The 115,343-nt window shown below is 40.5% G+C and carries 100 protein-coding genes, 5 tRNA genes and 1 other RNA gene (2 of these 106 cut by a window edge); 42 read left to right on the top strand and 64 right to left on the bottom strand.

Going from position 1 to position 115,343, the window contains the following annotated elements; all coding sequences use genetic code 11:
• From nusG to DDV96_RS03315, 22 genes are all read right to left on the bottom strand, one after another.
• Positions 1–545, bottom strand: the 5' portion of a protein-coding gene (gene nusG, locus DDV96_RS03420) for a transcription termination/antitermination protein NusG (RefSeq protein WP_116693340.1). The gene continues 10 nt to the left of window position 1, outside the view; 545 of the gene's 555 nt are visible here — the first part of the coding sequence; it begins with the start codon at positions 543–545; its stop codon lies off the left edge, out of view.
• A gap of 2 nt (positions 546–547) precedes the next feature.
• Positions 548–736, bottom strand: a complete 189-nt coding sequence (gene secE / locus DDV96_RS03415; RefSeq protein ID WP_116693339.1) for a preprotein translocase subunit SecE — start codon at positions 734–736, stop codon at positions 548–550.
• Positions 737–871: 135 nt separating this feature from the next.
• Positions 872–944: transfer RNA gene (locus tag DDV96_RS03410), tRNA-Trp, on the bottom strand.
• Between the two features lie 109 nt (positions 945–1,053).
• Positions 1,054–2,238: an elongation factor Tu gene (gene tuf, locus DDV96_RS03405; protein WP_116693338.1), complete on the bottom strand. Its 1,185-nt coding sequence runs from the start codon at positions 2,236–2,238 to the stop codon at positions 1,054–1,056.
• 156 nt (positions 2,239–2,394) lie between these two features.
• Positions 2,395–2,466 (bottom strand) — tRNA-Thr (locus tag DDV96_RS03400).
• A gap of 191 nt (positions 2,467–2,657) precedes the next feature.
• Positions 2,658–2,733, bottom strand: a tRNA-Gly gene (locus DDV96_RS03395).
• A 174-nt stretch (positions 2,734–2,907) separates the two neighbouring features.
• A tRNA-Tyr gene (locus DDV96_RS03390) sits at positions 2,908–2,990 on the bottom strand.
• A 297-nt stretch (positions 2,991–3,287) separates the two neighbouring features.
• Positions 3,288–3,361: transfer RNA gene (locus tag DDV96_RS03385), tRNA-Thr, on the bottom strand.
• A 110-nt stretch (positions 3,362–3,471) separates the two neighbouring features.
• On the bottom strand, positions 3,472–3,774 hold the full coding sequence (hpf, locus tag DDV96_RS03380; protein ID WP_116693337.1) for a ribosome hibernation-promoting factor, HPF/YfiA family: 303 nt from the start codon (positions 3,772–3,774) through the stop codon (positions 3,472–3,474).
• Between the two features lie 22 nt (positions 3,775–3,796).
• On the bottom strand, positions 3,797–4,687 hold the full coding sequence (locus DDV96_RS03375) for a tyrosine-type recombinase/integrase (protein WP_116693336.1): 891 nt from the start codon (positions 4,685–4,687) through the stop codon (positions 3,797–3,799).
• A gap of 172 nt (positions 4,688–4,859) precedes the next feature.
• Positions 4,860–5,054 (bottom strand): 30S ribosomal protein S21, encoded by a 195-nt coding sequence (gene rpsU, locus DDV96_RS03370; RefSeq protein ID WP_116693335.1) that lies wholly within the window; start codon positions 5,052–5,054, stop codon positions 4,860–4,862.
• Positions 5,055–5,140: 86 nt separating this feature from the next.
• Positions 5,141–5,575 carry a hypothetical protein gene (locus DDV96_RS03365; RefSeq protein WP_116693334.1) on the bottom strand — a complete coding sequence of 145 codons (435 nt, stop codon included), beginning with the start codon at positions 5,573–5,575 and terminating at the stop codon, positions 5,141–5,143.
• A gap of 21 nt (positions 5,576–5,596) precedes the next feature.
• A complete protein-coding gene (locus DDV96_RS03360) occupies positions 5,597–7,021 on the bottom strand; it encodes a carboxypeptidase-like regulatory domain-containing protein (protein WP_116693333.1) in 1,425 nt (474 codons plus the stop codon).
• 16 nt (positions 7,022–7,037) lie between these two features.
• Complete coding sequence (locus DDV96_RS03355; protein ID WP_116693332.1) at positions 7,038–8,204, bottom strand: acyl-CoA dehydrogenase family protein; 1,167 nt, start codon at positions 8,202–8,204, stop codon at positions 7,038–7,040.
• A 76-nt stretch (positions 8,205–8,280) separates the two neighbouring features.
• The gene (locus tag DDV96_RS03350; RefSeq protein WP_116693331.1) at positions 8,281–9,156 is read right to left on the bottom strand and encodes a ComEA family DNA-binding protein; all 876 of its coding nucleotides are present in this window, start codon (positions 9,154–9,156) and stop codon (positions 8,281–8,283) included.
• 30 nt (positions 9,157–9,186) lie between these two features.
• Entirely contained in the window at positions 9,187–10,812 is a 1,626-nt protein-coding gene (locus tag DDV96_RS03345; protein WP_116693330.1) for an alanine/glycine:cation symporter family protein, read from the bottom strand.
• Between the two features lie 105 nt (positions 10,813–10,917).
• A complete protein-coding gene (locus tag DDV96_RS03340) occupies positions 10,918–11,928 on the bottom strand; it encodes a potassium channel family protein (protein ID WP_116693329.1) in 1,011 nt (336 codons plus the stop codon).
• A 103-nt stretch (positions 11,929–12,031) separates the two neighbouring features.
• On the bottom strand, positions 12,032–12,262 hold the full coding sequence (locus DDV96_RS03335) for a PspC domain-containing protein (RefSeq protein ID WP_116693328.1): 231 nt from the start codon (positions 12,260–12,262) through the stop codon (positions 12,032–12,034).
• Positions 12,263–12,319: 57 nt separating this feature from the next.
• Positions 12,320–13,600, bottom strand: a complete 1,281-nt coding sequence (locus DDV96_RS03330; RefSeq protein ID WP_116693327.1) for a DUF2851 family protein — start codon at positions 13,598–13,600, stop codon at positions 12,320–12,322.
• A gap of 43 nt (positions 13,601–13,643) precedes the next feature.
• On the bottom strand, positions 13,644–14,003 hold the full coding sequence (locus tag DDV96_RS03325; protein ID WP_116693326.1) for a DUF202 domain-containing protein: 360 nt from the start codon (positions 14,001–14,003) through the stop codon (positions 13,644–13,646).
• Positions 14,004–14,382: 379 nt separating this feature from the next.
• Entirely contained in the window at positions 14,383–15,363 is a 981-nt protein-coding gene (locus tag DDV96_RS03320; protein WP_116693325.1) for a PLP-dependent cysteine synthase family protein, read from the bottom strand.
• 533 nt (positions 15,364–15,896) lie between these two features.
• Positions 15,897–17,132, bottom strand: a complete 1,236-nt coding sequence (locus tag DDV96_RS03315; protein ID WP_116693579.1) for an ABC transporter permease — start codon at positions 17,130–17,132, stop codon at positions 15,897–15,899.
• Positions 17,133–17,175: 43 nt separating this feature from the next.
• On the opposite strand from DDV96_RS03315, the gene DDV96_RS03310 reads away from it, so the two are divergent.
• The 3 genes from DDV96_RS03310 (at position 17,176) to DDV96_RS03300 (ending at position 20,035) form a co-directional block, all read left to right on the top strand.
• Positions 17,176–18,528, top strand: coding sequence for an exo-beta-N-acetylmuramidase NamZ family protein (locus DDV96_RS03310; RefSeq protein ID WP_240607665.1), 1,353 nt, complete (start codon positions 17,176–17,178; stop codon positions 18,526–18,528).
• Positions 18,529–18,759: 231 nt separating this feature from the next.
• Positions 18,760–19,419 (top strand): carboxypeptidase-like regulatory domain-containing protein, encoded by a 660-nt coding sequence (locus tag DDV96_RS03305; RefSeq protein WP_133240807.1) that lies wholly within the window; start codon positions 18,760–18,762, stop codon positions 19,417–19,419.
• Entirely contained in the window at positions 19,403–20,035 is a 633-nt protein-coding gene (locus DDV96_RS03300; protein WP_116693323.1) for a hypothetical protein, read from the top strand. The genes DDV96_RS03305 and DDV96_RS03300 overlap by 17 nt, the downstream gene beginning before the upstream one ends.
• 254 nt (positions 20,036–20,289) lie before the next feature.
• On the opposite strand, the gene DDV96_RS03295 is transcribed toward DDV96_RS03300, so the two are convergent.
• A complete protein-coding gene (locus DDV96_RS03295) occupies positions 20,290–20,781 on the bottom strand; it encodes a YkgJ family cysteine cluster protein (protein WP_116693322.1) in 492 nt (163 codons plus the stop codon).
• A gap of 471 nt (positions 20,782–21,252) precedes the next feature.
• Here DDV96_RS03295 and DDV96_RS03290 point away from each other — a divergent pair, with 471 nt between their 5' ends.
• A complete protein-coding gene (locus DDV96_RS03290) occupies positions 21,253–21,984 on the top strand; it encodes a class I SAM-dependent methyltransferase (RefSeq protein ID WP_116693321.1) in 732 nt (243 codons plus the stop codon).
• A gap of 129 nt (positions 21,985–22,113) precedes the next feature.
• Positions 22,114–22,899 (top strand): hypothetical protein, encoded by a 786-nt coding sequence (locus tag DDV96_RS03285; protein ID WP_116693320.1) that lies wholly within the window; start codon positions 22,114–22,116, stop codon positions 22,897–22,899.
• Positions 22,900–23,166: 267 nt separating this feature from the next.
• Here DDV96_RS03285 and DDV96_RS03280 read toward each other — a convergent pair whose 3' ends face one another.
• From DDV96_RS03280 to DDV96_RS03260, 5 genes are all read right to left on the bottom strand, one after another.
• The gene (locus tag DDV96_RS03280) at positions 23,167–24,807 is read right to left on the bottom strand and encodes an amidohydrolase (protein ID WP_116693319.1); all 1,641 of its coding nucleotides are present in this window, start codon (positions 24,805–24,807) and stop codon (positions 23,167–23,169) included.
• A 66-nt stretch (positions 24,808–24,873) separates the two neighbouring features.
• Positions 24,874–25,446, bottom strand: coding sequence for a hypothetical protein (locus DDV96_RS03275; protein ID WP_116693318.1), 573 nt, complete (start codon positions 25,444–25,446; stop codon positions 24,874–24,876).
• A 108-nt stretch (positions 25,447–25,554) separates the two neighbouring features.
• Positions 25,555–25,887, bottom strand: a complete 333-nt coding sequence (locus tag DDV96_RS03270) for a thioredoxin family protein (RefSeq protein WP_116693317.1) — start codon at positions 25,885–25,887, stop codon at positions 25,555–25,557.
• A 2-nt stretch (positions 25,888–25,889) separates the two neighbouring features.
• A complete protein-coding gene (locus DDV96_RS03265; protein ID WP_240607664.1) occupies positions 25,890–27,710 on the bottom strand; it encodes a porin family protein in 1,821 nt (606 codons plus the stop codon).
• A 30-nt stretch (positions 27,711–27,740) separates the two neighbouring features.
• Positions 27,741–30,761, bottom strand: coding sequence for a tetratricopeptide repeat protein (locus DDV96_RS03260; protein WP_116693316.1), 3,021 nt, complete (start codon positions 30,759–30,761; stop codon positions 27,741–27,743).
• Between the two features lie 146 nt (positions 30,762–30,907).
• Here DDV96_RS03260 and DDV96_RS03255 point away from each other — a divergent pair, with 146 nt between their 5' ends.
• From DDV96_RS03255 to DDV96_RS03245, 3 genes are all read left to right on the top strand, one after another.
• The gene (locus DDV96_RS03255) at positions 30,908–31,372 is read left to right on the top strand and encodes a tail fiber protein (protein ID WP_133240806.1); all 465 of its coding nucleotides are present in this window, start codon (positions 30,908–30,910) and stop codon (positions 31,370–31,372) included.
• 95 nt (positions 31,373–31,467) lie between these two features.
• Complete coding sequence (locus DDV96_RS03250; protein ID WP_116693314.1) at positions 31,468–32,151, top strand: cell division ATP-binding protein FtsE; 684 nt, start codon at positions 31,468–31,470, stop codon at positions 32,149–32,151.
• A gap of 15 nt (positions 32,152–32,166) precedes the next feature.
• Positions 32,167–32,538 carry a hypothetical protein gene (locus DDV96_RS03245; RefSeq protein ID WP_116693313.1) on the top strand — a complete coding sequence of 124 codons (372 nt, stop codon included), beginning with the start codon at positions 32,167–32,169 and terminating at the stop codon, positions 32,536–32,538.
• A gap of 7 nt (positions 32,539–32,545) precedes the next feature.
• Here DDV96_RS03245 and DDV96_RS03240 read toward each other — a convergent pair whose 3' ends face one another.
• Positions 32,546–34,198 (bottom strand): S8 family peptidase, encoded by a 1,653-nt coding sequence (locus tag DDV96_RS03240; RefSeq protein WP_116693312.1) that lies wholly within the window; start codon positions 34,196–34,198, stop codon positions 32,546–32,548.
• 155 nt (positions 34,199–34,353) lie between these two features.
• On the opposite strand from DDV96_RS03240, the gene DDV96_RS03235 reads away from it, so the two are divergent.
• Together DDV96_RS03235 and DDV96_RS03230 are read left to right on the top strand one after the other, a co-directional pair.
• The gene (locus DDV96_RS03235) at positions 34,354–35,241 is read left to right on the top strand and encodes a glycosyltransferase family 2 protein (RefSeq protein WP_116693311.1); all 888 of its coding nucleotides are present in this window, start codon (positions 34,354–34,356) and stop codon (positions 35,239–35,241) included.
• Positions 35,234–36,181, top strand: a complete 948-nt coding sequence (locus DDV96_RS03230) for a glycosyltransferase family 2 protein (protein WP_116693310.1) — start codon at positions 35,234–35,236, stop codon at positions 36,179–36,181. The genes DDV96_RS03235 and DDV96_RS03230 overlap by 8 nt, the downstream gene beginning before the upstream one ends.
• A gap of 8 nt (positions 36,182–36,189) precedes the next feature.
• Here DDV96_RS03230 and DDV96_RS16190 read toward each other — a convergent pair whose 3' ends face one another.
• From DDV96_RS16190 to DDV96_RS03210, 4 genes are all read right to left on the bottom strand, one after another.
• On the bottom strand, positions 36,190–36,495 hold the full coding sequence (locus DDV96_RS16190) for a glycosyltransferase 61 family protein (protein ID WP_116693309.1): 306 nt from the start codon (positions 36,493–36,495) through the stop codon (positions 36,190–36,192).
• Between the two features lie 18 nt (positions 36,496–36,513).
• A complete protein-coding gene (locus DDV96_RS16185; protein WP_116693308.1) occupies positions 36,514–37,257 on the bottom strand; it encodes a glycosyltransferase family 61 protein in 744 nt (247 codons plus the stop codon).
• Between the two features lie 101 nt (positions 37,258–37,358).
• Positions 37,359–37,760: a sugar 3,4-ketoisomerase gene (locus DDV96_RS03215; protein WP_116693307.1), complete on the bottom strand. Its 402-nt coding sequence runs from the start codon at positions 37,758–37,760 to the stop codon at positions 37,359–37,361.
• A gap of 2 nt (positions 37,761–37,762) precedes the next feature.
• A complete protein-coding gene (locus DDV96_RS03210) occupies positions 37,763–38,869 on the bottom strand; it encodes a glycosyltransferase (protein WP_165805954.1) in 1,107 nt (368 codons plus the stop codon).
• A 43-nt stretch (positions 38,870–38,912) separates the two neighbouring features.
• Here DDV96_RS03210 and DDV96_RS03205 point away from each other — a divergent pair, with 43 nt between their 5' ends.
• A complete protein-coding gene (locus tag DDV96_RS03205) occupies positions 38,913–40,055 on the top strand; it encodes a glycosyltransferase (protein ID WP_116693305.1) in 1,143 nt (380 codons plus the stop codon).
• Here the strand turns inward: DDV96_RS03205 and DDV96_RS03200 are convergent.
• From DDV96_RS03200 to DDV96_RS03190, 3 genes are read right to left on the bottom strand one after another with little or no spacing between them, the layout of a single operon-like run.
• Positions 40,045–41,331, bottom strand: coding sequence for an O-antigen translocase (locus DDV96_RS03200; RefSeq protein WP_116693304.1), 1,287 nt, complete (start codon positions 41,329–41,331; stop codon positions 40,045–40,047). The genes DDV96_RS03205 and DDV96_RS03200 overlap by 11 nt on opposite strands.
• Complete coding sequence (locus DDV96_RS03195; protein ID WP_116693303.1) at positions 41,332–42,432, bottom strand: DegT/DnrJ/EryC1/StrS family aminotransferase; 1,101 nt, start codon at positions 42,430–42,432, stop codon at positions 41,332–41,334.
• A complete protein-coding gene (locus DDV96_RS03190) occupies positions 42,429–43,529 on the bottom strand; it encodes a GNAT family N-acetyltransferase (RefSeq protein WP_240607663.1) in 1,101 nt (366 codons plus the stop codon). The genes DDV96_RS03195 and DDV96_RS03190 overlap by 4 nt, the downstream gene beginning before the upstream one ends.
• Before the next feature lie 73 nt (positions 43,530–43,602).
• Here DDV96_RS03190 and DDV96_RS03185 point away from each other — a divergent pair, with 73 nt between their 5' ends.
• Positions 43,603–44,811 carry a hypothetical protein gene (locus DDV96_RS03185; protein WP_133240805.1) on the top strand — a complete coding sequence of 403 codons (1,209 nt, stop codon included), beginning with the start codon at positions 43,603–43,605 and terminating at the stop codon, positions 44,809–44,811.
• 34 nt (positions 44,812–44,845) lie between these two features.
• Here DDV96_RS03185 and typA read toward each other — a convergent pair whose 3' ends face one another.
• Positions 44,846–46,642 carry a translational GTPase TypA gene (gene typA, locus DDV96_RS03180; protein ID WP_116693301.1) on the bottom strand — a complete coding sequence of 599 codons (1,797 nt, stop codon included), beginning with the start codon at positions 46,640–46,642 and terminating at the stop codon, positions 44,846–44,848.
• 179 nt (positions 46,643–46,821) lie between these two features.
• Here typA and kdsA point away from each other — a divergent pair, with 179 nt between their 5' ends.
• On the top strand, positions 46,822–47,640 hold the full coding sequence (gene kdsA, locus DDV96_RS03175; protein ID WP_116693575.1) for a 3-deoxy-8-phosphooctulonate synthase: 819 nt from the start codon (positions 46,822–46,824) through the stop codon (positions 47,638–47,640).
• On the opposite strand, the gene DDV96_RS03170 is transcribed toward kdsA, so the two are convergent.
• The gene (locus DDV96_RS03170) at positions 47,631–47,993 is read right to left on the bottom strand and encodes a DUF1801 domain-containing protein (protein WP_116693300.1); all 363 of its coding nucleotides are present in this window, start codon (positions 47,991–47,993) and stop codon (positions 47,631–47,633) included. The two genes, kdsA and DDV96_RS03170, sit on opposite strands and share 10 nt — an antisense overlap.
• Positions 47,994–48,444: 451 nt before the next feature.
• Between DDV96_RS03170 and DDV96_RS03165 the strand changes: the two genes are divergently transcribed.
• Complete coding sequence (locus DDV96_RS03165; protein ID WP_116693299.1) at positions 48,445–50,406, top strand: DUF3857 domain-containing protein; 1,962 nt, start codon at positions 48,445–48,447, stop codon at positions 50,404–50,406.
• 3 nt (positions 50,407–50,409) lie between these two features.
• On the opposite strand, the gene DDV96_RS03160 is transcribed toward DDV96_RS03165, so the two are convergent.
• The gene (locus tag DDV96_RS03160; protein WP_116693574.1) at positions 50,410–51,618 is read right to left on the bottom strand and encodes an NAD(P)-dependent oxidoreductase; all 1,209 of its coding nucleotides are present in this window, start codon (positions 51,616–51,618) and stop codon (positions 50,410–50,412) included.
• A gap of 219 nt (positions 51,619–51,837) precedes the next feature.
• Here DDV96_RS03160 and ssrA point away from each other — a divergent pair.
• The 3 genes from ssrA to DDV96_RS03145 all read left to right on the top strand — a co-directional run bounded on the left by ssrA (position 51,838) and on the right by DDV96_RS03145 (position 58,383).
• Positions 51,838–52,237, top strand: a transfer-messenger RNA (tmRNA) gene (ssrA, locus tag DDV96_RS03155).
• Between the two features lie 449 nt (positions 52,238–52,686).
• Positions 52,687–53,868 carry a helix-turn-helix domain-containing protein gene (locus tag DDV96_RS03150; protein WP_116693298.1) on the top strand — a complete coding sequence of 394 codons (1,182 nt, stop codon included), beginning with the start codon at positions 52,687–52,689 and terminating at the stop codon, positions 53,866–53,868.
• 156 nt (positions 53,869–54,024) lie between these two features.
• Positions 54,025–58,383 (top strand): carboxypeptidase regulatory-like domain-containing protein, encoded by a 4,359-nt coding sequence (locus DDV96_RS03145; protein ID WP_165805953.1) that lies wholly within the window; start codon positions 54,025–54,027, stop codon positions 58,381–58,383.
• Positions 58,384–58,697: 314 nt separating this feature from the next.
• Here DDV96_RS03145 and DDV96_RS15770 read toward each other — a convergent pair whose 3' ends face one another.
• On the bottom strand, positions 58,698–59,141 hold the full coding sequence (locus tag DDV96_RS15770; RefSeq protein ID WP_133240804.1) for a hypothetical protein: 444 nt from the start codon (positions 59,139–59,141) through the stop codon (positions 58,698–58,700).
• A gap of 229 nt (positions 59,142–59,370) precedes the next feature.
• Here DDV96_RS15770 and DDV96_RS03135 point away from each other — a divergent pair, with 229 nt between their 5' ends.
• Together DDV96_RS03135 and DDV96_RS03130 are read left to right on the top strand one after the other, a co-directional pair.
• A complete protein-coding gene (locus tag DDV96_RS03135; protein WP_206073998.1) occupies positions 59,371–60,618 on the top strand; it encodes an MFS transporter in 1,248 nt (415 codons plus the stop codon).
• Positions 60,619–60,989: 371 nt separating this feature from the next.
• Positions 60,990–63,977: a CHAT domain-containing protein gene (locus tag DDV96_RS03130; RefSeq protein ID WP_116693296.1), complete on the top strand. Its 2,988-nt coding sequence runs from the start codon at positions 60,990–60,992 to the stop codon at positions 63,975–63,977.
• Here DDV96_RS03130 and DDV96_RS03125 read toward each other — a convergent pair.
• Entirely contained in the window at positions 63,969–64,682 is a 714-nt protein-coding gene (locus tag DDV96_RS03125) for a tetratricopeptide repeat protein (protein WP_116693295.1), read from the bottom strand. The two genes, DDV96_RS03130 and DDV96_RS03125, sit on opposite strands and share 9 nt — an antisense overlap.
• On the bottom strand, positions 64,675–65,217 hold the full coding sequence (locus tag DDV96_RS03120; RefSeq protein WP_116693294.1) for an RNA polymerase sigma factor: 543 nt from the start codon (positions 65,215–65,217) through the stop codon (positions 64,675–64,677). Before DDV96_RS03120 ends, DDV96_RS03125 begins: the two co-directional genes overlap by 8 nt.
• A 186-nt stretch (positions 65,218–65,403) precedes the next feature.
• Between DDV96_RS03120 and DDV96_RS03115 the strand changes: the two genes are divergently transcribed.
• The 5 genes from DDV96_RS03115 (at position 65,404) to DDV96_RS03095 (ending at position 69,133) form a co-directional block, all read left to right on the top strand.
• A complete protein-coding gene (locus tag DDV96_RS03115; RefSeq protein WP_240607662.1) occupies positions 65,404–65,907 on the top strand; it encodes an outer membrane protein in 504 nt (167 codons plus the stop codon).
• A 75-nt stretch (positions 65,908–65,982) separates the two neighbouring features.
• A complete protein-coding gene (locus DDV96_RS03110; protein WP_116693293.1) occupies positions 65,983–67,239 on the top strand; it encodes a hypothetical protein in 1,257 nt (418 codons plus the stop codon).
• 143 nt (positions 67,240–67,382) lie between these two features.
• Positions 67,383–67,808, top strand: a complete 426-nt coding sequence (locus tag DDV96_RS03105; RefSeq protein ID WP_206073997.1) for a lipocalin family protein — start codon at positions 67,383–67,385, stop codon at positions 67,806–67,808.
• A gap of 28 nt (positions 67,809–67,836) precedes the next feature.
• Positions 67,837–68,367 carry a hypothetical protein gene (locus DDV96_RS03100; RefSeq protein ID WP_116693291.1) on the top strand — a complete coding sequence of 177 codons (531 nt, stop codon included), beginning with the start codon at positions 67,837–67,839 and terminating at the stop codon, positions 68,365–68,367.
• 292 nt (positions 68,368–68,659) lie between these two features.
• Positions 68,660–69,133, top strand: coding sequence for an RlpA-like double-psi beta-barrel domain-containing protein (locus DDV96_RS03095; RefSeq protein WP_116693290.1), 474 nt, complete (start codon positions 68,660–68,662; stop codon positions 69,131–69,133).
• Positions 69,134–69,587: 454 nt separating this feature from the next.
• Here DDV96_RS03095 and DDV96_RS03090 read toward each other — a convergent pair whose 3' ends face one another.
• From DDV96_RS03090 to DDV96_RS03075, 4 genes are all read right to left on the bottom strand, one after another.
• Positions 69,588–70,250: a class I SAM-dependent methyltransferase gene (locus tag DDV96_RS03090; protein WP_116693289.1), complete on the bottom strand. Its 663-nt coding sequence runs from the start codon at positions 70,248–70,250 to the stop codon at positions 69,588–69,590.
• A gap of 326 nt (positions 70,251–70,576) precedes the next feature.
• The gene (locus DDV96_RS03085; protein ID WP_116693288.1) at positions 70,577–70,897 is read right to left on the bottom strand and encodes a hypothetical protein; all 321 of its coding nucleotides are present in this window, start codon (positions 70,895–70,897) and stop codon (positions 70,577–70,579) included.
• Positions 70,898–70,909: 12 nt separating this feature from the next.
• Positions 70,910–71,209, bottom strand: coding sequence for a hypothetical protein (locus tag DDV96_RS15910; protein WP_116693287.1), 300 nt, complete (start codon positions 71,207–71,209; stop codon positions 70,910–70,912).
• Between the two features lie 80 nt (positions 71,210–71,289).
• Positions 71,290–74,880 (bottom strand): type IIG restriction enzyme/methyltransferase, encoded by a 3,591-nt coding sequence (locus DDV96_RS03075; RefSeq protein ID WP_116693286.1) that lies wholly within the window; start codon positions 74,878–74,880, stop codon positions 71,290–71,292.
• 193 nt (positions 74,881–75,073) lie between these two features.
• Here DDV96_RS03075 and DDV96_RS03070 point away from each other — a divergent pair, with 193 nt between their 5' ends.
• Positions 75,074–75,349: a hypothetical protein gene (locus DDV96_RS03070; protein WP_116693285.1), complete on the top strand. Its 276-nt coding sequence runs from the start codon at positions 75,074–75,076 to the stop codon at positions 75,347–75,349.
• Between the two features lie 746 nt (positions 75,350–76,095).
• On the opposite strand, the gene DDV96_RS03065 is transcribed toward DDV96_RS03070, so the two are convergent.
• Together DDV96_RS03065 and DDV96_RS03060 are read right to left on the bottom strand one after the other, a co-directional pair.
• The gene (locus DDV96_RS03065; RefSeq protein WP_116693284.1) at positions 76,096–76,479 is read right to left on the bottom strand and encodes an HU family DNA-binding protein; all 384 of its coding nucleotides are present in this window, start codon (positions 76,477–76,479) and stop codon (positions 76,096–76,098) included.
• A 703-nt stretch (positions 76,480–77,182) separates the two neighbouring features.
• Positions 77,183–77,566 (bottom strand): HU family DNA-binding protein, encoded by a 384-nt coding sequence (locus tag DDV96_RS03060; protein WP_116693283.1) that lies wholly within the window; start codon positions 77,564–77,566, stop codon positions 77,183–77,185.
• Positions 77,567–77,858: 292 nt separating this feature from the next.
• Here DDV96_RS03060 and DDV96_RS03055 point away from each other — a divergent pair, with 292 nt between their 5' ends.
• Positions 77,859–78,713 (top strand): helix-turn-helix domain-containing protein, encoded by an 855-nt coding sequence (locus tag DDV96_RS03055; protein ID WP_165805952.1) that lies wholly within the window; start codon positions 77,859–77,861, stop codon positions 78,711–78,713.
• Positions 78,714–78,895: 182 nt separating this feature from the next.
• Positions 78,896–80,239 carry a hypothetical protein gene (locus tag DDV96_RS03050; protein ID WP_116693281.1) on the top strand — a complete coding sequence of 448 codons (1,344 nt, stop codon included), beginning with the start codon at positions 78,896–78,898 and terminating at the stop codon, positions 80,237–80,239.
• Positions 80,240–80,569: 330 nt separating this feature from the next.
• Here the strand turns inward: DDV96_RS03050 and DDV96_RS03045 are convergent, their stop codons facing one another.
• The 3 genes from DDV96_RS03045 to DDV96_RS03035 form a co-directional block, all read right to left on the bottom strand.
• Positions 80,570–82,066, bottom strand: a complete 1,497-nt coding sequence (locus tag DDV96_RS03045) for a T9SS type A sorting domain-containing protein (RefSeq protein ID WP_240607661.1) — start codon at positions 82,064–82,066, stop codon at positions 80,570–80,572.
• An 835-nt stretch (positions 82,067–82,901) separates the two neighbouring features.
• The gene (locus DDV96_RS03040) at positions 82,902–83,948 is read right to left on the bottom strand and encodes an AI-2E family transporter (protein WP_116693280.1); all 1,047 of its coding nucleotides are present in this window, start codon (positions 83,946–83,948) and stop codon (positions 82,902–82,904) included.
• A 213-nt stretch (positions 83,949–84,161) separates the two neighbouring features.
• Positions 84,162–85,463 carry an erythromycin esterase family protein gene (locus tag DDV96_RS03035; protein ID WP_206073996.1) on the bottom strand — a complete coding sequence of 434 codons (1,302 nt, stop codon included), beginning with the start codon at positions 85,461–85,463 and terminating at the stop codon, positions 84,162–84,164.
• Positions 85,464–85,737: 274 nt separating this feature from the next.
• Between DDV96_RS03035 and DDV96_RS03030 the strand changes: the two genes are divergently transcribed.
• From DDV96_RS03030 to ligD (DDV96_RS03015), 4 genes are all read left to right on the top strand, one after another.
• A complete protein-coding gene (locus tag DDV96_RS03030) occupies positions 85,738–86,733 on the top strand; it encodes an aldo/keto reductase (RefSeq protein ID WP_116693279.1) in 996 nt (331 codons plus the stop codon).
• Between the two features lie 59 nt (positions 86,734–86,792).
• On the top strand, positions 86,793–87,116 hold the full coding sequence (locus tag DDV96_RS03025) for a four-helix bundle copper-binding protein (protein WP_116693278.1): 324 nt from the start codon (positions 86,793–86,795) through the stop codon (positions 87,114–87,116).
• Positions 87,117–87,353: 237 nt separating this feature from the next.
• Positions 87,354–88,130, top strand: coding sequence for a non-homologous end joining protein Ku (gene ku / locus DDV96_RS03020; RefSeq protein ID WP_116693277.1), 777 nt, complete (start codon positions 87,354–87,356; stop codon positions 88,128–88,130).
• Between the two features lies 1 nt (position 88,131).
• Positions 88,132–90,597: a DNA ligase D gene (ligD, locus tag DDV96_RS03015; protein ID WP_116693276.1), complete on the top strand. Its 2,466-nt coding sequence runs from the start codon at positions 88,132–88,134 to the stop codon at positions 90,595–90,597.
• A 191-nt stretch (positions 90,598–90,788) separates the two neighbouring features.
• On the opposite strand, the gene DDV96_RS03010 is transcribed toward ligD (DDV96_RS03015), so the two are convergent.
• A complete protein-coding gene (locus tag DDV96_RS03010; RefSeq protein ID WP_116693275.1) occupies positions 90,789–91,037 on the bottom strand; it encodes a hypothetical protein in 249 nt (82 codons plus the stop codon).
• Between the two features lie 500 nt (positions 91,038–91,537).
• On the opposite strand from DDV96_RS03010, the gene DDV96_RS03005 reads away from it, so the two are divergent.
• Genes DDV96_RS03005 through DDV96_RS02995 form a run of 3 tightly spaced genes read left to right on the top strand, consistent with a single transcriptional unit; the run spans position 91,538 to position 93,247 of the window.
• Positions 91,538–92,062 (top strand): DUF421 domain-containing protein, encoded by a 525-nt coding sequence (locus DDV96_RS03005; RefSeq protein ID WP_116693274.1) that lies wholly within the window; start codon positions 91,538–91,540, stop codon positions 92,060–92,062.
• 4 nt (positions 92,063–92,066) lie between these two features.
• Entirely contained in the window at positions 92,067–92,702 is a 636-nt protein-coding gene (locus tag DDV96_RS03000; protein WP_165805951.1) for an FMN-binding negative transcriptional regulator, read from the top strand.
• On the top strand, positions 92,699–93,247 hold the full coding sequence (locus DDV96_RS02995) for a hypothetical protein (protein WP_116693272.1): 549 nt from the start codon (positions 92,699–92,701) through the stop codon (positions 93,245–93,247). The genes DDV96_RS03000 and DDV96_RS02995 overlap by 4 nt, the downstream gene beginning before the upstream one ends.
• Here the strand turns inward: DDV96_RS02995 and DDV96_RS02990 are convergent.
• Genes DDV96_RS02990 through DDV96_RS15795 form a run of 3 tightly spaced genes read right to left on the bottom strand, consistent with a single transcriptional unit; the run spans position 93,244 to position 94,748 of the window.
• A complete protein-coding gene (locus DDV96_RS02990) occupies positions 93,244–93,696 on the bottom strand; it encodes an MgtC/SapB family protein (protein WP_116693271.1) in 453 nt (150 codons plus the stop codon). The two genes, DDV96_RS02995 and DDV96_RS02990, sit on opposite strands and share 4 nt — an antisense overlap.
• 33 nt (positions 93,697–93,729) lie before the next feature.
• Positions 93,730–94,578: an SDR family oxidoreductase gene (locus DDV96_RS02985; RefSeq protein WP_116693270.1), complete on the bottom strand. Its 849-nt coding sequence runs from the start codon at positions 94,576–94,578 to the stop codon at positions 93,730–93,732.
• Positions 94,579–94,607: 29 nt separating this feature from the next.
• Complete coding sequence (locus DDV96_RS15795) at positions 94,608–94,748, bottom strand: hypothetical protein (RefSeq protein ID WP_165805950.1); 141 nt, start codon at positions 94,746–94,748, stop codon at positions 94,608–94,610.
• A 173-nt stretch (positions 94,749–94,921) separates the two neighbouring features.
• On the opposite strand from DDV96_RS15795, the gene DDV96_RS02980 reads away from it, so the two are divergent.
• Positions 94,922–95,551 carry a flavodoxin family protein gene (locus DDV96_RS02980; RefSeq protein ID WP_240607660.1) on the top strand — a complete coding sequence of 210 codons (630 nt, stop codon included), beginning with the start codon at positions 94,922–94,924 and terminating at the stop codon, positions 95,549–95,551.
• 114 nt (positions 95,552–95,665) lie between these two features.
• On the opposite strand, the gene DDV96_RS02975 is transcribed toward DDV96_RS02980, so the two are convergent.
• Positions 95,666–95,914, bottom strand: coding sequence for a DUF7218 family protein (locus DDV96_RS02975; protein WP_116693268.1), 249 nt, complete (start codon positions 95,912–95,914; stop codon positions 95,666–95,668).
• A gap of 162 nt (positions 95,915–96,076) precedes the next feature.
• On the opposite strand from DDV96_RS02975, the gene DDV96_RS02970 reads away from it, so the two are divergent.
• The 3 genes from DDV96_RS02970 (at position 96,077) to DDV96_RS02960 (ending at position 97,763) form a co-directional block, all read left to right on the top strand.
• Positions 96,077–96,346 carry a SemiSWEET family sugar transporter gene (locus DDV96_RS02970; protein ID WP_116693267.1) on the top strand — a complete coding sequence of 90 codons (270 nt, stop codon included), beginning with the start codon at positions 96,077–96,079 and terminating at the stop codon, positions 96,344–96,346.
• A gap of 103 nt (positions 96,347–96,449) precedes the next feature.
• Positions 96,450–97,139: a guanitoxin biosynthesis heme-dependent pre-guanitoxin N-hydroxylase GntA gene (gntA, locus tag DDV96_RS02965; RefSeq protein WP_116693266.1), complete on the top strand. Its 690-nt coding sequence runs from the start codon at positions 96,450–96,452 to the stop codon at positions 97,137–97,139.
• Between the two features lie 36 nt (positions 97,140–97,175).
• A complete protein-coding gene (locus DDV96_RS02960) occupies positions 97,176–97,763 on the top strand; it encodes a DUF1989 domain-containing protein (RefSeq protein ID WP_116693265.1) in 588 nt (195 codons plus the stop codon).
• Between the two features lie 93 nt (positions 97,764–97,856).
• Here the strand turns inward: DDV96_RS02960 and DDV96_RS02955 are convergent, their stop codons facing one another.
• The 7 genes from DDV96_RS02955 to DDV96_RS02925 all read right to left on the bottom strand — a co-directional run bounded on the left by DDV96_RS02955 (position 97,857) and on the right by DDV96_RS02925 (position 110,792).
• Entirely contained in the window at positions 97,857–98,060 is a 204-nt protein-coding gene (locus tag DDV96_RS02955; protein WP_116693264.1) for an HU family DNA-binding protein, read from the bottom strand.
• Between the two features lie 203 nt (positions 98,061–98,263).
• The gene (locus tag DDV96_RS02950) at positions 98,264–101,572 is read right to left on the bottom strand and encodes a fibronectin type III domain-containing protein (RefSeq protein ID WP_116693263.1); all 3,309 of its coding nucleotides are present in this window, start codon (positions 101,570–101,572) and stop codon (positions 98,264–98,266) included.
• Between the two features lie 33 nt (positions 101,573–101,605).
• Positions 101,606–103,096, bottom strand: coding sequence for a T9SS type A sorting domain-containing protein (locus DDV96_RS02945; RefSeq protein WP_116693262.1), 1,491 nt, complete (start codon positions 103,094–103,096; stop codon positions 101,606–101,608).
• A 175-nt stretch (positions 103,097–103,271) separates the two neighbouring features.
• A complete protein-coding gene (locus tag DDV96_RS02940; RefSeq protein WP_116693261.1) occupies positions 103,272–104,924 on the bottom strand; it encodes a tetratricopeptide repeat protein in 1,653 nt (550 codons plus the stop codon).
• Positions 104,925–105,185: 261 nt separating this feature from the next.
• Positions 105,186–107,498, bottom strand: a complete 2,313-nt coding sequence (locus DDV96_RS02935; protein WP_116693260.1) for a T9SS type A sorting domain-containing protein — start codon at positions 107,496–107,498, stop codon at positions 105,186–105,188.
• A gap of 107 nt (positions 107,499–107,605) precedes the next feature.
• Positions 107,606–109,213, bottom strand: coding sequence for a tetratricopeptide repeat protein (locus DDV96_RS02930; RefSeq protein WP_165805949.1), 1,608 nt, complete (start codon positions 109,211–109,213; stop codon positions 107,606–107,608).
• Between the two features lie 556 nt (positions 109,214–109,769).
• Positions 109,770–110,792, bottom strand: a complete 1,023-nt coding sequence (locus DDV96_RS02925; protein WP_116693258.1) for a Gmad2 immunoglobulin-like domain-containing protein — start codon at positions 110,790–110,792, stop codon at positions 109,770–109,772.
• Between the two features lie 356 nt (positions 110,793–111,148).
• Here DDV96_RS02925 and DDV96_RS02920 point away from each other — a divergent pair, with 356 nt between their 5' ends.
• The 4 genes from DDV96_RS02920 to DDV96_RS02905 all read left to right on the top strand — a co-directional run bounded on the left by DDV96_RS02920 (position 111,149) and on the right by DDV96_RS02905 (position 114,286).
• The gene (locus DDV96_RS02920; RefSeq protein WP_116693569.1) at positions 111,149–111,751 is read left to right on the top strand and encodes a DNA polymerase ligase N-terminal domain-containing protein; all 603 of its coding nucleotides are present in this window, start codon (positions 111,149–111,151) and stop codon (positions 111,749–111,751) included.
• 10 nt (positions 111,752–111,761) lie between these two features.
• Positions 111,762–112,769: a non-homologous end-joining DNA ligase gene (gene ligD / locus DDV96_RS02915; protein ID WP_116693257.1), complete on the top strand. Its 1,008-nt coding sequence runs from the start codon at positions 111,762–111,764 to the stop codon at positions 112,767–112,769.
• Positions 112,766–113,566, top strand: a complete 801-nt coding sequence (gene ligD, locus DDV96_RS02910) for a non-homologous end-joining DNA ligase (RefSeq protein WP_116693256.1) — start codon at positions 112,766–112,768, stop codon at positions 113,564–113,566. The genes ligD (DDV96_RS02915) and ligD (DDV96_RS02910) overlap by 4 nt, the downstream gene beginning before the upstream one ends.
• 198 nt (positions 113,567–113,764) lie before the next feature.
• Complete coding sequence (locus DDV96_RS02905; protein WP_116693255.1) at positions 113,765–114,286, top strand: DUF421 domain-containing protein; 522 nt, start codon at positions 113,765–113,767, stop codon at positions 114,284–114,286.
• 99 nt (positions 114,287–114,385) lie between these two features.
• Here the strand turns inward: DDV96_RS02905 and DDV96_RS02900 are convergent, their stop codons facing one another.
• A protein-coding gene (locus DDV96_RS02900) for a serine hydrolase (RefSeq protein ID WP_116693254.1) crosses the window boundary here: on the bottom strand, positions 114,386–115,343 show its 3' portion. The gene runs 611 nt beyond the window's last position; the window shows 958 of its 1,569 coding nt (coding positions 612–1,569); the start codon falls outside the window, past its right edge — the gene reads right to left on this strand; it ends in the stop codon at positions 114,386–114,388.

Raw genomic sequence — 115,343 nt, 5'->3', positions numbered from 1 at the left:
TCTACTTGCATATAGCTCAACTCCAATGGTGTTTTTCTTCCGAAAATCTTCACCATCACTTCAAGCTTGCGTTTTTCTTCGTTTATTTTTTCTACGGTACCGTTGAAACCATTGAAAGGTCCATCGATCACTTTTACCGTTTCACCAATTACGTAAGGGATGTTGACGCTTTCGTCTTCTACGGCCAGCTCATCGACCTTACCTAACATCCTGTTCACTTCAGACTGTCGTAACGGCACTGGATCACCGCCTTTGGTTTCCCCCAAAAAGCCGATGACACCGTTAATAGATTTTATAATGTGGGGTATTTCACCAGCTAAACTGGCTTGTATCATAATGTAGCCCGGAAAAAAAACACGTTCTTTGTTTACTTTTTTTCCATTCCGGATTTGAATCACTTTTTCGGTAGGAACTAGGACTTGTTCAATATAATCTTCAAGGTTCAATCGCGTGATCTCGGTTTCGATATACGATTTGATCTTGTTTTCCTGTCCACTTACCGAACGGACTACATACCACTTTTTTGCACTTTTTGTTTCAGTCATAATTACGACTTGATCCATTCAAAATATACTTCTATAACTCCGCTAAACACCTTATCAACCCCAAATGTGAGCAGTGCCAGTATTATTGAGAATACGGCCACTACCACGGTTAATTTTTGCGCTTCTGCCCAACTTGGCCAGCTTACGTGGTTTTTAAGTTCACTGTAGGATTCTTTTATATAATTTACCATTGTAGTTGGTTTTAAACCTATTTAGCACACTTTACTTTGACTGCGCGCAGCACAAGCCTCTGCTCAGTGTAAACTTCTACCTCCAACTTTTGTACCACGACAACTTGTTGGAACAAAGAAATTCTATTTTTTTAGCACGGGCGGTAAGGATCGAACTCACGACCTTTGGTTTTGGAGACCACTGCTCTACCAGCTGAGCTACGCCCGTTTATAAGGAAATGAAGACACCTTTGTTTACAGGGTTTTCAACAACTCCTTAATAAAAGCCAAGGCATCCACCTTTGGCGGACACCTTTTGACTTTTAAACTATTATTGCTTATAAAATTTCAGTTACCTGACCTGCACCTACGGTACGACCACCTTCACGGATAGCGAAACGAAGTCCTACGTTCATTGCGATAGGCTGAATAAGATCTACAGTAATTGTAAGGTTGTCCCCTGGCATTACCATTTCTACACCATCAGGAAGATTGATTGTTCCTGTAACATCAGTTGTACGTACGTAGAACTGAGGACGGTAGTTGTTATGGAATGGCGTGTGACGACCACCTTCTTCTTTTTTAAGAATATATACCTCTGCTTTGAATTTATCGTGTGGTGTTACCGAACCTGGCTTACAGATTACCATTCCTCTAGAGATTTGTGATTTCTCGATACCTCTCAACAAGATACCTACGTTATCACCAGCTTCACCTCTATCAAGGATTTTACGGAACATCTCTACACCTGTAATGGTAGAACCTAATTTTCCAGCTCCCATACCAATGATATCAACAGCATCACCTGTGTTGGCAACACCTGTCTCAATACGTCCAGTCGCAACAGTACCACGACCTGTAATAGAGAATACATCTTCGATAGGCATCAAGAAATCTTTATCCACATCACGCTCCGGCAATTCGATCCAGGTATCAACAGCTTCCATCAATTCCAAAACGGTATCTGCCCATTTTTGCTCTCCGTTCAATGCCCCAAGAGCAGAACCAGAGATTACAGGACCGTTGTCACCATCATACTCATAGAAAGAAAGCAAGTCCCTTACTTCCATTTCAACCAATTCCAACAGTTCTTCGTCATCAACCAAGTCAACTTTGTTCAAGAACGTAACGATTTTTGGAATACCAACCTGACGTCCCAATAGGATGTGCTCACGGGTTTGTGGCATAGGGCCATCGGTAGCAGCAACAACCAATATAGCACCGTCCATTTGAGCAGCACCAGTAACCATGTTCTTTACATAATCGGCGTGACCTGGACAGTCAACGTGTGCGTAGTGACGATTTGCCGTTTGGTACTCTACGTGAGAAGAGTTAATGGTAATACCACGTTCTTTTTCTTCTGGAGCGTTATCGATTTGATCAAAAGCACTGGCTTCTGAATAACCAGCATCAGCCATTACCTTAGTAATAGCAGCTGTCAAAGTTGTTTTTCCGTGATCTACGTGTCCAATGGTACCTATGTTTAAGTGAGGCTTGGACCGATCGTATGTTTCTTTTGCCATGTTGTATTAATTTAAATCTTAGTTATATATTAGTGTTCAATTTTAAACAAAGTTGAGCCAAACAGGAATCCCCATATTTTGGGAGAACCCACTACCTAAAGTGCTTTGTGCTTTAAACACGAACACTACAGGCACTGGCAAAATTTTTTCACGTTGAGCCAATGATGGGAATTGAACCCATGACCTCTTCCTTACCAAGGAAACGCTCTACCCCTGAGCTACACCGGCTTTTGCTAGTCGCAGGTTTAAGGCCTCAAGTTTCAAGTTACAACTAACTCAACAACCAGTAACTTTCAACCATTGTAGAGCGGGAGACCGGGTTCACTTCGACTGCGCTCAGTATAAACTTCTCACTCTACTCTTGTCTTTTTCAATAAAACATGCTATTAAAAGCAATCTTCTTCTATATTAAAAGAACTTGGAGCGGGAGACCGGGTTCGAACCGGCGACATTCAGCTTGGAAGGCTGACGCTCTACCAACTGAGCTACTCCCGCATTTTATTTCTGAAACAACTTTTCAGAAACAATGCACACCCTTTTTTCTGAAAAAAGGAGTACAAAAATAAACAATTCAATATTTATTAGAACGTTTTTGACGTTAAAAAACCCCAAAAGCTTAATCGAAAAGCGCAGCACCATTATGGTTTTTGCCCGCTTAACGCTCTATTGTGGGGAGAGCAGGATTCGAACCTGCGAAGTCGAAAGACAACAGATTTACAGTCTGTCCTCGTTGGCCGCTTGAGTATCTCCCCAATTTTCAGTATGTCAATTCCTTATTTCGATAAGGATTCCTGCCTGCGCAGGAATTTTTAAGAGCCGATGGCACTTCGACAAGCTCAGCAACCAAACGGCGTAAAAACAGATTTTTTAAACAATAACTCAAAAATCTATTTTTCAAAATTTCAAGAGCCGATGGAGGGACTCCCTTCGACTATGCCCGCCTGCTTACCGCAGGTAGGCAGGCTCAGGATAAACTTCTCGTCCCAAAAATAACCTGTCACAAATCTAAATGCAGGTATTTTCCCTGATACACTTTTCAAAATTTCAAGAGCCGATGGAGGGACTCGAACCCACGACCTGCTGATTACAAATCAGCTGCTCTAGCCAGCTGAGCTACATCGGCTTTGAGGCCCTTTTTTAAGCTTTTCTATCGGCAAAAAAAAGTCCGCTATTTCTAACGGACTGCAAATTTATATAAAAATATTATTTAAAAAAATATTTTACTGAAAAAGTTTATGAAAATGCTCTTTGTTTTTGTTTTCGTTTTTTCAATTGGCGCTGTAATGCATGCACGCACTCATCGGTACCTTCTTCAAAAGATTTCGCTTCTTTTTTGGCAATCAGGTCATCACCGGGAATACTTAAAAGTATTTCAACATTTTTGTTTTCCTTGTCGCTGGTTTTCTGGACTTTCAAGAACACGTCGGCATAGATAATGCGGTCGTAAAATTGTTCTAATTTTGAAAGTTTTTTTTCAATAAAGTCGATGAGCTTAGCATCTGCGACAAAATTTGGAGTTTGCACATTTACTTTCATAAGCGAAGTTTTTTGTTAATACTTATTTTGAATTACGGGGGTGCGAGTCTTGGTACACCTGCTTTAGCTTCGCTATGCTGTTGTGCGTGTACTCTTGCGTGGAAGCCAAACTGGAATGCCCCAACAACTCTTTTACCGCGTTTAAATCTGCCCCTTCGTTCAATAGGTGCGTAGCAAAGGAATGCCGCAGGATGTGCGGGCTTCTCTTCACCTTTAAAGAGGCTGTACTAAAATAGGTATTTATTACCCGATAGACAAGTGTTTCATATATTTTAACGCCCTTGCCGGTCAATAACAAATAATCCCGGTCTTTTATTTTTTTTAATCCAGAACGCGCTGCTTTGTACTGGCCGATGGTCTTTACCACCGTGGGCAGCAACGGGATGAGGCGCTCTTTGTTGCGCTTTCCCAAAACCTTGATCGTTTTTGCAGTTTCTGAAACCGAATCCATTTTCAAGTTCACCAGTTCGGCACGGCGTATGCCTGTGGTATAAAACAGCTCTACCATCAATTTATCGCGTATGCCTTCAAAACCTTCGGCTTGCTGAAGCAGTTGCAACACGTCGTTTATTTCTTTTTCTGAAAAAGGAACCTGCACTTTTTTTGATGTTTTTAACGCCCTGTGCTTAGCCAATGGATTTTCACCAATCTGCTTTGTTTTCAGCAAGAATTTATAATAGGTGTTCAAAGAAGAAATTTTACGGTTTACGCTTCTACTGGAAATACCTTCGTTTACCAAACAAACAATCCAACTGCGTATAATGGTGTAGTTTACTGTGGCAATTTCGGAACACCCAAACTCAGTTGAAGCGAATTTCAGGAAGTTTTCCAAATCGTTCTGGTAAGCCTTGACGGTGTGCGGGGAGTACTTTTTTTCTAAAGACATATAATCGATAAAAGCTGAAAAGGGCATGTCGAGGTACGATTTTTAGAAGTACGAGGTACGAATAATGAATTAGAAAGATACTGAAATTTGGCTTAAAGGAATAAAATGAGAATATATTTCATGAAAAAAATCCGCTGGAAACGAATTCCAACGGATGTATGGTTTAGGGTTTGCAGGGAGACCCTGCCTTCGCAAGAGTTTAAATATCTTCCTGATCCCTTAAATGCTGAATGTATTCGGCTTTCTGGATTTGCGCTCTGCGCTTAACAGATGGCTTGGTAAACTGTTGCCGTTTACGTAGCTGACGCATCGTTCCCGTACGATCAAACTTACGCTTGAAACGCTTTAACGCTCTGTCTATATTTTCGCCGTCTTTTACTGGTATTATTAACATAGTGTCATCACCTCCTCTCTTTAGGACGGCAAAGATACATGGATTTTAGATTTTAGACGTTAGATTTTAGATTTTTTTCAGAAAAATCATTCAATACATATCCTACCATCTATTCTTTCAATTTCTCTATTGACATTTAAAGTTGATTTATAGTAATAGCATGTTCCTTCAATCTTTATCAACTCTGTAAGAATACCATTATTGTCATTTATAAATTGCTGATTTTTAGTTATTTTCATTCTATTTTCATCGTATTTCAGCCTGTAGGTACAATCATCAATCCATTCAATTATTTCATAAGCTTTTTTATTGAAATCATCTGCTATTTTGTTTTCAGGGTCTAGAAGTATTTCAATTTGTTTATTTCCTTTTCTAATTATCTTGTAATTGAAAGGTGTTTCTTCATCCGCAGGCACATAAAATTCTCCATTTTTAAAATCAGCACATGTTAATTTTTGCGCACAAGAAGTGAACATAGATAACATTAATATTAACAAAGACAAATATTTGAAAGTAAACATAAATAAGGGTTTAAAAAAAGATTACTCCTTAAACAACGAAGCCCGTTTGCTTAAATCTTGAATAAGCTGTTCTTCTTCATCACTTTCAAGCAACACATTATAGTTTTTCCAGAACGTGGCGTTGTATGGCCTGGACACAAAAATATCTGACGACCATTCTTGTTGTAATGCTTGTTCCACTTGTAATGGATCGTCAATAATTTCAGTAAAAAGCAGTTCTTGTACCGTGTAATAAAACTGTTCTTCCCTATTGGCCTTGGCTTTTTTCTTATCTATTTTATCGGAAGAGCGATTGCCCACCTGTACCAGTTTTGGGGTTTCATAATAGATGTAGCTGGGGTACATTTTATCGTTATACGCTTTGTAAGTGAGTTCCAGTTTGTGGTTCACCAAGGTATCGAAAAGGCTTTTACTCCTTCGTTTTTGTGCAGGGGATGCCGCGACCAGCTTATAATCCACTTTTTTAAAGGCGTAATTGTCCCAGTAAATATACAACCACCCCTCTGGCTCAAAACCTTCGTTATAGATGTTTTTGGTGTTCAGCCCAACATAATCGCCGCCTTTTAAGATTTTTATTTTATACAGTTTCCTATCATTCTCCACCAGCACCGTATCCAACTTAAATTGGTGTGTTTTCAATACACCTTCCCCAAACAGCGCTCCTTTGGCATTGGCATTCCGTATTAGGTTGAGTTTTCCCTTAAACAGGTTGTCCAGACCGTTTACCCGCTCGTCGTTCCACTTTATAGCTTTCACCAAGGAAGCGGTTTCTATGGTGTCGCGACGCAGGGTTTTCGATCTTACCTTTACCTTGTGTTCATGGTATTTAAGATAAGAAGTGTACGCAAAAAGGCTATCCACATCCCTAAGGTCGTAGCTTTTCCTTATCTGGTCAATGTTTACTTTCAGGTTATCCTTGGCTCCGGAAGCAAAACTGGAATCATAAAGCGTAAAAGCGGCTTCGATTAACCATTTAAACTCCTTTTTATTGCGTTCTTTGTGCCGCAAAAACCCTTTTTGCAAATAGGGTTGTTCCGGAAGGTTATCGGGCAGTTCCTCAAGAGCGCGCAACACGATATCGTTTCCGGTCTTGGGCCTGGTTTCGGCAATGATCATGACCTCGTCTAGAGAGGCGATGTCTTCTTCCAAAAAAATATCCATGGAACCGTCAAACTCCTTGACCGGGGTTTTATAACTTTTAAAGCCTATGGACGAAATAACGAGCGTATCGTTCACGAACTTTTCAGGCACGGTCAATGAAAATTTTCCATCGGCATTGGTAATGGTCCCGATGGTCGAATTTTGGACATACACACTGGCACTCTCAATGGGCAACAGTTGTGTGAAATCGACCACCTTCCCTTTTATTTCGGTTTGGGAAAGCGCGGATGCACCAACCAAGCAAAAGATAATACCGAATAGATATTTCAGAAAAGAAAAACGCATAAAGTTTCAGTAAAGATTAGGTAGCTGGCTTGTATTGCTTCCCGTCCATCACCATCTTGGCAATGATTTCGCGAAGTATCTCTGACGTTCCGCCGCCAATGGGACCCAAGCGGCTGTCGCGGGCCAAGCGGGCCAAAGGATAATCTTCCATATACCCGTAACCACCCAAAAACTGAAGACAGTCATACATCACCTCATCGGCCACTTTTGTAGAGATCAACTTGGACATCGTGGCTTCTTTTACCACGTATTCGCCTTCGTCAAGCCGTTTGGTAGTTACGTAATTAAAGGTTTTGCATACCTCCACTTCGCTCGTTAATTGGGCAACCCGGTGGCGCAACGCCTGAAATTTTGAAATAGACTTGCCAAAAGCCACCCGGTCTTTCATATACTGTATTGTATAGTCTATGGCAAACTCACTGCGGGCGTGGGCGTTAATCCCCATAATCAACCGTTCCAGCGCAAAATGCTGCATAATGTAAGGAAAGCCCTTGTTTTCTTCACCCATCAGGTTTTCGACAGGGATTTCCACATTGTCAAAGGCAATCTCGCCGGTGTCACTAGCTCTCCACCCTAATTTATCCAACTTTGTAGATGAAATTCCTTTGGAGTCGCGGTCCATCACAAAAATGCTGATGCCTTTGTTGCCCAGTTCTGGAGCCGTTTTGGCAGCAACCACAAGATAGTCGCTATAAACCCCGTTGGTAATAAAGGTTTTAGACCCGTTGATAACGTATTTATCGCCTTTTTTTACTGCCGTGGTACGCATACCGCCCACATCGCTACCGCCAAAAGGCTCGGTGATACACAGACAACCTATTTTTTCGCCGGCAATACTGGGGGCTAAATACTTCTCCTTTTGTTCGTGGTTGCCTTCTTTGTTCAAGTGGGTTTGTGCCAAATACGCATGTGCCCACATGGCGGCGGCAAAACCACCGGAATTTATTTTTTGAAGCTCTTCCAGAAAGATCACGGTGTAAAAAAGATCGAGGTCCAAGCCACCATATTTTTCGGGATAGTTGATGCCGAAGTAGCCCATTTCTCCAAATTTTTCCCAGATGAAACGATCTATGTCACCGGTTTTTTCCCATTTTTCAATATGCGGAACGACCTCCTTTTGTAAAAAATCTTGAAAACTTTTCCTGAAAAAATCGTGTTCTTCTGTAAAGTACATGCTGCCCATATATAATTGTTTCGTTTTTTAGTATTGTTTTTTGAAATGCTCACAGTTTAAGCCCTTCAAGTTGCAGAATCATTGGTTATTCAGCATACAAATATAACTGAAATAGCTGTAACTTGCTTTTTGACAGCCCTTCAATTTTCTGTAATTCTGAAATATCGCTGACCCTTTCCCGAAGTTTCCTATATTCCCAAATTTCTTTTGCCAGTTCAAACGAAATACTGGGGATGGTGGCAATATCGGAAGCCGAAGCAGTATTGATGTTCATTTTATCGATTGCCTTTGGGGTCTTTACCGTAAACTGAAGCAATGCGCGCTTTACAACGGCGGCATCAAGGCCATATACCTGGTACAATTGAAGGTCGTCTGCAAACCCGCCTAATTTTTCCCGATATTTTACAATTCTGTCGCTGTATGCTTTACCTATCCCGCTCACTTGCTGTAACTGTTCTCTTGTGGCTTTATTTAAATCTATTTTCTGGGCGTAGGGTTTTTCCGTATTGTAATAGGTGTGATTGTTTATTTTTGGTTTGGGGTTGGTAACCCATTCCGGAAACTTAAAATACGGGCTTATCACAGCCAACAGCGAATCGGAAACTTGGGTCACTTTTTTGAAATCTGCTGCAGAGTTGATCCATTGATCGGTACTTCGGAATTTTCTCAACCGATCGAATTCTTCCGTAGAAAGACCAAGCGTATAGGCTTTGTAATCGGTTATGAAGTTAGGGTTAAAGGGGTATATTTTAGGTTTTTTAGCCGCTGTTTCAGCCGCACGGAGCGAATCCAGTTGTTTTTGAAGGGTTGCAATTTCTTCAGAAGAAGTGTTAAAGGCTGGTTTTTCTGAGAAATCCATGAAATGGTACACCCAAAGCAATATAAGTATGAGCAACACCAATAGTAAAACCCCACCTCGTTGCGCCCTATTGAACCTGAAGTGGGGTTTTATTGTTTTCATACCTCAATATTTAGTTGAAACCCTTAGCTTCTAAAGATGCTTGGTAAGGTCGTCTGCCCCACTGTCGATCGCCTCTTTCTTTTTGTTTATGGCTTTCATATATTTTTTAAGTTCCTTTCGTATTACTGGTGTTAACAGCACGACCCCAATAATATTGGGTACCACCATCGCAAATATCATGGCATCAGAGAAGTTTATGACCGAGCCAAGGGTTATGGACGCTCCTACCACCACAAAGATCAAGAACAAGAACTTGTAAACCAAATCGGTGATTTTACCTTTTCCGAATAAGTATTTCCAGCCTTGCATCCCGTAATAAGACCACGAAATCATGGTAGAGAACGCGAACAAAATAACGGCTATGGTGAGCACGATGGAGAAATGCGGTATTACCGTATCGAATGCGGTGGCGGTTATCTCCACGCCTTCGGTAATTTCGGTTCCGTATTCCATGAAACCTGCTTCATAATTGGTGATTATGATAACGAGTGCGGTCATGGTACAAATAACCACTGTATCTACAAATGGTTCCAAAAGAGCAACAATACCTTCACTGGCAGGGTATTTTGTTCTCACCGCCGAGTGGGCAATCGCTGCAGATCCCACCCCGGCTTCGTTGGAGAAAGCCCCGCGACGGATCCCTTGAATCATCACGCCTATCAAGCCTCCTGCGATTCCCAAACCAGAGAAAGCGCCTTCAAAAATAAGCGCAAAAGCATCCCCTATGTGATGGTAGTTGGCTACGAGTATTATAATCGCTGCCAACACGTAGATACCAGCCATAAATGGGACAATTTTTTCGGTAACCGATGCTATTCGTTTAATTCCCCCAATAATGACAATAGCTACCAAAACGGCCATCCCTAAGCCAAAATATAGGCCGGCGTTGGGGTTTGAAAATTCAAAAAGCTGTACAAATTGTGCTGCCGCTTGATTAGCTTGAAACATGTTTCCACCTCCAAAGGAGCCTCCTATTACGAATATCGAAAATATAACGGCGAGTACTTTCCCAATACCGCCCATTCCTTTTTCGCCTAATCCTTTTTTCAAGTAATACATAGGGCCGCCGTAAATGGTTCCATCGGGGCCTACATCCCTATATTTTACACCCAGGGTACACTCGGCAAATTTTGAAGCCATCCCCAGAAGCCCTGCAACTATCATCCAGAAAGTAGCCCCAGGCCCTCCAATGGACAAAGCTACAGCTACTCCGGCAATATTACCCAGCCCAACGGTAGCAGACAGCGCCGCAGTAAGTGCCTGAAAGTGGGAAACTTCCCCTTCTGCGCTGTCATCGCGTATGGTTTCGATTATATTTTCATCTTCGTTTGGCGTAGGGTCGCCATATAAAGTATCGGCCCCGTGTTTTTCAATGTCTTCATATTTACCGCGAACCACTTTAATGGCAGTCCAAAAACCTGTAAAGTTTATTAACTTGAAATAAATGGTAAAATAAGTGGCACCTCCTATTAAAACGATAAGTACCCAGGGAATCTGAAATGTTTCAGAAAAAGGAATTTCATAAAAAATAAAATCTACGAACCAGCCGGTGTACTTTTTAAAAGTAGCATCTATATTGGCCGAAGTACTAGCATCTTGCGCAAAAGTTAATAATGGGGTTAAGATTGTAATTAGGGAAAGCAGTAGCTTCTTCATTGTCGTTTTTAGTTGGTTACTATTCGCTTGTAAATTTTATTTTGGCAATATGCTAAAAAAATTGAGGTATTTCAAACATTTAAACGTTAAAAAGTTAACAGTTTGCTATTGATTGTATAATTTATTTAGGCTTCTAATTTGGTCTGGCCTGCCAATAAGAATTAAACTCGACCCCTTTTCAAGTTTCATCGAAGGCTCCGGATTAACCACATAACTGCCGTTTGAAGCTTTATAGCCAATGACCGAGCAACCCGTTTTGTTGCGGATGTCCAGTTCCAGTATCGCTTTTTGAACCCCATCGGGGCACACGTTCTCAAAAGGAATCTGCTCGACGTTAATGCTGTCTTTTTCGCCAGAAACCGAAAGATTGTCTAAAAATTCGACCAAATCTGGGGTGACAACCAAATTTGCCATGTGGTCACCGCCTATCTTATCGGGCATGATCACGTTGTCGGCCCCTGCGAGTTTCAGTTTTTGATAACTGGTCTCTTCGGTGGCACGGCTTATAATTTTCAAATCGGGATTTATTTGCCTTGCCGAAAGCACGATAAACAGGTTGTCTGCGTCGCTGGGCAGCGCACAGATTAAGGTAGCAGCTTTTTTTATCCCCGCCTGCAGCAGCACCTCATCTTCTTCGGCATTGCCCAAAATAAAGAGAGTGTCAGTCTCGTAAAAACGCTCTACAATCTGTTCGTCTATCTCGATGACCACATAATCCTTTTTATAGTCCTTCAATTTTTCAACCGCTTGCTTACCGTTTCGGCCATAGCCACATACAATTACGTGGTTTTGCAACGCTTCGATTTTTTTCTCCACTCGTTTTTGTTTTAAATTGCCAATATTGTTCTTGCTCAAAAGGTATTCGGTAATTACCGAAATGGCATAGCCCACTATAAAGATACTGGAAAGTATGAGAAGGGATACGAATATTTTTTCGATAGGCCCTAACGGGCGCACTTCCTGAAACCCCACCGTGGTAATGCTTATTACGGTCATGTATATAGCGTCAACCCAAGCGTAGCCCGAAAAAAAACTAAAAAACAAAATCCCTATCGAAAAAACGAGGATCAACAGGAAAACTGCTCCGTATATTTTTGAATTGACCAGCTTTTTCATTCGCTTGATTTATTTGAAAAACCGGAAGTTGCCTGCCTGCCATCTGAGCTGGGAATGCTTATAAGAGCCATTGTCATTTCAATTTTATTTTTCACAAGGCATTTCATAAATCGAAAACCGATGTCCGTTTAGCGTACACCAAATCTTTTAATCGCAACCAAAAAGCCAAGGTTAAATAAAAAGCGAAGCCTATTCCCAAGGTGGCAAATGACAGGTAAATAAAGAAAAGCCGAACATTTTTTACCCGCATTCCCAAACGGTCTGCCAACCGGGAGCTTACGTAAAACCCCCTTTTTTCGAAAAAATACCGGATGTTGTACACCAACTGTAACATACCTGCAAAATACTATTTTTTTGGTACAAATTATTAATAGCATCCTGCAAAACATGGTCATTCGCGTTTTTTACCCAAAACAGCATTGCCTACCGCACATTGCAAACAACGTACCTTGTCGCAATATTCTTTTTTAAGCTGAAGCAAGCCCTGCGAATGCAATGCCGTTTCCGCAATCGGCTTTAATTGGTTGAATTTTTTTATGATACTGTTGTCTTCTTTGTCTATCGAAGAAGCAAGTTGAATAAGTTCTTCTGAAATATCCTTTTTAACAGCGTTAGCGTAACAAAATTTCAAAGGTATAACGGTGTTAATGAGCAACAAATCGATGAATGCAGTAGTCAATTTCCGTTTGCGTTTTGTAGAAACCACGCCAAAATTGTAATGTGTATTCCAGTATTCTGAAGCTGTTACACTAAAGATTTCATAAAAAGCTTCTTTATTGTGGGTTGAAATTATTTTTGAAAGCAAATGCTTTTGCCCAGCATACAACATCGCCAATTGCGAGAGGCGGATGGTTGGAAAGTTAGGCGGCCGCAACCTGAAATATTTGGGCGCTACAACGTCAGCATTTGAAAGCTTAAACTTTGTGGACAAATAACCGTATTTATCCTGAAGGTCTTGAAAATAACCGTCTTCATTTGTTTCGTTCAGCAAACCAGCTTGTCCCAAAAATAAGGCTTCCAGTTCCTGTGGTTTTTCAGCGCATTTTTTCACTACTGAAAAATCCAGTGATTGCGCCATACTGTAAAAAGCCGCGCCGTTAACCTTTAACCCAAAGTTTTTGGCCAACAGGTTGAACAAAACCGCTTCCCAATGGTTGTTGGATGCTTTCAGCTCTTTTAAAATCAATTGAGACTTTTGCTGAAGCCGTTCAAAGTACAGGTTTTCCAACCAGTTATGAATTGTAAATGCCTCTACGTTCGGGAATTCTTGTTCACAAGCAATCCAGCGCTGTTTTTTTGAAAACAGCTTGCGGTAGGAGTCTAGGGTTGCTGTATTTAATATGTTCTTGACTTCCACCGTAGGAATGGCCGAATTGTCTTTTGCAAAAACAGCAGCATCGTGTTCCCAAACCACATGCAGTATCACCGAATCGTAAGCGGGGTCTTTTTCGTGATGGTGCGCGTACCAATCTGAAGATTTTAAATGGATTTCAACATTCCCGGCCCACATTTGTTCGCCAATGGACACTTTTGCATTGAAAAAATCGGGTCCGGCATCGTGATTGTGCTGCCCAACCGAAAGTACTTTTACGGTTTGTCCTTCTGAAGTTTTTAATTGGGTGGTGGTAAATTTCTGGAACTTCCACGCGTAATGCAGAAAATCTTCTTTCATGGGTAAAACGAATTACGGGGAGTTTCAATAACGAAGATACATTTTATTTTGAAGCCTTGCCTTCTTTGTTTTTATCTTGATCCTCTGGGATGGTATCGGTAAACAGTACCCTATGCCATTTATAGAGCCTTCGGTTTAAAACAATGTACCGCATAACACCGACGCCCAAAAAAACCACGCACACCACCAAGGCCACATAGCCCAACCAACGGATGCTCTGGAAATCATCTAAGCCCAGCAATGCCAAACCACCCAATAATAGATATAAGGAGGCCTTAATATAAGCCAGCAAGGTTCGTTCGTTTGCTAATTTGGTACGTTCCAAAGCTAATATTTCCCGTGTATTTACCGGTACGGGTTTGGTACGTAAATATTTAAACAGTTTTTGTGCTTCGCGTTTCATGATACTCTAAAAGTAAAAAAATCCCGCTCCAAATGCAATGGAACGGGATTTGTTTTTTGGTTAAACTGTAGATGGGTTTATAAGTTGTGACCGATTCGCTATGAGCTTTGGGTAATTATTATTCAACATTCGTCTGGCGGTCGCTTCGATACTTCCCGCAAATGCGGGACACTCAGCAACCTTTATGGGCGTTCGCTACCCTTTCGTAAATCGGTACTTCGTCATTGGTGTTTTCGGTACAAATTTGTAATTCCTATGGGTCTTACAAATTTACTCAAACATCTTATCTTTTGCTTAGTTATTATAAACCGTACTTCTTAATTCAGACAGAATACGAAACCAGTCAAATTACTTGATTGACTGGCCAGATTAAGAGACCTTATTCCAAGAATCCCTGCTCGCGCATCCAATCGTCATTATAGATTTTGGCGACGTAGCGGCTTCCGTGGTCATGGAACAAAACGACCACCACATCATCTTTGGTAAAATGCTCTTTTAACTGCAACAAGCCTTTCATAGCTGCGCCTGCCGAGTTGCCCAAAAACATGCCTTCTTCTTCGGCCAGTTTCCGTGTGTAAACCGCTGCGTCTTTATCGGTTACTTTTGTAAAGCCATCGATAATATCAAAGTTTACGTTGGCCGGCAAAATATCTTCGCCAATGCCTTCGGTGATGTATGGATAGATTTCATTTTCGTCAAATTCACCGGTTTCATGGTATTTTTTGAACACGCTTCCGTAGGTATCGATGCCCCAGATTTTGATATCGGGATTTTGTTCTTTAAGGTATTTACCAACACCGCTAATGGTTCCGCCGGTACCGACACCCACCACAAAGTGCGTGATTTTCCCTTCGGTTTGTTTCCAGATTTCCGGGCCGGTGCTTTCGTAATGCGCTTTGGTGTTGCTCGGGTTGTCGTATTGGTTCACGTACCAACTGTTCGGGGTTTCTTCGGCCAAACGTTTTGAGGTGGAATAGTATGAACGCGGATCGTCCGGTTCCACATCGTTTGGGCATACAATTACCTCGCTGCCCACAGCCCGTAGCACGTCCATTTTCTCCTTGCTCTGTTTATCACTGATTACGCAAACCATTTTATAGCCTTTTACAATGGCTGCAAGTGCCAATCCCATTCCGGTGTTTCCGCTGGTGCCTTCAATAATGGTCCCGCCGGGTTTTAAGCGGCCGTCCGCTTCGGCATCTTCGATCATTTTTACGGCCATCCGGTCTTTTACCGAGTTGCCGGGATTGAAGGTTTCGTATTTGGCAAGGACTAAAGCCGGGATTTCTTCGGCCAGTTTATTTATTTTAACCAAGGGTGTGTTGCCAATGGTTTCCAACATGTTTTTTGCGTATTTCATAGCTGTTTTTTATCGATTGCAAAGGTACAGTTTCGTTCATCGAACTACAAGATTTTCTATGAATCAAAGTGAAAGGCTTTTGGGTAATTTGTTTAATCCCACGGAACAAGAAATGGATCCATCACAGTCATTAAAAAAATTCCAATAGTTTTATGAGCTTAGGAGATTCTTTTAACTGCGCTTAATCCTTATCTATTTCTCAATATAGTATAAACAATATATGCTTTAACCTTGTTATAACCACTTTATAACTACGCTATAACCACGCTATAACCTTATATTTATTTTGTAGGTAATGTAAGGAGTATGTTTGGCAAAAGTTACTGTTGGAAAGGAATAAGGTGGGAATTTTTATTAAATTAAGCTCGGTGGGTGTAAGTGTTTCATGATTGTCAAATCTATTGAACTGTCAGTTTGAGCGTATCCCGCCGGCATGCTCAGACTCATATTTTGCTTAAAAACCCTGAAACACAACGTATTTCAAGCAAAATTTTAGTTTTCTCCGAGGGGTTAAATAAAAAGTATTTTAATCCCTACTCAAACCGGATCGCCTTTACCGGGGATATTTTGGCAATGATATATGAAGGGATCAACAACATCAACAAACACAGCAAAAAAGTGCCTATATTCAGTAATGCTATGTAGCCGAAATCTAAATAAACCGGAGCCTCGGTAACGTAATAGGTATCTGGGTTCAAAGGAAACAGTTTAAAATATTTCTGGAGGAACAACAATCCCAGCCCTATTAAGTTCCCCCAAAACAAACCGACACCAATTAAGTACATCGCATTGTAGATAAACACCTTGCGCACGCTCCAATCACTGCTTCCCAAAGCTTTTAAAATTCCGATCATTTGGGTGCGTTCTAAAATCAACACCAATAACGCCGTAATCATATTAATGCCTGCCACCAAAATCATAATCCCGATAATAAGCGCGATATTGAAATCGAAAAGATCTAGCCATTCAAAAATGGCCCCGTATTTTTGTCGGATGGTCTGGGTGTCAAGCGTGCTGGCCGTTTGGTTGTAAACAGCATTGCCAACGGCTTGAATGTCGTCAAAATCGTTTACGAACACTTCAAAAGCACCTATTTGGTCGTCATCCCAATTATTGAGGCGTTGAATATGACGGATATCGGCGATAATATATTGTTCGTCAAACTGCTGAAAGCCGCTGTTGTAAATCCCTACGATTTTCAACCCAAGCGAGCGTGGTTTTTTATTTTCGGCATCTTGCAAAAAGAAGGTATTCATCCGGTCGCCCACTTTAAACTGCAAGCGGTTGGCCAAATATTGCGAAATTAGGGCTTCATCGTTTAGGTTTTCAGAATAATCGGGCAATCTTCCGGCTACCAAAAAATCCTGGAAAGCGCTCCAATTGTAGTCATTGCCGACGCCTTTAAACACAATGCCTTCAAAGTCTTCTGCGGTTCTTATAATTCCGCCTTTTAAAGCGGTAACCTGAACGTGCTCCACCCCCTTAACGCCCGAAAATTTAGGATAAAAATCTTGGTTTTTTGATATGGGGAATTGTGAATCGTTGGAGAAATTAGTGTCAAAATTAGTGATAATGATATCGCCGTTAAACGCCGACACCTTTTCGCGTATTTTTTTCTGAAGCCCGACCCCCGTGGCGATGGAGACCAACATCATTACAATACCGATGGCAATGGCGGTAATAGCGATTTTTATAATTGGCGTCGAAATACTACTTTTATAGTCCTTGGAAGCAATGATGCGCCGGGCGATGAAATATTCGAAATTCACAAATTGGGTTATGGGGTTATGTACGTTCAAAAATACGGTTTTTATGCTGTTTTTCGGTTTTTTATCGTGTGGAAGTTCGGTTTCTGAAAGAGAACCCGTAAACGAAAACACCTTGGAGCGCTACATTGAGGTAGCCGCCGATATAAAAGAGGACAACGAACGCGATCTGGAACGGAAAAAAAAGAAGGCCAAGAAAGAGAAGAAATATGAAATCGAGGTGGGAACGCTCAAGACAGAGGATGAAACTAGGAAGCTGGAACAGGGGAATTTAAACACCGATGATAAAAGCGAAGTAAAAAGTGCGGTTATGGTTGGTGCCGATAGGTTCTCGGCATATTCTGGATTGCTGAAAAACAAATCGGTTGGAGTGGTTGCCAATCAAACATCGAGGGTTGATAACAACTCCAAACATTTGGTGGATTTTTTAATTTCAGAAAACATAACGCTTACAAAAGTGTTTGCACCAGAACACGGTTTCCGTGGAACGGCCGATGCGGGCGAAGTGGTTAAAGATGGAGTGGACACCAAAACCAACTTACCGATTATTTCGCTCTACGGAAACAACAAAAAGCCAACGCCCGAACAGTTAAAAGGGATTGATGTCATGGTTTTCGACATACAAGATGTGGGCGCCCGGTTTTACACCTATATTTCCACGTTGCATTACGTGATGGAAGCCTGCGCCGAAGCCGATATCCCCGTGGTGGTTTTAGACCGCCCCAACCCCAATGGGCATTACATTGACGGCCCCATTTTAGAACCGGAACATACCAGTTTTGTGGGGATGCACCCGGTACCGGTGGTCCACGGAATGAGCATTGGCGAATATGCGCAAATGATCAACGGCCAAAGATGGTTGAAAAACGGTTTAAAAACCGACTTAAACGTCATAACCGTTACAAATTACACCCATAATACTGAATATTCGTTACCAGTAAAACCATCGCCCAACCTACCAAACGATACCGCCATAAACCTCTACCCCAGCCTTTGTTTTTTTGAAGGGACCATTGTGAGTGCAGGTCGTGGCACCGATATGCAGTTTCAGGTTTTTGGCGCGCCTTCGTTGCCTTCCAAATTATATCCGTTTACGTTTACCCCACAAGCCAATGACGGGGCAAAATACCCGAAGTTTAAAGGGGAAACCTGTAACGGTTTAAATCTTCAGAATCATAAAAAACTGGATCAATTGAATCTGGAATGGCTTATAGAAGCATACATAGCCTACGGAAAGAAAAAAGATTTTTTCAATAATTTCTTTACCAACCTGGCTGGCACCGAAAAACTGCAAGAACAAATTGAAAAGGGATATACCTACCGGGAAATCAGGGCTACGTGGTTGAAAGGATTGGAAAAGTATGATACGATGCGGGAGAAGTATTTGTTGTATGAGTAAGTCATGCCGAGGAGGCCAGCCTGAACGATCATTCGGGCAGGTACGACGAGGGATCACATTTGAGTGAAAGGTAATAATGGCAATAAAAGTAGCACGTGACAAGCAGAATGTGACCTCTCCTGCGTCGAGGTGTCGAGCAGGATGAGATTTCTCCTTTCAGTCGAAATGACTGAGTTAGAATATACTTTTCCTACAAACAATTATTTTATGTATTTTGCCTAAAAATACGATTTGAAACTACAAATACCCCTCCTATTCTTATTTAGCATGTTATTGCTTTCTTGTGATCCGGAAGTCAAAGAAAATGAACGATCTTTAGTAAAAGGAACTGTTCTAGATTTTGAAGGAAATCCTATTGCGATTGTTCCCGTGACCACCACAACTGGAAAATTGTTATTAGGAGAAGACTTTACTGATCGTAATGGAAATTTTGAATTCACTTCCCTTGAGCCCAAATCTGGTGACTTAATAATTGACGTGAATGCAGAAGATGACAATTCACCTTTTGGAACGTATTCTATTATCTATAGCCAGAAGCCGCTTCAACAAAATTATAACCTTTCAAACATCACTTTACGTAAAAAAGCAATTCTTGTTTTCGACATCAAAAAAACCAGTACCGAAAACAGTACATTAGATTGGTCTCTAGAATATACCGAACCTTTTTGTGAGGTTTATGATGATGAAGAAACCAATCAAAGTATAGGCCGCTGTTACGAAAACACTTCTTTTAGTGAAATTTTAGATGCTGCAAACCCTGATTTTGAATCTGAATTTGCATCAGTGCAAAACACAACTGCGCAGTTTACCTATCAAATTAATAAGGAAGCGCCACAGACCATTTCAATAGAACTTACCGAAGCAACCAATTTTTATGAATTTGAATATTAAGCAACTTATATTTGCTATAGGTATTGGTTTTATCACCAACACCTATGCTCAAGAAGAAAAGAAAACCACAGAACAAGTAAATGACATTACTCAAGATGATCATTATGCAATGTTCAAAATTGGTTATTACAATCCAATTGCCGTTGGGGATAATTTTGCAAATGAAGCACTGGAACAAACAGGAGGTGTGGAGTTTTCTTTTTTAGCAAACGTTTTTGAAACGCCTTTTTTAATAGGCTTTCAATACAATTATTTCCACAGCAATGTAACAAACCAAGAATTGGTTGGTACGTATGATGATTCAGAAATTCACTCCTTTGGACCACTATTGGGATATCAATTGCTGTTTACTGAAACTTGGCGCGTAACGATAGCTTCTGGCGTTGGTATTACACATTATAAAAACAGAGCCTCAAATGAACATTTTACCGACACCGCAACTACTTTGTGGGTCATCCCAACTGTAAGTTACCATTTCAATAAAACTTTGGGTGTTTATTTTTCGGGTTCTTATCGAAGGGATTTTATGAATATTCATACCCCAGATGGATTGGATTCCTTTTTTAAATCGGCCAATTACGTAAGTTTTAGCCTTGGGCTGCAGATACTTATTTAAAGCGGTGTTTTTATAGAATTTTGTAAAATAAAAGGGGGTAACTCCACTTTTGTAGAGATAAGATAGAATAGACACAGTCATGCCGAGGAGACTCGTCTGCACGATCATTCGGGCAGGTACGACGAGGGATCACATTTGAGTGAAAGGTAATAATGGCAATAAATGTAGCACGTGACAAGCAGAATGTGACCTCTCCTGCGTCGAGGTGACAAGCAGGATGGGATTTCTCTCCCGAAGCTTCGGGATCGAAATGACTATGGTAGCCGTTTTTTCATTTCTTCCACAATATTGAAGGCCGCAGGGCAAATGGCGATATTTTTCAACGTTAAGTTTGAGATTTGCTGGAATTTCCTTCGGTCGGTATGCGGGAATTCCTTGCAGGCTTTTGGACGTACATCATATATACTACAGTAGTTATCGTCGCCTAAAAATGTGCACGGAACGCTTTGTAATACATAATCGTTCTCTTCATCGAGCTGCAAATAGGTTTCGATAAATTGGCTCGGTTTCATTTTAAAATGTTTGGCTATTCGCTCAATATCCCTTTGGGTGAACAGTGGCCCTGTGGTTTTGCAACAGTTGGCGCAAGTAAGGCAATCGGTGCGTTCAAACTCCTCGTCATGCAATTCTTGCATTATCGCATCTAAGTTTTTAGGCGGTTTACGCTTCAGTTTTTTAAAGAACTTTTTGTTCTCGTTATGTGTATCTTTGGCGCGTTGCGGGAGTTGTTTCAGGATTTCTTCCATAGCAAAAGCAAAAGTACGAAACGAGGTACGAAATACGAAGTACAAAATACGAAGTGCGAAATACGAAGTGCGAAATACGAAGTACGATTTACGATTTATGAATGATTACAAAGGTGTTTGAGTGGATTTGTAAGACCCGCAGGATTACAAATTTGTATCGAAAACACGAACGACAAAGTACGAAGTACGAAGTGCGAAGTGCGAAGTGCGAAGTGCGAAATACGAAGTGCGAAATACGAAGTACGATTTACGATTTACGATTTACGATTTATGATTTATGATTTATGATTTATGATTTATGAATTATTACAAAGGTGTTTGAGTGAATTTGTAAGACCCGCAGGGATTACAAATTTGTATCGAAAACACGAATGACGAAAGAAGAAAGATGAAAGGCGATTTACGATTTTTAAAATACTGTTCATTAAAATGTAAAGCCCAATTAGCTCATAATTCAACAAACAAAACCAAATGACCGATATTATAGGCAGCGCCCTGCTCGATTATTACCACGGAAACCATACCGAGGACATTGTGACCGAAACCAATATCACCGAAGAAGACGTGATGCCGCTCCCCTATCTCTTCCGAAGCTATGCGGAAATGCCCCCAATTGAGCAAAAAGCGCTGGATTTGTCGTATGGAAAAGTGCTGGACGTTGGTTGTGGCGCGGGAAGCCATTCGTTATACCTCAAAGAAAAAGGGTTGGATGTTACAGCCATCGATACTTCAAGAGGCGCTGTGGAGGTTTGTAAACTACGTGGCCTCAATCAAGTGGCACATATTGATTTGCTTCAGTTAAAACACAAAAAATTTGATACCATTTTACTGTTAATGAACGGTACCGGTATCTTTCAGAAATTGGAATTCGTTTCAACGTACCTTCAGAAATTAAAAACACTGCTCGCCCCAAAAGGACAGGTTTTAATTGACAGCAGCGATATTCAGTATATGTTTTCTTCGGCTTCGCTTAGTGGCAGTGATATTGTTGAAGATGCGCATGTTCTTCACCCTAAAGACGGTTATTATGGTGAACTGGAGTTTACAATGACCTACAAAGGGAAGAAAAGCGATCCCTTTTATTGGGTTTATTTGGATGCAACAACATTTAAAAAAGAATGTCGAAAAAATGGCTTTGATTTTCAAATAGCGCACAAAGGGAGCCACCACGATTATTTGGCGAAACTCACAACTGATAACTAACCGGCTGAAAGCTTTTTCAAAATATTTTGGCTATATACGGAAATGCACATTCATGCGTTAAAATAAAGCTGCCCGTTTTTAGATTATTCATTTTAAGGGTATGTTTGCTAAAAATATAACGATTGCACTATGAAGATTTCCCTCCCTGCCTTATTTCTTTTCTTTTTTTCCACCTTAGTTATTGGCTGTAAAGATGACGACTCAAACACCATAGACCCTACGGCCGAAAACAAAAAATCCTTGGGGAAATCTGCAGAGGACATTCTATCGGACGATATTTACCAAAGCCTGACAATAGAATTTGTGTATGCACCGGGATACCCACCCACCGAAGAGACCAAAATTGCTTTGGAACAATTTTTAGACCAACGCATAAAAAAACCGGGCGGCATTATTATTAAGGAAACCGTTATCGATCCGCCTACCGGAGCCCCGTTTGATATTGATGAAATAAAAGAAATTGAAGAAAATAACAGGACCGCTTATACCAAAGACGATAACTTGGCGGTTTACGTGTTTCTCTCCAATGGGAAATCGAACAAGGATACCGATAAAACCGTAACCTTGGGCACGGCTTACCGAAACACCTCTATTGTGGTCTATAAAAAGACGTTGTTGGACTTAATCAACAACAATCAAGGAGGCGGTGATTTGGCCACTTTGGAAACCACCACTTTAGAACACGAATTTGGGCATATTTTGGGATTGGTAAACATCACCAACGACGATATACACCCCAAAGGCCACGAAGATGCGGACAACTCCCGTCACTGCGTCATTGACAATTGTTTAATGTATTTCCAAGCCAGCAACACAGGACGCAAGGAAGTAGCGCGATTTTTACAGCGCAGGGCCACAGTGCCGCAATTGGATTCCCTATGCATAGAGGACCTGCAGGCGAAAGGGGGCAAATAGGCTGGATGCTGGATGCTGGATGTTGGGTGTTAGATGTTAGATGTTGGATGTTGGATGTTGGATGTTGGATGTTAGATGTTGGATGTTAGATGTTGGATGTTAGATGTTGGATGTTGGATGTTGGATGTTGGATGTTGGATGTTGGATGTTAGAGGAAAATACGAGTTTGCAATACAAAAAAAAACTGTTTTGCACATAATCCTTCAAAACAGTTTTTCGTTATATTCCATATTCTTTTAATCTATTATGCTCTTTAGGTCAAAAGATTTATTCTTCTTCTAAGCTAAATTCTTTTTTTCCGTTTATAAAGGTAGCAACAACCTTGGTGTTGGGGATGCTGTCTTCGGAAACCTTCATGATATCGCGGCTCAATACCGTGAAATCGGCAAACTTCCCTTCCTCGATGCTTCCTTTTTCACCTTCTTCAAAATTGGAATAGGCGGCCCAAATGGTCATCCCTTTTAAAGCTTCTTCCCTCGATAAGGCATCTTTTTTCTGAAAGCCCTTTTCAGGGTGATGTGTTAAATCCTTCCGCGCTACGGCGGCGTAAAAGGTGTACATCGGGTTAACTTTTTCTACGGGAAAATCGGTTCCCAATACGATGATGCCTGCATTGTCCAACAGCGTTTTATAAGCGTACGCCCCTTTTATCCGTTTGGGGCCAATGCGGTCTTCGGCCCAGTACATATCGCTGGTGGCGTGGGTAGGCTGTACGGAAGGTATGATGTTGTTTGAAAACATATCAAAATCCTGTTTGCTGATTATCTGAGCGTGCTCCACTTTCCAACGGGCATCGTTTTTGCCTTTCAAAGCCGATTGGTATGCCCGCAACACCGCAATGTTTGCCGAATCGCCAATGGCATGGGTGTTCATTTGAAAACCGGCACCCGCTATTTTATCTGCCAAAGCTTGTAAACTGTCTGCAGGGGTAATCATCGCGCCAAAATGCCCGGGCATATCGCTGTACGGCTTCCGCATAGCGGCGCCTCTTGAGCCCAAAGCCCCATCGGCATATACTTTTATGGAACGCACGCTTAATCTGTTGGTTTTTATTTTACCGTTGTTCAAGTAATAATCCAGGTTCTCCGGGGTATTGCTCGCCATGGCATACATGCGCAGGGCCATACTGTCTTTTTGCTGCAAAGCATCGATAAGCTCGATAATCTCCCGGTCCAACCCAGCATCGTTAACGGTGGTCAATCCGTTTTCGAGGCATATCCTTTCGGCATCGAGCAGCGCTTGGGTATTGTAAGCTTTGTTTTGTTTTGGAAATGTTTTCTTCACCATTTCCATAGGAGTATCGACCAAAAGGCCGGTAAGGTTACCATTTTCCACGCCAATAAGCCCGCCGTCCATTTTGGTTTTGGGAGTGATGCCCGCCAGTTCCAGAGCTTTGCTGTTTACGATCATAGCGTGGCCATCGATACGGGTTAAGGCAACAGGCGTTTCAGGGAAAAGCGAATCCAGTTCCTTCTTGGTGGGAAACTCTTTTACATCCCAATCGTTCTGGTCCCAACCACGGCCTATTATATAATCTTTATTTTTCTCTTTCTGAAATGTGATGACCCGCGCCAACACCTCATCGTAGCTGGTGGTTTCGGTTAAATCAACATCTTGCAGGTTGACACCTAATCCGTACAGGTGGGCGTGCGCATCGATCAATCCCGGCACGATGGTTTGCCCTTTGGCATCGTAGGTTTCAGCAATGTTATATTTCAACTCCAACTCGGGTTTTATGCCGATTTCCAAAATTTTCCCGTCTTTGACCACAAAAGCATGTTCGGTATCAAAATTTTCATTTACCGTATAAATAGTGGCATTTTTCACTAAAAGATCTGCCGGAATTTTTTCTGGGGCACAAGAAATAAGCAGACTTAAAAGAAATAATAGGGGAATAACTTTTTTCATAGGTTGGGTTAATTTATTTTATTAGCGTAGCATCTGATTTAAACTATACAGTATCGAAAAAAATTTTTATTCCGATAAATCTTGAGTCAATTGAAGGTTTCCTGCATAGGTCCCATTGATTGTTCCAAAATCTTTAGTATTTATCGAAAAGTCTAAAATATAACTGTTGCCTTCTCTTTCAACATCTAAAGTTGCTTTAGTTATTTGTCCATCACTAGTAATTGATTCTGAAGAAACCACACAATTATTTTCAACTACAATATTTGTTAAAACCGTAACATCTTCTATTGTGAAATCATTTTGATTTGGATGATAGTTATACGTTCCAGATTGAAGACCATTTGTAGAAGATACAATTTCATTAAATATAATTCCGTTTGTCAAGTTAGTGGAATAATCACACCCAACACCATAATACTCTTTATTTATTATCAATCCATCTAGAAGAAAAACGGTTTGTTGATTATTATTAAAGCCGAAATTCTCAATGATAAAACCATTTGGAATAGAAAAATTTGTTCCATCTAAAATAAAGTTAGATTCAATTTCTGTATTTTGGATAGGGTTGTCATCATCTGATGAACAAGACCAAAAGGTAATTACAATTAAGAGTCCAATTAATAAACTATTATTCTTCATGTAAATTATTGTTTTAAATCTATTGCATTGCAAAAATAAAAAAAGCAACTGTAACGACGGTTGCTTTTTTAACTGCGATTGAACGGGCATCAAACCCCTAAGTATGGATTAAGTATGGTTATAGAGCCTGTAAAGTCTATCCACGGCTTTTGAAAATTGAGGAATACTCATGTTTTTTCCTTCCCGTATGGTTTCTTTACCATCGAAGAAAACCACCGTTGTGGGGTTTGTAAACACCATATAATGAGCAGCGATTTCAGGATGTTGTTCCAGTACAATTTCAAAAAGAAGCATGTTTTGAAAATTTGAACTAATTACACTTTCAACTTTAGGTTTTAACGCCTTGCAAACACTACAGCGCGCTCCTGAAAAATATAACAACACCGGTCTCCCAGATTGAATAACCTGTTGTACTTCTTGTAAATTTTGAGGTTGCTTCATTGTTACCAGTCAAATTTATACGTAGCGCCCACCAAGGCTTGAATACCTTGCACGGGATAATTGAACCACTTTTCATAATTGTCGCTCAACAGGTTGCTGCCTTTGGCAAAAACCGATAACCGTTCGTTAATGTTGTAACCTAAATGCACATTTGCATCCAGATAACCGTCTAAGGTTTTTTCTCCAAATAATTGAGGTTCAAAAGGCATGATGCGATTGGAATATAGGTCTTTACGTTCGCCAACATAAAATACCGAAGCACCTCCATACAACTGTTCGGTGATGTTAAAGTTTGAAAATAGAGAGGCTTTCAACTCAGGTAGGTTCCATGCTTGGGCTTCGTTGGTGGTATCGTAGCTGAAATATTCGCCGGTTATCCCCAATGCGAATGTATTGCTAACATCCACTTTCAATTCCCCGAATACCGAAAGCGTATTTACATCGTCATAGACCACATTAAAGGAGTTTCCGTATTCGTAACCTTCCCCCGTGATCGCTCCCGTTGAGAACTGATTGGCCTTGAACAAGGCTTTGTTTTCATCTTTTCCGTAGGAAGCGCGCAGGTTATAACCAATTGAGTTGCTCAACTTCCCTTTTAATCCGGCAAACCCTTCATACAATTGGCTCGTAGGTGCCACGAACAAGGTAGGTGACACATACGGATTGGTTTTTTTGAAATTATAATACGTGTTTTGCTTTAAATCGCCTTCTGCGCCACCATACACGATCAATAATTCGTCCACCAGGCGGTACGAAGCGTTGATGCGTGGATACAAGAAAAAATCTGTTTCGCTGTTTTCCATATCTAAGCTTACATAGGCTGCAGCACCCAAAGAAACCGAAAGATCATCATTTACATACACCAAAGCTGGCATCACACCTGCGTTTAAATAGCTGTATTCAATTGCGTTAGGCGAAAGGTAGCCGTGGTCAAAACTTCCGCTTAAATAATCTACATCGCCATCCACTTTTAAGGTAAGCTCGGTCAAGGGAAATGAAAACTCGGGTTGGGCATTGATGTGAAATTCGGATGAAGAAAACGCATCGCCCGTGTACCGGATTTTTGCAGTGGCTTTTTCAAAGAATGAATCGTCCATCGCAATGCTTCCCCCTAGGTACCCACTGTAATACTGTTGCTGCGGATCGATTTCAGAAGCTATGGTTTCATAATTTTCAGTATAATAATCGTTCAAACCATACCAATTAAACAATTGGTGCTCCACGCCCGCATCCAATTTATACGTCATATACCGTTGGCGGCTGCTGTAATTGGCGTCCAACTTAGTGTCGTAATATTTGTTTTCCAGGAGCACGTCGTCAATATCGCCTTGTGCGGAATTGTGGCGGAAATAAAATCCGGCATTATCGGTCCGGCTAATTTGAAAATTACTGTACAGTTCGCCTAAAACAGCCGTGTAATTTCCAAACCCCAACGTTGCATAATTATCGTACAACTTAATCGGTTTTGCTTTTTCAACCGTTTCCGCCTTTCCTTTGGCCGGAGTAAACGTGGACGCAACCGGAACCGAAAATATCTCGTATTTCACTTCTTTTTTCTGTGTGGTGACCGAGTCGTTCAACACTGGGGTTTCCTTAACTTTAAACGCATCGGAAATGATAGGCGTGTAAGGTTTTACAATGTTGACCACTTCGGTATCCAGGTCGTCTTCTTGCTCTTCGCCGTCTTTGTCTTGGGCGAGGGTTGAGGTTATTGAAAATAAGATTAAAAGTGCTGAGAACATCCCCCTCAATCCCCCTTCAAAGGGGGAATTTTTTCTTAGTGAAAATAAAACAGTAGTTGTGTTACTGAAAGCTATTTGCATAGGTAGCAGGTTTTTATTTAATTGCTTTTGTTAGTTTTCTTCGGTTTCTACCGAAGCGTTGGTTTTGGCTTCTGCGGCTTTTATCCTGGCCAGTTCTGCTTTGGCTTCGTTGACGACTTCGGTATATTCACTGAAGTTTTTAATCAAGCTGTCCAAAATATAGGTGGCTTGATAGGCATCGTTTAAATCGTAAAAGTTCTTTGCCATCAACAACAACCCTTTGGCACCGTATAATTTATAGCCCGGATAATCTTTGGCCAATCGTTGCACCGATTCGTTTGACGCTTTAAAATCTCCTTCTTTCCGTTTAAAATAGGCATCGTAGTATAACGCTTCGGCAGCCAATTCGCCTGTTGCTATTTTGCCAACTTCGGCGTATGCTTGTTTCGCTTTTGCTTCGTCATTGGTCTTCATCGCTGAACGGGCAATAATTACTTGCGCATCGCTTTTAATACTGTTATCTATTTTAGAGTTCTGAAGTACTCTTTCAGCATAATTGACCGCTTCGGCATACTGCTTTAGCTCGTAACTGGCTTTCATGCTGTTGGTCTGGGCAAAGATGATATTCTGCGGCGAATTGGCCGCTGTTTCCAAACGCTTTAAATAGCTAAGTGCTTTTTCGTAATTGTTTTTACCCAGATACAATTCTGAAATTCGGGCCAAGGCCGGTTCTGTAAATTCGTTTTGCTCTCTCGACACCACATATTCGTAATGTGGAATGGCTTTCTCCTTTCCCGTTTCGGCAAAATACAACTGACCTAAATAGAAGTGCGCATTCAAGGCGTGTTTTCCATTGGGAAAATCTTTTAAGTAGGCTTCAAACCGGGAAATCGCTTGACTGATTTTATTTTCCAAATACGGCTGTTCGGCGGCTTGATACGTGGCATCGTCCAGCTCACTGTCTTCCACCGAAATATAATCCAACGTATTCACCCAATTGGCATATTGATCTACATTCCCTTGATCGATGTAAATAATTTTTGCTGAAGAAACAGCCTGCACAGCTTCTGGCGTGGAAGGATATTCCTTGGCTACTTGCTTAAAAATAGCCAACGCTTCATTACTTTTTCCGGTATTGTCCAAAATCAACGCTTTTTTCATTAACGCCCTTGGTTTATAAATGCTTTTCGGAACGTTTTGAATCAAGTTATCATAGGTTCTTAATGCTTCGTTATTTTTGTTTTGGGAAACATACGTATTGCCCAATTCGTACAATGCGTCGTCTCGATAGACCGATTTCACGTAGGTGCGTAAAAAATTTTGCAAGCCTTCTATTTTTTGCTCGATCCTATCGACAAACCCATAACTTATTGCTTTTTGAAACGCTGCATAATCTTCATCGGTCGCGCCAAGCTCGATGGCTTTGTTATAATTTTCCATCGCAGGCCAGTATTGGCTGGTTACAAAATAACTGTCCGCCAAACGCAAATAAGCATCTTGTTTTCGGGCGCCGTTTGCCGATGCGCTTTCCAAATAGCCTTTAAAATTGGTAATGGCTTTGTTGTAATTTTTCAGCTTAAAATTAGTGTAAGCCAGATTGTAGCGGGCGTTGTCATATTCGGGCGTAGCAGCTGCTTCCGGCAACTGTAAGTATTGTTTGTAACCAATTAATGCTTCTCCAAAATTAGACAATTGGTAATCGCTTTCGGATTTCCAATAGGTGGCCCTTGCCGTATAGGTTGCATCGCGAGGTTCTTGCAACGATTTGTTGAACATATTTTTTGCTTCGGAGTACTTTCCGTTGTTGTACAATTCCACTCCGCGGAAAAAAGCCACTTTTTGGTACGCCAATTTGTTTTCGAACGCTTTGTTGTTTTCCAACAGCTCCATCGCTGCTTGGTAGTTTTTTGAAGTGATGTACGAATCGATCAACAAATTTTTCAACGCTTCGTTGTTTTTGTTATCTGGGTAGGTCTCAATAAACGACAACAACACTTGTGGGGCGCTTTGGTAACTGTTTCCTATTTCGTAACTCAGTTTTGCATAATTTAAAAAAGCATCTTCTTTTATTTCTTCGGAAAAATCCATTTCCGAAGCATTTTTAAACGCATTCAAGGCTTGTTGTTTTTGATCTAATTTCAAATAACTTTCGGCCAAATGGTAATACGCATTTTGTGCTACGGAATTGCTTCCGTCGATAATTTTGTTGAATTCATTAATCGCGCTTTGATAATCACCTTGCTTGTAATACGCATACCCTAACTGATAGTAATCGGTATTGTTCCACTTACCGCGTTTGCCTTTGTATTCCTTTAAATACGGGATCGCTTTGGCATATTGCCCCAGATTGAAATAACTTTCGCCAATGATTTTTGAAAGTTCGCTACGTTCCCTCGGATTGGAGCTATCGTACTGTTCTTTCCCTAAATCGATGGCTTTTTGAAAGTTTCCGAGTTTAAAGTTCATATCGGCTTGGTAATACGACAAGTCTTCGGCGTAACGTTCATCGCCTTTTATTTCTTCAAATTGTTGGTTGGCCTGTTCATAATCGTCGCCCTCATACGCGATGTACCCCAAATAATACTTGGCTTGCGAACCGTATTTTTGAGAGGCAGAAACCCGGTTAAAGTATTTTTTCGCTTCGTTATACCGTTTGCTTTTAAAGTATGCATAGCCATTATTGAAGTTGTATTTTTCCATTTCACCACGACTCAAGCTGCTTTCATCCACTTTATCGAACCATTTACGGGCGTGGGCGTATTTTCCGTTTTCAAAATAATAATTCGCCACGTTAATGTAGGCGTCGTTCCGTTTGATGCTGGTGGGATAGTCTTCCACAAATGCTTCCATTAATTGGTCGGCATCCTGTTGGTTCAACCGTACAGCACTATTGGCGATGTAATACGCGCAATCGCCTTCAATGGTTTTTTGGTCGGTGCTTTGTTTAACTTTGGAAAACAGGGTTTGGGCAGCCAAAAACTGATTGTTGTTATAGAGTTCAATAGCTTTGTTATAATCAACAAGGTCGTTGGTAAACGCAGCCGTTTGCTGTGAAAACCCGTAGACGGAAGATAAGAAGAAAAGGGAGAGGGCGATCAGGTTTTTGCTCATGGAGTTGAAATTTTTTGATGGTAAAATTACATCATTCTCTTAACCTGTAACGAAACTTGCCTGCGATAATTATGTTTTTAAGAAACCTTTAGCAACCTCTCAAAAATTTCAAGTATTTTTAGATTTTAATACTGAATGAGAGCAACATGAAAAACACCTTTATTTTATTGATGATAATTGCAACAGCGCTCACCATGAACGCCCAGCGCAACCCTTTTAAAAACTTGACCGAAACAAATGGAAAAATAGGCATTGGCACCGAACGTCCCGATGAACTCTTGACCGTGAAAGGAAAAATACACACCCAAGAAGTATTGGTCGATCTGCAAGGTGCCGTAGCGCCCGACTATGTTTTTGAGCAGTATTTTACAAGTACTTCGGAAATGATGCCGAATTATAAACTCATTACATTGCCTGAATTGGAAGCGTATATAAAAAAACACCACCATTTGCCTGAAATCCCTTCTGCTGAAACAATGCAAACCGAAGGCATGTCTTTAAAAGAAATGAATTTATTGTTGCTAAAAAAAGTAGAAGAATTGACGCTTTATACGCTTCAGCAACAAAAAGAGATTGAAAAATTGAAAGAAAAAGTAAATACGCAGCAATAATCTTACGATTTAAACATTAATACATAGCTACAACTATTGCAGTTCATATTATTTCAAATTACATTTGAATACTAAAATAAATACCTTTCTTCATTATGTCGCAACCGGTTTTAGAATTAAAAGACGCCGCTATCTACCAACGGGAAAACCTTATCTTATCTGATGTTTCCGTACGGGTGGAAAAAGGGGAATTTGTGTATTTAATTGGAAAAACAGGAACCGGAAAGAGTAGTTTTATGAAAACGCTCTACGGTGATTTACCGTTGCAAGAAGGCGAAGGCGAAATCGTGGGCTACGACCTGCCTTCCTTAAAGGAAAAAGACATTCCGTTTTTGCGCAGGAAATTGGGCGTGGTGTTTCAAGACTTCAAGTTGCTGAACGACCGCACCGTAAAGGACAACCTGCTTTTTGTACTCACCGCCACAGGCTGGAAAGACAAAAAAGAAATGGACGCCAAAATCGATGAAGTGCTGGGCAAGGTGGACATGAAAACCAAAGCGTTTAAATACCCCTATCAACTCTCCGGCGGCGAACAGCAGCGTGTGGCTATTGCCCGCGCCTTGTTGAACGACCCCGAATTGATCCTCGCTGATGAGCCTACCGGGAACTTAGATCCACAAACCAGTGTCGAGGTGATGCAGGTATTGCAGGAAATCAACAAAAACGGCAACACCATTTTAATGGCTACCCATGATTACGCCCTGTTGCTTAAATATCCTTCCAAAACCTTGAAATGCGACGAAAACCAGATTTTTGAGGTGGTGCAGAAGACGGTGTAAAGTAATTAATAATTGATGATAAAAACAATCTCTTTAATTATTTTAACTCTGATTATAATTTCTTGTAACAATCAAGATGATAATAAAAAGTTTAACTCTCAAAATTATGATTATTTTATTGTTCAAGGGTTAATCTTAGACACTGAAACCAATTTTTCTTACACCCAAAAATTTAAAAGGAAGTATCGCTATATTTATGGATATAATTCTGATAATATAAAAATTGGACTTGAAAAAAATTCAGATTTAGTGTTTTCAAATCAAGAATCAATCTTAGTAGGTATAAACAAACTAGACACATCAAAAAGTATAATTCTTCAACGGGGTGTTATAAATAAAGATTTACTTATTAAGTTAAAAAACGCTTCTGATACTATTTCTAAATAAAAGTATTTTACTTTTTCAAGATATTCGGATCCCGCAGTTGCAATTCACATTCTTTTTCCAAAGTTGGATCGATTTTAAGATGAATACTTCCTTCGGTATTTGGTTTTAAAATTGTGTTTTCAGAAAGGACAATCTGGTTTTTTGAAGTTAAGTTGAACGTGGCAGCATCTGTAAAACGTTGGTTTTTTAAGATGGTTTTTTTCGAATAGGTCGTCAGTTTAAAATCCCAACGGGAAAAATTTTGATTATCGATTGTAACCGTTTCATCTTCAGCTGCCATTTGATAGACCATTTCTACGGCATCACCCGTCTGTAAGGCACCGGCGCCATAATTTCCTTTGTACTTTATATTATCGCCAATACTGTCTATGTTCCAGGCGGTGAGTTTTAAGATGCTTTCCACTTCATCTGGTGGCAGACATGGATAAAGCGAGAACATCAAGCCAATAGTTCCGGTTACCAACGGTGCCGTGGGCGAACTGGCTTCCCAGATGTATTCTATTTCATCTTCCAGCATCCATTTTGAAATACGGAATTGCCCAGAAGAGGGCGCAACCAAATCTACATCGGGGTTTAGGGTGGTCAAGGAAACTGGATAACTGAAGGGTTCTTTTAAATTTTCTTTATCCCTAAACCCAACGGTGCGTCCCAAAAAACCCTTGATGTTCTCGGCATAATGGTTCCCTTTTTTGCTCAGTTTGATGTTTTCTTCCACCTTGTCATGTTTATAGCTTACGGAAGCTACCGAAATAACGTTTTCGTAGGATGCAGGATAATACCGTTTTTTTCCTTTAGTTTTCGACCAATCGTCATTTCCGGCAGCAGCAACGACTATGGTTCCGTTTTTGTACATTTCATTGATGGAATCTTGGGCAGTTTGATAGTAGGTCCTGCCCACCCAACTACAATTGATCACTTTTGCACCGGCACGGGAAAGTTCTAGCAATTGGTCCAAGTCTTTGAAACGCCCATAATCTGTTGCATACACAGAGCAATCGTAACAAACCCCGGGCACCCCATAGCTATTGTTACCCTGTGCAGCGGCAATGCCTGCCGTGTCGTTACCGTGTCCTTTTGCGGTATGCGAGGTTCTCAATATCGTGGTTTTGCCTTTAAATTCGATATTAGTAGTATCGACCATGGCATCTGATATGCCAATAATCGTACTGCGTGATCCTGTAGTATAATACCACGCTTTGGGCACTTGTAAAAAATCGAAATAATCAAGGTTGACCTGTACGCCTTTATTGGCGCCCACGGTACTGGTTACTCCATAATCGTTGGGCTCGAATATTCTCATTGCTTCTGGGGATATCAATTGGCCCGATTTAAAAAGATGCGGTGCCCGTTGGAGTAAGTCTTCCAATAAAAAAGCATCGTTGGTGACAACAAAAAAGGTTTTGTTTAAATCCTCCTTTTTGGCTTTTTTAAACGTTTTTTTAAACTGGTAAATTTTATATTTCTGAAGCACATCACTTAATTCGGCATCATTTCCATTATAAACAATATGGTCCCCGATTGCTGAAAAATCAGGATTGAACAGGCTGTCTTTTGCCTGAAGGTACATCCAAGCTTTTTCTTGGGCAGTAGCCACTACAGGCATTATTAGTATGAAAAGACAACAGATATTTTTAAAAATCGTGATTAAGATGTTCATCATTTAAAAATTTCATTTTAAATAGAACCCCAGTACCCCATAACCCAATGGTAAAAGGTTATATTTGTACCGAAGCCAAAAATTTCGCCGGCCATAATTTACCATTAAATTTACAAAGCGTAGCGTAAGCAGTACAATAAAATTGCGCACTAAAATACATGCTGTCCATTCTTATCCCAACATATAACTACGATATTACCGCACTGGTACACACCTTACATCAACAATGTTTAGCGGCAGGGATCCCTTTTGAAATAACGGTAAGGGACGATGGTTCCAGCAATAAACAAATAAAAACCAGTAACCAAACTATCAATAACCTAGTTCATTGTAAGTATACCGAAAATACTAAAAACCAAGGCCGTACTGCCACGAGAAACAAATTGGCAGCACAAGCTACATATAAATGGCTCTTATTCTTGGATGCCGATGTTATTCCGGCTTCAAAACAATTTATCGCTAATTACATTACTGAAATACAGCAAGAAACGGGTGATGTGGTTTTTGGCGGCATCACATATCAAAAACACAGTCCCAAGAAAGAACAATTGCTGCGGTGGCATTACGGGAAACACCGGGAAGCCAAAACTGTTGCAGCACGCAATAAATCGCCCTACTTCATCATTTCACAAAATTTATTGATACGGAAAGATACGTTTCAACAAGCAAATGTGGTCAAGGAGGACTTCTATGGGCTCGACAACTTATTTTCAAGCATGCTCAAAAAAAATAACGTTAAGGTAACCCACATTAACAACCCTGTGATCCATTTAGGGCTGGAAAAAAGCACGACTTTTATAACCAAAGCGTTGAAAGCAGTAGAAACGACCGTTCACTTTGAACAAAAAAACATGATGACCGCTGAGAGGCCTTTGCAAAAAGCCTATCTAAAATTGAAAAAATGGCACCTCACCAAACCATTTTGTTGGGGGATCGCTATTTTTGAAAAGCCGATGCGAAGAAACTTCCTGTCGAAAAAGCCTTCTCTTTTTTTGTTCGACCTGTACCGACTGTATTATTACGCCAAATTAAAAAACAATGCCTGAATTTTCAGTAATCATACCACTTTACAACAAAGAACGGGACATACAGAAAACCGTAAACAGTCTTTTGGCGCAAACGCTTATTGATTTTGAAGCGATTATCGTGGACGACGGCTCTACCGATGGCAGTGCCGATGTGGTGCAATCCATTACCGATCCGCGGATTAAACTGTTCAAAAAGAAAAATGAAGGCGTAGGCCCCACCCGCAATTACGGCGTGGAAAAAGCCACAGCAAAACACATTGTATTTCTCGATGCCGATGATTATTGGTATCCGTTTCATTTAGAAAACATAACAAACATCCTTGAAAAATTTCCAGAAGCCCATTGGTTTGCAGCCGCATATAATAAAAAACACAATAAAAATTTAACCACTCCCATGATCACCCCTATTTTAAAAAAAGGGAACGATTGGATAGGTTTAGTTGACGATTACTTTAAAAACAGCTTGGCCGATGCGCTGGCGTGGACCTCGGCCGTTGGGATGAAAAAAAGTTTTTTTGAAACGCTACATGGTTTCGACACCGCCATCACCCACGGCGCCGGCGAAGACACCGACCTGTGGTTGCGCGCTGCATTAGTTGCTCCATTAGCTTTTTCCACGAAAATTTCGGCTACGCATAACTTGGACGGTAGCAACAGAATTTCACACACCAACACCTTGAAAAGAAGGTATATCGACTTGGACAAGTATGAAAAACAGGCCCAAAGCAATCCCTATTTAAAGAAGTATTTAGACATCAACCGCTACTCCTTGGCCATTCAATATAAGTTGGCCGGTGATGCCGCAACCTTTAAAAAATACGTAACGGGGATCGATAAGGAAAATTTAAACGCAAAACAACGGAATCTTCTTAAACAACCCAAACACATTTTAAAAGCCCTTGTAAAAAGCAAGGTATTGTTCGAGAAATTTGGGTTTCGGTTAACGGCTTATAAGTAAAAAACACTTTAATCGTTGTTTTTAAGGGTGTCGATAATTTGTTTTAATAATTCTGTGTCCATTACAACATCTTGTTGAAGGTTACAGGAGTCATATTCGATAACCTCATGCCTAAATTTCAAGGCCGAGGTAAGCTGTGCAAAATAAAAAGCATCCCTAATGGTGCGCTCTTTGGGAAACAGCTCAATTAAAAGCGGATTTTTACCATAAATTACATTCGCGATTCCCGCACCGTGAGTGGCTATTATTGTTTCTGCATTGTAGAAAAGCGAGACTTGTTCTATATAAGTGAGTTCCTCCAAACGTATGGGCACAAAATCGAAATCTTTGAGTTACCCTATACATTCGTCTTCATTGACAATACGTCTTTCAAGGGCGTTTTTACGTGAAATCAGTATGTTTTTGGGGCTGTTTTGTTTGTTTCCCTCCAGATGTTCCTGTATCCGTTTCTTGGCCAATGTATTTAATTTCCGTATTAAATAAGGATAGTAAACACTGGTCCATTCGGTTTTCTGGTTTCGAATGTGCGGAAATGAAACCACCAAGGCTTTATCAGTATCAATACGCGTAATCAACGATTTTGTAACCATACGCTCTTTTGGGATGTTAAAAAGAAACTCCAACGAATCGAACATAAACCTTGACCCTCCTTTTTTGACCAAAATTTTATATTCTTTAAATGCAGGATGTTCATAAATTACCAACACTCTCGAAAGCGACTCCATAGTCCAGTGGTAATAGTTGTTGTCAAGCCTGTTGAGAAGAGAGAACACCTTGTTTTCTTTTCTATGGGGAAGCAGTTTTTTAAAAACGACAAAATGATTGCTGTACAGTTCGTTTAAATATTCCAGTTGAAAAATTGTACTTTCCAACACCACTTCGTTTTTAGCAGTGGTTACAATACCTTTGCTTATTATCGTTGCATTGGGCACCTCAATATAAAAGACAGGGTCGCTTTTAAGGTTTGAAAAGCTCTTCCAATAGGGGTTTGAAGTTATATGGTAGTTCGAAAAATCAACTTCAAATGCTTCAGGACTCTGCAATTGCACTGCCGAAGCATCCGGTTTTTTACGCACATCTTTTATTTAAATGAACCGCAGAAAAAAATCGCTGATGTATTTGTTGAGTTTTAAAACACTCTTGATTTTTTCCAAATAGCTTTCCATGTGCAGCGCACTTATTCGTTGAGATATGTTGTAAAATCTTCATACTCCCTAATATAATCCCCTTCATCAAATTCGCCAGATGACAACACCACGCAAACGGCCCCGGAAGAAAAGTTCTCCAATTCCCGCCAGGTTTTGGTGGCGATCAACAACCCTTTGTTAGGTTTGTTTAGGGTTACTTTTTTCGTTTCGGTGCCATCGTCGAGGATTACGTCGAAACTTCCGCTTACCGCAATCAAAAACTCCAGTTGCTCTTTATGTGCGTGGCCTCCCCTACTGGAATCGCTGGGAACGTCGTATAAATAATACACGCGTTTTATAGGGTATGGCAATACGTTTTTTTCTATTACCGAGAGGTTCCCACGTCGTTCTGGATCAACTATTTTTGGAATGTCTATTATTTTGCTTTTCACGATCAAGCTTGTTTATTTGTTAATACCGCTGCCCATTCTTTGGCGATGGCGTCCATGGTTAAATGCGAGACACTTTTTTGGGCGTACTGTTTACAGGTTTTGTAAAGTTTTTCATCAAAAGCCAACGTATTCATGGCTTCAGATAAGGCTTCAACCGAGTGGTTTTCAACCAACAGCCCATTTTTCATATGGTCGATAATTTCATCTGGACCGCTCTTGCAATTTACTGAAATAACCGGTGTCCCGGCAGCGAGCGCTTCAATTAAAACCCTGGGGAACCCTTCGTAATAACTCGTTAAGGTCAAATATAAGGCGTTTTTTAGATAAGGAAGCACCATTGGGGTAAACCCTTGCCAAGAAACATATTCTGAAAGTCCCATTGTTTGAATTTTTTTATTCAGCCAAGCAACGTCTGGCCCACTGCCCACCAGCTTTAACTTGATGTCCTTCGCCACAAGTTGGGATTTCTGGTAGGCGTTGAGCAATAACGTAAAGTTTTTCACCTGTTCTTCAATACGGCCCAAGTATAAAATATATTTTTCATTTGAACCTTCCACAGCTGCATTTTCAGGAAAAGCCGCAATGGGGTTGTAAATGGTCACTGCCTTTTGGGTATGGTAGGTTGTATTTATGTGTTCTGAAATAGCTTTTGAAACCCCCACCACAAACTCTGATTTCCCTATCATTTTCTTGGCGATCCACTTTTGCTTGGTAACATACTGCTCTATATTAAAACTGCGCACCACATACACTACGCGTTGGTTTTTATAGAGGTAATGCATGTAAAACAGCTCTTTTGCGGCAGAGGTGCGCGAACGGTTATCCAGTATATAATCAAAGTCGCCCGTTTTAAAAAAATGCCGCAATTTTTTAAAGCGTTGCAACCGTTTGGCAACCGTATCGTTGGCTGTTTTTAATTTTCCGAGGTTAAAGAGTTTCCCTTGATAGGGATAATCCACCACATCATTGAGGATAACAATGGTCACATGGAAACCGATTTCAGAAAGCATTTCGGAAAGCATGGCCGTAGAACGCTCTGCCCCGCCCTTTCCCAAGGATATTGCCACCAAACAGATTTTAATTTGAGTTGATGGTTGCTTACTGGCCATAAATAATTGTACTTTTGGTTGTGCCAGCAAATATAACGCATTTATGAAGATACTCCTTGTAGGCGAATACAGCCGGTTGCACAATTCCTTAAAAGAAGGGCTCACCGCACTGGGGCACGATGTTACCATTATTGGTAGTGGCGATTATTTTAAAAACTATCCGGTTGATATTAAACTGAACAGGACCTACACTTCAGGACTTGCCAAAAAGTGGAAAGTCTTGCTCTACAGGCTGTTTGGTATCGATCTTACTGCGGAAGCCATTAAAAAACAGTTTTTTTCCCATTCCGAAGCATTAAAAGGCTACGATGTGGTGCAACTCATCAATGAAAGTCCGTTGGGGGCCACGCCCAAAATCGAAAAAGAAGTGGTCTCGTTTCTATCCAAGCACAACAAAAAGCTGTTTGTACTGTCCTGTGGAGCCGATTACCTCAGTGTGAAATATGCTTACGAAAAAAAGTTCCGCTATTCCATTTTAAGTCCATTGTTCAACGGAAAAGTTTCCGAAAAGGATTTCGGTCCAATTTTAAAGTACCTCCAGCCTGCATATAAATCGTTGCACGAATTTGTGTTCCGGCATATTTCAGGAGTGATCGCCACCGATATGGATTACCACATCCCCATGAAAGGGCATCCCCTGTATTTAGGGCTTATCGCAAACCCTATCAATATTGAAAAACTGCCTTATCTCCCAGTTTCCATAACCGATAAAATCATTATTTTCCACGGCATAAACCGCGGCAATTATTACAAAAAAGGCAGCGATTATTTTGAAGAGGCGCTTTTCATGCTTACACAGAAATATGCCGATAAAGTTGAGATCATTACCGTGGAAAGCGTGCCCTATGCCGAATATATCGAACTGTACAACCGGGCACATATTGTACTGGATCAAGTATTGGGGATGGACCAAGGTTATAATGCCCTGGAAGCGATGGCCAAAGGAAAAGTAGTGTTCACCGGTGCCGAAAAAGAGTTTGTGGACTATTACAACTTGGAAAAACCGGTCGCCATCAACGCGCTGCCCGATGCGCAAGCCATTTTTGCCGATTTAGAACAGCTGGTGTTAAACCCTTCAAAGATTACTGAAATCTCCAAAAACGCCCGGGAGTTTATTGAAAGGGAACATAATTATGTTAAGGTTGCCGAAAGATATGTGCAAACGTGGCAGACGGTTAATGCTTAGCTTTTTGTTTTTTAAAATAACGGAATACTAAAAACAAAACGACAAAAAAGTAAATAATGTACCTAATAAAATGAGCCATCACTACTCCTTCTACTCCATAGTACGTTACGAAATAACGGGCAAGCCCAAAAAAGAGGGCCAACGAAAAGACCTCGGTAAAAATAAAACTCCGCACCAATTTTTTGGCCAAAAACTGATGGGCGACCACCACAGAGGCCAACCGTATAAAATCGCCTAATAACTGCCATTTAAATAGAGGGACCATTTCGGTAAAACCGGGATAGATCAAGGCAACAATATATTCCTTGGCAAAATATACCACGACCATCCCTATACCGAAAAGAGGCAATAACGTTTTATAGATATGAAAAAGCTCTCTTTTAAACCCTTTCTGCGTATGGATACCCGAAAACTTAGGTAATACATATAAACTAAAGATAGCATTGGAGAACACCAGATAGTTCTTGGAAATATTGGTCATAGCGGTCCAGATACCGGCGTCGGCTTCGGTAATCCTGTTCTTGATCATCGTTCGAATATCGATTTCAACGTAATTTAACAGGACAGTGGAAAAAAAAGACATCAATGAAAAAGCCAGCAAGCTTTTTGCCAAAGGTATTTTCAAGGAAAGTTCTGAAAATTGAACATATTCCCGCAATACCTTAAAAAACACCAACAGTAAAATAATCAATTGTATCACCGGGGTTATGGCAATCGCTACCAAAGCACCGTCAATATTGTATTGGAACAAAAACAGCACCAACAATCCCGTGCTGATCACATAGGAAACAATACTTATTTTGGCAAATTGCTTATACTTGGACAGCCCATTTATAACACCATTAAACAACCGTTCCAAAGCGATAAATGGCACAATAACGCTAGTTAATTTTATGAGGTAGGCATATTCCAAAGAATCGAAAATAAGCTGGCTTAAGTACCCGGCCCCAAAAAAAAGAACCATAAAACTAAGCATCGTTCCCAGCAGGACAAAAACAAAAGAAGTGGAGAACAGTTTGCGTAATTGTTCTTTGTCGTCCCTATGTTCGGATACATATTTTACCACTCCGGTAAATATTCCCGCAGAGCCTATAGACGTGAGCAGTTGGAGCAGGTTGCGCAATTGACCGATTTTTGCAATCCCGGTCTCACCCACCAATTGCGCCAACATACGTTGCACAAAAAGCGAAATGACCAACCGCAGGCCAATGACCCCCGCATTTAAAGAGGTCATCTTTAAAAGCAGGTTGTCGCGTATAAATTTTGGAACTCTCAATTAGTAATTATTAATTGCTAAAACAACTTCATCCGCTTCCTCATCAGTCATCACTGGGCTCATTGGGATGCTTACCACTTCATTATGAATTTGCTCCGTTTCCGGAAATGAGAGGTGGTTGAATTCTTGTAACGCTTCTTGTTGATGGGGCGGAATGGGGTAATGGATTAACGTACCAATTCCTTGTTCTTTTAAATATTCCATAAAATCGGTACGGTTTTTTACCCGAACCACAAACAGATGGAAAATATGGCTATTGCTGCCATCCCATTCCGGAAGGGCGATTTTTTCGTTTTTTATTTCAGAAATGTACTTTCTTGCCAACTCGCGCCTTCTTGCATTGTCTTCGTCCAGTTTGGTCAACTTTATGTTTAAAAAAGTAGCTTGCACCTCATCCAAGCGGGAATTGAAACCGGTGAGTTCGTTTACATACTTTGAAGAAGCGCCGTAATTGCGAAGTTTCCGAAGTACAGAAGCCAAATTATCATCGTTAGTAGTGACCGCTCCGCCATCGCCCAACGCCCCTAAATTTTTGGTAGGATAAAAACTGAACCCTGCCGCATCACCCAAATTTCCTGCTTTCGCACCACTCCCGTTAGTGGCTCCGTGGGCTTGTGCTGCGTCTTCAATTATTAATAAATTGTTCGCTTTTGCTAATTTTGAAAGTGCTTCCATCGGTGCCAATTGGCCGTATAAATGAACAGGCATGATGGCTTTGGTGGTTTCTGAAATAGCCGCTTCTAAAGCTTCAATATTAAAATTGTAACGTTTTGGTTCGGCTTCCACCAGAACAGGTTTCATCCCCGCCTGTTTTATAGCCAAAATAGTAGCGATATAGGTGTTTGAAGCCACCAGCACTTCATCGCCTTCCTGCAATTTCCCCAGTACCTTATAGCCTTCCAAAATCAACCGAAGGGCTTCCAACCCGTTGGCAACGCCAATGCAGTGCTTCGTTCCGCAGAACGCACCAAAGTTTTGTTCAAAAGACTTTACATTGTTTCCCAAGATATAATAACCAGAATCCAAAAAGGCTTTGAACCGAAGCTGGAATTCGGCTTCAAAACGCGTATTTATTTTATGAAGGTCTAAAAATGGGATCATATACCTATTGAATTTAATAAAAAGTGGTTTTTAGGGTTCACTTCATACTGTTCATAAACAATGGTGCGGGCACCAAAACACTCTTTCCAATACTGCAATCCCGCATTTATTTTTTTTCCGTTCTGTTCGTTAGAGGTACCAAAATCGAAGTAGCGTTTGTGTTTAAAGCGATCAGTAATTAAATAATGGAACAAAAAATCCAAACTCCCCAATTGTTGCTTATCTCTATTTGCCGAAATATACTGGGTATGTACCAGCGTATCGGTTTCAAAAACGGTTGCCCCAGCTACTATTTTATTTTCCTTCAACACATTAAATTGATGTATATTTTCAGGAAAATAATTTCCTAACCTCTTAATTTCTTCTAAGGAATGAACAGGCGATGCCCCAAACCGCTTCTTTAAATTAGGCGCTAATATGTCCTCCCAAAAAGGCTCAAAAGTTTTTCCTTCTTGTATTTGAAGCTCGTGTTTATGGGCTTTTTTCACCCCTTCCATTCTGTTGGACTGTATTTTTAGACGGTTTTGCAAATCAATCGCCGAGGCTACAGCTACCTGATTTCGTTTTGCATCTACAGCCTGAAGTAAATATTGGATTTCCTCTGCAGGAACCGAATGATAGTTCACAGGGAGCAGTTTTATACGTAACTTTTTAACGTCGCTTTCTGCTATAAATTTCAACAATGCCTGAAACAGCATTGCACTATCAGCAAATTTAATTTTCGCTTGCAACACCAACCCGCCGTAGGTCAACCCCTGGTGTGAAATAAGCATATCTTCTGTTTTATTGGCCGGCAACACAGCACAGAGTTTTTTCCCTTTATAGACCAGCAGCGAAAAATCGTCAAACCGATCGCTGTGATAGTCCATAAAATTCCGGTTGAACAAAAAAGTGGCGTTCTTTGCCGAAGCGATAAAATCGTTCCATTCGGCTTTGTGCGAAGCCGTGTATCGCTGTACTTTAAACGCAGGTTTGGTATTGGTTTTAGCAGTGCTCAAGAAACTAATATTGGTTACGCTATGTAAAACTAAAATTATTTTTACTTTTAGCAACGGTTTTGCAACAATATACGGTATGGCGTTTTTTTCTTTTATCAATAAGCGGTTCTCCCTCCTCTTTTTTTTGCTTTTTGCTGCAGTCGCCCTGCTGGTGTTACTACAACCTATGCACATGCAACCCGACTCCCCTGCTTATATCGAAATGTGGTTTAGGAGCGCGCCTGGATATCCGCTATTTGTAAATGCCGTGCAGGCTGTTTTTGGCACCTATTTTATGGTGGCGCTTAAAGTGTTGCAGTTGTGTTTGGGACTTACAGCCGTCTGGTTTTTCATCAAGCAGTTGCGAAAACACGTGGCCATGCAGGATTTTTGGTTTTTGCTGTTGACCGTGATTTTGCTCATCCCGTATGTCTATAACCAAAAAGTAGCGAATTTCATTCTTTCAGAAGGACTCGCCTTTCCATTGTACCTGTTGGTTACGGCACATTTATTGGTGTTCTTTTTTAAAGAGCGTCGCAAGCACTTGCTGTATGCACTCGCTTTTCTTTTTGTGCTGTTGCTCACCCGCAAACAATTTTTGTTCTTCGTCCCTATTGCCATCGTTATGATGGTGTGGTTGGGGTACCGTGCGAAAAATTTAAAAACACTGCTGCCTTATGGCTTCGCTTTCTTAGCCTTGCCGTTTTTGATCTCGTTGGCAGACAGCACCTACCACAAAATAGTGCACGGCCATTTTACCAATACTCCTTGGAACGGCGTCCACCTCTTGGCCCCTGCTATGTATATTGCCGATAAGGATGATGGCTCGATATATGCTTCGGAAGAAGAAAAAGCCTATTTCAACGCTATTTACGCCCAGATCGAGCAAAAGAAATACAATGAAAAAGCGGCCGTTTCTGAAGGTAAAAATGTCATTTCGCATTACATCGCCAATTTCCCAAATATTGCCAACCACACCATTTACCCCATTGGAAAAGAACGGTACGAAGACACACTTTCAGAAAAAGAAGCCCTGATAAAGATTGACCAGACCACCACGGCGATGGCCTTCCCGTTGATTCGGGATAATTTTAAAAAGTGGTTTTCGCTCTATCTTAAAAACTTCAGTTACGGGTTTGAAAATTCAAAATATGCCCTGTTGTTCGTTATTTTGCTGTGCTTCGGAATTTTCAACATACACGTTCCCAACACCAACAGCTACAAAGCCATTGCCTTTACCGCTGCCATTACCTTGGCCAATATGGCCGTGGTGGCCATTGGTATGCACACCTTGAAACGGTTTATCTTTTACAACGACTGGGTGCTGTTTTTTGTGGTCTTTCTTTTATTGAACGGACTGAATTCGCGCTACTTTCCAGAAAAAAACCACCATCAAAAATGACAGTGGTTTTTTCAATAACATTTCAGAAATAAGCTTACAAGGCCTTATTCCGTTTTCTATCAACTTCTTTTAGGTGCACTTTCCGCAACCGGAGATGGTTAGGCGTTACCTCAACATATTCGTCTTTTTGAATGTATTCCAAAGCTTCTTCCAACGAAAACTTAATGGCCGGCACGATCTTCGCCTTGTCGTCGGCTCCTGAAGAACGAACGTTGCTCAACTTTTTGGTCTTGGTCACGTTTACCGTCATATCGTCTTGGCGGGAGTTTTCGCCAATGACCTGTCCTTCGTAAATCTCTTCGCCCGGATCCACGAAAAAGCGGCCGCGTTCCTGTAATTTATCGATGGAATACGGTATGGCCGTTCCTTTTTCCATAGAAACCAAACTACCGCTTTGCCGTTCTGGGATGCCTCCTTTTAACGGTTGGTATTCCAAGAAACGGTGCGTCATAATAGCCTCACCTGCCGTTGCGGTCAATAATTGGTTACGTAACCCTATGATCCCTCTGGAAGGAATATGGAATTTGCACACCATACGGTCGCCTTTGGCTTCCATGCTCAACATTTCGCCCTTGCGCATACTTACCATTTCAATGGCCTTGCCGCTTACGGTTTCGGGAAGGTCGATGGTCAATTCTTCTACCGGTTCACATTTAACGCCGTCGATTTCCTTGATGATTACTTGAGGTTGCCCAATCTGGAGCTCGTAGCCTTCACGGCGCATAGTTTCGATCAATACCGAAAGGTGCAAGACGCCACGGCCAAAGACCATAAACTTATCGGCACTGTCGGTTGGCTCTACTCGAAGGGCAAGGTTTTTCTCCAATTCGCGCTCCAAACGCTCTTTTACGTGCCGGGAGGTAACAAACTTACCATCCTTGCCAAAAAACGGCGAATCGTTAATGGTGAACAACATACTCATCGTAGGCTCGTCGATGGCTATGGTTTTCAAGGCTTCGGGGTTTTCAAAATCGGCAACCGTGTCGCCAATTTCAAACCCTTCAAGACCAACCAGCGCACAGATGTCGCCGGCTTGTACTTCTTTTACTTTTACACGCCCCAACCCTTCAAAAGTGTGCAGCTCTTTAATCCTGGTTTTTACTTTGGTACCATCGCGTTTTACTAAGGTTACCTGCATATTTTCCTTTAGGGTACCGCGCTGTAAACGGCCAATGGCTATCCTTCCGGTAAAGGAAGAGTAATCCAATGAGGTAATCAACAACTGGGTGTTGCCTTCTTCTATTTTTGGGGAGGGAATATGCTCCAACACCATATCCAATGCCGGTTCGATGGAGTCGGTGGGGTTTTGCCAATCATCGCTCATCCAGTTGTTCTTGGCCGAACCGTACACTGTTGGGAAGTCCAATTGCCATTCTTCGGCACCCAGCTCGAACATTAAGTCGAACACGGCTTCGTGCACTTCGTCTGGGGTACAGTTTTCTTTGTCCACTTTATTGATAACCACACACGGTTTTAACCCGAGGGAAATGGCTTTTTGCAACACAAAACGCGTTTGCGGCATGGGGCCTTCAAAGGCATCCACGAGCAACAACACACCATCGGCCATATTGAGTACCCGTTCTACTTCACCACCAAAATCGGCGTGACCCGGGGTGTCGATAATGTTTATTTTCGTGTCTTTATAGGTAACCGAAACGTTTTTTGACGTAATGGTGATTCCGCGTTCGCGCTCCAGGTCGTTATTGTCCAAGATAAGCTCCCCGGTTTGTTCGTTTTCACGGAATAGGCTGCAATGGTGCATAATTTTATCGACCAAAGTGGTTTTGCCGTGGTCAACGTGCGCAATAATCGCGATGTTTTTAATTGTCATACTATTACCAAATTTTTTAGGGGCGCAAAAGTACTGTTTATTAATGGAATAATACACTATAATAGGCGTTATATTTTCATCAAAACAATGATAGGCTTCATTCCCTTTTCTGAAATATTAAAAAATGACCCTGTTTCTTGAATATCGAATTCCGTATCTTTGCATTACAAATAACAGCTATGAACCTCAACGACATACCCAAACTAAAACACACCCACACCAACAATTTTTTCCTCTTGGCCGGACCTTGCGCCATTGAAGGAGAAGATATGGCCCTGCGCATTGCCGAAAAGGTAGTCGCTATAACCAACAAACTTGAAATCCCCTATATTTTTAAAGGCAGTTTTAAAAAAGCCAACCGAAGCCGGATTGACAGTTTTACCGGTATTGGCGATGAGAAAGCGTTGACAATTCTACAGAAAGTTTCAGAAACCTTCGATATCCCTACCGTGACCGACATTCATGAAAGCAGCGATGCCGCTATGGCTGCCGAATTTGTAGATGTGTTGCAAATACCGGCTTTTTTGGTGCGCCAAACCGATTTGGTCGTGGCCGCAGCGAAAACCGGAAAAGTGGTCAACTTGAAAAAAGGGCAGTTTATGAGCCCCGAGAGCATGCAGCACACAGTGAAGAAGGTAACCGATAGCGGAAACAACAAGGTAATGATCACCGACCGCGGAACGATGTTCGGCTACCAAGATATGGTGGTGGATTTTAGGGGTATTCCAACGATGAAACAATATGCTGCTACCGTACTGGATGTTACCCACAGTTTGCAACAGCCCAATCAAAGTGTAGGGGTAACCGGTGGCCGTCCAGAAATGATAAGCACCATCGCACGTGCCGGAATAGCCACTGGAGTAGACGGCCTGTTTATTGAAACCCACTTTGACCCGGCCAACGCAAAAAGCGATGGTGCCAATATGCTCGACCTGTCAAAACTTGAAAAATTGCTAACCGATTTGGTGGCTATAAGGAAAACGATTAATCATTTGTAATATTTTTTATCTTTTACAGCGTAAGCCTCTTTTAAGATTTCCACAACAATTTTCTCATCGACTTCTTCTAAGGTATAATAGCGCAATGACTTCATATGTTTTCTCCCATCGGAGATCAAGTGATTCTTGTATTGCGTCAAGTGTGCTCCGTGCCAAAAAACCATATCCACATATCCTTTGGTATGATTGAGATAACAAAAAGGTTGTTTTTTTCCTATATAATAAAATGGCAAGTTCCATTTATAAAGCAATGCAGTATTTGGTACTTCTTGTTCGATGAGTGTTTTTAAGTAAACAAGAATCGAACGAAAAGGTTCTGGACTATCTAAAATATATTTTTCGGCAGGGTTCATTCTTTAAAATTAAAAAAACCTGCCTTCTTCAAGCAGGTTTTTTTCATAGTATATGGCTAAAAAATAAACTATATATTTTTAAATGAAAAGGGCTGTCCGCATAAAATTGGCAGCCCTTATAATTGCTATAATTAACTCCCCAGTTAAATTAGCCATCACAAAGATGCCGTAAAAGCATGTGCAGTACAAGAGGAAAAACCACCTAAATAAAAAAGGGTTTTTCCTGTTTTTATATAAACAGGCAATAAAAAAAGACCACTCAGAACAAGTGGTCTTTCTAAAATCACTATGATTAACTCCCCAATTAATTTAGCAATGATTTATAAAGTGTAAAGATGCGGGGATTTGTTTTAAATATCAAGGGGGTTTTTCCCCTTTTTCAATAAGGGTTTTTCCTGTTATTTGTTAATTTCATTTTAGTATATTTGGCACAATAACCCAACTGTCCATTATGAAACCTACCGCATCGCTTGCTCTTATCTTTTTGTTATATATCAATTTTTCACAGGCTCAACAGCGTCAAAGCGCATTGTTTGGACAGCCGACCGAAGAAGAACTTTCCATGACTTCGTTTACTCAAGATCCAGAAGCTCCAGCTATAATATTATTTGAACAGGGTGATTATCAATTTAAGAAGTTAAACAGATACATTCGCATTGTAAAAAAAGTACACCGGAAGATTAAAGTAATCGATGCAAAAAAATTTAATAACGCTGCCATAGAAATCCCTTTGCTTATAGGAGACAAGAATGAGGAGAAACTTAAAAACATTAAAGCCGTTACCCATAATGCTGATTTAAAAAAATATGTTGGCGATGATAAATTTTTTACCACTAAACAGACGGAAAAACGTAACGTGGTTCGGTTTACCTTTCCAGATATTAGGGACGGCAGTATTTTAGAATATAAATACACCATTGTCTCACCGTTCTTTTTTAATTTTAATGGATGGGAATTCCAGCAAGACATACCCACGGTTTACAGTGAATTTACCAGTGAAATACCCGGTAACTTTAAATACAGCATAGCTTTAAAAGGCGGTCGTAAACTAACGGTTAAAGAAGAACGCATCAAGAAAAACTGTTTGTATATGGACGGATACACTCCTGCAGACTGCCACTTAACAGTGTATGCAATGGCCGATGTTCCTGCCTTTAAAAAAGAGGCTTATATGTTAGCAAAAAGTAATTATAAAGCTGGGGTTAAATATGAACTAAGGGAGTTTATGGACTATACCGGTCTAAAGCATAAGTATTCAAAAACCTGGGACGATGTTGAGGACGAATTTAAAACCGACAAAAACATAGGCAGGCAATTGAACAATACTAATTTCTTCAGAAAAAACCTGCCTGAAAACATACTGAAGATTTCTGACAAACTAAAAAAAGCCAAGGCCATTTATACCTTTGTACAAAACCACTATAGGTGGAACGGGAAACATCGGCTTTTCAACGAAGTTCGGGTGCGCGATGCATTTAAAGAGGGGGTGGGAAACACTTCTGAAATCAATTTGGCACTTATCAATGCCCTGCAAGCTTCAGGATTGGATGCTAAATTAATGCTCATTTCAACAAGGGACAACGGATTGCCCACTGATGTTTACCCTATATTGACAGATTTTAACCGCGCTATTGCTTTGCTTACGGTTAACAATGAAACATTTCTTTTAGACGCTGTAGATAAACAAGCGCCTTTTGGGGTAATCCCTTTTCAGGATTTAAACATTAAGGGACGGGTTATGGATTTTAAAAAAGGCAGCTATTGGCACCCCTTGACCCCACACAAAAAAAACATGCTCTATGTAAATACCAAAATCAAAGCTACTGAAGAAGGAATCTTTACTGGTACTCTCACAGAAGTACGTACGGGATATATTGCAATGAACGAAAGAAAACACATTCAAGATTCCAACTTTCAGGACTATGTTAATGAAAAAGAAACAAATAGTTCTTTACACGTAAGCGAACTGAAAATAGAACATAAAACCAATTTGGAAAAGCCCTTAAAAATTAATTACAATGTGGCTTTGGAAACAGAATTAATTGGAGACAAAGTATATGTAAACCCTTATTTTTTCGAAACCTATTTTACCGAAAACCCTTTTACAGCCAATGAAAGGAACTTTCCCATAAATTTTGGATACCCCATTATAACTACTTACTTAATATCGATAGATTTGGATAATAAGTACACAGTTGAACAGCTCCCTGAAAACAAGGTAATAAAACTGTTTGACGACATTGGAGAATGCACGGTTATCTATACGCAAGCAGCAAATAAGATCAATATCCGATTCAGTTTTAAATTAATGGAAGAAAAATTTCCTGTAAAAGCATATCAAGGGATTAAAGATTTCTTTGGGAAGATGATCGATTTTCAAACGCAAAGCCCTATCCTGCTGAAAAAGAAATAAACGTCACTCCTTCCCATCCACATAATCTTGTAAATAACTAAAATCGTCGGTTAATCGCCCGTCGCAGGTGGTCATTTTGGCGCGTGCTAAAACTCCGTTTTTATCTCCGTTGAAAAAAGCGGGCATGACATATTCCATAAACATTTCGCCAAACCCCTCACTGGCATCTTTGGGCAATTCGCAAGGTAGGTTATCTACCGCCATGACCGTTATGGCACCCGGGATATCATAATGGGTTTCTTTTTCGGTGACAGGATCATAGCCGTAAAACGGATCTTCAATGGTAGATGGACGTATAGTACTGGCCACGGGGCCGTCGATATCGCAAGACACATCGGCCACCAAGTTGATGTTAAAGTGCGGATGCCGGGCATCTTCCCGCGTAAACAAATAGGGTGCGCCTTCGCCGTGAAAATGACCGGCGATAAAAAAATCACTTACCGTGGCAAACCGCATAAAATCGCTTTCATAGCCCGAGGGATCATTATAAAACTCTTGTTTCTTGCCTGGCAAACCATCGGTGCGTTTGTTGTAATCCATGACATCGATCATGCAATACACCGGCTCGCTAAAATCTTTGGTAAGATAATCGGTAACGGTTACTTTTTTTATTTTTAAATAATCCAATATTTCCTTGGCTCCGTGAGCCACCTTGCCCCTTCCGGTGAGCAGTATTTTTAGGGTTGGCACCTCTATTTTGTCCAATTCCCTTTTTACCGCATCCAGGTCGGGCAGCAAGTCCACCTTCGTCAGTTCAAACAGTTTATCGCGCAGGCCTAATGCCCTAAATCCGTTATACGCTCCTACCAATCCGGCATAACGGCCAAAACCGATTAAGCGGCTCCCGTTTTTCTTGGTGATGGTTTCATGATCGTACAATTCTATGTTTTTCTTAAGAATGGCTTGCAGCAGCTCCCGGTTATACGGTTGTTTTTTAATGGTATGGCTGAAAAAGAAATATTTTTTATTGGGCATCAACGCTTCAACCGGGACTTCCTTTACCCCTAATAATACATCGGCTTCTGAAACATCCTCCTGTACCGTTACCCCAACCTTTCGGTAAGCTTTATCCTTAAAGATGCGAATATCCGATGTTTCGGCTATAATTTGGGCGTCTGGGTAGTGCTTTATGACTTCTTGACACATTTGAGGTGAAAAAACGACACGATGGTCGGGCGGATTTTTACGTTCTTTAATAAGGGCAAAGGTTATGGCCATTTGGAATGCTTTTTGTATACTAATAGATGTCTTTCTAATTTAGGAAAGACAGCGGCAAAGGTAAGGATTTTAATGTATCTTTGCCCCTGCTCTCCGAAGCAGGTTTTGCTAGGCAACTTTAGCAAAATTGAATTGCGGAAGAGAGTTCACTTGTAGCCAATAGAATGTAATCTTTAATTAGCTACTGCATACTGGTTACTGTTTACTGCAAATGGGGCCGACTGGTTTTGACAGCGGGTCTAATTGTATTGTAAGCATGCCGAGCGCCGGGACACAGCTCGTAAATATCATGTTTCAACCTTTTTTAAACGGCGATAATAATTACGCCCTAGCTGCATAACCCGAATTATAGTACGGTATGCCTCGGCCCGTAAGACGGGCAAGCAGGAAGTCACTCAAAGGCCTTGGTTTACGGCGTTTGGTTTAGTGGCTTCGTAAAAGTAAACCTAGCTGGTGCAGGGCTTTGATGCACTGGCGAAACTTAAACGAAGCTAAGGGGTGCGTTGGTCGTTTCCTGCCGGCAAACCCACGAAAACCCAAGTGGAAACTAAGCATGTAGAAAGCAATATAGTTGCGCGTTTGGACGGGAGTTCGAATCTCCCCGGCTCCACTATTAAATAAAAAAGCCACGCTCAAAGAGTGTGGTTTTATTGTTTTATGCAATCACCGAGCTTGTTCGAAGGGATGGAATAAAACAATAAAAACCGAACGGTACTCCGGGGCTTTGCATTTGCAGGACGGGAACTATTGGAGATCATTTTTTGTAATCTCCCCGGCTACACAAAAAAAAAGAAACGAGGTCGTCTAAATTGTTTTTAAATATTTTCGTTTTTTAATAGGACAAAAATTTGTATTATTTTGTAGGTAGCTTGTCCTATTTTTATATTCATTCTTGAAAATTAAGACCAGACCATGATCAACATAAACTAATTTTTAAACAGTCCAGGACTCTTTCAGCCCCATTAGGTGCTTCATACTTACAGATAGATTTCAAAACAAACTCTGTAGCTAATTAATAAATTGGTAATTTTAGCCTTCTCTTTATCTTAACATAACCTATAGATGTTTCCAACAATTGAATCTTATTTTTCTCTTTTAATGTTATTTGGCGCTTCACAAGCAGTTACAGGTATTTTCCTGTTGTTTAAAGATAAAAAAAGGCCTTATTCAAATACATTACTGGCTGTATTGTTATTGGCTTGGGGATTTTCATGTTATTGGTTTTTTGCATTTATCCATCAATCTCCTTTTTTTAGTGTTACGGTTACTACCTTTATAGGGCCTATGCTTGCTTTAACACTCTTCCCCCCGGTATTTCTTTACGCGAAGTATTTATTTTATGAATATAAGGGTTTTCAAAAAATTGATCATTTACATTTTTCTCCAATATATCTCTACGCAGTTTTTACCATGTATCTTTTTATAGACAGTGACTACTCTATACTCACCATGCGCCATCATGATTTGTACAAAGTACGACAAGAGGTTTGTTCCTATTTGGCAACTTTATTAGGACCTTTCTATTTCATAAAAACGAGTCAGATTTTAAAATTAAGGCAAAAGATGTTAAAACAAGAATATTCTGAAATAGAAAGCCGTAAACTGAAAGGGTTTCAAATTATCAATTATAGTTTTGCCTTGGTTTTTATAATTGGTGGTATATCAACAATTGTTGAAAACACCTATATAAATCCGTATGTGTTATACATGGCTTATCATGCGGTACTTGCGATTAGTATATTTTATATAGTGGTAATGATCTACAAGTATCCCATAGTTTTTAAACGGACCGAAAACGCTCCTGAGCCCTATAGCAATACCACTTCTATGGCTGAAGATTTAAAAGAAAAATCCGACTCTCATAAAACGCAATTTTCCAATGAAAATAATAGTGCCAAAGAAGAGGTTATCATTGCAAAAATTGAAAAGGTTATGAACGAGCAAAAGCTTTACAAAAACCAAAATTTCAGTTTAAATAATCTTGCTGAAGCCGTATCGGAGAGTCGTAATGCCATTTCGCATGCGCTTAATAACAAGCTAAATAAAACATTCTATAATTATATAAATGAACTGCGCATTCAAGAAAGCAAGCACTTACTTTCAGACAAAAATTTACAGCATTATACCATTGAAGGCATTGCGATTGAGTCGGGTTTTAAGACTATTTCTGTCTTTTACAGGTTCTTTAAAGATATAGAAAAAGTAACTCCTGCAGTTTACCGTAAAAAAGTGCTCGACCTTTAAAACCACTATTTGTCAATAGATTAGAATATTCATATATAGGTTTAGGACCAAAAGGAGCAATATAATTTGTTCGATTGAATTTAATCCAATTAGTTTGTTATAAAATTTATTTATGCCTTCTTCTCGATGGCACGTAACTCCTTAAAAACGCTTTTAATGAAAAAAATTTATTTTATTTTTATGTTCACGCTGTTCACATCATTAGCTTGGGCACAAAACATGGATACTCCAAATAATCAAGGTTCCCTACAACCTTTCAAGGATGATGTTGAATTGCACCCTGATTTTGAACAAAACAACCTAGAAGGATGGACTTCTCTAGATATAGACGGATTTGACACAGCAGGCCCGTTCCAAGATTTCCCTGGCAAAGACGGTCCTTTGGGCTTTATCGTTTACACACCCAGTCAAACGGATCCCCCAAATGACTTTGATGAATTCACGCCACATTCGGGTGAAAAGTATTTTGCAAGTGTTTCGTCTTATGACGGGCCGGTAAATGACTGGTTAATTTCCAATGAACTGTATGACCACGAAGGAGGAACATTATCTTTTTACGCTAAAAGCTCATACGATTTTAGCGGGAATGATAAGTTTAAAGTAGGTTATTCTACAACCGACGCTAACCCCGAAGATTTCGAACTTTTTAATAACGGAAATGCCACATCTACCACTTTGTCATGGACTAAATACGAATATGAAATCCCTGCTGGCGCTAAACACGTAGCTATTAATTGTGTGTCAGAAGCAACGATGATGCTAGTTGATGACATACAATTTATGCCTAATATAGAAGCTTTGGCTCCAAATTCGATTTCCGATTTTTCAAAAGAAGTGGATCTAACCAATGAGGTGCAAGCAATTTTCAATTGGAAAAACCCAACTACCGATTATGCCGGAACCCCCCTCACAGACTTGGCTGGTGTAAAGGTGTACCGTGGCACGCATCCCATGAACCTTACTGAAATTGCAGATCTACCGGCTACAGCTGGTCAAACTATGACGTATACGGATAATTTACCCGAAGAAGAATCGTACATTCACAGGTTTGTTCCTTACAATACCTCTGGAAATGGCAAGCTATATGATACACCTCTAACATTTTTCGGGTATGAAACCGTACCCGGTGCGCCCAATAACATATCGATAACACAAAATGGAAGTTTACAAAACGTAATTTCATGGGATGAAGTAGACTATGGCGTGCTAGGAGGACCGCTGCAAGAACCTGTGGTAGGATATACCATTGTCCGGAGCTTAGGGCAACATGATGAAGTTTTGGCTGAAATGCATAGCGGTACTACTTACACCGAAACGGAAATTCCTGATTTAAATTTATACACCTACAGTATAATTGCCCAAACAAGTGCTAATAACCTTGGTAAACCCGGCACTATGGCAACCTACTCAGGTTTAGATGAAAACCAAGTATCCATAACGAATGGCAATGAAGTATCTGATCAAGCTTTTGAACTTAGTAGAAATACGATTATTTCTCAAAGTATTTATACCCCTGAAGAAATAGGCAATACAGGTCTTATTACATCTTTATCATATTTCGGAAACCTAGGAGCTACCACCACCGCACGCTATAAAATTTACATGAGCAAAACAGACCGCGAAACATTTGGAACCAGTATTTACAATGCGGTGTGGGAGTATTTTGGAGATCAAAAGCTTTTATTTGATGGCGAAATTGAATTTCCAGAAGGGCGTAATGCTATTAATATTCAATTGGATCAACCCTTTTACTATGATAATAGCAACGATGAAAATATTATAATTACCATCGTGAAGCCCTTATTAGAAAATGTACCAACTGTAAATCCAAGAGAATTTTACAATACTCCAGTAGAGGGGATGCGAACGTATTACGCTAAAGGATATACTATTGACCTAAGCGAGGTGACCACCCAACCAGCATCTTGGAACACAGAAGAAATAAACACCATCCCAAGCATCGTAATGGAAAAGAAAACAAATTACGGTAGTTTAACCGGTATGGTAACAAGGGCTGGAGATGGTTCTGAAATGGACGGTGTCACGGTAGCGATTGCTCCGGAAGGCGCAGAGACATATCAAACTGAATCTACCATAACAGACCAAACAGGCGCCTATACCATCCCTGCCATATTACCAGGCACGTATGTAGCCACTTTCTCCAAAGATTCTTTTAATACCTATGAAACCAGTATTACAATTGAACCCAATACCCAATTGACCCTCGATGTCGTTCTTAACGATGCCCTTCCCATACTTATATCAGGAAAAGTAGAAAATACGGCAGGAGCCGGAATAGAAGGGATAAACCTAAACTTAGATGGTTTTTCAAAATTTAGCACGACTAGTGATGCTTCGGGTAATTTTACTTTAGAGGCGTTTGCTGAAAAGGAATATGAGCTTACTATTGTTCATCCTTTATATAAAAATCAATCTATTTCTTTAACCAGTGAAGCGGGTAACCATACACTTGACCCTATTGTACTTGAACTAGATCCGCACAAACCAAGAAATATAATAGCGGTTAACAATAATGGAGTAGGAGAAATTGAATGGACTACCCCAGTTGGTTACTTAAATGAAAAAACCATTGGTTGGGGAACTTTTGACACCGCAGGAGATTCATGGAGCAACGGTGGTCAAGCCTTTATGGCAGGTATAAGATTAGAGCCTTCAGATTTACAAGCTCAAATAACAGAAGATGCCGAACTTACCCATGTAAAAGCCTATTTTGCAAATAACGCTGAAGTGATTATTAAAATATTTGAAGGGGCCAACGGAGAAAACCTTATTCATTCCCAACCTGCCTCAATTCCAAGTGAAGATTGGTATGTTTTTGAACTAACTAAACCCCTTCAAATTGATGATACTAAAGAATTGTGGATTGGTATAGAATTTATAGCTGGGGAATATGGTTCTTACCCAATGGGTCTTGATGATGGGCCAAATGCCCCAGATAGAAAAGGAAGTATGTTATTTGAACATGGTAGCTGGACCGGAATGAGCCTCACCAATAAAAACTGGAATATATACGGAATAACCAACAATACAATGGAGGCCAACCCAGCAGGGTATAAAGTATATCGAAGTCCCGCTTCAGTAAATGAATGGACTGAACTTACACCGTCTGCCATTACATCTACTACCTTTAGCGATACACTGCTGGAGGATGAAGACCCAAATATGTATAAATATGGCGTCATTGCGGAATATGCCAATGGTTTGATTTCCGAGAAAGGAATTTCAAATGAAATTCAACATGAAATGCTATTTGATTTTACCCTAGAATTAAATCCTGATTTTGGTACGGCAGAAGGTGCGTATGTTTCAATATGGAATGGTACTAATTTTGAAGAGACAGTTACTACCGCTTCAGAAGCCACATTTTCTAACCTAATGAGAGGAAATTACAACCTTAGGGTTGAAAAGGATAATTATGAGATTGTTGAACTTACTGATGTAGCAGTAGAGAACAACGGTACTATTGAAATCCCGCTTAACCTCCTTAAAGTCCAGCCCTCAAATTTAACGGCTACGGCTATTGAAAATTCCACGTCTGTAAGACTCAACTGGAACTTAAATGATACATTTACCGATCAGGTTGAGAAATATGACGATTTTGAGCGTGAGAATATAGGAGAGTACATATTGAAAGATTTAGATGGTCTCAACACGCACACTTACATCGATTTCAGTTGGCCCGATGCAGGTGCCCCTATGTCTTTCATGGTTTTCAACCCTTATGCCACAACACCTTCCGTAGCAATTGATGCCTTTTCAGGACGTAGGTTTTTAAGCGCTATGTCGGGGCCTAACGGCGCTAATAATGATTGGCTTATAATCCCTGCCGGAAGTGGTGAATTTTCCTTTATGGCGGCTTCGTTAGTAGGCTCCGAACCAGAACGTATCAAGGTGCTATATTCTACTTCCGGGTCTGATGTTTCAGATTTTACAGCTTTTGGAAACGAAATAAGCGTTCCAGGAAACTGGACGGAATATTCTTTCGATGCTCCTGCTGAAACTAAATATGTAGCTATTAATTATATTAGCAACGATACTTACTTCTTAAAATTGGATAACCTTACTTATGAAAAACCATTTAGTCATGCGCTTTCTTATAATGTATATCTCGATGGGGAGTTAATTTCAGAAAATGTCACAGAAAAAATGTTTGTACTGGACGATCTTTCTACCGAAAACCACATAGCAGAAGTAGAAGCAGTATATGAGACAGGGGTGTCCCAAAAAACTGAAATTGAATTTAATTTGTTGAATATCGATACGTTTAAACACAATAAATTCAATCTCTACCCTAATCCCACTAATGGTGAATTTTCTTTAGAACTTGAAGAAGATGCGACGGTCAATATAATCGATATGCACGGTAGAATCCTGTATTCGGGCAAAGCAAAAGCCGGTGTAACTAAAATGGACCATGATCTTTCTTCAGGCACCTATCTAATACAGGTTCAAACAGAAAGAGGTACTACTGCTAAAAAGTTAATTTTCTTATAGTCAATCAGTTTTAATTTTTCAGTAATTAGAAAAGAGGGCCGTCGCCCTCTTTTTTAATAGTTATACTTTAGGTTCTCAATTAGAACTGCCGTACACTGTTTAAATTTTAAAACGTTCTAATGGCAATTACTTTATAAATCAAAAACATCAAGAAAAAACCGATTCCACATCAAAAAGAAGAGGTGTCATTCACAAAAGACAAACTTCCTGTGGAGCTTGTCCACTTATCACTATTTGCCAATAAACAAAAAACCTACGACTTCGAACCTTGCCCAAAAACAGCTCTAAAATTGCATTCAGGAATAAGAAGTTGTTTAATTTTTCAATAATTCTTTGGCTTTATCAATGGCCAAACAACAGATATTTCCGAAGGAATCTTCCCCTTTTTCAACCAATTGGTACGCATTTACAAAATTGTAGTAGGCCCCAATAGCTTTTTTGCTGTTCTTTGCCCGTATCAATGTTTCATACGAAGATCGCCGCAAGTCTTTTCTAATGATGGCATTGACGTACGTTTTCAATTCTTCATCGGGAACCACAACCTCGCCTTCTATTTTTCTTCGGAAAGCGATGCGCCGTTTTCTAGAATTGTATGTATCGGCTAAATTGCGCAATGTCCCTTTTTTATAAGCCGTAAAATCCTCTTGGCAACGATATGGGAAAGCCATCGTTGAATTTCCATCGGCATCGGACGGGTACAGCCACAACCCTTTTTTAAGACGCTTTTTTAGTTTTCTGGGTATTTTAAAAGAAGCCATATACGTTTGTTTGAATATTAAAGATACCGATTAAAATAATAGTTGTAGCCGAATAAAACATGAAACTTGAGACCTGAAACATGTAACTCAAAACTCAATCGATAACCGGTTTTGGTAATTTACAGAAACGCATCCCGCAATCGGCGCTCAAAAGCCAGTCGTTAGACCCACCATAAGTTTTAAGAAAACCATAAGGCACATTGCCGTTTTAAACCCATAATTTTGCGCCGTGAAAAACAATACGCCAAAAACAATTTTCGGCACAGACGCTAGGGTCGTTGTGCTGGGCATTGCCCGCATGGCCGATGCCGTGGGCAACTCTTTTTTAGTAGTTGTACTGCCATTGTACATTGCCAGTGGCGAGGTTTCAGGCGATCTTTTTGGGCTGTCTGAAACACTGATAACCGGAATTGTCCTAGGGCTTTTTGGTTTGGTGAGCAGCATATGCCAGCCCCTTACCGGCCGGCTGTCCGATAAACTGGGGAAACGACGCCTTTTTGTACTGGTCGGGCTCTTCCTCTTTATGATCGCCAATTTTCTTTACACCTTTGCCGATAGCTATGCGCTGTTATTGCTCATCCGAACGGCACAAGGTATAGCGGCAGCCTTGACCATCACCGCAACCTTGGCCTTGGTAAGCGAACTGAGCAGCGAGAATAACCGCGGGGGCAATATGGGCGTGTACAATGCCTTTAGGCTTATCGGGTTTGGGGTTGGCCCCTTGGCCAGCGGTGCTTTGGTAGAAGGCGGTCCGTACAACCTTCCGTTGATAGGAAGCATAAACGGTTTTGTAGCCGCATTTGCACTGGCTGCCCTCGCCGCCTTGTTAAGCATCATCCTCGTCGCCTTTTTTGTACGGGACCCTGAAAACACCAAGCCCAATAACGAAAAAATGATCATCCATTTTAAATCAAGCATACCCGGAAAAATACTCGATCCCATCTTTACCCTCGGCCTCGCCACCTTGTTTATGAGTATGGGATTTGCCCTGCTCGCCCCCATTGAAATAGAAGTAAACGAACGGCTTTCGCAAGGCGCCTTTTTGTTTTCCATTGAGTTCAGTGCCTTGATTGTTTCCATGGCTATTTTACAGCCCATTATTGGCAAAGCAAGCGACAAATATGGCAGGAAGGTGTTTATTGTCATCGGACTTGTTTGCTTAATCCCCATTATTCTCTTTGAAGGCCTCGCCACCCAACCGTGGCATATGATTACCGCCCGAACGCTCCACGGCATCAGTGCGGCCATGGTTTTTGCCCCTGCCCTGGCCTTGGCGGGCGATCTGGCAAAAAAAGGACAGGCCGGGGCCCAACTATCGGTGCTTTCCGTGGCTTTTGGGCTGGGCATCTCGTTTGGGGCCTTCTTAACCGGTTTTGCCATTCGGTTCGGGTTTATCGTACCCTTTGCCATAGGGGCCATATTAGCTGGAATAGGCGCTATATTGGTCTATACGCAAGTGCCAAGGCATAAACCGTGATCCCCTCTGTTGATTTTTAGATCGCTAACGTTCCTTTCGAACTTTTTCATATCCTGGGAAATAACGCAATTATGGATAACGGGATGATCGTTAGCTTGCCTTGTATTTAAGCAAACCCAAAATTTTATTTTGTAAAGCCTACCAGCCTTTCCGTAAGGAACAATAGTATATAAAGCCCTAAAAAAACAGGCCTTCCGTAGACTAAAAAAATCTCACCCTATCACAGCAGGGGTTGTATTTTATGCCAAAACCGATTATCTTAGCCGCGATGTAGGTAAAATCTTATTATTATTAAACACTGTGTGTTGAAAACAAACCCTCGAGTATGGCAACTGCCACCTATCGCATATTCACTATGACTGCCCCATAATATGAAAAAGATCCTTTTTATTGTCCTTTTGGCGCTTTCAGGAGCCATGTTGGCCCAGAATACCGTGAGTTCCGAAATCATACAAAAAGCAGATAGTTTGCTGAAACAAAAAGAATACCTGCGTGCTGCACAGCATTGGGAAACTGCCATCCAACACACCTCAAAAAAAGACCCTTCTTATTCGCTTTATAGCAGTAAATTGTTTTTTACAAAAGGAAAAATTTCTGAGCAAGAAGGTGATTATCCAACCGCTGTAACCTATTACAACAGCGCACAAAAAGCCCTAAATGACCATACTTCTCCCGTAGCGCCAGAGTACGTTATCGATACGTATAACGGTTTGTATCACGCATTGGCCTATGCTGGCAAATGGGAAATGGCCCTCGTAAAGGGCAACGAGGGACTGGCATTTTTTACCGAAAAGGTGAACAAGGAAACCCAAGCAGATTACATCTATGATTTGGCATACATCAATGACCGTTTAAAGAACCACACCGAAGCCATTGCGCTTTACCAACAGGCCATCGATAAGTACAAAGAACTAAAAACCAATAAAAATTTCGATCTGGGCTTGGCCTATCAGAACCTTGCGACTGTTTACAGTACCATTGGTTTTTTTTCAGAACGGTTGAAAAGTTTTGAACAAGCAAGGAGCTATTGGGAAAAGGACACAGAAATCAATCCCAGTTACCTTATCACCCTTTACGGAAACTTGCTTAAATTATATATAGAATATGGAGATACTGCAAAAGCGGAAGCGCTCTTTACCGCTTTAAACCAAATACCCAATAACACCTTGCAAACTGCTGATATCGCGAGCAAGTTCAGATTGAAAGTCATGTATAATGCATTTTTGGGGCAGCTTACTGAAACAGAAATGCAGCAACGTTATTTTAATGCATTTTTTTCCAGCTTACCGTTACACGAAAAAAACCAGTATAGCAACCATTATCTGGCCGCATTGCTTGAGCTGGCAGACCTCTACATAGCTCAAGAAGTGGACCAACTGGCCAACAAAACCCTGAGTAGCGCTTTAACGGTTTCAAAACGGTATCACAAACCGTTTTACGAAATGTCCGTTTATTCCAAGCAGGCAAAACTTGCCATCGGTAAAAATGACGATACGGCAGCGCTCGATTACTTAAACATGGCGTTGGCCATTGACGAGATAGAACCCATTGGTTTAGTTAACGTGGCAAACATTTTAATCAAAAAAGCAAACTTGCAAACTAAACGTAAACGTTTTGCAGAAGCCAACGCTGCTTTGAAAAAAGCATTGTCTGCCCTTGCTGAAAAACAAATCGATCGCCCAGAAGCCATTACTGTTAAAACCTTTGAAAAACAACACAGCTCTTTTTTTATAATGGCACTGAAAGACGCTGCTGGGGTTTACAAAGAACTTTATAACAGCACCCAACAAAAGGACTATGCTAAAAATGCCCGCTACTTGTATAGCTTAGCCGCCGAAGTGTTTGGATTGTACTATCAAAACGGGGAGTACAACACAGACTTAGATCATTTCAACAAATCGATAAATGAGGGAATTTATGAAATGCATACAGCCTTGGGGCTTTCCCTGTCAGACACGGTAATAGAAAGGGTACAGGCCAATAACTCCCAAGTATTGCGCAATGAATTTGAACGGAAATACACCCAGTTCCTTGCCGTGGACCAAAGCCTGTTGTCCCAGCGTAATGTATTGCAGTTCAAGATCAAACACCTACAAGATAGCAAAACCGGGAAAGGAAAGCGGCAACAACTTCAGGATTCTTTAAAAACATTAGATCGTGAAATAGCGGCCAAAGCGCCTTTGTTGCAATCGTTTTACCAGAATGTGTACCAGCTCAAAAACATAAAACAGCATATATCGAAAGACGAACTGCTTATAAATTATTTTATGGGCTATGAATACTCTTACGCCATTGCCATTTCAAAAAACGACGTCCATTTGTACCGGTTAGCCAAAACCGATACGCTAAAAGAAACGTTGAACGCATTCTACAACGCTTTGCAAAACCCGCAAAAAAACGTTTTGCCACAGGCACGTCAATTATACAAGAGCCTCATACTGCCTTTGGAAGACAAGCTTACCACGTACAAAACCCTTACAATTATCCCAGATGACTATCTGCATTACCTACCCTTTGAAGTACTGGAGCGTGAGAAGGGGCCCCTATTAACCACCCACACCATACAGTACGCCAATACAGTGGCATTGTGGTATTTCCTCAAGGAACACCCCTATCAATCAAAAGCCGATAAGGATTTACTGGTCGCTTTCGCTCCCCAATATACATCAACCGAAGATAAGGGCCAGAATTTGAGAGGCAGTCGGTTTCAGGAAATAGAAGGTGCACGCCAAGAAGCTGAAACAATTACCACCACTTTTGGAGGCGACTTGTTCTTGGGCGACGAAGCAACTATTGAAAATTTTATAACCCATAGCAGTACCTACAAAATTTACCATTTGGCTATGCACGCGGTTTTAAACGAGCAAGAACATTACAAATCGAGCCTTATTTTTAACGGCAACGACCCTTTTGACTTTTCCTCACTTTACGGCCTTTATTTTCCTGCAGATTTGGTGGTATTGAGCGCCTGTAATACCGGTGTGGGTAAATTGGCTTCGGGCGAAGGCTTGTTAAGTTTGTCAAGGGCATTGACCTATTCTGGCGCACGGTCCAGTGTTTACAGCCTTTGGGAGGTTCCCGATAAAGAAACCGCCGAAATTATGGCTTCTTTTTACCGGTACCTTCAAACGGGGGAGAATAAAGCAACGGCCCTGGCCAATGCCAAGCGCGATTTTAAACAAAACAACCCTATGAAAGGCCATCCGTATTATTGGGCAGGGTTTGTTATTGCAGGGGATACTGTCCCCATATTAGCTAAAAACAATACCCTGCAGGGGCTTCTGTTGGTTACCGGGGTAGCCGTGTGCTTAGGTGTATTTTTATACAGGCGAAAAAAACAAGTAAAGTCATCAATCTAATTGCTCCAACAGGTTTCTTGCCGTTTGGCTCAATGGGCTTTTTGCCTGTGTTACCTTGTTTAAATAATGGGTAGCTTGTGCCAAGTTTTCAAGCTTGATATATGCCAATCCCAAATACCAATTTGCAGGAGCGGCAAAATCACTTTGGGTTACTTCCCAAGGATAGCTTTCTAACACCTCAATGCCCTCATGTGTTTGGTTTGAAGCTAAAAGGCTCACTCCCTGATAAAAAACCAAATAATCCTTTGAAGTAGCTTGGTACAAGGCTTTGAAAGCTGTGGCTGCTTTAGTATATTGTCCCGTTTCGTACAGCTCAAAGGCACCTGCAGCGACATCTTCTTCGGCAAGTTGGCTCCTGCTCGACAAATGCACCACATTTGGGTAAGGTTCAAAATAATCGGCATAAAGTGTTTGGGTGGTCGGGGGTTCCTCGTATAAAAGCGAACCTATAGCGATAAGCACCACAACTGCAGCAGCTGCATAAACGTACCAAAAGGAGCGTTTTTTTTGTTTTGCCTCCAACGACCGAAACCTGTTTTTTAAATCACTGTGCTCTTCCCGTGCAATAGCTTCTTTTAGCTCCAGTTCATTGTAAAACCGTTCCCTTAGCGCAGCATCTTCCTTCAAGAGCTGTTGCAGTTGCTCAAATTCCACATTAGAAATCCTATTGCTGAAATATGCTTCTATTAACGCTTCTTTATCCATCTTTTCTCACTAAATCCTTTAATTGTTTAAGGCATCTTGATTTCTGGCTCTTTAAGACATCTTTGGATGAATATGCCAACGCTTTTGTTATTTCGTCCAATGTCATCCCTCTGTAATAATAAAGTGTCAATACGTGTTGGCATTTTTTGCCCAACTTGCGCCAAGACGTTCTCAAAACTGCTTGTTGCTGCTGTTCTATGTCGGTTTCAAAAACCTTCATTTCTTCTGAAATATGAATCGCATTACCGTCGTGATATATTTTTTTGGTATGGTTCAATTGCTTATAGGCCTTAAATTTACCAATGGCAAAAAGATAGGTTTTTAAAGAGCTGGTCAACCTAACCAGCTTTTTATTCTGCACATTCTCATATAGCGTAATAATAGTTTCTTGATAAATATCGGCTATATCGTCTGGGGATAATGCAAACCTTCGGGCGTATAAAAGAAACTCCTCTTTATATGTTAGGTAAATGTGATCTAAGGTTTTTAAATCATTTTGTTTCAGTTTATCAATTAAAAATTGGTCTTTAACCATTTATGCGCTATTAAAGAAAAAGTAAACATCCCCAAAAATAAACTTTTTTATCACAGCGTACAATTTCATTCAGTTTCAGACAAGTAGGGCTCACCAATAAAAAAACGCCATTTTTTTTTGGTTTCTATGTTTACTTTCAGTTTCAGGAGGTATAAATAGGCAAATACATTATTAAAAAAAACACACATGAAAAAAACACTATTGATTATGATGATCGCTTTGGGTGCGTTAGGCAGTGCCCAAGCACAAAACGACACAAGAATTGGGGCTTTCTTGGCCTACGGGAGTGAAATTGAAAGTTTAGGGATAGGCGTAAATGCGGCTTTTCCCGTTATAGAAAACCTTACCGTGGCCCCATCCCTTATTTATTATGTTCCAAAAGAAAACTATGGCTTTAAAATCAACTGGTGGGAAATCAATGCGAACGCCAACTATTATTTTGTAAATAACGAGGCATTGGGGCTGTACGCCCTTGGAGGCCTCAACTACAGTAATGTTAAGGTATCGTACGATGAAACTTGGGGCTTTATGGGAGAAAGTTCGGTTTCAGACGGACGTGTTGGGCTCAACCTGGGCGGTGGTCTCAATTTCGATATTGGGAGCAACATCCTCCCGTTTGCAGAATTGAAATATGTCCTTATAGACGGTGGGCAACTAGTGGCTGCCGCCGGTGTAAAAGTCAACCTATAAACCCATATCCAACCAAAAACCCTGTATCCAGATCGACTGGAAACAATAATCATATAAAACTTAAATAAAACACGTATGAAAAATTATTTTAAACCTACCTTTTATGTAAGCTTGGTATTGTGCAGTATTTTAATGCTGTCTTCTTGTAGTAAAGATGATGATACTATTAAAGACGATAGCAACCCAGATGAGTTATTACCAGCTATTGTGCTTGAATGCGATTATTTTAAAGAAGACCGGGTGTTGAAAAACGACACCTTGCGCCCAGTGGATTATGTGATACCCTGTTGGACCACCGTAAATGGAAACCTAAAGGTAGAGCCCGGTGTGGTAATTGCTTTCGAAAACGATGCGGGGATGTTCATTGATATGGACAACCACATTTTTGAAGTAAAGGGCACTGCAGAAAACCCAGTGATCTTCACGGGCACTTCAAAACAAAATGGACATTGGAGAGGGCTGTACTTTTCAACGGCCCACAACCCAAACAATAAGATAGAGCATACGATTATTGAATATGCCGGATCAGAGCCATTAAAACCCACCTCGCCAGTATATGAAGGCAGTCTGGCAATAAGCGGCGTATCGGGAACCACCCCTCAAGCATTACTTATGAACCACGTTAAAATAAGAAATAGCGGAAATTTTGGTCTCGATTTTTCAGGGTTGCAAACCAATGCCAATGTCACGGTACGCAACCTTACCCTAACCGAAAATAACGGGGTTGCGGCCAAGGTAACAGCAGAAATGGCCCATATTTTCGATGCGAGCTCTTCCTACTCGGGCAACGAGGTAGATGTCGTGAACATTGTACGTTCATATTATGAAATAACCCAGCCCGTCACTTGGAAAAACTTAGATGTACCGTATTTGGTTGACGACCGTGTCCATATTAAAGACGGCGGGCACCTTACCATTGCAGCAGGAACAGAGCTCTATTTTAAGCCTTTGGCCTATCTACAGGCCTCAGACGGTTCTACTGCCGGCGGCAATAACTTAAGTCTAAAAGTTATGGGAACAGCCACCAACCCAGTATTGCTTTCAGCAGCTAATGGCACCAATTGGGGAGGAATCTATTTTGGCTATACCCAAGAGGACAACAGCATATCGCACGCAGTTATCGAACTTGCAAAAGGAGACTTTCCAGTTGGCAACATTGAAAACACAGGCGCCATTTACATGCATGCCAGCCCTAAGCTTGCTGTTGCCAATACACTTTTTAAAGACCTGCCCAACTGTGCTTTTTATGGATACACCACAGATCCATTTGAGAATCTAACCTTGAGCAATGTTAGTTTTAACAATGTAGGAGGTGAACTTTGTGAAGAATAAACCAACAGTAGCGGCGCACAAACGAATTAGCCGTTTGTGCGTCGCTTTTTCCATAATAAACACGGTTTACAGTGGCTGCCTACTTACGGGGTGAAGCAGCCTTTACAACATACAGCTTCATAGCATTTCAGAATAAAAGCACCATGAAAATCACACCATTTAAGCAGGCGCTCTTAGCCCTCATTTTATTTGCAACGGCTACCGCTTTTGGTCAAACCGTCAACGCCGAAACCCTTATAGGCACATGGGAACTGAAAGGTACCCTAATGGGCAATGATGGCTCGGGCTGGGTATTGCCCCATAAACATTCAGCCCCAGATTGCGGAAAGGACCATACTCAATTTTCAATAAACAACCAAGGGAAAGAACTAACGTACCACCAAAACTGCGATGTGAACGAAAAACCATTTCAGTGGCACTTAGAAGGCAATACCTTGACCCTCTCGAGAGGAGAAAAAACTGTTCTGTGGCATATCCTCAGTTTAGAAAACGGGCGGTTAAAGGTAGGTGTCCAAACCCATCCAGATGCCACTAACAAAATGTATGTTATGTACATAAAAAGAAGTTAATTAACACGTAACCATAAAAACAAACATCATGAAAAATTTCAAAAAAACACAATGTATTCTATGGCTTGGTTTAGCCCTTATCGTTATGGGCTGTTCGAAGGACGATGACCAGAGCGACGACTCAAACAACGCAAGTAAAAACCAAATTACATTTGATATATCCGGGGCTGTCGAAGGTAAAAAAACCGGTTCTTCGTATATCGTTATTGTTGAAGGTGTAAATTATAGCATATCCAATAACGATGGGACATCTATTGATGACCAAACGTTTAGCCTTTCTTTCTACAAAAAATTCAAAGACAACAGCACCACTAACCCTGCCAAAGGAACCTACCCTATAGACGATGTGGTGAACCTTACAGACACCGATGGGTTTTGGATTGTATATACCGATACGGTTAACGATATCGATTTTAGCCAAGACGTGTCGGGGACGCTTACCATTACCAGCAACACCAACAACCAGCTTAAAGGGACTTTCGAGTTTTCAGCAAGCTCTAGGGAAACAGGCGAAACCATAACGGTAACCAATGGAAAATTTTCGGCTGCTATAGATTAGCCCACTTATAACATTAACGGTTTCAGTAGGGGAACCAACGTGTTCCCAACCCGTTCTTTATGGTATTGAACACGAGCTATCACCAATGGCCCCGGGCTATCTGCCCGGGCAGTAGGTGGCTATTCTATTTCCCAAGAACAACAACCAATCGTAACGCCTGCTTATTGTAAAGCGGGTCACATCCCTTATGTGTACGTGCTTCTAACCAACCTCAGGTAAAGCACTACCACTTCGAAGGATACACCCTGCGTCTCTCAGGTATTCACCTCATTTTTTTGTATCTTATAGTGGTATGAACTTCAATAACCACAACCATAACGTACCGCTATTACTCCTCACTGTAGCCATGTTACTGCTCGGTTGTGCCGAAACCAAAGAAAAGCAGCCGAAAAAGAAAAAGATGACCACCATGACCGTAACGGCAACCGCCTACAACTCGGTAGAGCACCAAACCAAAAAAGGAAACCCCTCTTTAGCCGCTTGGGGTGATATTTTGGAGCCTGGTGAACGCGCCATTGCCGTTTCGCGCGACCTCATCAAAATGGGGTTGGACCACAATGAGGAAGTAGAAATCTATGGCCTACCGGGCACTTATATTGTAAAAGATAAAATGAACAAACGCTGGAAAAAGAAAATCGATATCTATATGGGCTTGGACGAAGACGCTGCCCGCCAATGGGGCAAGCAACAAGTGGAGATCCGGTTCAATAAAAGGGATCGGCCGCACGACAAGTTTTCGGAAAATGGGCTTGGGAAAACGAAGTAAACCATTCGATTTAGGAAACTTATAATTTGTTATAAACGCTGCCAATAGCAGTCTAATCGATTTTAAAATTAAATTTAAGAACCTCAATTTTTGAGGATTTTTTCAACCTTTAGGGTTGTTTTTTACAAAAGTTCGCTTCGGCCTATCGAAAATTTATCGTAAAATTTGAAATGAGAGTGCCGTTACCATTTTAGGCTGTTTGAGCAAGACAAATGTTTCACTCAAGCAAGGATGTCAAAGCGAGTTCCTAAAATTTAGGCACCGAATGATAAATTTAGATAAAGTGAAGCCTGTCCCGAGCCAAGTCGAGGGGTAAGCCTAGATTTTTTTGCTTGGTTTATCCTGAGCTTGTCGAAGGATTTTTTCATCAATGGAAAAAATGAACATATTAAATATTCAGAACATTAATGATTAGGTACATATCCATATAAGGTTTTTATAGAGGTAAAAATAATTAAAACACCCTATACAAAGTAGTCACTAACCTACCCTTAAAACCAGGCGACGGAATAGACAACAACTCCTTTTCTTCTTGTACCTTAAAATGGAACGGAGCCGCCAACAGATCAACCCCACTGTTCTTTTCTAGGCGTATTCCCTGTCCTGAAATAATATCGATATTAGGTGCAAAATCCCCTTCCGGTAGGTGCTCGGTGAGGATCACATATTTAAAACGGTATAGTTTCTCGACAATCGCTTGAATCTCTGCATTTGATAGGTGTTGCAATACCTGCCTCACAATCGCACAATCGCCTTCGGGCAACTCATCTTCGGCAAGATTTAAGGTATAAAAGGTTACACTTTCTGTTTTGAATGTCTTTTTATTATGGGTGATTAAATCGGGGACAATATCGATGGCTTTATATTCCTTGGTAAATGGCACCAACTCCTTCCCCACATTAAAATCCCCACAGCCCAAATCGCATACCACGGGTCGCGTTTTCAACTCCTTTAAATAAGCAGAAACTGCGTTTATATAGGTATTTACCACTTCGGTATCATGCGAGCCTAAGCCCGAATAGAACTCATGCTGCTCCCCGCCCCATAGGTTATTTTCATATACCTGTATCATCGCATCTTTGGTGGGCCAGGGTTGTTTGTTGTGGGTTTTTTTCATGGGGGGGTGTAAATTGTACGTTGTTGGTATGAGCTGTTAATTCTTGTTTTTCTAAGATATTACGCTACTTTCAAAATGTTTGCTGTATTATAGAATAACCTTTTAAAGGTATTATTCCAATTATTTAAATTATGTACGATGCCTCAAAAATCCTTACCTAAATTCTCACCTCATCATATTTAACATCCTCCTCCGCAACTATCCCCAACTCTTCTTTGGCCTCTCCCATAGTTACCTGCTCATTCATCAACATTGGTAGCAACTAACCTTATTAAAACTATATCCTTTTTCATTTCTACTTATCTACAATTTAAAAAGGTTAATAATCAAAAAACTAATTTTGCTTTTATACCCTCCAACTTTGCTCTTCTTGAAGTACCTCCCCATTTTTTTTCATCTTCAAATAACACATCGTACCCAACTATTAATAATATATTTAAGTCAAGAGCTTTATAATACTCTCGTATAACATCCACATTTTTAGTTACTACTTCACAGCAATATTCAAGTTCATTTAATTTAAATTTTCGTTGATCATAAATTCGTTCTGCATTTTTATCAATTTCAGTATGACTGGTCTTAGGAAAATAATGAAGTAATACAGCCTTTATATTTTCTAAGGTTCTAGGATAAACATCTGGTCTCATAAATACACTATATTAATTTTTAATAAATTTACCATCCTCCTTTGTAACCATCCAAAGCTCATTCTCAATTTTAGGATATGCATCCTCTACCGTCACTTGTTCATTCATCAGCATAGGCAACAACCAATCGCGTAAAGCTGTGAGCTTTGGGTTTTTCTTTCTTATAACCGCTTCCATTTGCTTATCGCAGCCTATACAGAAGTAGCCTTTACGACCACTTTGAGCATCATCGATAAACAAGTGTTCTCCTTTTACATTTTTAGCCCAATCGTTATTAGCTTCTATGTCATATTTTTTTTCTTCTAAAGGCACTTCTTTTTATTTAGATGATTGTTCTACTATAGCAATTTAGCTCGTATTATTTACATTTTATATTAATGTACTCGTGAATCTCAAGAGTTTTCAACTATTGAGATTTCTTCATCTGTAAGATTGTATAGTTTATATACTAAGGTATCGATTTCTGCTTCTAACGTTATGGTGTCTGCTTCTGGGTTGTCTTTTTTTAGTAAAAGGATTTGGGTAACTTTTTGCTTTATAGAGACACTTATACTCTCCTCATAGATAAATGGCATTGCTTTTATATCTACCGTTTTTATTTGCGCAAATGCTTTACCAGATTCTTGTTTATAAAAATGTAAGTAAAAATTAAGTAATGAACTATTTAACAGTCCTAATACAAAATATAAATCAAAATTTGATTTTTCATTATTTACAACAATATGTACTGTTTTGTCATTATAGTTACAATTAGTGTCAATAGTTGCAATAATATCTTTTGAGGTTTGTCTATATATTATCTTCGGATTTATCTCAAAGAAATCCTTTGAAAACCTAAAAACATCATTTTCATTTAATAATTCTTCAAAATTGTGTCGCAGGTAATTGGATGGAATTTTCTGGGAATATCTAAATATATCACCACCTTTTAAATATGGTTTATCAGAATCGTCTAATTGTTTACCAGAGTATAATATTCTACTACCAACTGAACCTCCTCTTGTTTTACCTCTTCCAATTGACCAGTAATTAAAGCCTACATCCTTAATTAGAAAGAAATTATCAAACTTTTCAAAAACATCTAACCTCTTAATTAAAGGGCTCTTGAAAATAAAGTCCAATTCATTTTTATCAATTTCTCCTTCAGTTTCTGAAATCCCTTTTTTTAGCACCCAATTAGCTGGTATAGCTCCTTTTTGAAATAATAAAATAGAAGTATAAACATTAGCTTCATCGAATACCAAAGTGTCATTGAAGTTTATAATTTCAATGATTTTATTAGATATTAATAATTCTCTTAACTTTTGAAAATAAGTTCCTTTCAAAAAAGTATTAGGTGTTATATAAGACAAAAAACCTTTATGATTTAAAATCTTGTTACCTCTACTAATGAATGCAACATATAAATCGTTATTCCTTTTAAATTCTATAAAGTTAATTTCTAAATTACTTTTAACTTTTTTATCATATTCGATTAGATAAGGCGGATTCCCAATTACTGCATCAAACCCAATATACGAGCCATCATCTGATAATACTTCTGGAAACTCAAAACGCCACTCAAACGCATTGTGGTAAATAGCATTGTTTACTATTTCTTCTTTTTCTATAAGTGCATTTTCGGCTTTTGTTTTTAGTTTTTTTAGTGCGTCTTTGTCCTTTTTAGTTATTTTTTCGCCAAATTGTTTTAGGTTGTTTTGGCGTTCTTGCTCGTTAATAAGTTCGCCTTGTGCTTTCTGGAATTTAGCTATAAAGGTATTGTCTAATGTACTTGTAAAGTTGTGTTTTACCTCGTCTATAATTTGTAATACTTCGCGTTTACGGTCTTTGCTATTGGTGTCTTTATACTCTGCAACAGCGTTTTTATAGTCTTTAAAGTTGTAGTTTACTTGTTTGCCTTTAAAGGCATCTTTTAAATCGTCGTCTAAACTAAAACGGCTTATTAAAGAGTTACCGCATTTAATATTAATATCTATATTAGGTAGTGTTTGTAAACGGTTTTCTTTGGTGTAATAGGCGTTTTTAAGCAGCTCTATCCAAAGCCTTAAACGACATATTTTTACAGAATTAGGGTTTATATCTACACCAAATAAACAGTTTTCTATAAGGGTTTGTTTTTGGTGAAACAGCGTGTGCTGTATGCGTGTGCTTTCTTTTTCGGTTGGGTTATACTCGAATAGCGCGCCATTATCATCTATAACATAGAGTTCGTCATTTACTATTTCTATATCGCAACGTAATGGTAAGCCTTTAGCATCTGCTAAAATGCCTAATTGGTTTTTAATGACAATAAGCTCGTTTAAAGCACTAACCAAAAAGTGACCAGAACCTACTGCTGGGTCGCATATACGTAAACTGTTTACTATGGTGTTAAAGCGTTTTATATCGTCTATTTTAAAATAGCGTTGACAATAGGATTGTAGGTCTTCAAAGGTTTCTATTTGGTCGTTTTCTTGTTCTTTAAACTTTTGCACTACTGCACGACGTAAGGTTTCTTTACACATATACATAGTGATGTATGCCGGGGTATAAAAGGAACCTTCTTTATAACCGTTTATTTTTTCAAAAATTAACCCTAATACTGATGCGTTAATAAGTGATTTATGTTCTAGGCCATCTTCAATACCCTCGTTACCATCTGTAGCAAAGTCATAGGCATCTAAAAACTTGAACAAATACTCAAGGGTAGGTAGTTTTCCTTTTAAGCGTTTACCGCTTGCATCCTTTAAAACGGTTTGACTGTAGATTTCACTTTCATCGTTACTTAATGTCGAAATTTCAAATGCTTCAGCTTCAATAGGCGAACGTTCAAAAAGGGAACTGTTTAAATAAGGAATATGCTGGTATTTATCTTTATACCTAGGGTGCCTTTCATCTTCTTTTTTTGCTAAAGCAGAAAAGAAAAGATCATTTAGCTCATCATAATCATCAATAAATTTTGCATTTAGAAACTCATATTTTTTATCGCCATTATGATAGGTAAGCAGTTGCGATTCTAATAATTTTAAAAACAAAATCCTGTTTATCCATGTGAGGCAAAGTTCCAGCCCTACATTAAAAGCTTTTTCCGGTGTGTTTTCTACGCTTTTTACTTTAGACAGATAATCCCTATCTTCTAAATGAAATATAGCATTTTCTAAAAGGGAAGCATAATCTCTATCTTTTTTTTCTTTACGATGAATTACTTTCTTCCCTTTATTCTTTACTTCCTCTAAACCAATAATATGTAGCAGCTCATTATAAAATGATTTGTTAAGTTGGTTACTGTCGTTACCAAAAGAATGCCCTAATAAATGTACATTGGAAAATATTTTATATAAAGTATTGAGGTTACCGTCACTTAATTTTTTAAAATTTGTCTTTTCGAAGCTTAAATGAACAAAGGGAAGTTCCTCTTCTACTTTAGCAATGTATTTCTTTGCAATTTCATTATAGAACAATTCATTTTTGGAGGTGTCTTTTAAGCCATCTCTAAAAGATTTATATTCTTTTATCAAGGCTTTGTCTTTGTAGAAATAATTATAAAAATCTTCTGCCTTAAATAAAAACCACTCATACCCGTTAGTGGCTATCAAATGTTTTACGTTGTTGTTTTCGTTATCAACTCGTTCACGCAAATAGTACAACAGCAATTCTTGAAGTGCTTTTCGGTTCAGGTTACCCTCCGTTAAAAACTCTGTTTTGTTACTAGGTTTTTTTGCTTCTATAATTATGCCTACATCAGACTTCGGAGTATCTCCTAAATATACAGCTAAGTCAATTCTATCTTTAGTGTTTATATAATGCTCCTTAAAAAAAGTAGAAATAAAAAAGTCTTTAAAGTGTGATTTAATATGTTCTTCACTTTCTCCATTTTCATCACTTAGTTTAACAGCTGCTATACAATTTTGCAATGCTTCTAAAAAACAAGTAACATCTTTTCGTAGTGGTTTGTGTTTTCTATAAGCTGGGTTAAGTGCCTTACGTGTATTGGTTTTGTTCATATTTATTGTGTAACCATTGTTAGCTTAAAAATATAAAAGGTTATTTATATTTATGGAATAAAATTCTATGTCTAAATTTTAAGGGGAGTCTCCCCAAATATAGAATTTTTAGTAGTGTATCGAAAGGAAACTTTATTTTTTCATCTCCATTTTTCTTTGTATCCTTCTATAGTAACCCTTAAAACCAATCCTTATGAGTAATCCCACATCCGGCAACGAACTTTTTAAAGAGTATATGGAACGTATGGATGCCTACAGCGATGCAGAGCTGGTGGAGGCCTTTAACGGGCAAGTAGGCAATCCCGGCTGGGGAAGCGCCCGGGCTTCTTATGGAGCTGCCATACGCGCCCAACTCAACCAACGAAACATTGATTACAGTGCTATAGGGGATGACCGGCGACTCTCCTATAGAAACAAGGTGGTCTTACGTGGTAAAAAACTGGTATTGGCAGAAGCATCAACTTCATAGTGTCACCCCATTGTAAACTACGCCCTACCAAAAGTGTAGCCTATACCCTACCCAAACTGTACACAATTTTAAGACAAATTATTTTTTTCTTGTCTTGTCAAGAATTATATTTGTTACACTAAGTTATTCTATGTTACAGTAACTTATGGACTTTCAATATGAAAGTAAGCCTAAAAAAGAAAGCAAGTGTCTAGCCGCCGAAATTTTTAGGCTTTTTTTTATTTAGTAGTACGCACCACCTGCCTGATCCTGAAAAGAGGTTAATACTGAATTGCTTTTATTTGACGACACTATTAACTAGTAACGTTATTTATTATAAAATCCCCTTCTGGCCTATCGAAAGTATATCGTAAAATTTGAAGTGAAGTCCCCGTAAAATTTTAGGCTGTTTGAGCCATCCAAAATAGGATTGCAAAGCACTATTTTTAAAAGCGAGTTTCTAAAATTTAGGGGATGAGCAAAAAATTTAGATAAAGTGAAGCCTGTCCCGAGCCAAGTCGAGGGGTAAGCCTAGATTTTTTTGCTTGGTTTATCCTGAGCTTGTCGAAGGGTTTTTTCATCAATGGAAAAAATGAACAACTTAACCTTTTAGACAGGATTGACGTATAAAGTATTGTTTATTAACCGGCGACACCATAAATCTAAGCGCCAATTTTACATGAAAGGTATATAAAAAAAGAAAGCCCTAAACAACGTGTTTAGGACTCTCAACATGATTAGTAAACACTAATCAAGAACGCAAGTGTCTAGCCTGCTACCAATTTATATTGCAAGGTCTGCAACATATTCCGGATCCGTTTTCCCGGCCGGAAGTTCACGTGTGCCGATTTCACCTGGTTGTTGGTGACTTCTGCCTCGACTTCGGCTCCTTCAGAGCGTACGCCAATTTGAAAGTTACCCAACGAACCCAGTTGTACGATGCGGCCCTGCTTTAACTCATCCATTACATTGTGCTGTAAGGCATTGAGCACCGCCAGGCAATCGGCCTCGCGAACGGTACATTGGTTAGAAACAAGATATGCCAATCGTTCTAGATCGACAAATCCATTTGCAACGGCCTGCGTGTAATATTTAGGCGGGGCCGTTAAGTCTTGTGGATTCTTTCGCTCCACTGTTTTTAATACAACCATATACAATGGTATTAAATTTCGCCCTTTTTCTCAGGCGTCCGCAGCACTATTGCTTTGGAACTACTAAAATAGTAAAGGATGAGTAATTAAAAACAAATAACAGTATCAGTTATTAACTAACTTATCAATATGTACATTATAAAATCTTCTGAAACCGCAATTATAACAAGCGCTTTCGTTTTTAAATTGGTATTTAAAATTGACCTAAAAATAGCTTTATTTGAAAAAAAAATGTTTTACGGACGACACCGGACTGTATCCTCTTAGAGCAATTCCTTAAGTGTTCTTGTCAGGCTTAGTGAAGTGCAGCGGAAAAAAGTATCTAGTTGAACACCCCCCGTAGCCCCTACTTCGACGAGCTCAGCACAACGCCTCAAGGGGGGATTTGATGCTAAATGATGCTGAAACGAGTTCAGTATGACAGGTGGTAGGTGTAATTTGAAAAAAGATTAGTAATAATCTAACCTACCAATAATCAAATATACTAAGTGTCCAACCATAGATTCCTCAGTCGTACCTCCTTCGGAATGACAGTCCTTGTCATTCTGAACGCAGCGCAGCGAAGGGAAGAATCTTTTAAGCAGTGAGTAGTAAAGATTCCAATAATCTAATAATCCAAAAATCCAAATAGATTCCTCAACCGTGCCCTGCCCGTATGCTCGTTCAGGCGGGCTCTTTCGGAATGACAAACCGAGAACCGCCGCTACTCCTTCTCCAGTTTCAATCCTTTTTGTAACCAGCGTTTCAGTTTTAGCGTGGGTTGGTAATTAATATGGAAACGTTGAATATCTTTGGTACGCAGCAGGCTCTTGGTGGGTTGGGCGATGCCTTTAAACCCCACCTTAAACCGACCTATGTTTTCTAAAGAAACGGTTTTACCATCTTCTAAATGTAACTTCATTTTTCGCCCCAGCGCATCGAGTACCGCATGTACATCGGTTTGGGTGAGGGTGCATTCGTTGCTTATTTCATAACTCAACTGCTCCATATCCACTTCGCCCCTGCTAACGGCTTGTAGTATATAATTGAGCTCCCCATCTGAATTGATATTGTTTTTACGTTTACTGATACGGTATAAAATGGACATACTAGTTACTTTTTTAAAAACATGCGGTTGTTTCGATAAAAACTCCCGAGAGTTTTGCCAAAACTTCTTAGTATTTTGACAAAATATTGTACAATATACTTAAAAAAGTTGTACAACTAATTTGAAAAAGTTGTACAATAAATAAGGGAAACTAGTTTAAGGTAGTGTACGTTAATATCGTATAAGTCTTGATTCCCAGTTTTCATACGGACATACCTACAGTTATTTTTCTTATATTAAATTGTGTAACTTTATGGTATCGTGCCGCTTAGCGGAAGAAACTAAAGTAACTATGTTCAAAACCTTTGAAGCACATCCCCGGCTACAGGCGTTCATTCTCTTTTATTTTGAACTAAATTGGCAAAAAAAACAGCCCAATGAAACCATTAAACATTTAAGCCTTCCTACCGGCTGTAGTTTTATGGGGTTTCAGTCCAGCGGTAATATGCAAATAAAAATAGATGAATACACCTACACCACCGAAAGGTTTTATGTAAATGCACAAACTACCCTTCCGTATTACATGTGCTATTCCGGCAATCATCTGAAAGCTGTAGTAGCCTGCCTCAAACCCACAGCCTTATACCATTTGTTTAAGATAGATGTTTCAACCCTAATAAATACGGGAGCCAACCCTGTATCCTTATTTAAGGGACGATTGGGCGCTTCCTTTCAAGCCCGTTTTAAGACCAATACCACCGCTGAAAACATAAGGGAATTAGACGCGCTGTTTATAGCACAACTGAATGAGGTGACCCCACGTTTTAATTTTGTGGATACTACCATTGATATAATCGTACAAAGCAAAGGCGAAATTAAGCTCAAAGAACTGATACAGAAACTACAGGTAAGCAAACGGTATTTTCAGAAAAAATTTAAAGCCATGGTAGGTATTCCCCCATCTGTATATATGAAGATTATTCGGTACAATTTTATCTTTTCCTCGCTTAAAGAAGAAGAACTGCACTATACTTCAACTTCGGCACCGTTTTATTTTTATGATAGCGCTCATTATTCTAACGATTTTAAAAAGTATATGGGGATATGCCCTTCGCAATTCAACCCGGAACACTATCCTTTCCTAAAGTTAACCGCCATTGAAAAAGCAGTCTGGATAAATGCGTTTCAATCCTTAGCCACAACTTGATCTTTTTCATAGCGACCACCAACACTCTGACTAACAACTTGCTACCTAAAAAAGGACGCTTTTTTACAAAGGTGATGTAAATTATCTCTGCAACTTTAACAGAGGATTTGCAATAAGACTGACTTTTATGCGCGTACCTCCACGAACCGTTATTGGACTAAAGCAAACAAAGACTGCACCCTATGAAACCATTGAAAACCATGTTCCTGATTAGTTTTTTGTGCTTCGGAATACTGAAATGTTTCGCCCAACCTTACACGCTTGACAAGGAAATAGAACCTATTAAATTACAGCTGCAAAAAGACACCCGAAAAGGACACGAAGGCGGTAAGTTCCTCGCTACCCTAGGCTCGGTAGATGCTACCAAATACTATTACGTAAAAGGGCACGATATGTTTCAGTTTGTGGATGTGCTGGTTAAAGCTCTATCAAACCAACAGCCGCTAGAGGTGACCTTAGTAAACGATAATTGGAAGGACGTGGTAGAACTGCAATCTACCCAAACGGCCAAAGACGGCATCGTTCATTTTAAAATAAGGGCGTATAGTTCATTTGGCCTCAAAATCAACTCCCCTTCCAGGGAAAAGATCAACTACTCCATTATCGTTCAGGCGAGCAAACCCCATAAAACCTATTTGGGCAGTCCGTTTACCAAAATCAAGGAAAGCAATATGAAAGCAGGTGCCGAAATGGACACCCCCATAGCTTCATCGGGCAACTCAAATATATGGCTCTATATCATCTTGGGCATCGCTATCTTGGTCATTGGTGTTTTGGCGGGCAAGTTAATGGGACGTAAAGCAGCGATAGTAATAGGATTGATTTCCATCCCGCTGCAAGGGCTCGCTCAAGATACGGCCACACCCGGTTTTTTTCATCAGGATCAATATTTTAACGGGGAAGACTTGGAGAACGGAACGTTTGAAAGCGCATTGAAAAAAGGACTGGGCGACGGCTATGATCCTTCTGATGATATAGAGGACCTAAATTCTAAATTGAAAAGCATCAAGGACTTTTTGGACAATGCGGTCAACCTCTATAAAAGCTATACCGGTTTAGGAGCATGTATCAATTCCACCCCGCCTCCCGGCGAACCCCGTATTCCGTCATTTTGCGCCTTGCCCACTACCGATGCCGGGTTTGAGGACGATAGCAACTGTGCCGGATGTTTTCTCAATGCCCGCGAACAATTTAACAATGTACGCTACCTCTTTGAACAACTGTCCACCATTTATAAATGCACCAAAACGTTTTCAAACGCAGCACTTTCTTTTGGCGACAATGCTTCCGGAATTCATGGGGTGTCGGGCATGGCCTGGCAGGCAGAACGCCGAAAAATAGAAAAGTCCATTACCGAACTGGAACAAGCGTATGATAAAAAGTATGCCGAATTACTACAAAGCCTTTCCGACGCCATGCTGAAACTCAGTGAATGTGAAGCCCAGTACGGGGTAGAAGATTGGTTTGACCGGTTTGGCTATATGTACTTTGAATTTATACAGGACAAATACAAACGAAAAGATTAAACCCAAAAAAACACTCTAAGTTCAACTTGAAAATGCTCGGTTATGGCCTATCAAAAATATAACGATACACAAGTAGTTAATGGGGTTAGCCCCGAAAAATATTGGTTTATCCAATTTCTTTAGCCATAAAGGGAATTTTTTCTTTACTGGTGACAATTAGCTGGGCACCTTGCTAAACCTGTGGCTGTAATGCGCGGAAAATTTAAAAAAAAACACTTAGGTTTATTCAAAATCTGTACAGCCTTCCTCACAGCTCACGCATAATAAAAATACCCCGAAGGGTTTTCGAGGTATCTTTTGTTCTAAGTCTGAAAATGGTATGCTCTTGCCTTACTTTTTACCTATTTTCTGAATATGCACTGAACCGTCTTCTAAAGTCACATGCATAAAATAAACCCCACTGCTATAGCTTGATGTATTTAATGTTATATTGTTTCTGTTTACTGCATTAACCTCTTGCAGCAATACGCCACCTATGGTATAGACCTTTAGTTGAGTTATTGCATTTAACTGACTTTCTATATGTAAGTTGTTCTGGGTTGGGTTAGGATATAAGCGTATTTGATTAGCAAGCGCTTCATTATTTTCTCCACCTAATAAAGTTGGATCTTTAAATATATAAGCCGCTCCTGCATCTCCTATTTCATTAGCTCCATTTATATCATGGTCTTCACGTGGTGCTCCCACAATAACGTGATCTTCAAACATAGCTACGCACCATCCATAAAAGTCTTCGACTCCCGTATCAACCCCCTGTATTCTTTGATCTTCTACCCATATACCTGAGGCGGTTTTTTTATACATAAAAACTTCACCCACTTCATTACCATAAATATGTGGTGCTGACACCATAATCATATCTTCTTGAATATCGGTTGACCATCCAAATTGTGTTCTATCCGTTGTAGGGTCGCTCATTACCATTTGCACTTCTTCCCAAATTCCTTCTGAGTTTTTTTCAAATATATAGGCTTTGCCCAATTCATTATTTACACCATAAGCCCCTATGACCATTTGATCGTTTAAAATGCTAATAGAATTTCCGAAGTAATCTTCTGCCACACCGTCTGATGCTACAAGTGTTTGGTCATACTCCCATATCCCCTCATTGTTTTTGGTATACATAAACACCGCTCCTTTAAGGCCGTTAGCCTTATCGGAACCGATTGCTAATTGATTACCCGATAGTGCAACTCCTATCCCAAAGGCATCTGGTGATTGTGGGTTGGGAGCCGTTATTTTTTGTGTTTCTGTCCAAGTACCTTCTTCCTCAGTAAATATATACACAGCGCCTGTCCAAGTATTTTCTCCTGGCGCACCTGCAACTATGGTATTATTTTCTGCGGCTAGGGACGTAGGGTTCATCCCCATCTTGGCATCACTGCTATAATCTGAAGCAATTAACTTGGCGTTTAATTGCCAAGCGTTGTTATTTTGTTCGTACACATATAATGCGCCTGCACGTATAACCCCTTCTACATCGGCTCTTCCTGCTGCAACTACTACGTAGTCATCAACAAAGGCTGCTCCGCCGCCATATTCTGCTCCATTATTGGGATCGGTCGCAGCTAGTTTTTGCATAAAACTCCATTCGCCCTCATTATCCTTTGCATAAACATAAGCAGCTCCTGATGCAATATTTTCCCTTGAAGCCCCTACAATAGCAAAATTTTCATTTATAGCCACAGCGGTTCCGTATTCAGCTCGACCTTCCCTATCTTCACTAACAACTTTGGTCACTTGTTCAAATTGAGCAGTGCCTGTTACACTGGCTAAAAAACACAAAAGCACAGTAATCGTCTTTGTAGTATTCATCTTGTTGATCATATATTTAAAATTTATAATTGGTTACATATTTTGATCATAAGAAAACAGGGATGCCTAAAAGGAATCGAAAATGATCATTCGATTGCAGTAAACAACTATAAAGTAAAAGAGTCTGCTTAGGTACGCTACTATTAAGAAGTAAAAAAAACCTTCACCTTTTTAAACACTCCCTGCTTTGCTTCTGATTAACAAAAAAATTACTTATTCATAAATGTAGAAGTCAGTTGTGGCTTTTAATAAAAAATCACTTAGACATTTCGTGACATGTACATAACAAAAGGAGACAAATTCGATTAAATCGCTGAAAGATAGGCATACATAGAAATGTATTCTTTTTGTTTTTGGCAAGGTCGAGAAGTAATGTTTAAAAACGATGGTATTTTTTTATAACTTAAATTCATATATAGTAACGTTAAAAATTGAATATCGTTAGAAGTAAGTTTTTTGTGTTTAGCCATGAACATCGTAAGAAAACCGCGATTTAATTCTTCAAGATGAGTGAAAAAACCATCCCACTGGGCGTCATTTTTAAGATGTGTGTTAAATCGTTTATTTGAGTTTTGAGCCGGGCATCATTTGCTATTTTAGCATGGCGAGATAAAGGTTTTTAGTCGCTCTTTTTCAAACAACATCATGCATTCCTTTTGTTGTCGCTGCTTTTCTTGCAGCAACCGACCACACACTTTTAACTTTTTTAGTATTCTTGGCGGCATTCAAAACTACCATACGTTCAAGAAATTAAGCAGGACGGCCAATATGAAATGTATGCTTTGCTAAACCACATAAAACCTTGCCTTTCGCAAAGACAAAACCACTTCTATTTTTAAGAAGGTTTTTATTCAAAGTCTTCGTTACTGAACAAAACCCCCAGCGGTTTAAGCAACGGGATATGCAGCATTAAAACTGCTAAAATGGCCACAATGGGAATGGCCAATACCATCCCAATTAAGCCCCATACAAGATTTCCCACCACGACGGCCAAAATCACTATAAAAGGGTGCACATCCACTTTATTTCCTACCACATAGGGTTCTAAAATATAACTTTCGATAAATTGTGCCACCGAAAAAGTGACGATAATCCCTATCAATATTACGGTGTCACCCGTTCCTATATATCCCAAAATAATGGCCATCGCCACGCCAACGATATTGCCAATATAGGGTACCAACGAAAAAACCGCTGCCAAGACACTGATCAAAATAAAATTGTCCACTCCGGAAATGCCTAGACCAACAGCATACAGCACGGATAAAAACCCAATTAACATTAACCTTCCCAGCAGGTATTTCGGTACTACTTGTGCCGATTTTACAACAATGTCATGGACATTTTTTCTCCTTTCTTTAGGGAAAAAATGCAACATACATTTTTTGAACCTTTCCCTATAGTGCAACAAAAAGAATACGTAAATAAACGTGAGCAGAAAATTCCCCATATACCCCATTACGGCACCAATTATAGTACCTGCTTTGTCAGCAACGGTTTTGGAATCTTTAAATAGCCCATCGTTTATAGCCATACTTTCCTTATCCAAAGGTGTATTAGCAGTTATCGTATGGGTGACTTGCTCAATGGTGGGCTGTAACGACTCTTTAATCTGAGGCCAGTCATCAGCAAAATTCTTAATTTGAAAAGAAAGCAAGGTTAAGAACCCGAAAGTTATAAGCAACAACAAGAGGGTATTGAGCAACGAAGTCAACCCACAGCTTAGTCCCTTTCGTTCCATAAACTGCGAGAGAGGCAATAAAAGGAGTGCCAACAGTATAGCCGTGACCAAGGGGGCTAAAAAGACTTTTGCTTCAATCAACCCTAAAAACAGGAAATAGGCTCCTACAACAGCCCCTACTCCATATACTAGTATTTTTCTACCTGTAAGCATACCTTTTTATTTCAATTATTCTTTACGATAATGGGCCACTCACTCGAAAATATAACGAGTTCTAACTTCCCTCTTCGCAAGCCCTAAAGTAACCATTATCCTTTAAATTATATAATTAGTGTTTATTCTATTCATGTGTCATACTGAGCCCGTCTAAATTACGAATCGGGCAAACCCATACTGAAATTGTATGGCGATCACCCCTGATATGCATTAAACGCCAAAGGGATAGGTTTCGGGTGTTTTATTGGCTGCTACACTACTATCCATGGCATGCAGGGCTTTGGTTTCCTTAAAAAATAGAAAGCCATCATATCTTTTGGGAAGCACGGTCGGCACGTAATTACCATATTGCTCATATTCCGGCCTATAAACCACCCCAATGGCCCGATGGGGGATTTTAGTTTGCCATTCGGGGTCTGCGCTCATTTTTTCAAAATTGAGGTAAAATTGATCTCCCAGCGCAGCACACATGGATTCCCAACTGTCCTGCGATGCGGTAGGCACTTCCATCTTCTGTACTTTTGCGCCCCATTCCCGTCCTGCGAGGACACTACCTTGGTACGAACCAAAACCAATAAGGGCTACCTGTTCTTTTCCAAACTGTTTTCTGGCCAGTTCGCCAATATTGTATAGTCCTTGGTCTGCCATATCGGTAAACGATGCATCCCCCACATGGGTATTATGCGCCCACACAATCCCTTTTGCATCCGGACCGTGAAAATCGAGCAACCTGGTTAAGGTATCCATCATATGACCATCCCTAATGTTCCACGTAGCTTCGTCACCAGTGGCCATCACCCGGTAATATGCTTCTGCATTTTTGGCAACGATCGCATTTTGTTCGGTACTAAAAGCGGCTTCATCATCATCCTCATAACGTGCAAATTTCTTACGTATCTCCACCAGCATCTTGTTAACCTCCCGTTGACAACCATCGGGAACCAAACGTGTAGAAAAGGCATACGACCCTCCATCTTTATCACGGTAGGGTTCAAAACAACGCATGACTTCCTTTGCGGTCTGGAATGCATCGGGATCTTCCTTTTGTAGATACCCCATAATAGCTTCCAAGGATTCCCATAAGCTATACACATCCAATCCGTACCAACCAATGCGGTTTTCAGGCTTTACGTCCTTATTGTATTTTCTGAGCCATTGCGTCCATTCAAAAACTTCCCAATTGGCCCACATCCACGACGGCCACCGCTCAAATGCCTGCAACGCTTTATAGGTAGCTGTGGGAGCATCTTCGTAATTTTTAACATGACGGTTTACGTGATAGCAAGGTGGCCAGTCTCCTTCCACGGCAACAAAATTAAATCCATATTCTTCGATCAAGACTTTTGAAATCTTTGCTCTCCATAGGTAATATTCGTGGGTTCCGTGTGAAGCTTCACCCAACATCACAACTTTTTTATCTTTTAAAGATGTCATTAAAGAGGTTAGGTCCGCTATATCGGCGAAATTCGATATTTGATCCTGAAGGGAAGCCAGCAGTGCATTTTTCATCATTCCAGAATTAAAAAAGTTTTCCCTAAAGTTAAGCATGTGATTTTTGAACTTCTCTTAATGTTTCCCTAAAACCTACATCAAGCGCATAAAACCCCACTATTTTCAATTGACAGTTATGTAATCGACTTGCAGCACAGCGAAATAAAAGTCTAGGAAACCCCCAACAGGGCTAAAAAAATAACCTTTCGTTAACGGACTACCCTTTTTGACTTATTTATATTTAAGTAAAAATCACACGCCCATGTAGAAATGGACACTTGATAAAAAACACGATATGGAAAAACCAGCCCTGCAAAAAGAACATCAATTAGGATTAGGCGGGGTAGCCATTGGCACCGCTTTTGAAAATATAACCGACGACCAAGCAGCACGCCTGTTGGAAAAGGCTTGGGAGTTGGGCATTCGGTATTACGATACCTCTCCGTGGTATGGCCTTACCAAAAGCGAACGTAGATTTGGTGCTTTTTTGAGCCAAAAACCTAATGAAGATTACGTCTTCTCCACCAAAATAGGCAGATTATTCCATAAAGTAAATCCAGACCAGGTGCCGCCTACCATGTGGAAAAATCCAATGAACTTTGACTATACCCACGATTATTCGGCAGATGCTACAAAACGCTCCATTGAGGAAAGCCTGGAACGAACTGGATTAGACCGTATCGATATTGTATATGTGCATGACCTTTCAGAAGACCAAGTGGGAGATCGGTACCCGTACCATATGGAAATCGCAAAAAAAGGGGCGTTCAAGGTACTTTCCGATTACCGTTCCCAAGGAATTATCAAAGCGTGGGGCATGGGGGTAAACAAAATAAAACCTATTCTAGATTGTATGGAAGCCGCAGACCCAGATATATGCCTTTCGGCTACCCAATATTCTATCTTGGAACACGAAGAGGCAGTGGACCGTCTGTTACCTGCCGTTCGTAAAAACGGGGTGAAATTGGTTTCGGGCGCAGGATATAACTCTGGTTTTATTGCAGGACGCAATAGGTACAATTATAAACAACATATTCCCAAGGGCATGAAAGAAAAACGCGATCGCATCGCAACCATTGCCCAAGATTACGGAATTGATAGCATTACCGCAGCCCTGCATTTTGTGTTGGCGGCAGACGAATTTGCGGCCATCATTCCCGGTGCCAGTAAAACGGAGCAGATAAAGGATAATGTACGAGCCTGGAAAACCGATATCCCCAACGATTTTTGGGCAGCACTAAAAAAAGAAGGGCTCATATATAAAAAAGCCCAGACACCTACTGGCGACTAAAAAGGATCCATGTGAAATAGAAAGCCAATAATTTAAAATCAATAACTAAAACAAAAACTATGAAAAATCAAAATTTAATTGAAACCCTCCAACACTGCGCAATTCAGTGCACCTATTGTGCCGACGCGTGTTTGGACGAAGACAACCTTCAAAAAATGATCGCGTGCATAAGAACAGATAGAGCCTGTGCTGCAGTGTGCAACACAACCGCCCAATTACTCGCTGCCAATTATAAAGACGTACGCGGCTTGGTGGAATATTGCCAAACGTTATGCAATGCCTGTGCCGACGAATGCGAACAACACCAAGCACAACATTGTCAAGATTGTGCCGCAGCCTGCCGAAAATGTGCAGAGGCTTGCCAAGATTATTTAGCAAACTAAGCAATAACTTAAATTAAACCTTTTATGCGTATCCGTATGCACAAATAATACCATCCACACGTTCTGGTTCATATACGAAAGTGGATGGTTTTTTAGGTTTCCGGAAACCCGTCCGCGACAATAATCCGCCGCTAACTGTTCTCTTTTTTACCTCCTACTGCCCGTATTTTAGTTTTTAATTAAGACCCATTCCCATTTTTCCTGCTTATTTTTAAGTTCACGCTTAAATAAAACAGTATGAGATCGATATGGAATGGTTCGGTAAGCTTTGGATTGGTTTCAATTCCCATTAAATTATTTTCAGCTTCTGAAGATCGGAAAATAGATTTAGATATGCTCGATCGTCACGACAACGCACGCATCAGGTACAAACGAATTAATGAAGATACCGGGAAAGAAGTAGCCTGGAAAGATATTGTAAAGGGATATAAAATGGACGACGCATACGTGGTGTTGGAAAAAGAAGATTTTGAGATTGCCAATATGAAAAAAAGCAAGACCATCGATATTGAAGAATTTGTAGCCGAAAAAGAGGTAGCCGACCTATTGTTTAAAAAACCCTATTTCCTGCAACCTCAAAAAGATGGGGAAAAATCGTACACCTTGTTGCGCGACGCTTTAAAGAAAACCAAAAAACTGGGCATCGCAACCTTTGTCATGCGCCAAAAAGAACACCTAAGCCTAATTGGTGTGTATGAAAACGCATTGGTGCTCCACGTAATCCGATTTGCCGATGAAATAAGGGACCCTTCCCAATTAAAAATACCTAAGAGCAACGTTTCCAAAAAAGAAATCGATATGGCCTTGTCGCTCATTGATAATTATACGGCCGAGTTCAAACTGGAAAAATATAAAGACGTGTACAACAACCAATTAATGAAAATCATTGAGCGCAAAAAATCAGGTAAAAAAGTAAAACCGAAAGAACACAAATCTGAACCCACGAAAGCCACAGACTTAATGGCCAAGTTAAAAGCGAGCTTAGAAGCCAAAAAGAAATCAAAAGCCTCCTAACATGGCATTGGAAACGTATAAGGCCAAAAGGGATTTTAACAAAACAAACGAACCCAAAGGCGTAATTAACAAGGACCACCGCAACCGGTTTGTAGTGCAACGGCATGCGGCCAGCCATTTGCATTACGATCTAAGGTTGGAGCACAAGGGAGTGCTAAAAAGTTGGGCGATTCCCAAGGGACCTTCCATGAACCCAGACGATAAGCGATTGGCCATCCATACCGAAGACCACCCCGTTTCCTATCTTTTTTTTGAAGGCACCATCCCCAAAGGTAATTATGGCGCTGGAATAATGTCCATCTGGGATGCCGGCACCTTTACCTTATATACAGACACGCCATTTGAGGAACAATATGAAAAAGGTGATTTAAAATTAACGTTGAAAGGTTCCAAACTAAAAGGACAGTTTGCATTGGTGAAAACAAATCGCGGCTCCAAACAAAACCAGTGGTTACTAATAAAGAAAAACGATCCTTTTGCGACCCATCTTATTTATGATGCCGAAGCCTATCGTTCCCCAGACCAGGTAAAACAAGCAGCCTCCAAAAAAAGAGAAACCACCATTTCACGCAACACCCATATAAAACCCATGCTCGCCACAACAGGAAGCTCCATTTTCAACGACCCGGGCTATATTTTTGAACTAAAATGGGACGGATACCGCTTACTTTCAAACATCAACAAAGGGAAAGTGGAAATTTATTCGCGAAATGGCATTGTTTATAACACCAAATTTCAAGAGATTGCCCAAGAGCTTCAGGAAATACCGCATGACTGTATTCTGGATGGGGAACTGGTAGTAGTGGACGCAAACGGCAAACCCGATTTTTCCAAACTCCAAAATTACACGCCACACCAAACAAACGGCACCTTACGGTATTATGTGTTTGACCTTCTTTATTTAAACGGCCATGCCACAACGTCCTTAACCCTGTTGGACCGAAAAAGCCTGTTACCCGATTTACTGGAGAGCCTAGAACACACCTATTACTGCGACCACATCGATGGGATGGGCATCACCTTATACAATAAAGCCTTAGACGAAGGCCTGGAAGGCGTCATGGCGAAACAAAAAGAAAGCACCTACACCCCCAATTACCGAACCGAGCAATGGTTAAAAATAAAGCATACCCATACCGATGAATTTTTAATCTGCGGGTTTACCATCACCAAAAAAGATTCCCTGTTCGGCTCTTTATTGTTAGGGACTTTAAAAGAAGACACGCTCACCTACGTTGGCAATTGTGGTACGGGCTACTCCACTAAAAAACAACAGGAAATCCTGGACATTTTAAAGCGGTTTACAGTAGAGGAATCCCCCTTTTCTGAAAAAATAAATTTAAAAGGACGCACCCCGCAATGGGTCGCCCCAACGATATATTGCGAAGTCTCCTTTACCGAATATACTAAAAACGGTCTGTTAAGGCATCCCGTATTTAAACGGTTACGCCTCGACAAAAGTGAAATAGAAGGGATCACCGATGGGAAAGGCAAAAATCATTTTCCTAATGAAACAAACGATCAACCGGCCAAACAGCAGAAATATGTAACGGCCACGTCAAACGCCAATACATTGGAGGTGAATGGCATATCGGTTCCCATTTCCAATCTTGAGAAAATATATTGGCCTAAGATGGGATACACAAAATACGATCTAATTGATTACTACCTTCAAATTTCCGAAACCATCATCCCGTATTTAAAAAACCGCCCACAAAACCTCCACCGGCATCCTAATGGCATTAAAGGCGAATCGTTTTACCAAAAGGACACCGAGCACCTTCCTGATTGGATGGAAACGGTACACTACCATTCTAAATCTGCCAATAAGGATATTGCTTATTTGGTGTGTCAAAATGAAGCTACTTTGCTTTATATGGCTAATTTGGGCTGTATCGAATTAAACCCTTGGCATTCTCAAATCACCACTATTGACCATCCAGATTATACCATTCTCGATTTAGACCCCTCGCCCACCAATACGTTTGAAGAGGTAATAGAAGTAGCCCAAGCTGTAAAAACAGTACTGGACAGCGCAAAAATAAACGGATACGTTAAAACATCGGGCAGCAAAGGACTTCATATTTATGTTCCTTTAGGAAAGAGGCATTATACCTATTCTGAAGCGCGGGATTTTGCAAAATTGTTAGGTTATTTTGTTATGGAACGCGTGCCTACCTTGGCGACTATGGAGCGTACCAAAACAAAACGCAATGGGAAAATATATATTGATTGTTTGCAAAACAGGCGCGGACAAACCATCGCTTCGCCCTACTGTGTACGTCCGGTTCCCGACGCCTGTGTATCCACACCGTTGTTATGGGACGAAGTAAAACCCGGCCTCATCATGAACGCCCACACGATTAAAACCCTGCCAGAGCGCTTACAAAAAATGGGCGATCTATTTGAACCTGTGCTTTCAGAAAAAATAGATATGGAAAGCGCAATCGACTGTTTGCATAGCTAATAACCTACTCCATAAAAAGAATCATGGTGACCCCAAAGATGATATGGGCGAGTATTAAATGCAGATAGTATTTAGTTCTTTCTACATGCGGTGGTCGCGGGTGTATAGAAAAACCTAAATGCCAAAAACAAACCCCAATAACTCCGGCAATAGTTCCAAAAACAATACCGGATAATATGGTAATTGGAATATTAAAAAAGATGTTTGCACACATTGAATATCACAACTAAAAATATCCCTATTAACACGTGAATAACCCAACCTACCACATGCTCTTTTCCCATTTTCATAGGTTGAGCAGGTATATTTTCTATAAAAAGGTTTAACAATTGGGGTTCTTTTAAATTGTTTCGGGTAAAGTAGGAAATACCATAACTAAAGGCCGTCATGGTGAGGGTCGCCAATACTCCTATTGAAATAACTGAAAATAAGAAAGTCATAGTACATATGATTACTACCATAAAAATAGCGCATTTTTCATAATAATCAATTGTTGGCCGTAAATCTTGATAAAACTAATGGATTAAATGAGTCTGAGTATTTAACAAAGACCAAACCTTGAAATCGTGAGGAATGGCACTATTAAAAGTGGCCATCAACCCTATTTAATTACCGCTCTTTTAAAACATAAACTTCCCTTAAAAACTGCAAATGATATCCTAAATCACTGTTCTATAAACTTTTAAATAAGTAGCTTTAAAGGATCATAACAACAAAGCAATCATTATGAGATTTTTCTATGCCATCTTAACTGCGGTTTTTTTATGCATTGGATTGGTCAGTCAGTTTTATTTTGACCATACCCCGTTAAACACTTTTTATGTCCTTTCCCTCCTCTTTGGAATTTTGTCTGTTATATGGAATAAATCGCCCCAGTATTATCAAGGGCACAACAAATAATTTTATTTTTAAGATCGATTAAAAACTAAGTCGCACGTTTATGGAAAAATGGTTTACTACTGATGTTACTACCTTAGCCGCCATCGCCCTGACCACCGTAGGTATTTACGCGGCGGTTATTCTCTACACCCGCATTTTCGGGAAGCGTAGTTTTTCAAAAATGTCGAGTTTCGATTTTGCGATGACCGTAGCCGTAGGGTCCTTAATCGCAACGACTATTCTTTCGCATTCCGTATCCCTTTTGGAGGGGGTGTTCGGGTGTTTCATGATTTATGCCATGCAACTATTGGCCGCGATCTCCCGCCGCTGGAAACCTTTTAGGAAAGCCATTGACAACAGTCCTTTGTTGTTGATGGACGGCTCGAATATATTAGAGGATAATTTACGCAAGGCCCGTGTAACGAAAGGCGATTTACGGTCTAAGTTACGGGAAGCCAACATCTTATCGCTTACAGAAGTAAAAGCAGTGGTTTTTGAAACTACTGGAGATATTGTGGTTATCCACTCTCAAAACCATCATGCTGAGATCGCAGCATGGTTATTAACCGATGTTAAACGCAACTAAAATTATGTACTGTCCACAAGCCTACCGTAAAGAAGATTCGAAATACCACTACCAGTTTATACAAAAACATCCCTTTGCCACTATGGTTATTCACGAGGAGGCTTTTTTAGCCACCCATATTCCCATCTTGACAAAAGGTACTGCAGCTGCCTTTCATTTAGAAGGCCACGTGGCAAAATCGAATCCGCAGGCGGCATGGTTAAAAGATGGTATGGAGGCCCTTTTTATTTTCCAGGGGCCCCATGCGTATATTTCTTCTTCTTGGTATGGCTACGAGGATATCAGTACGTGGGACTATAGTGCTGTTCATGTGCGGGCAACCATTCAAATACAAACGGCTGTGCAGTTGGAAACGTCGTTGCAGAAATTGGTATATGCCTTTGAAAAAGAACAGATTTCGCCTAAGTTTTATCACGATATCCCCTCTAAAATTTTACAGGACCACCTTCCTTATATCGTAGGATTTACGGCCAAACCAATTTCTATAGAAGGAATTGCCAAATACCACCAAGATGCCTCCCCAGCCACGCGAAACCGTATTTGCAATGCACTACGGAAAGATGCAACTACCGCTGCAGTGGCCGATGCAATAGAAAACGAGGCATCCTATTGTCAACACACCAATACCACTACCAAATGAAGGACTTTTTTAAAAAAAACAAACGTCCGCTGTACGGCGGATTAATAGCCACGCTCTTTACCGGATTAGGGGTTTTTTTATTGGGCAATGTATCAGGATACGAAGCCAAACAGTTAATAAGCACGTCGCTATCTGGCATTAACATGCTTTGCAATACCATTGTGCTGGCGTCGGCCACTATTTTGGCCTTATTGCTTACCCTTTTGGGTATCAGCACCGGGACCAAGTCTAAATTAAAAAACGCCCATTATCAACAAGTTTTATCCATCGCAAAATTTGACACCATTTTATTTGTAGGGGCACTGCTATTGTTTCAACTTTTCAATATCCCCATCACCGAAGCCGAGAATGTACCTACGGCTTGGTATGATATTATTTACTGGACAACGTTGCTCTTTTCTTCTATTTTAAGCGGAATGATGATCACGGTTATTTTAATGCTATATACTACCGTAACCAATATCATCCACATCGTGGGATTGGGAAAAGACCACTATCTCCTCTCAGATGAAGAAGTAAGAGAAGAAAACGAAGAAGACAATTAATCTTTAAGGTTGGCGTTGTTCTCGGAAACTTTTTTATTCAGGTAACCGAATATAATATTTACCAGTACCACAAATACGGTAAAGCCCCCCAAGATATCATAGATGCCCAAACCAGCCAAGCATCCCGCCGCTGCGCTACACCATATTGTAGCCGCCGTTGCAAGACCTTTAACCCGTTTTTTATCACTGGTTCGCAAAATTACCCCGGCACCCAAAAAACCCACGCCCACAACTATTTGGCCCAATACCCGCGTGAGGTCGGTGGTCGAGCTGTCGGCGAAAATAAGGGAAATCATCATAAAAATAGCGGCTCCCAATGCGACCAGCACATTTGTTTTTAAACCGGCATGCTTTCCTTTCATCTGCCGTTCTAACCCCATGCAAAATCCAGCTACCAAAGCTGCTGTTCCTTTCAGTAAAAAATCGGTAAACTCAATATCAAATTCCATTAGTACATGATAACATTTTACACACAACAAACATTAAGCACCAATTTGTTCCCCTCCATTTACGTGGATAAATTGGCCGGTAATATAACTACTGTCCTTGCTGGCCAAAAACACATAGGCTGGTGCTACTTCGCTAGGTTGTCCCGCCCGTTCCAGTAAGGTATCCTGCCCAAAATCGGAAACGTCATCAAAGGTAGCAGGTATAAGGGGCGTCCAGATGGGGCCTGGCGCTACGCCATTCACCCGTATTTTTTTCTTAGCCACCATTTTTGCCAGAGAGCGGGTAAACGATACAATGGCTCCTTTGGTACTGGAATAATCCAGTAAATGGCCACTTCCGCGATAGGCGGTAACCGATGCCGTGTTGATAATAACCCCGCTTGTTCCCAAATGCGGCAAAACAGCTTTTACCACATAAAAGTAAGGATAAATATTGGTTTGAAAAGTGGTGTGCAATTGCGCTTCGGTTATATCCTCAATAGCGTTTTTGGGAAACTGTACCGCAGCATTATTTACTAAAATATCTATTTTGGAAAAGGTGTTCAAACAGGTGGTGACGGCCTTTTTACAAAAAGCGCTTTCTTGAACATCCCCTTCGATAAGTAAACAGTCACGACCTTCTTTGGTTACCAATTTTTTGGTTTCCAAAGCATCCTTGTTTTCTTTTAAATACACAATGGCCACGTCGGCGCCCTCACGCGCAAAATGAACGGCCACACTGCGACCAATACCGCTGTCCCCACCGGTAATAAGTGCCACTTTGTCTGTTAACTTCCCACTCCCCTTGTAATCACTGCGAATTACTTCAGGAATAGGGTTCATTTTAAACTGTTTGCCTGGTTGTTCTTGCGATTGTTCTGGAAATTTCTCTGGTTTGTCCATAGGTACATTCGGTTAAAAAAGGTGGTACTTTATTTAAAAAAATCTATTAATTTCTGAAACCAACTTGGGGAATCTTTTGTTTGCCCCCGTTGGTGGGTGGTACCTTCCATTTTCTTTTGTTCGGTTTTATCGCCCACCACATGTTTTTCGTTTTGTTCTTCGTTGTCCATGAATGAGAATTTTTAAAGAAAGATACGCTCAAACCCGTAACCTACATATAACATTACCAGTTTTTTAACAGCTGGTTAACTGCAATTTAGCATATTTATAAATACTTTCAATACCTAAAACAACACGTACACATCCATAATTTTTCACACCAATGGCATTAAAAGCACTTTTTTTGAATTGTACCCTAAAATATAGTCCTGAAACCTCTAACACCCGCGCGTTTATTAAACAAGCAGAAGGCGTTTTTCAAGATTTAAACGTTTCTACCGAAGTCCTTCGGCTGTCCGATTACACCATTAAGTTCGGTACCACTTCCGATGAAAAAAACGGGGATGATTGGCCTAAAATACTGGACAAAATAAAGAAAACCGATTTGTTTATATTGGCCACCCCTATTTGGAGAGGGGATCGCAGCTCCATTGCAAAATTAGTGGCCGAACGTTTAGACGGTATTATGGAAGAAGGCGATGAAGAAACCGGACAGTATCCCACCTATAATAAAGTAGCCGGCGTCTTGGTCGATGGAAATGAAGATGGCGCCAAAAAAGCAATATCCAGCATGCTGTTTGATTTTTCTGAACACGGGTTTACCGTTCCGGTTAATGCGTTTAGCTACTATGTAGGAGAAGCAGGACCGGGCCTCAGTTATATAGAAGCCGAAGGCGATTTACACGAATTTACCAATAATATGCTGCTGCTCATGGCTCACAATATGGTGCACATGGCCCAGGTACTAAAAGAAAAACCCTACCCGACCGATGTAAAGAAATTAGAAGAACAAGCAAAACAAATGAGTACTTGATGCACTGTAGGCGGTTCTTCTGAAAAAGGGGTATGGCGGGTGAAGGCAATCTTATATGTTTCATACCTGAAGCCTATCCTAACAAGATGTCATTTTATATTCCTGGTCCTACTTTTAATGATTCCGTAAGGCTTTGATCAATTCGTCTTTATCCATAGAGCTATACCCCTCTATGCCTATTTCCTTAGCTTTGTCTTCCAGTTCTTCTTTGGTGCGTTTCTCGTATTTTTTCGCGTGCCCTCCTTTTTTACCAGAATTTTCGGTATTGGCAATACGGGCCGCTTTTTCTTTGCTCATCCCTTCTTCTCGAAGTTCTTCGTACTGTTCGTCGTTTTTAATCTGATTTCCGTGATTCTTGGCCATGATGGTTTAATTTTAACTGTTACATTTTTTCGACCTTTAAGGTACCCTAAAATCTTCATACCTTATGTTAATTCAATACTAACACTCTATTAAAAATCGTGCCTTTTCCCCATTTTGTATTAATTTCCGTCAAAATACGATCACGTATCTAATTTTCCCTTTATGGACACGGTAACGGTATTAGGTTTATTGGCTGGACTGTGCACCACTTCGGCAGTGGTACCACAACTCCTTAAAGCATGGAAAACCAAAAGAGTAAACGATGTATCGCCTACCATGTTCGTTATTTTAATGCTGGGGGTAGGATTATGGGTGGTGTATGGTATCCTTAAACACGATTTGGCCATCATACTCACCAATGGGGTTTCTTTCCTTTTCAATTTAAGTATGCTGTATGTTATGATTCGATATCGAAAGAATGGAAATCGTTAGAAACCTCTATCTTGTTAATTTTCATTAAAATACGCATAAACGTTTCTTAATCTACACACTGCCCGTGGGTGGTTTTTCTATCTTTAAAGAAAAGCACAGGTCTATGAAAAAAGAACCAACCGCACTGAGCACAGCCAGTGTTCCCACGATCAGCCAATTAGAAAAAGAGTATCATCAATTTATTGTAGCACACGATCATCCCTGCATAATGGCGCAGTCTGTTTTTAAAATGGGTGCTGTGGAACTGCATAGCTACAACTCGTTCGGAACAAAAAAAACAGCCCGAAACTTAGTGGCCGATATACAAGCGTATGTGGATGGTTACGATTGGGAAAGCAATGATTTTGTGACGTTTTTAGCGGTGTTCCCAACCGCTCATTTTACATCTGAAACGGCGTTCGAAAAGCAATTATGGGAACAACTGCAACACATTCACGAAAGTGATACAAAAGCTTGGGACGAAACGGTTTCAAATAATCCTGAAGACGATACGTTCAGTTTCAGCATAGCCGGAAAAGCTTTTTATATTGTAGGGATGCATCCCAACAGTTCGAGGATAGCTCGTCAAACCCCGTACGTAACCCTTGCTTTTAACCTGCATTGGCAATTTGAAAAATTACGGAAAATGGGGAGTTATGACACGGTAAAACAACGCATTCGCGAACGTGATAAAGCCCTACAGGGTTCCATAAACCCCATGTTGGAAGATTTTGGTTCCAGTAGTGAAGCCAGACAATATAGCGGACGGAAAACCGAAAAAGAATGGAAATGCCCTTTTCATCATACCTCATAAATAGTTATATTATCAAACGTACATACACAAAAAAAAATGGTAAACGAAATTCCCAAGCAATCAGGAACAGCTTTCAAATTAAAAAAAGGGGAAAAACTAAGGGTCATCGATCCGCTTGGGCAACAGGTAAGCGATCTCGTGCTTTTTAATGCACAGGATATCCGTGAAAAAATATCATCTGGAAAAACTTTGGATTTTGAAGAAACAATTTTTATTACCAAAGGTCACTACTTGTGGAGCAACCGGAGCAATAAAATGATGGAAATCACGGAAGATACAAACGGACGCAACGATTTTTTATTGGCGCCTTGCAGCCCGGAAACGTTTTCAATAATGTATGGCCATAAAGGGTACCACCCCAGCTGTTTTGAAAATTTATATACCCATCTCGCCCCTTTTAAAATACAACCCGACGACATCCCCACCGCTTTTAATATTTTTATGAATGTACAAGTTGCCTCAAACGGTCAACTATCGGTTGATCCCCCTACAAGTAAAGCAGGTGATTATATAGAGTTCATCGCTTTAATGGATGTAATAGTGGGGCTTACCGCCTGTTCGGCCGAAGATAGTAACGGAGGTAGTTTTAAACCCATACAGTATGAGATTCGTGCTACACACTAAGCTGCATGGCTCAAACAGCCTATGCTTAAAATAAGTTTGCTAGCAAGAGTCTTTCTTGTTAACCCCGTTACCCGTAACCCATTTCCCGAATAATCATTTTTGTTGCACGGCCAATCCCCCCGAAACCAAGGTTTCAGTTTTGCCGTCTTCTAAATGACTTTTCATTTTCCTTCCCAGGGTTTCCAGTATCGCATACACATCGGTTTGGGTCAGGGTGCAATCGTTGCGAATCTCATAGCTCAATTGTTCAATAGCTACTTCGTCCCTGCTCACGATCTGCAAAATATAGTTGACCACAACTCACTCAGAGGTTTCGAATAGTCGGTAAGATACGGGCTGTAGGCCGGGGTATTATGTTGGACTCCTTCTAAAAATAGTAATGATTCTTTTTTCTGAACCCTAATCATTTAGAGCGAAATCGGTACCAAAAAAAAGACTGCCCATAACGAGCAGTCTTACTGTTAAAATAAAGACAAAAAAGTCCAACTTACTAACTAAACTTATTCTTTTAATAAACGGAAGCTTTTTACATGGCCAGCAATGGTCACTTCCATAAAGTAGAGCCCTGATTGCCACGATGCCGTATTAAGGCTTAGGTGCGCGGTACTGGCCGTAGTTTCTTTCACAACTTGCCCCAACACATTATAAATTACTACATTATCAATAGGTTGCTGTGCGGTAAGTGTCAATTTATGTGCAAATGGGTTTGGGTAATAGGCAAAGGTCGTAAAGCTATTCGGGGCGACCGATAACTCCAAAGTGGTAAAAGCAAAAGGTCCTTCAAAATCACTTTCAACAGTACCATCGCATAAGGCACGCACATACACGTCATATTGGGTGTTGGCGTCTAAGTTATTTAACGTGATACCCGGATCACCATCGGTATCTATCCTAAAGGAACCTTCGGCAGTAGGGTCGAATCCTAATAGACCATATCTAACTTCCCATTCGGTTTCCGATCCATTTACACGCCAACTTATGTCAGCTGCCGTAGGTGTAATGTTGGTCACGGCTATATCACTGGGAGTGGGACACGCAATACCGTCATCCCGCACTTCTATACAAAAGTTTCCTTCTTCGCCGTTGTTCCCATTAACTTGAACATAATAGGTCGCACCAGCGGTAAGGTCCGATAACTGAACTGTAGATAGGTATTCGTTATTCCCTGCATCTACATCGTCATTACAACCTACCTCAGCTCCCATAGTGGTTAGATTGCCACAATCTGTTGGCGCTTCGTAAACCGTTAGTTGTGTATCTGCCAAATCACTGGGTGCTATATTGGTAGTTACCGTTACATTCCCACTGGCCGGAGCCGTAAATGTAAACCATACAGTGGCATTGGGTATTGGGTTTAAACAGGATCCTTGGATTTCGTCACGCTGAGCTGTTGCCCCGATATTGGTGTAGGAATTTCCACTGCAAACTTGATCCACCAAAAGCGGAAGGGCATTGCAAACATCATCGTTTACCGGAGGGGCAGCTAAGGTAGTAAAGGTTACTACATCACTTAAAAAACTCTCATCGATTGGGTTGCAAATAGCGCGAACATACACATCATAGGTGGTATTTGGAACTAAGTTGGTTAGGGTTTCCCCTAATGTACCATCGTTGTCCATTACAAATGTACCACTTGTTTCGGGGTCAAAGCCGGTGGGGCCGTACAAAATTTCCCATTCAGGCTCTCTATCGCCGGGTGTCCAGCTAACGGCTGCCGACGTTGGTGTAATGGCATCAACCACTATATCGGTAGGGGCTGCACAACTAGGGCCATCATCCTGTACTTCTATACAAAAAGTTCCTTCAAAGGTCCCGTCACCAAAACTCATAAATCCGTTTACCTGGGCATAGTAGGTAAACCCGGGAATTAAATCGGTTAAGGTAACCGTGGACAGAAAACCTGTTCCGGTTGTACCCCCATCTTCATCACAGCCTATCTCTGCGCCCATGGTCGTAAAATCATGACAGGTATCGGGTGCTTCATATATGGCCAATTCACTATCTGAAAGGGTACCCCCTTCAAAATCGGTGGTTATGGTCACGTTTCCACTGGGTGGCGCTTCAAAAGTAAACCATACGGTTTGATCACCAGGAGCATCAAAGCAACTCCCTAAAGGCTCATTAACTTCCAGGGTGGCCCCCACATTGGAAAAACTACCGGTAGTACATCCCTCATCTACTATCAAGGGGGTAGCATCACAGAGGTTGTCGTTTACCGGACGGGTTTTTAAGGTTATAGGACCAGCAAAAAAGCTATCACCATCACTTCCTCCACATTGTGCTTGCACATAAACATTGTAAATATGTGCAGGAACAAGCCCGGTAATGGTGCCGGTGGGATTTGTACTTACCTGCAACTCGGTTCCTGCTGTTTCAGGATCAAAACCTGGTTCCCCGTATTTTATCAACCAATTGGTTTCAGTTCCTGTTGGGGTCCAGCTTATATCTGCCGACGTGGCAGTGGCCGCATCGATCCTTAAATTGGTTGGTTTAAAACAAGATGGGGTCTCCGTAAAAGAAATGTCATCGACGGACATATAAAAGGGGAAAAAGCCTCCATTTATTTTTCCTTTAATGCCAATGTAGATCGTTTCTGAACGCGTCGCGGTAAAACTGTTGGTTACTTCTTGATAATCACCACTGGTTATTTGTGTAACGGGCACTATTTCTTCTGTCATAGCGCTTGCTGTATTGGAGGTTCCGTACCGTACTGAAATTTCAGCCCCCGATGAGTTGCTTTGTCTGGCATATAAGGTAAACGTATAATTTACCCCGTTTTGTACCGATACCGGATAAAACATCCAGGTTTCACTTCCATAGGGCAAATAAATGTTCCAATCGCCTGTACGGGGTGCCCTATCGTCATAGGTAATCGTAGAATTGGTTTTCCAATAGGTATTGGTGATCATTTCTTGCGACCAGCACCCGTTTAATTGATTACCATCGGTATAGCCGGTTTCAAATCCTTCGTTAAAAGGTGTTCGCGCTGCCATACATGGGGTGACGAGCTGTAAGGGTCCTGCCAGTTCACTCTCATCGGTTCCGGAAACACATATCGCTTTTACGTATATATCATACGCAGTATTGGGCACCAAAGCAGTTAACGTTGCTGCCGGTGTACCTGAAACCGATAGGGTTTCCCCATCCCTTGCGGGGTCGAATCCTAATTCGCCATAGGTGACCATCCAGTTTGTTTCGTTGTGACCGGCATTCCAATTAATGGCTGCCGAGGTTGGGTCTATGGTCGTAACTGCAAGATTGGAAGGTTTTGGGCAGCTGGGCAACGCCGCTACCGAAAACTCATCTACATACAATTGAAATGCAGGTGGCGACGTGGCTACGATGGCCACGTGTACCGCCTGACCGTCATAGGCAGAAAGATTGTAAGTATAGTGTATAAATTCTCCTAAATCATCGACATCGGCAATGGTGGTTTCAGACGCCAAAACAACAGAAAAATCACTCGGAGTGGTGCCGGTGGTAGATAATTTAACATCGAAAGTCTCCGGAAAGGTGGGCCCTGTACCTCCCGCATAAAAAGAAACTTGATCTGAAACACCTGTATTGACGGTAAATTGTGGTGAAATTAAATAATCGTCATGAGGGTTGTCTTCATAGTTAATGCGAACACCCCCATCGCCCCGGTAACTATGCGCTGTTTGATGCTGCCACGTGCCACCTTGGCCGTCATGGTCGATCACCGTCCAACTTCTGGGGATTTCAGTATCAAAAGTTTCTGAAAATTGGGCAGAGATCTGCCAGCTCGTTATGCCAAGTAGCATAACTAGCGTTAAAACTGTATTTTTCATTCAATTAATTTTATGGGCTGCTAGTGCCCTTGGTTAGTTTTTAAGAATTTTCTGAATATGCACGGACCCGTCTTCCAACGTCACATGCATAAAATAAACTCCACTGCTATAACTTGATGTAGTTAAGGTAAGCTTGTTGGTGGTTAACGAATCGACTTCCTGAACCAGCACTCCGCTTATACTATACACTTTTAAATGAGCCAACATATTTGTCTGGCTTCCTATATGCACGGTGTTTTCAACCGGGTTAGGATAAACGCTTATAGCAGACACCCTATTGGTAGGCGAAGCCACGCCCAACATCGTAGGATCTTTAAAAATATAAGCCGATCCGGCATCGCCCATTTCATTGCCTCCATTGGCATCGTGATCTTCACGGGGTGCACCAGCTATCATTTGGTTTTGATACATGGCTACACTCCAACCATAGGCATCCTCTCCTTCGGTATCTGAACCTTGTATTAGTTGATCTTCTACCCAAGCTCCTGAAGCTTCTCTTTTATACAAATACACTTCTCCTGCTTCAAAACCAAAAAAATGGGGTGCCGTTACCAAAATATAATCTTCTTGAATAGCAGTGCTCCATCCATATTGCGTTGGTTCAGTTGAAGGAACGCCTTCCAATATTTGAACTTCTTCCCAGGTCCCGTTGCTGTTCTTTTCGAATATATACGCCTTCCCCTGCTCACCGCCAACACCATAAGCACCAATAATCATTTGATCTTCAACCAAACTTACTGAAGAACCGAAATAATCATCTTCCATACCGTCTGAGGCCGATAGTGTTTCATCGTATTCCCATACCCCATTATTGTTGGAATACATATAAACAGCTCCTTTTAGGCCATCGGCTTGATTAGCCCCAATGGCCATTTGATCGCCAAATATGGCCACGCCAATGCCAAACGAATCGGGCGATTGAGGGTTAGGGGCCATTATTTTTTGTTGTTCTGCCCAAGTGCCGCCTTCTTTGGTGAATACATAGACCGAGCCTGTCCAGCCGTTCTCCCCTGGAGCACCTGCGATAATCGTGTTTTCATGAACGTTCATAGAAGTTGGGTTCATGCCTAATTTGGCATCCCCAGACATATCCGAGGCAAATAACTTGGTGTTAAAGCTCCATGTATCGTTGTCCAAATCATAAACATACAGCGCTCCGGCCCGTATTACACCGTCCACATTGGCCCTACCTGCTGCGACTACCAGATAATCATCGGAAAAAGCGGCGCCACCACCGTATTCTGCGCCCTGATTGGAATCTGTGGCTGACAATTTTTGCATAAAATCCCAATTGCCGTCAGTATCTTTCGCATACACATACGCCGCTCCCGAAGCAATATTCTCACGGGATGCACCTACAAGCGCAAAATTTTCATGAATTGCCACAGACGTACCGTATTCGGCACGGCCTTCCCTGTCGGTACTCACGATTTTAGTAACTTCTTCAAATTGTGCAAATGCCGTTGAGCCTGCCAAAATGCATAAAAGCACCATCAAGTTTTTAATCGTATTTTTTAGTATCATAATTATAAAAATTTAAATGGGTTAAACATTCTTTAGAAGAAAAACCAACGCTAGTGTTAAGATGGTTCCTTTCTGGTTAAAAGTTGTTGGATAAATATAACTATCGATACTGTTTCGTGCCTAAATGGAAGTTAGACATTTCGTGACATGTGCCGGTAAAACCACGACATACCGCCTAAATAGCTGAAAGATAAGCTTGAAGGGAAGTGTTTTGGGGAACGTTCATTTTCTTTGAAATACGCTCTTTTCGCTTTCGGCAGGATTGAACCGTGATATTTAAAAGGGAAGATATTTCCTTGTAACTTAAATTCATATAGATAAATGTTAAGAAACGGATGTCGTTTGAAGTTAATTTAGGATGCTTCGCCATAAGACGATTAATGAACCCACGGTTCAGCTCTTCAAAATGAATAAAAAAACTATCCCACTGCGTATCTTTTTTTAAATGCGTTTTTAAATCGTGTATGTGGGTTTTAAGACGGGAATCGGTTGCAATTTGTGTGTTACTGGACAAGGAATGCACCACATCTTCAATAAGTTCGTTTTTACTTGCCTGGAACATGGCCTTGGCTGTTAACTCCCTGTTTTTACGTTCCAATTCGTTTTTTAGCCGTTCTTTTTCCAATAAAGCCAGGGCTTCTTTCTTTTGTCGCTGTTTTTCCACCAACAGACGGTTGTTCTTCTCCTTGTCCAGCTCCAGTTCTACAATCTTTTTTCGCTGTTTGTGCTTAAGCGCATTGTTTTTATAAAGCCATACCAAGAAGCCCATAATAAGGATGACCCCTATAATCAGCTTGGTGTAAAACGCCTTTTCTTCAACCAATGCTTTTTTGCTTTCTACCAGTTGGTGCTTGTAGTCTTGCATTTGAAATTTTACTTTTTCACTTTCAAACAACGCTCCGTTTTTAATGGCATTAAGAGAATCTGAAGCCATAAGCATCGAGTCTTTATACGCCATAGCTGCTGGCAACAAGTCGTTGCGGGTGGTGTAAAGATTTGAAAGGCTTTCATAAATTTGTTTGCGCCCTTCAATATTGGATTGTTGCTCTCTTGCTTTCAACGCGTACTTTCTTGCTAAAACATAATCTGATTTCTCTTTATAAATATCACTTAATGTTAACAGCAATGTAATTTTAGAATTGACGGTAGCCCCATGAGCCACTATTGAGAGATTGTCTAATTGCGGCAATGTTTGCAAAGCTAATTTTTCAGCTTCCGCCAAATGACCTTGCAACAGAAGGTTTTCAACCTTGGCAATTTTCGCTAATAAAATAACATTTTTCTTTTTTTTCAATAAAGGTGCTGCTTCCTCTAGATAAGCGCTGGCAAGATCGAGTTTGCCCATTTGGTTGGCCAGTAACGCTAGATTAACGGCACAGGCACCAATCTCTTCATGTTCATCCATTTCCTTGGAAATGGCATAGGCTTTTAGAAAATATTCTTCTGCTTTTACGGTATCATTTTCGCCTATATACAAGACACCAATATTATTGTAAACAACCTTTTTTTGCTTTGGCCCCAATTGATCGATAGCAATCTCATACGCCTGTAAGTAATATTGCAACGCCTCGCCATAGTCTAACATCATATAATAATTAGTACCAATATTCAATGTGGCATTGAATGCCTGCAAATACCACTCATGTTGTAGTGCTGTTTCCTTTGCGGAAAACAGCATTTCAATAGAGGTAAGATGCTCGTTATTACCCATGGCCTCTATACCTAGGTCAATTTGTTGTATTACATCTGCTTGTGTTTTTTGCTGCCCCCATAAACTAAAAGAAGTGAGTACCAAAAACACAGTTAAAAAGAAGTGATAAACTTTCATGAATTAGTTAAAAAATTGGATAGATACAGTTATTAAAGCATCCTACACATAGCCTAAACTTAAAACGTGCAGCGTAAAAATAAACTTAATCTTTAATAAAGACAAACACAGCTATTATTTTATAGGTTGAACCAATAATTGCTTTATTAGGTGGCAGTTTAACAGTTTATCAAAAAAAACTTCAAATTTTAGGCTTTTAACTAAAAAAGGCCTCTACCGATAAAGGAGAGGCCAAGATCAACCATTAACTAAACTACTTACTTATTTTTTCACGATACGTTTAACAAAATAATTCCCGCCTGTATCTTTTATTTTAACAAAATAAACACCGCTCTCGAATTGAACTAAATTGATTTGTTTTAAAGAAGACGGCTTTACTATTTGTTGCCCTAAACTGTTATAAACAGCAACCGAAACCATGGTACCCCCACGCTCTTGAATAGAAATAGTACTGCTGGTTGGGTTGGGGTAGATAAAAAATGCATGACCGTTTTTTTCATAATTGGGAGTACCTAATTCGGTTAAATCGATAGTGTATTTCACAAGCCCTAAATCGAACGTAGCGAGATAAGCATCAACACTTTCTTCATCAAATTTATAGGCGATACTTTGAGACCCTGCATGCGCTATAGCTTCAAAGGGCACGTCCTGCCACGAAGCTCCCGCATCAGTAGTATATAAAAGTTGTGCGTCTCCATATTCGTGAGAGTAAATGGAAGCTACCGCATGAGCTTCATTCAACGGGGAATATTTCATCTTTCGAACCTGTTCCGCTTGATAGGTTTGTTCCCAGTTATCTGCGCTATCGGTAGTTTTATGAATACCGTTACTGGCAGTGACAGTAAATTCTTCTGATGCAAATGGGCTTTTCTCAATATCAAAAATAATATCGGTAGATGGATCAATGTTTAATCCATTGCTTTTTTCCTCCCAAGTGGTTCCTCCATCTAGTGAACGATAGACACGCGCCCCAACAGTTATATAGACGATGTCTGAATTACCCGCTTCAACGTACACATCGGTAAGGATATCGGACGCCGGCAATACTACTGAAGTGACAATGGGGTTATTGATGTCACTGAAGTCTATAATTTTACCCCCTTCATTTAAAAAACTGACCCATATGGTATTTGGGTTATTTGGATCGGTTGTTAGGTTAAGTATCCTGTCATTAAAATTACTGTACAAAAACGAATAGGTTGCACCGAAATCATCACTGATATTTAGGGAAGATCCTGTAAAATTACTTTCGTATTTATATACCCGGCCGGTTGTTATCTTATCTGCAAAATAAGTAGGCGCATCACTGGAGAAAACGTAATCCAAGGGTTGTAGCCCATATGGCGCTTCTGCTCCAGTTTCCATGTTTTTATGAATCAAGCCACGCTGTACGCCATAATATAAGTGATTCTCTGTCCCTTCTTGCAGCAATGAGGACGTAACCGGGTAAAACGGATTATAAAACTGTATAAAGGTTGCTCCTCCATCTTGTGACAATAAAGGATGATAGTTTGCATTTATAAATAACTCATCTGTTTGAAAAGGGTTATACGACGCATGCAGACCATAATAATAGCCGTTCGGGTTATCCACTGGATGCGTATAGCTTTCCCAAGTATCCCAACCATCGTGGGTAACTACTATTTCATTTTCTTCTAAAACTATGCTGGTTTCAGGGTTCACGGGATCGAAAGCTATATGAACTATATTGTCAAGGGTTACATCCTCCCATGCAATTGGAATTGTAGTCCAAGTTTCCCCTCCATCGGTTGATCGGTATAGGTGTTCTTCATGTTCCTGAAAATAGCCTATATCGGTTCCCAATAAAATGATATCAGGGTTTTGAGGATTAAATGTTATGGGGCCATAAGCATTACCGGGAATTTTTTCTTCCCAGGTAGATCCAGCGTTTTCAGAAACATACAGACCTCCATTACTCGTATTGGGACCGTTACCCCTCGCTATATATATTTTTTGTGGGTTATCTGGGGTAATAGCCACATTAATGGGAAAAACACCATCATAATCTTCATTGTAATATACCATTTCCCACGTAGCACCTCCATTAGAAGTATAATAGACCTTCGCATAGCTAGTAGTACCTATTAAATACCCTTGATGGATTAAGGCAAAATCAGGATCATCTTTATGTACAGAATAAGAACTTACCCAAGCTTTATCAGAGCCAGAAGTAATAGGTGGTGCATAGTGCCTCGTTATTTCTTTAGAATCTGTATTAAAAAAATACAACCCATTTTCAGAGATGGAGGCTGAAGATTGAACGGAGAATGTCACCACATTATCTGAAAGTATTTTTAACATCTGGAGTTGTACGCCATTCTCCGGAAAACTATAAATAATGTTCCAAGTCCCACCTTTATCGTCTGATTCAATAAGATGGCTTCCCTGTGTTAGCGCATAGAGTTTATTCTCTATTGTTGGATGAAAGGCAATATCATATATTCGTCCATAATCTGTGGCACCTTCAAATGTTAACGGAGATTGGGTTTGTGCAGAAACACTGCTCATGACAAGAGTATAAGCCACTGCTACATAAAATAGTAATCTTTTCATATTCTATTATTTAAATTTTGAACATCAAATATTCAAAATTGAGATTACACGTGAAAAATAATGCACCTAAATAATGTGACATTATTAAATAAAGTTGTGACTAGAGCCTATATGCTGGACAGGTAGGAATATAAATTAGCAGTCTCTTTTAAATTCATTTTTTTTGCGATCCGCTCTTTTCGTTTTCTACACGCTTCGGAAGTAATATTCAATATAGAGGCTATTTCTTTATTTGTTAGATTCATGTAAACGTAAGAGATAAAGCGAATATCTTGCGCTTTTAAGTTAGGGTGCCTATCTTTTATTTTGTTTAAAAAACCTTGGTTTACTTCTTCAAAATGTTTGCTAAAGTGTTCCCATTCTTTATTTGACTTGATGAGGTTTTTTAATTTTCCTATGTAGTCTCTTAAACTCGTTTGGGTTTGTACGCCTTGGGATGCTTCTAAGTCTTTAACAACTGAAGTTAATAACTCATTGCGCTCCAGTAAATGAAGGGCTTTTGCAGATAGTTTTCTATTTCTGGATTCGATCTCGTTTTTAAGGCGTTCTTCTTCTAAAAGAGCCCTGGTAGCTTCTTCTTTTAATTTTTTTTCCAGTAACAGCTTATCACTTTTTTGTTTTTCGAGTTCGAGTGTCATCAACTCTTTACTTCGGATATGGAGCACCTTTCTTTGTTTTCCTTTTATGTAACTATTCCGTAATGCCCAAGCAAACAAACATATAATGATAACGGCGGCAATTAAAACGATGTAAAACAGGTTTCGTTCGGCTTCCAGTTGCTTTTCATTTTCCTGTAATTTGTTTCGATAATTTTGTACCTCAAACTTAACCCGGTTTGTTTCAAAAAGGCGCCCATTTTTTATTTTGTTCCAGTTAGATGTCGCTTGTAAAACGGAGTCTTTAGCAATTAAAGCCTGGGCTAATTGCCCGGTTTCAGTATATACTTTGGCCAACAACTGAAACGATTCTAAACGATCTTCTACACTCGTTGCATAGTTTAAAACTTCATTAATACGGGCAATTGCCAAATTTGGCATATTTTGGTTTAAAGCAATCGTTGCCATTAAGAGTAAAGCATCGGTTTTTAGTTCTTCATCAACTTGAGCATCTAATGTTGGCAACAATCCCTTTAAAATCTCTTTTCCTGCTTCGTAAGCCCCTTTTAACATCAAGTTTTCAGCGCGGCCTACATAAGCTTGGTTCCTAATTTCTGGCATATCTTTTAATAGCGGTATTGCCTCATCAAAATAGGCTTTTGCCTTTTCCAGTTCGTTTGTTTTATTGGCAACCAACCCTAAATTCACGGCATAGAACCCCGTTTTAACAGCGTCGTCATGTCGCAAAGCGATCGTGTATGCTTTTTTAAAGTATTCTTCTGCTTTTTTGAACGCTTTCTCTTTTGAATATAAAATAGCTATATTGTTAAGCACAATCATTTCATACTTGGCGTCCAGTTCTTTTATGGCAATGGTATACGCCGTTAAATAATTGTCCAGTGCTTCTCCGTAATCAAGCATAGAATAATAATTGGCCCCAATATTATTGACAGCTAAAAAATGCTGTTTGCTCCAATTATTATCTTTGGCCATCGCTTGTGCTTTTACTAATAACTCAAGAGACTGTGTATGTTTTTTCTTAAACATTAACTCCACTCCTTCAGCAATGATGCTATCGCAATAGGCGATATTAGCCTCCTGAGCGTAGGTTAAATGCATCGATAGTACAGTTATAACAGAAAACAGAAATGGTTTAAAGCCACGCATAAAGTTGGAACATAAATTTATGGTAATAAAAGTAATGTTTTTATAAAAACATGAAGTGTAACCCCTATAAAAAGTCCGTTTATTGAAAAAATGGATAGCAATAATAATCTTGTAATCAAAATAGCAATAGACAAACTTATAAGATAACAAATTAATGGAATAAAGTAAGATGGGGCCACACGTGAATGATTAGGCGTTGTTATCGAAACAGTGATTGAGGGTAAATTATCGTGCTAACGCAACATCGATGAAACAAACTACGCTAGAAATCTATGAAAAAAGGGTCAGGCTTTAAAAAAGGGCAACCCCTGTTATTTTAAACTTACACACTTAGCGGGATAGTGTCAACGAATTGCTCGATACAATATAAAAAAAGACACTAATCCATTCAACGAACGATTCAACAATGGCGTTTCATAAAGTGCCATCCAAATTTCATATCTTCTATTTCGCACTTCTTATTTTACATTTCGTACTTTGTATTTCGTATTTTTTTTCGTATTTCAAATCATCGTGGCGGAAAAATCACGGGCAAGCGGTATTCCCGTTCATTTTCTGGTTTGCCGGAAGGATTGGCCCGTTCAAAAACCAAATAACCACGCGCATCGTTAGGTGCATCAAACGTCAAGGTGCCCGAAAAAGGAACAAAGTCTTCGGTCATCCAGCCGTTTTTTGTTTTTACATGGCTTTCGGCCAGGGTTTTGCCGTCTTTATCTTCTAATCGCAACCCTGCTGTACCTTCAAAAAACCAATATCCGCGCGCCCTGCCTTTAACGGTAAGTGGCGAACTGACTTCTATATTGGGCAGCGGTTTTTCAACTTTTATCAAATCTGAAATCGGGGTTTCCACGTCTTCTGTTGAAATAAATTGCAAACTTTTCAAAATATCATGTAGCTCATTTTTTGAAGCGGCGTCCACGGTGCCATAAAACGCAATCCGGTCCGTTCCGCCCAGCACTTCGCACTCCTCCATCGGTTTTTCAGTGTTGTTTTTGGTAGAACATTTACCTTCAAAATCTGTAACGGAGACGTGCACAAAAATGGTTCCGTATTCATTCCAATCATTTGGTAGGGAAGCAGGCGTTAACATATAGGCCCACGGTTCGCCATTTTCCAAAAGAAAGACCGTAGATTTTTCTTTATTGAGGTCAAATCCCGTGGCAAGCCTGCCGTCCCATTTCGATAGCGGTTGTTGCTTTCCATTGGGGGTCTCGGTGCCAAAACCTTTGGGGAGTACCGCGATATAACTGAGATTGGGCGCTTCGTGATAAACAAACGGCGGATTCTTCTTTGTGGTTTTTGAATAAAAATTGATAATAGGCACATCGCCCGGCAACTTGCTTTCCAAAATGCCATATTGCGGCGGAACTGAAGCTTGCAGTTGCCACTGTGTGTTTTGATATTGTTTGCTTTCAGTAGGTTCATTATTGGGGTCGCGTGCGCCTTCGGTTCCGGTCGGTTTCTTCTTGTTGGTGTCGGCACACCCAAAGCACACCAATATTATTAGGATATAGATAGTGAAATTTTTCATAACTTCTTTTTCAGTAAGCTAAAAAAAATTAACCCGAATTGTTTAAAAATTTTCCTAAAATCCCGAGCCCATCAAAGGCTGAAAAATCTATTAAAATCCAGCAACCCTTGCAGATCTCAAGCTTTAATAAAAACTTTTCCAACTAGGGTCTATATTACTATAATCACACCTCTTACACCAGTGCCACTCTCAGATGGCGTATCATTCGCCTTTCGCAAACCGTCTTTTTTATTTCGTACTTCGTCATTCGTACTTCGTAAATCCCACTTCCCTTTTCGCTGGTTTTTAGCAATCCCTTATGACAAAAACCACCTTTCATTTTGTATATTTAAATTCCAATCACAACAATGCGAACCATGGCAAAAGAGAGTGACTATCAAAAAAAACGGGATTTTTCCAAAACAAAAGAACCCCAAGGAGACACTACACAAAAAAGCAACGAGCAACCTATGTTCGTCATTCAAAAACACGATGCCACCAACCTGCATTACGATTTTAGACTGGAAATAGACGGCACGCTAAAATCATGGTCTGTCCCCAAAGGCCCCAGCACCGACCCCAGTGTGAAACGCATGGCCATCCCCACCGAAGACCATCCTTTGGATTATGCCAAATTTGAAGGCACCATCCCCAAAGACCAATACGGCGGCGGTACGGTAATGATTTGGGACCGCGGCACGTTTAAAAACATAAAAACCGATGACGAAGACAATGCCATCGATTTAAAGAAGTCATTCGAGATGGGCACTATCGAAGTTTATTTAAAAGGTGAAAAAATAAGCGGTGGCTATGCCTTGGTAAAGATGAAAAGTGGCAATATGAAAGGCAACTGGCTCCTCATTAAAATGGACGACGACCAAGCCGATGCCCGCCGAAACCCGGTAAGTACCGAAAATAAAAGCGTGGTGAGCGGCAAAACCATGAAACAAATCGCAGCCGATGACACCGAAGAGAAGTAAAGATCGACCTATGCACACGCTAAAAGAGCTACTCACCAAAACCGAATTCGAAAAAGCCACAAAGGCACCGCTTCCTGATTTTGCAGCGCCTATGCTGGCCACCTTGACCGACGACTATTTTGACGACCCCCAATGGATTTACGAACGCAAACTCGATGGAATGCGCTGCCTCATTCGTATAGACAAAGGGAAAGCCCAACTCTTCTCCCGTAACGAAAATGACCTATCGGCTTCCTTCCCCGAAATAGCAGATGCCCTAAACGCTCATAAGTATCCATCGCTTTGGTTAGATGGGGAGATCGTGGCTTTTAAGGACAACAAGACCAGCTTCAGTAAACTACAGAACAGGATTCACCTCACAGAAGAAGACAAGATTACGGCAACAAACACCAAAGTCTACCTCTACCTTTTCGACATCTTGCATCATAACGACTACGATGTAACCGAAATCCCCCTAAAAACAAGAAAAAAACTATTAAAACAAAGTCTCGATTGGCAAGACCCTATCCGTTATACCCCACACCGCAATGAAGATGGCACCGATTTTTTAGAAGAAGCCTGCCAAAAAGGTTGGGAAGGCATTATTGCCAAAGATGCAACCGCCTCCTATGTGCATGGCCGTAGCAAAAAATGGCTGAAGTTTAAATGCTCCAAAGGACAAGAGCTGGTATTGGGCGGTTTTACCGAACCCCAAGGCGAACGCAAAGGCTTTGGTGCCCTTTTGGTTGGGTATTATAAAGAAGGGAAATTACAGTACGCTGGAAAAGTAGGCACTGGTTTCGACGATGCTTTTCTGAAAACCTGGCGGAAGAAATTTGACTCTATTGAGCAGGAGGAAAGCCCCTTCAGCAATTTCAACGACACCGAAAACGGAAACAACCACTGGATAAAACCCAAATACGTAGGCGAATTTGCCTTTACCGAATGGACCAAGCACAACAAACTGCGCCATCCCCGGTTTTTGGGCATGCGCAATGATAAAGAATCAAATGAAGTAACCAAAGAAAAACCACAATGAAACTGCACGGCATAGAAATAACCCATCCCGATAAAGTGATCTTCCCAAAATTAGACGCCACCAAACGAGATATGGCTCAGTATTATGATAAAGTGGCAGAAAAAATGCTACCGTATTTAAAAGACCGGCCCCTTACCCTACACCGGTTTCCAGATGGGATTGACGCTGATGGGTTTTACCAAAAAAAAGCTGCCGATTATTTCCCCGATTTCATACAGACCATAAAAGTAAAAACCGAAGACGGACACATTAACCAAGCCATGTGCAACAACAAAAAAAGCCTGCTCTACTTGGTAAACCAAGGGACGATAGGGTTTCATATCTGGCTTTCCAAAAAAGATAAATTGTACAAACCCGACAAGGTGGTGTTTGATCTGGATCCCCCCAAAAATTCATTTGCCAAGGTAAAAGAAGCTGCAAAAAAGACCCACGAATTTCTAAAAGAAAAAGACAAGAAAGCACAACTGATGACCACGGGCAAAAACGGCTTCCACGTGTGGTATACCATGCGGCGTACCAAAACATATGACGAACTTCGGCCGCAATTAAAAGAATGGGCAATAGAACTCGAAGAAAAGCACCCAGACCTTTTTACCACGGCCGTTCGTAAAGAGAAAAGAGATGGAAAAGTCTTCATTGACTACCTACGAAACTCCTATGCACAAACCTCGGTGTGTCCTTATTCCCTAAGACCTACTGAAAATGCCGGGGCAGCCACCCCCTTACCCTGGAACAAACTGGATGCTATTGAAAAAGCCAACCAATACCATCTAAAGAACATCGAAGCGATACTATAATGCGCGGCTATTTTACTGACACAAATTTAATTAAGAACCGTAACCTGCCCGAAATTGGATAAAGCCTTTTTAATTTCTTAAATCCTAGGGTGTTTGGTATTTCAGAAAGAAAATGAAACTGTTATATTTTTCTAAACCAAAACCCCTTCAAACACTAAAATAGTATCTTTAAAGGACAATCAAAAAAATCAATATCTTATGGAAAACTGGATAAGCGTTGCTCCCGCTGTATTAGGGAAAGTCCTTATTTCGATACTGCTCATTTTTACAGGGATTATTATCATTACCCGTATCGCAGGTTTGCGCACATTTTCAAAAATGTCGAGTTTCGATTTTGCTGCCACCATTGCCATTGGGTCTATTTTAGCTTCAATAGTGCTGAATACCGATCAATCGTTGGTTAAAGGTGTCATCGCCTTGGGCGGCATCATTGCGTTTCAATCGGTTTTTATGCTGTTAAAACGAAAATCGAATGTTTTTCAGAAATTTGCTACCAATGCGCCCTTGTTATTAATGAAAGATGGGACCATTCTTTCTGAAAATTTAAAAGCTGCCAATATGGGTGAAGACGACCTCATCGCCAAACTGCGTGAAGCCAATGTTTTTGATTTGAATGAAGTACACGCCGCTATTTTGGAATCTACAGGCGATGTCTCGATATTACATACCCACGAAGACAAACAGCTACAAGATAAAATACTGCAAGGGGTACAGCAGTAAATTTAAAATATGGCCAGTCTCTGCCATTTCAGAAACTAAGGAAAGGTGGTTTAAATTTCAATTACATTCGGAATACTCGAATACACCATACCTTAAACATCAATCAATCCGCTCAAAATCCAAGTCCTGATAATCGTAGCTGAAATCGGTCAAGGGTGAGATTGGTTTCATCGTAAAGCCCTTGGCCTGTCCTTCGGTGTCCAGTGAAAAATTCACAAAGGCATCTGCTTTTAATGAAGGGTCGTCCCAGCGTACCACGAAGGTAGTCCCTTTGTAAAATTGCATGCTACCGATTAGGTCTTTGGATTTTTCCGAAGTGAAATTGAGCTTACCATTTTCAATGTCTATACTCACCTTTCCAAACCAAGGATCGCGGTAGGTACCGGCATAATGGTCAAGGTTAGGTTTTGGTGTTTTGTTTTGTAACGATGCTGTTAAGTTTCTTTCTACAGCGGCCGTGATGCTATCGGCTCGTTTTTCATGTGTAAGCCGGGCATCGTTGTACTGTTTTACCCGGTTTTTATTGGTCATGCCAAAATAACCGTCCTTAATAGAATTGGTAATGGCCGTAAACGCTGCGCCCGATTGTTGGTTGGTCAATACAATGATGCCTAAGTCAAGTTCTGGAATTAAAGTTACTTGGCTCACAATACCCAACAACCCACCGGTGTGGCTCGCTTGAAAATAACCGTTTACATCTTTTAAAAACCAGCCTAATCCGTATGCGTAGAAATGTGTGTTATACGCACCTTTTCCAGTACGTATGAGGGTTTGTGGCGTCCACATTTCGCGATGGGCTTGTTCACTGAACAGACTGTCTTGCTTTTTAGGGCCGTATTTCCCTTGGTCCAATTGAACCTGTACCCATTTTGCCATATCGTCGATGGAGCTATACATACCTCCCGCCGGATCGGATATTTTTGTAAACGTGGCACCCGTTAGTTCCAACTTGCCGTTTACAGGAGCGTGGCCATCAATTCGGTTGGCATCGGTCGCTATTTTTTGGGTATTGAACGTGGCCCTGTCCATCTGTAACGGATCGAAAAAGTGTTCTTTA

Source organism: Marixanthomonas spongiae (assembly GCF_003095375.1).
Taxonomy (GTDB): domain Bacteria; phylum Bacteroidota; class Bacteroidia; order Flavobacteriales; family Flavobacteriaceae; genus Marixanthomonas; species Marixanthomonas spongiae.
Note: the sequence above shows the minus strand (reverse complement) of the source record. Positions and strands in the feature narration are given on the sequence as shown.

Excerpts from the sequence above, each read along its gene's own strand:
- DDV96_RS03335 (WP_116693328.1), bottom strand. The coding sequence starts at position 12,262 with ATGTTACAGTTGGTGTACAACATCCGGTATTTTTTCGAAAAAAGGGGG.
- DDV96_RS02970 (WP_116693267.1), top strand. The coding sequence starts at position 96,077 with ATGGACACGGTAACGGTATTAGGTTTATTGGCTGGACTGTGCACCACT.
- DDV96_RS03330 (WP_116693327.1), bottom strand. The coding sequence starts at position 13,600 with ATGAAAGAAGATTTTCTGCATTACGCGTGGAAGTTCCAGAAATTTACC.
- DDV96_RS03100 (WP_116693291.1), top strand. The coding sequence starts at position 67,837 with ATGAAAAATTTCAAAAAAACACAATGTATTCTATGGCTTGGTTTAGCC.
- DDV96_RS03085 (WP_116693288.1), bottom strand. The coding sequence starts at position 70,897 with ATGAGACCAGATGTTTATCCTAGAACCTTAGAAAATATAAAGGCTGTA.
- DDV96_RS03195 (WP_116693303.1), bottom strand. The coding sequence starts at position 42,432 with ATGATCCCATTTTTAGACCTTCATAAAATAAATACGCGTTTTGAAGCC.
- DDV96_RS03300 (WP_116693323.1), top strand. The coding sequence starts at position 19,403 with ATGAATTTGAATATTAAGCAACTTATATTTGCTATAGGTATTGGTTTT.
- hpf (WP_116693337.1), bottom strand. The coding sequence starts at position 3,774 with ATGAAAGTAAATGTGCAAACTCCAAATTTTGTCGCAGATGCTAAGCTC.
- DDV96_RS03350 (WP_116693331.1), bottom strand. The coding sequence starts at position 9,156 with ATGAAAACAATAAAACCCCACTTCAGGTTCAATAGGGCGCAACGAGGT.
- DDV96_RS03265 (WP_240607664.1), bottom strand. The coding sequence starts at position 27,710 with ATGCAAATAGCTTTCAGTAACACAACTACTGTTTTATTTTCACTAAGA.
- ligD (WP_116693257.1), top strand. The coding sequence starts at position 111,762 with ATGCACACGCTAAAAGAGCTACTCACCAAAACCGAATTCGAAAAAGCC.
- DDV96_RS03345 (WP_116693330.1), bottom strand. The coding sequence starts at position 10,812 with ATGAAGAAGCTACTGCTTTCCCTAATTACAATCTTAACCCCATTATTA.
- DDV96_RS03310 (WP_240607665.1), top strand. The coding sequence starts at position 17,176 with ATGCTGTTTTTCGGTTTTTTATCGTGTGGAAGTTCGGTTTCTGAAAGA.
- DDV96_RS03250 (WP_116693314.1), top strand. The coding sequence starts at position 31,468 with ATGTCGCAACCGGTTTTAGAATTAAAAGACGCCGCTATCTACCAACGG.
- DDV96_RS03360 (WP_116693333.1), bottom strand. The coding sequence starts at position 7,021 with ATGCGTTTTTCTTTTCTGAAATATCTATTCGGTATTATCTTTTGCTTG.
- DDV96_RS03060 (WP_116693283.1), bottom strand. The coding sequence starts at position 77,566 with ATGTCCATTTTATACCGTATCAGTAAACGTAAAAACAATATCAATTCA.
- DDV96_RS03055 (WP_165805952.1), top strand. The coding sequence starts at position 77,859 with ATGTTCAAAACCTTTGAAGCACATCCCCGGCTACAGGCGTTCATTCTC.
- DDV96_RS03095 (WP_116693290.1), top strand. The coding sequence starts at position 68,660 with ATGAACTTCAATAACCACAACCATAACGTACCGCTATTACTCCTCACT.
- DDV96_RS03025 (WP_116693278.1), top strand. The coding sequence starts at position 86,793 with ATGAAAAATCAAAATTTAATTGAAACCCTCCAACACTGCGCAATTCAG.
- DDV96_RS03325 (WP_116693326.1), bottom strand. The coding sequence starts at position 14,003 with ATGAAACGCGAAGCACAAAAACTGTTTAAATATTTACGTACCAAACCC.
- secE (WP_116693339.1), bottom strand. The coding sequence starts at position 736 with ATGGTAAATTATATAAAAGAATCCTACAGTGAACTTAAAAACCACGTA.
- DDV96_RS15770 (WP_133240804.1), bottom strand. The coding sequence starts at position 59,141 with ATGGCTTCTTTTAAAATACCCAGAAAACTAAAAAAGCGTCTTAAAAAA.
- DDV96_RS02950 (WP_116693263.1), bottom strand. The coding sequence starts at position 101,572 with ATGAAAAATACAGTTTTAACGCTAGTTATGCTACTTGGCATAACGAGC.
- DDV96_RS02925 (WP_116693258.1), bottom strand. The coding sequence starts at position 110,792 with ATGAAAAATTTCACTATCTATATCCTAATAATATTGGTGTGCTTTGGG.
- DDV96_RS03290 (WP_116693321.1), top strand. The coding sequence starts at position 21,253 with ATGACCGATATTATAGGCAGCGCCCTGCTCGATTATTACCACGGAAAC.
- DDV96_RS03375 (WP_116693336.1), bottom strand. The coding sequence starts at position 4,687 with ATGCCCTTTTCAGCTTTTATCGATTATATGTCTTTAGAAAAAAAGTAC.
- DDV96_RS03355 (WP_116693332.1), bottom strand. The coding sequence starts at position 8,204 with ATGGGCAGCATGTACTTTACAGAAGAACACGATTTTTTCAGGAAAAGT.
- DDV96_RS03010 (WP_116693275.1), bottom strand. The coding sequence starts at position 91,037 with ATGACTTTCTTATTTTCAGTTATTTCAATAGGAGTATTGGCGACCCTC.
- DDV96_RS02945 (WP_116693262.1), bottom strand. The coding sequence starts at position 103,096 with ATGATACTAAAAAATACGATTAAAAACTTGATGGTGCTTTTATGCATT.
- ligD (WP_116693256.1), top strand. The coding sequence starts at position 112,766 with ATGAAACTGCACGGCATAGAAATAACCCATCCCGATAAAGTGATCTTC.
- DDV96_RS03115 (WP_240607662.1), top strand. The coding sequence starts at position 65,404 with ATGAAAAAAACACTATTGATTATGATGATCGCTTTGGGTGCGTTAGGC.
- DDV96_RS03295 (WP_116693322.1), bottom strand. The coding sequence starts at position 20,781 with ATGGAAGAAATCCTGAAACAACTCCCGCAACGCGCCAAAGATACACAT.
- ku (WP_116693277.1), top strand. The coding sequence starts at position 87,354 with ATGAGATCGATATGGAATGGTTCGGTAAGCTTTGGATTGGTTTCAATT.
- DDV96_RS03230 (WP_116693310.1), top strand. The coding sequence starts at position 35,234 with ATGCCTGAATTTTCAGTAATCATACCACTTTACAACAAAGAACGGGAC.
- DDV96_RS03120 (WP_116693294.1), bottom strand. The coding sequence starts at position 65,217 with ATGGTTAAAGACCAATTTTTAATTGATAAACTGAAACAAAATGATTTA.
- DDV96_RS03005 (WP_116693274.1), top strand. The coding sequence starts at position 91,538 with ATGGAAAAATGGTTTACTACTGATGTTACTACCTTAGCCGCCATCGCC.
- DDV96_RS02960 (WP_116693265.1), top strand. The coding sequence starts at position 97,176 with ATGGTAAACGAAATTCCCAAGCAATCAGGAACAGCTTTCAAATTAAAA.
- DDV96_RS03245 (WP_116693313.1), top strand. The coding sequence starts at position 32,167 with ATGATAAAAACAATCTCTTTAATTATTTTAACTCTGATTATAATTTCT.
- DDV96_RS03210 (WP_165805954.1), bottom strand. The coding sequence starts at position 38,869 with ATGGCCAGTAAGCAACCATCAACTCAAATTAAAATCTGTTTGGTGGCA.
- DDV96_RS03130 (WP_116693296.1), top strand. The coding sequence starts at position 60,990 with ATGAAAAAGATCCTTTTTATTGTCCTTTTGGCGCTTTCAGGAGCCATG.
- DDV96_RS03235 (WP_116693311.1), top strand. The coding sequence starts at position 34,354 with ATGCTGTCCATTCTTATCCCAACATATAACTACGATATTACCGCACTG.
- rpsU (WP_116693335.1), bottom strand. The coding sequence starts at position 5,054 with ATGTTAATAATACCAGTAAAAGACGGCGAAAATATAGACAGAGCGTTA.
- DDV96_RS02985 (WP_116693270.1), bottom strand. The coding sequence starts at position 94,578 with ATGGACAAACCAGAGAAATTTCCAGAACAATCGCAAGAACAACCAGGC.
- DDV96_RS03185 (WP_133240805.1), top strand. The coding sequence starts at position 43,603 with ATGCAACCCGACTCCCCTGCTTATATCGAAATGTGGTTTAGGAGCGCG.
- DDV96_RS03280 (WP_116693319.1), bottom strand. The coding sequence starts at position 24,807 with ATGAAAAAAGTTATTCCCCTATTATTTCTTTTAAGTCTGCTTATTTCT.
- DDV96_RS03075 (WP_116693286.1), bottom strand. The coding sequence starts at position 74,880 with ATGAACAAAACCAATACACGTAAGGCACTTAACCCAGCTTATAGAAAA.
- DDV96_RS03270 (WP_116693317.1), bottom strand. The coding sequence starts at position 25,887 with ATGAAGCAACCTCAAAATTTACAAGAAGTACAACAGGTTATTCAATCT.
- DDV96_RS03035 (WP_206073996.1), bottom strand. The coding sequence starts at position 85,463 with ATGATGAAAAATGCACTGCTGGCTTCCCTTCAGGATCAAATATCGAAT.
- kdsA (WP_116693575.1), top strand. The coding sequence starts at position 46,822 with ATGAACCTCAACGACATACCCAAACTAAAACACACCCACACCAACAAT.
- DDV96_RS03205 (WP_116693305.1), top strand. The coding sequence starts at position 38,913 with ATGAAGATACTCCTTGTAGGCGAATACAGCCGGTTGCACAATTCCTTA.
- DDV96_RS03000 (WP_165805951.1), top strand. The coding sequence starts at position 92,067 with ATGTACTGTCCACAAGCCTACCGTAAAGAAGATTCGAAATACCACTAC.
- DDV96_RS02995 (WP_116693272.1), top strand. The coding sequence starts at position 92,699 with ATGAAGGACTTTTTTAAAAAAAACAAACGTCCGCTGTACGGCGGATTA.
- ligD (WP_116693276.1), top strand. The coding sequence starts at position 88,132 with ATGGCATTGGAAACGTATAAGGCCAAAAGGGATTTTAACAAAACAAAC.
- DDV96_RS03125 (WP_116693295.1), bottom strand. The coding sequence starts at position 64,682 with ATGGATAAAGAAGCGTTAATAGAAGCATATTTCAGCAATAGGATTTCT.
- DDV96_RS03170 (WP_116693300.1), bottom strand. The coding sequence starts at position 47,993 with ATGAACCCTGCCGAAAAATATATTTTAGATAGTCCAGAACCTTTTCGT.
- DDV96_RS02990 (WP_116693271.1), bottom strand. The coding sequence starts at position 93,696 with ATGGAATTTGATATTGAGTTTACCGATTTTTTACTGAAAGGAACAGCA.
- DDV96_RS02920 (WP_116693569.1), top strand. The coding sequence starts at position 111,149 with ATGGCAAAAGAGAGTGACTATCAAAAAAAACGGGATTTTTCCAAAACA.
- DDV96_RS03285 (WP_116693320.1), top strand. The coding sequence starts at position 22,114 with ATGAAGATTTCCCTCCCTGCCTTATTTCTTTTCTTTTTTTCCACCTTA.
- gntA (WP_116693266.1), top strand. The coding sequence starts at position 96,450 with ATGAAAAAAGAACCAACCGCACTGAGCACAGCCAGTGTTCCCACGATC.
- DDV96_RS02930 (WP_165805949.1), bottom strand. The coding sequence starts at position 109,213 with ATGCATTTAACCTACGCTCAGGAGGCTAATATCGCCTATTGCGATAGC.
- DDV96_RS03165 (WP_116693299.1), top strand. The coding sequence starts at position 48,445 with ATGAAACCTACCGCATCGCTTGCTCTTATCTTTTTGTTATATATCAAT.
- DDV96_RS03260 (WP_116693316.1), bottom strand. The coding sequence starts at position 30,761 with ATGAGCAAAAACCTGATCGCCCTCTCCCTTTTCTTCTTATCTTCCGTC.
- DDV96_RS02935 (WP_116693260.1), bottom strand. The coding sequence starts at position 107,498 with ATGAAAAGATTACTATTTTATGTAGCAGTGGCTTATACTCTTGTCATG.
- DDV96_RS03110 (WP_116693293.1), top strand. The coding sequence starts at position 65,983 with ATGAAAAATTATTTTAAACCTACCTTTTATGTAAGCTTGGTATTGTGC.
- DDV96_RS03320 (WP_116693325.1), bottom strand. The coding sequence starts at position 15,363 with ATGAAATACGCAAAAAACATGTTGGAAACCATTGGCAACACACCCTTG.
- DDV96_RS03070 (WP_116693285.1), top strand. The coding sequence starts at position 75,074 with ATGAGTAATCCCACATCCGGCAACGAACTTTTTAAAGAGTATATGGAA.
- tuf (WP_116693338.1), bottom strand. The coding sequence starts at position 2,238 with ATGGCAAAAGAAACATACGATCGGTCCAAGCCTCACTTAAACATAGGT.
- DDV96_RS03050 (WP_116693281.1), top strand. The coding sequence starts at position 78,896 with ATGAAACCATTGAAAACCATGTTCCTGATTAGTTTTTTGTGCTTCGGA.
- DDV96_RS03240 (WP_116693312.1), bottom strand. The coding sequence starts at position 34,198 with ATGATGAACATCTTAATCACGATTTTTAAAAATATCTGTTGTCTTTTC.
- DDV96_RS03030 (WP_116693279.1), top strand. The coding sequence starts at position 85,738 with ATGGAAAAACCAGCCCTGCAAAAAGAACATCAATTAGGATTAGGCGGG.
- DDV96_RS02940 (WP_116693261.1), bottom strand. The coding sequence starts at position 104,924 with ATGAAAGTTTATCACTTCTTTTTAACTGTGTTTTTGGTACTCACTTCT.
- DDV96_RS02975 (WP_116693268.1), bottom strand. The coding sequence starts at position 95,914 with ATGGCCAAGAATCACGGAAATCAGATTAAAAACGACGAACAGTACGAA.
- DDV96_RS03150 (WP_116693298.1), top strand. The coding sequence starts at position 52,687 with ATGTTTCCAACAATTGAATCTTATTTTTCTCTTTTAATGTTATTTGGC.
- DDV96_RS03365 (WP_116693334.1), bottom strand. The coding sequence starts at position 5,575 with ATGTTTACTTTCAAATATTTGTCTTTGTTAATATTAATGTTATCTATG.
- DDV96_RS03045 (WP_240607661.1), bottom strand. The coding sequence starts at position 82,066 with ATGATCAACAAGATGAATACTACAAAGACGATTACTGTGCTTTTGTGT.
- typA (WP_116693301.1), bottom strand. The coding sequence starts at position 46,642 with ATGACAATTAAAAACATCGCGATTATTGCGCACGTTGACCACGGCAAA.
- DDV96_RS02905 (WP_116693255.1), top strand. The coding sequence starts at position 113,765 with ATGGAAAACTGGATAAGCGTTGCTCCCGCTGTATTAGGGAAAGTCCTT.
- DDV96_RS03340 (WP_116693329.1), bottom strand. The coding sequence starts at position 11,928 with ATGAAAAAGCTGGTCAATTCAAAAATATACGGAGCAGTTTTCCTGTTG.
- DDV96_RS03105 (WP_206073997.1), top strand. The coding sequence starts at position 67,383 with ATGAAAATCACACCATTTAAGCAGGCGCTCTTAGCCCTCATTTTATTT.
- DDV96_RS03040 (WP_116693280.1), bottom strand. The coding sequence starts at position 83,948 with ATGCTTACAGGTAGAAAAATACTAGTATATGGAGTAGGGGCTGTTGTA.
- DDV96_RS03090 (WP_116693289.1), bottom strand. The coding sequence starts at position 70,250 with ATGAAAAAAACCCACAACAAACAACCCTGGCCCACCAAAGATGCGATG.
- DDV96_RS15795 (WP_165805950.1), bottom strand. The coding sequence starts at position 94,748 with ATGGACAACGAAGAACAAAACGAAAAACATGTGGTGGGCGATAAAACC.
- DDV96_RS03255 (WP_133240806.1), top strand. The coding sequence starts at position 30,908 with ATGAAAAACACCTTTATTTTATTGATGATAATTGCAACAGCGCTCACC.
- DDV96_RS03065 (WP_116693284.1), bottom strand. The coding sequence starts at position 76,479 with ATGGTTGTATTAAAAACAGTGGAGCGAAAGAATCCACAAGACTTAACG.
- DDV96_RS03145 (WP_165805953.1), top strand. The coding sequence starts at position 54,025 with ATGAAAAAAATTTATTTTATTTTTATGTTCACGCTGTTCACATCATTA.
- DDV96_RS03275 (WP_116693318.1), bottom strand. The coding sequence starts at position 25,446 with ATGAAGAATAATAGTTTATTAATTGGACTCTTAATTGTAATTACCTTT.